Source organism: Paraburkholderia caballeronis, from assembly GCF_900104845.1.
Taxonomy (GTDB): domain Bacteria; phylum Pseudomonadota; class Gammaproteobacteria; order Burkholderiales; family Burkholderiaceae; genus Paraburkholderia; species Paraburkholderia caballeronis.
This window is the reverse complement of record NZ_FNSR01000002.1, coordinates 1,937,487-2,052,829: the sequence shown is the minus strand read 5'-3', so window position 1 is coordinate 2,052,829 and position 115,343 is coordinate 1,937,487. Positions and strand designations below refer to the sequence as shown.

General features: G+C 67.7%; 96 protein-coding genes, 4 pseudogenes and 1 riboswitch (2 of these 101 cut by a window edge). Of the genes and pseudogenes, 55 read left to right on the top strand and 45 right to left on the bottom strand.

The features are described from left to right. On the top strand, window positions 1-147 hold the final stretch of the coding sequence (locus tag BLV92_RS25675; protein WP_373681841.1) for an excinuclease ABC subunit UvrA. It extends 2,472 nt beyond the left edge of the window; only the last 147 of its 2,619 coding nucleotides appear in the window; its start codon lies off the left edge, out of view; its stop codon occupies window positions 145-147. A 10-nt stretch (window positions 148-157) separates the two neighbouring features. Here BLV92_RS25675 and BLV92_RS25670 read toward each other — a convergent pair whose 3' ends face one another. The 4 genes from BLV92_RS25670 to BLV92_RS25655 all read right to left on the bottom strand — a co-directional run bounded on the left by BLV92_RS25670 (window position 158) and on the right by BLV92_RS25655 (window position 4,410). Then, window positions 158-1,063, bottom strand: a complete 906-nt coding sequence (locus BLV92_RS25670) for a proteasome-type protease (protein ID WP_090550561.1) — start codon at window positions 1,061-1,063, stop codon at window positions 158-160. Window positions 1,064-1,148: 85 nt separating this feature from the next. Continuing rightward, entirely contained in the window at window positions 1,149-1,940 is a 792-nt protein-coding gene (locus BLV92_RS25665; RefSeq protein WP_090550560.1) for a transglutaminase family protein, read from the bottom strand. A 70-nt stretch (window positions 1,941-2,010) separates the two neighbouring features. After that, the gene (locus BLV92_RS25660; protein ID WP_090550557.1) at window positions 2,011-2,964 is read right to left on the bottom strand and encodes an alpha-E domain-containing protein; all 954 of its coding nucleotides are present in this window, start codon (window positions 2,962-2,964) and stop codon (window positions 2,011-2,013) included. A 39-nt stretch (window positions 2,965-3,003) separates the two neighbouring features. After that, entirely contained in the window at window positions 3,004-4,410 is a 1,407-nt protein-coding gene (locus BLV92_RS25655) for a circularly permuted type 2 ATP-grasp protein (RefSeq protein ID WP_090550555.1), read from the bottom strand. 542 nt (window positions 4,411-4,952) lie between these two features. Here BLV92_RS25655 and BLV92_RS25650 point away from each other — a divergent pair. Continuing rightward, complete coding sequence (locus tag BLV92_RS25650; RefSeq protein ID WP_373681847.1) at window positions 4,953-6,059, top strand: alpha/beta fold hydrolase; 1,107 nt, start codon at window positions 4,953-4,955, stop codon at window positions 6,057-6,059. Window positions 6,060-6,085: 26 nt separating this feature from the next. Here BLV92_RS25650 and BLV92_RS25645 read toward each other — a convergent pair whose 3' ends face one another. Continuing rightward, a complete protein-coding gene (locus BLV92_RS25645; RefSeq protein WP_090550551.1) occupies window positions 6,086-6,718 on the bottom strand; it encodes a TetR/AcrR family transcriptional regulator in 633 nt (210 codons plus the stop codon). Window positions 6,719-6,966: 248 nt separating this feature from the next. Between BLV92_RS25645 and BLV92_RS25640 the strand changes: the two genes are divergently transcribed. The 9 genes from BLV92_RS25640 (at window position 6,967) to BLV92_RS25600 (ending at window position 15,425) form a co-directional block, all read left to right on the top strand. Continuing rightward, the gene (locus BLV92_RS25640; protein WP_090550548.1) at window positions 6,967-8,097 is read left to right on the top strand and encodes an AbrB family transcriptional regulator; all 1,131 of its coding nucleotides are present in this window, start codon (window positions 6,967-6,969) and stop codon (window positions 8,095-8,097) included. A 2-nt stretch (window positions 8,098-8,099) separates the two neighbouring features. Further along, on the top strand, window positions 8,100-8,408 hold the full coding sequence (locus tag BLV92_RS25635; protein ID WP_090550546.1) for a hypothetical protein: 309 nt from the start codon (window positions 8,100-8,102) through the stop codon (window positions 8,406-8,408). Between the two features lie 161 nt (window positions 8,409-8,569). Beyond that, on the top strand, window positions 8,570-9,463 hold the full coding sequence (locus BLV92_RS25630) for a MurR/RpiR family transcriptional regulator (protein ID WP_090550543.1): 894 nt from the start codon (window positions 8,570-8,572) through the stop codon (window positions 9,461-9,463). After that, window positions 9,460-10,029: a D-alanyl-D-alanine dipeptidase gene (gene ddpX, locus BLV92_RS25625; protein WP_090550542.1), complete on the top strand. Its 570-nt coding sequence runs from the start codon at window positions 9,460-9,462 to the stop codon at window positions 10,027-10,029. Before BLV92_RS25630 ends, ddpX begins: the two co-directional genes overlap by 4 nt. Before the next feature lie 47 nt (window positions 10,030-10,076). Beyond that, a complete protein-coding gene (locus BLV92_RS25620) occupies window positions 10,077-11,690 on the top strand; it encodes an ABC transporter substrate-binding protein (protein ID WP_090550539.1) in 1,614 nt (537 codons plus the stop codon). 27 nt (window positions 11,691-11,717) lie between these two features. Next, window positions 11,718-12,782, top strand: a complete 1,065-nt coding sequence (locus BLV92_RS25615; RefSeq protein ID WP_090550537.1) for an ABC transporter permease — start codon at window positions 11,718-11,720, stop codon at window positions 12,780-12,782. A gap of 111 nt (window positions 12,783-12,893) precedes the next feature. Continuing rightward, window positions 12,894-13,775, top strand: coding sequence for a nickel transporter permease (nikC, locus tag BLV92_RS25610; RefSeq protein WP_243843963.1), 882 nt, complete (start codon window positions 12,894-12,896; stop codon window positions 13,773-13,775). A 1-nt stretch (window position 13,776) separates the two neighbouring features. Further along, window positions 13,777-14,667 (top strand): ABC transporter ATP-binding protein, encoded by an 891-nt coding sequence (locus BLV92_RS25605; protein ID WP_090550534.1) that lies wholly within the window; start codon window positions 13,777-13,779, stop codon window positions 14,665-14,667. Then, window positions 14,664-15,425 carry an ABC transporter ATP-binding protein gene (locus tag BLV92_RS25600; RefSeq protein WP_090550533.1) on the top strand — a complete coding sequence of 254 codons (762 nt, stop codon included), beginning with the start codon at window positions 14,664-14,666 and terminating at the stop codon, window positions 15,423-15,425. The genes BLV92_RS25605 and BLV92_RS25600 overlap by 4 nt, the downstream gene beginning before the upstream one ends. A 6-nt stretch (window positions 15,426-15,431) precedes the next feature. Here BLV92_RS25600 and BLV92_RS25595 read toward each other — a convergent pair whose 3' ends face one another. Then, on the bottom strand, window positions 15,432-16,241 hold the full coding sequence (locus tag BLV92_RS25595) for a peptidoglycan DD-metalloendopeptidase family protein (RefSeq protein ID WP_244283920.1): 810 nt from the start codon (window positions 16,239-16,241) through the stop codon (window positions 15,432-15,434). Between the two features lie 842 nt (window positions 16,242-17,083). Here BLV92_RS25595 and BLV92_RS25590 point away from each other — a divergent pair. The 5 genes and pseudogenes from BLV92_RS25590 to BLV92_RS25570 all read left to right on the top strand — a co-directional run bounded on the left by BLV92_RS25590 (window position 17,084) and on the right by BLV92_RS25570 (window position 20,001). After that, the gene (locus BLV92_RS25590) at window positions 17,084-17,569 is read left to right on the top strand and encodes an Hcp family type VI secretion system effector (protein ID WP_090550529.1); all 486 of its coding nucleotides are present in this window, start codon (window positions 17,084-17,086) and stop codon (window positions 17,567-17,569) included. Between the two features lie 9 nt (window positions 17,570-17,578). Continuing rightward, window positions 17,579-18,097: a DUF2778 domain-containing protein gene (locus BLV92_RS25585; RefSeq protein WP_090550526.1), complete on the top strand. Its 519-nt coding sequence runs from the start codon at window positions 17,579-17,581 to the stop codon at window positions 18,095-18,097. After that, window positions 18,078-18,332: a hypothetical protein gene (locus BLV92_RS32750; protein WP_090550524.1), complete on the top strand. Its 255-nt coding sequence runs from the start codon at window positions 18,078-18,080 to the stop codon at window positions 18,330-18,332. Before BLV92_RS25585 ends, BLV92_RS32750 begins: the two co-directional genes overlap by 20 nt. Before the next feature lie 389 nt (window positions 18,333-18,721). Beyond that, window positions 18,722-18,888, top strand: a pseudogene (locus tag BLV92_RS32745) (endonuclease/exonuclease/phosphatase family protein); the annotation flags it as partial. A gap of 156 nt (window positions 18,889-19,044) precedes the next feature. Beyond that, window positions 19,045-20,001 carry a GGDEF domain-containing protein gene (locus BLV92_RS25570; RefSeq protein WP_090550521.1) on the top strand — a complete coding sequence of 319 codons (957 nt, stop codon included), beginning with the start codon at window positions 19,045-19,047 and terminating at the stop codon, window positions 19,999-20,001. A gap of 84 nt (window positions 20,002-20,085) precedes the next feature. Here BLV92_RS25570 and BLV92_RS25565 read toward each other — a convergent pair whose 3' ends face one another. From BLV92_RS25565 to BLV92_RS32960, 5 genes are all read right to left on the bottom strand, one after another. Next, complete coding sequence (locus BLV92_RS25565; RefSeq protein WP_090550520.1) at window positions 20,086-21,645, bottom strand: methyl-accepting chemotaxis protein; 1,560 nt, start codon at window positions 21,643-21,645, stop codon at window positions 20,086-20,088. A gap of 542 nt (window positions 21,646-22,187) precedes the next feature. Continuing rightward, window positions 22,188-22,895, bottom strand: coding sequence for a dienelactone hydrolase family protein (locus BLV92_RS25560; protein WP_090550517.1), 708 nt, complete (start codon window positions 22,893-22,895; stop codon window positions 22,188-22,190). Window positions 22,896-22,973: 78 nt separating this feature from the next. Next, window positions 22,974-23,297 (bottom strand): c-type cytochrome, encoded by a 324-nt coding sequence (locus BLV92_RS25555; RefSeq protein ID WP_110332479.1) that lies wholly within the window; start codon window positions 23,295-23,297, stop codon window positions 22,974-22,976. Continuing rightward, entirely contained in the window at window positions 23,294-24,565 is a 1,272-nt protein-coding gene (locus tag BLV92_RS25550; RefSeq protein ID WP_090550515.1) for a PQQ-dependent sugar dehydrogenase, read from the bottom strand. Before BLV92_RS25550 ends, BLV92_RS25555 begins: the two co-directional genes overlap by 4 nt. A 454-nt stretch (window positions 24,566-25,019) precedes the next feature. Continuing rightward, window positions 25,020-26,516 (bottom strand): methyl-accepting chemotaxis protein, encoded by a 1,497-nt coding sequence (locus tag BLV92_RS32960; RefSeq protein WP_090550512.1) that lies wholly within the window; start codon window positions 26,514-26,516, stop codon window positions 25,020-25,022. 339 nt (window positions 26,517-26,855) lie between these two features. Between BLV92_RS32960 and BLV92_RS25540 the strand changes: the two genes are divergently transcribed. Continuing rightward, on the top strand, window positions 26,856-27,635 hold the full coding sequence (locus BLV92_RS25540) for a hypothetical protein (RefSeq protein WP_090550510.1): 780 nt from the start codon (window positions 26,856-26,858) through the stop codon (window positions 27,633-27,635). Between the two features lie 38 nt (window positions 27,636-27,673). On the opposite strand, the gene BLV92_RS25535 is transcribed toward BLV92_RS25540, so the two are convergent. From BLV92_RS25535 to BLV92_RS25525, 3 genes are read right to left on the bottom strand one after another with little or no spacing between them, the layout of a single operon-like run. Then, the gene (locus BLV92_RS25535; RefSeq protein ID WP_143040730.1) at window positions 27,674-31,057 is read right to left on the bottom strand and encodes a CHAT domain-containing protein; all 3,384 of its coding nucleotides are present in this window, start codon (window positions 31,055-31,057) and stop codon (window positions 27,674-27,676) included. 2 nt (window positions 31,058-31,059) lie between these two features. After that, on the bottom strand, window positions 31,060-34,530 hold the full coding sequence (locus BLV92_RS25530; protein ID WP_090550504.1) for a CHAT domain-containing protein: 3,471 nt from the start codon (window positions 34,528-34,530) through the stop codon (window positions 31,060-31,062). A gap of 60 nt (window positions 34,531-34,590) precedes the next feature. After that, window positions 34,591-35,343: a lysozyme family protein gene (locus BLV92_RS25525; RefSeq protein ID WP_090550501.1), complete on the bottom strand. Its 753-nt coding sequence runs from the start codon at window positions 35,341-35,343 to the stop codon at window positions 34,591-34,593. Between the two features lie 638 nt (window positions 35,344-35,981). Here BLV92_RS25525 and BLV92_RS25520 point away from each other — a divergent pair. Both BLV92_RS25520 and BLV92_RS25515 read left to right on the top strand, forming a co-directional pair. Further along, window positions 35,982-36,188 (top strand): hypothetical protein, encoded by a 207-nt coding sequence (locus tag BLV92_RS25520; RefSeq protein ID WP_090550499.1) that lies wholly within the window; start codon window positions 35,982-35,984, stop codon window positions 36,186-36,188. Window positions 36,189-36,267: 79 nt separating this feature from the next. Then, window positions 36,268-37,248 carry a GlxA family transcriptional regulator gene (locus BLV92_RS25515; protein WP_090550496.1) on the top strand — a complete coding sequence of 327 codons (981 nt, stop codon included), beginning with the start codon at window positions 36,268-36,270 and terminating at the stop codon, window positions 37,246-37,248. Here the strand turns inward: BLV92_RS25515 and BLV92_RS25510 are convergent. The 3 genes from BLV92_RS25510 to BLV92_RS25500 form a co-directional block, all read right to left on the bottom strand. Then, entirely contained in the window at window positions 37,239-37,925 is a 687-nt protein-coding gene (locus BLV92_RS25510; RefSeq protein WP_090550495.1) for a M24 family metallopeptidase, read from the bottom strand. The genes BLV92_RS25515 and BLV92_RS25510 overlap by 10 nt on opposite strands. Before the next feature lie 263 nt (window positions 37,926-38,188). Beyond that, a complete protein-coding gene (locus tag BLV92_RS25505) occupies window positions 38,189-41,053 on the bottom strand; it encodes an ATP-dependent Clp protease ATP-binding subunit (protein ID WP_090550492.1) in 2,865 nt (954 codons plus the stop codon). Window positions 41,054-41,463: 410 nt separating this feature from the next. Next, complete coding sequence (locus BLV92_RS25500) at window positions 41,464-42,288, bottom strand: NmrA family NAD(P)-binding protein (protein ID WP_090550488.1); 825 nt, start codon at window positions 42,286-42,288, stop codon at window positions 41,464-41,466. 101 nt (window positions 42,289-42,389) lie between these two features. Here BLV92_RS25500 and BLV92_RS25495 point away from each other — a divergent pair, with 101 nt between their 5' ends. The 4 genes from BLV92_RS25495 to BLV92_RS25480 all read left to right on the top strand — a co-directional run bounded on the left by BLV92_RS25495 (window position 42,390) and on the right by BLV92_RS25480 (window position 46,242). Then, a complete protein-coding gene (locus BLV92_RS25495; RefSeq protein ID WP_090550487.1) occupies window positions 42,390-43,334 on the top strand; it encodes a LysR family transcriptional regulator in 945 nt (314 codons plus the stop codon). 132 nt (window positions 43,335-43,466) lie between these two features. After that, window positions 43,467-43,811, top strand: coding sequence for a DUF4148 domain-containing protein (locus BLV92_RS25490; protein WP_090550484.1), 345 nt, complete (start codon window positions 43,467-43,469; stop codon window positions 43,809-43,811). A gap of 193 nt (window positions 43,812-44,004) precedes the next feature. Next, entirely contained in the window at window positions 44,005-45,165 is a 1,161-nt protein-coding gene (locus tag BLV92_RS25485) for an FUSC family protein (RefSeq protein ID WP_244283919.1), read from the top strand. Between the two features lie 105 nt (window positions 45,166-45,270). Beyond that, window positions 45,271-46,242, top strand: a complete 972-nt coding sequence (locus BLV92_RS25480) for a D-2-hydroxyacid dehydrogenase family protein (protein WP_090550481.1) — start codon at window positions 45,271-45,273, stop codon at window positions 46,240-46,242. A gap of 47 nt (window positions 46,243-46,289) precedes the next feature. Here BLV92_RS25480 and BLV92_RS25475 read toward each other — a convergent pair whose 3' ends face one another. The 10 genes from BLV92_RS25475 to cbiE all read right to left on the bottom strand — a co-directional run bounded on the left by BLV92_RS25475 (window position 46,290) and on the right by cbiE (window position 57,524). Beyond that, window positions 46,290-47,246, bottom strand: a complete 957-nt coding sequence (locus BLV92_RS25475; protein WP_090550479.1) for a sulfonate ABC transporter substrate-binding protein — start codon at window positions 47,244-47,246, stop codon at window positions 46,290-46,292. 166 nt (window positions 47,247-47,412) lie between these two features. Then, a complete protein-coding gene (locus BLV92_RS25470) occupies window positions 47,413-49,176 on the bottom strand; it encodes a dipeptide ABC transporter ATP-binding protein (protein WP_090550476.1) in 1,764 nt (587 codons plus the stop codon). Next, window positions 49,173-50,072, bottom strand: a complete 900-nt coding sequence (locus BLV92_RS25465; RefSeq protein ID WP_090550474.1) for an ABC transporter permease — start codon at window positions 50,070-50,072, stop codon at window positions 49,173-49,175. Before BLV92_RS25465 ends, BLV92_RS25470 begins: the two co-directional genes overlap by 4 nt. Beyond that, complete coding sequence (locus tag BLV92_RS25460) at window positions 50,069-50,998, bottom strand: ABC transporter permease (protein WP_090550471.1); 930 nt, start codon at window positions 50,996-50,998, stop codon at window positions 50,069-50,071. The genes BLV92_RS25465 and BLV92_RS25460 overlap by 4 nt, the downstream gene beginning before the upstream one ends. A gap of 1 nt (window position 50,999) precedes the next feature. Beyond that, window positions 51,000-52,670: an ABC transporter substrate-binding protein gene (locus BLV92_RS25455; protein ID WP_090550469.1), complete on the bottom strand. Its 1,671-nt coding sequence runs from the start codon at window positions 52,668-52,670 to the stop codon at window positions 51,000-51,002. A gap of 294 nt (window positions 52,671-52,964) precedes the next feature. Beyond that, window positions 52,965-53,498, bottom strand: a complete 534-nt coding sequence (locus BLV92_RS25450) for a YbaK/EbsC family protein (protein ID WP_090550467.1) — start codon at window positions 53,496-53,498, stop codon at window positions 52,965-52,967. Between the two features lie 198 nt (window positions 53,499-53,696). Then, window positions 53,697-54,428: a precorrin-4 C(11)-methyltransferase gene (gene cobM, locus BLV92_RS25445; RefSeq protein ID WP_090550464.1), complete on the bottom strand. Its 732-nt coding sequence runs from the start codon at window positions 54,426-54,428 to the stop codon at window positions 53,697-53,699. A gap of 62 nt (window positions 54,429-54,490) precedes the next feature. Continuing rightward, a complete protein-coding gene (locus BLV92_RS25440; protein ID WP_090550462.1) occupies window positions 54,491-55,228 on the bottom strand; it encodes a cobalt-precorrin-6A reductase in 738 nt (245 codons plus the stop codon). Beyond that, window positions 55,225-56,313 (bottom strand): cobalt-precorrin-5B (C(1))-methyltransferase, encoded by a 1,089-nt coding sequence (locus BLV92_RS25435; protein ID WP_090550459.1) that lies wholly within the window; start codon window positions 56,311-56,313, stop codon window positions 55,225-55,227. The genes BLV92_RS25440 and BLV92_RS25435 overlap by 4 nt, the downstream gene beginning before the upstream one ends. After that, complete coding sequence (cbiE, locus tag BLV92_RS25430; protein ID WP_090551457.1) at window positions 56,313-57,524, bottom strand: precorrin-6y C5,15-methyltransferase (decarboxylating) subunit CbiE; 1,212 nt, start codon at window positions 57,522-57,524, stop codon at window positions 56,313-56,315. Before cbiE ends, BLV92_RS25435 begins: the two co-directional genes overlap by 1 nt. Before the next feature lie 214 nt (window positions 57,525-57,738). Between cbiE and cobG the strand changes: the two genes are divergently transcribed. The 4 genes from cobG to cobJ are packed head-to-tail and all read left to right on the top strand — an operon-like array spanning window position 57,739 to window position 62,220. Beyond that, entirely contained in the window at window positions 57,739-59,112 is a 1,374-nt protein-coding gene (gene cobG, locus BLV92_RS25425) for a precorrin-3B synthase (RefSeq protein WP_244283918.1), read from the top strand. Then, window positions 59,105-59,731 carry a precorrin-8X methylmutase gene (locus BLV92_RS25420; protein WP_090550454.1) on the top strand — a complete coding sequence of 209 codons (627 nt, stop codon included), beginning with the start codon at window positions 59,105-59,107 and terminating at the stop codon, window positions 59,729-59,731. The genes cobG and BLV92_RS25420 overlap by 8 nt, the downstream gene beginning before the upstream one ends. Further along, on the top strand, window positions 59,732-60,463 hold the full coding sequence (locus tag BLV92_RS25415) for a precorrin-2 C(20)-methyltransferase (protein ID WP_090550451.1): 732 nt from the start codon (window positions 59,732-59,734) through the stop codon (window positions 60,461-60,463). Next, window positions 60,460-62,220, top strand: a complete 1,761-nt coding sequence (gene cobJ, locus BLV92_RS25410) for a precorrin-3B C(17)-methyltransferase (RefSeq protein ID WP_090551455.1) — start codon at window positions 60,460-60,462, stop codon at window positions 62,218-62,220. Before BLV92_RS25415 ends, cobJ begins: the two co-directional genes overlap by 4 nt. On the opposite strand, the gene BLV92_RS25405 is transcribed toward cobJ, so the two are convergent. The 4 genes from BLV92_RS25405 to cobW form a co-directional block, all read right to left on the bottom strand. After that, window positions 62,195-62,812: a vWA domain-containing protein gene (locus tag BLV92_RS25405; protein WP_090550448.1), complete on the bottom strand. Its 618-nt coding sequence runs from the start codon at window positions 62,810-62,812 to the stop codon at window positions 62,195-62,197. The genes cobJ and BLV92_RS25405 overlap by 26 nt on opposite strands. 68 nt (window positions 62,813-62,880) lie before the next feature. Next, a complete protein-coding gene (locus tag BLV92_RS25400) occupies window positions 62,881-63,942 on the bottom strand; it encodes a magnesium chelatase ATPase subunit I (RefSeq protein ID WP_090550446.1) in 1,062 nt (353 codons plus the stop codon). Beyond that, window positions 63,939-67,916: a cobaltochelatase subunit CobN gene (cobN, locus tag BLV92_RS25395; RefSeq protein WP_090550444.1), complete on the bottom strand. Its 3,978-nt coding sequence runs from the start codon at window positions 67,914-67,916 to the stop codon at window positions 63,939-63,941. Before cobN ends, BLV92_RS25400 begins: the two co-directional genes overlap by 4 nt. Window positions 67,917-67,922: 6 nt before the next feature. After that, on the bottom strand, window positions 67,923-69,008 hold the full coding sequence (cobW, locus tag BLV92_RS25390) for a cobalamin biosynthesis protein CobW (RefSeq protein WP_090550441.1): 1,086 nt from the start codon (window positions 69,006-69,008) through the stop codon (window positions 67,923-67,925). Between the two features lie 202 nt (window positions 69,009-69,210). After that, window positions 69,211-69,484: riboswitch (cobalamin riboswitch) on the bottom strand. A gap of 148 nt (window positions 69,485-69,632) precedes the next feature. Here cobW and BLV92_RS25385 point away from each other — a divergent pair. The 3 genes from BLV92_RS25385 to BLV92_RS25375 are packed head-to-tail and all read left to right on the top strand — an operon-like array spanning window position 69,633 to window position 71,974. Beyond that, window positions 69,633-70,073, top strand: coding sequence for a cobalamin biosynthesis protein (locus BLV92_RS25385; RefSeq protein ID WP_090550439.1), 441 nt, complete (start codon window positions 69,633-69,635; stop codon window positions 70,071-70,073). Then, window positions 70,070-70,672 (top strand): cob(I)yrinic acid a,c-diamide adenosyltransferase, encoded by a 603-nt coding sequence (gene cobO, locus BLV92_RS25380; protein WP_090550437.1) that lies wholly within the window; start codon window positions 70,070-70,072, stop codon window positions 70,670-70,672. Before BLV92_RS25385 ends, cobO begins: the two co-directional genes overlap by 4 nt. A gap of 3 nt (window positions 70,673-70,675) precedes the next feature. Continuing rightward, window positions 70,676-71,974 (top strand): cobyrinic acid a,c-diamide synthase CobB, encoded by a 1,299-nt coding sequence (locus tag BLV92_RS25375; RefSeq protein ID WP_090550434.1) that lies wholly within the window; start codon window positions 70,676-70,678, stop codon window positions 71,972-71,974. 91 nt (window positions 71,975-72,065) lie between these two features. Here the strand turns inward: BLV92_RS25375 and BLV92_RS25370 are convergent, their stop codons facing one another. From BLV92_RS25370 to BLV92_RS25360, 3 genes are all read right to left on the bottom strand, one after another. Beyond that, complete coding sequence (locus BLV92_RS25370) at window positions 72,066-73,592, bottom strand: cobyric acid synthase (protein WP_177197942.1); 1,527 nt, start codon at window positions 73,590-73,592, stop codon at window positions 72,066-72,068. Window positions 73,593-73,668: 76 nt separating this feature from the next. After that, window positions 73,669-74,409 (bottom strand): CbtA family protein, encoded by a 741-nt coding sequence (locus BLV92_RS25365; RefSeq protein WP_090550432.1) that lies wholly within the window; start codon window positions 74,407-74,409, stop codon window positions 73,669-73,671. A gap of 13 nt (window positions 74,410-74,422) precedes the next feature. Continuing rightward, complete coding sequence (locus BLV92_RS25360) at window positions 74,423-74,632, bottom strand: CbtB domain-containing protein (protein ID WP_090550429.1); 210 nt, start codon at window positions 74,630-74,632, stop codon at window positions 74,423-74,425. 236 nt (window positions 74,633-74,868) lie between these two features. Between BLV92_RS25360 and BLV92_RS25355 the strand changes: the two genes are divergently transcribed. Then, complete coding sequence (locus BLV92_RS25355; RefSeq protein WP_090551448.1) at window positions 74,869-75,426, top strand: histidine phosphatase family protein; 558 nt, start codon at window positions 74,869-74,871, stop codon at window positions 75,424-75,426. A 145-nt stretch (window positions 75,427-75,571) separates the two neighbouring features. Here BLV92_RS25355 and BLV92_RS25350 read toward each other — a convergent pair whose 3' ends face one another. The 5 genes and pseudogenes from BLV92_RS25350 to BLV92_RS25330 all read right to left on the bottom strand — a co-directional run bounded on the left by BLV92_RS25350 (window position 75,572) and on the right by BLV92_RS25330 (window position 78,891). Next, a complete protein-coding gene (locus BLV92_RS25350) occupies window positions 75,572-75,967 on the bottom strand; it encodes a VOC family protein (protein ID WP_090550425.1) in 396 nt (131 codons plus the stop codon). Window positions 75,968-76,072: 105 nt separating this feature from the next. Beyond that, window positions 76,073-76,633 carry a DUF3237 domain-containing protein gene (locus tag BLV92_RS25345; RefSeq protein ID WP_208862135.1) on the bottom strand — a complete coding sequence of 187 codons (561 nt, stop codon included), beginning with the start codon at window positions 76,631-76,633 and terminating at the stop codon, window positions 76,073-76,075. Further along, a complete protein-coding gene (locus BLV92_RS25340) occupies window positions 76,593-77,006 on the bottom strand; it encodes a DUF427 domain-containing protein (protein WP_090550423.1) in 414 nt (137 codons plus the stop codon). The genes BLV92_RS25345 and BLV92_RS25340 overlap by 41 nt, the downstream gene beginning before the upstream one ends. 285 nt (window positions 77,007-77,291) lie before the next feature. Continuing rightward, a pseudogene (locus tag BLV92_RS25335) lies at window positions 77,292-77,576 on the bottom strand (SDR family NAD(P)-dependent oxidoreductase); the annotation flags it as partial. 208 nt (window positions 77,577-77,784) lie between these two features. Beyond that, window positions 77,785-78,891 (bottom strand): annotated as a pseudogene (locus BLV92_RS25330) (IS5 family transposase). A 341-nt stretch (window positions 78,892-79,232) separates the two neighbouring features. Here BLV92_RS25330 and BLV92_RS25325 point away from each other — a divergent pair. Beyond that, window positions 79,233-88,184 carry a hemagglutinin repeat-containing protein gene (locus BLV92_RS25325; protein WP_090550417.1) on the top strand — a complete coding sequence of 2,984 codons (8,952 nt, stop codon included), beginning with the start codon at window positions 79,233-79,235 and terminating at the stop codon, window positions 88,182-88,184. Between the two features lie 194 nt (window positions 88,185-88,378). Here the strand turns inward: BLV92_RS25325 and BLV92_RS33040 are convergent, their stop codons facing one another. After that, window positions 88,379-88,483: a SymE family type I addiction module toxin gene (locus BLV92_RS33040; RefSeq protein WP_309147445.1), complete on the bottom strand. Its 105-nt coding sequence runs from the start codon at window positions 88,481-88,483 to the stop codon at window positions 88,379-88,381. A 224-nt stretch (window positions 88,484-88,707) separates the two neighbouring features. Here BLV92_RS33040 and BLV92_RS33140 point away from each other — a divergent pair, with 224 nt between their 5' ends. The 8 genes and pseudogenes from BLV92_RS33140 to BLV92_RS25275 all read left to right on the top strand — a co-directional run bounded on the left by BLV92_RS33140 (window position 88,708) and on the right by BLV92_RS25275 (window position 98,550). Continuing rightward, window positions 88,708-89,214 carry a polymorphic toxin type 22 domain-containing protein gene (locus BLV92_RS33140; RefSeq protein ID WP_373864006.1) on the top strand — a complete coding sequence of 169 codons (507 nt, stop codon included), beginning with the start codon at window positions 88,708-88,710 and terminating at the stop codon, window positions 89,212-89,214. 184 nt (window positions 89,215-89,398) lie between these two features. After that, window positions 89,399-90,562, top strand: a pseudogene (locus BLV92_RS25315) (hemagglutinin repeat-containing protein); the annotation flags it as partial. Between the two features lie 1,605 nt (window positions 90,563-92,167). Beyond that, entirely contained in the window at window positions 92,168-93,067 is a 900-nt protein-coding gene (locus BLV92_RS25300; protein WP_090550412.1) for a LysR family transcriptional regulator, read from the top strand. A gap of 187 nt (window positions 93,068-93,254) precedes the next feature. Then, complete coding sequence (locus BLV92_RS32225; RefSeq protein ID WP_167627143.1) at window positions 93,255-93,428, top strand: NUDIX hydrolase; 174 nt, start codon at window positions 93,255-93,257, stop codon at window positions 93,426-93,428. Window positions 93,429-93,537: 109 nt separating this feature from the next. Next, window positions 93,538-94,422, top strand: a complete 885-nt coding sequence (locus BLV92_RS25290) for a LysR substrate-binding domain-containing protein (protein WP_090550408.1) — start codon at window positions 93,538-93,540, stop codon at window positions 94,420-94,422. Between the two features lie 336 nt (window positions 94,423-94,758). Continuing rightward, the gene (locus BLV92_RS25285) at window positions 94,759-96,081 is read left to right on the top strand and encodes an MFS transporter (protein WP_090550407.1); all 1,323 of its coding nucleotides are present in this window, start codon (window positions 94,759-94,761) and stop codon (window positions 96,079-96,081) included. Window positions 96,082-96,115: 34 nt separating this feature from the next. Then, the gene (locus BLV92_RS25280; protein ID WP_090551443.1) at window positions 96,116-96,868 is read left to right on the top strand and encodes a maleate cis-trans isomerase family protein; all 753 of its coding nucleotides are present in this window, start codon (window positions 96,116-96,118) and stop codon (window positions 96,866-96,868) included. Between the two features lie 122 nt (window positions 96,869-96,990). Continuing rightward, window positions 96,991-98,550 carry a methyl-accepting chemotaxis protein gene (locus BLV92_RS25275; RefSeq protein WP_090550405.1) on the top strand — a complete coding sequence of 520 codons (1,560 nt, stop codon included), beginning with the start codon at window positions 96,991-96,993 and terminating at the stop codon, window positions 98,548-98,550. A gap of 64 nt (window positions 98,551-98,614) precedes the next feature. On the opposite strand, the gene BLV92_RS25270 is transcribed toward BLV92_RS25275, so the two are convergent. Beyond that, window positions 98,615-99,781: a porin gene (locus BLV92_RS25270; RefSeq protein WP_090550403.1), complete on the bottom strand. Its 1,167-nt coding sequence runs from the start codon at window positions 99,779-99,781 to the stop codon at window positions 98,615-98,617. A gap of 462 nt (window positions 99,782-100,243) precedes the next feature. Here BLV92_RS25270 and BLV92_RS25265 point away from each other — a divergent pair, with 462 nt between their 5' ends. The 7 genes from BLV92_RS25265 (at window position 100,244) to BLV92_RS25235 (ending at window position 108,159) form a co-directional block, all read left to right on the top strand. Beyond that, the gene (locus BLV92_RS25265; RefSeq protein WP_090550400.1) at window positions 100,244-101,752 is read left to right on the top strand and encodes a sensor histidine kinase; all 1,509 of its coding nucleotides are present in this window, start codon (window positions 100,244-100,246) and stop codon (window positions 101,750-101,752) included. Then, window positions 101,749-102,162: a response regulator gene (locus BLV92_RS25260; RefSeq protein ID WP_090550398.1), complete on the top strand. Its 414-nt coding sequence runs from the start codon at window positions 101,749-101,751 to the stop codon at window positions 102,160-102,162. Before BLV92_RS25265 ends, BLV92_RS25260 begins: the two co-directional genes overlap by 4 nt. Window positions 102,163-102,196: 34 nt before the next feature. Further along, window positions 102,197-103,681, top strand: coding sequence for a hybrid sensor histidine kinase/response regulator (locus BLV92_RS25255; RefSeq protein WP_090550395.1), 1,485 nt, complete (start codon window positions 102,197-102,199; stop codon window positions 103,679-103,681). Then, entirely contained in the window at window positions 103,671-104,312 is a 642-nt protein-coding gene (locus BLV92_RS25250) for a response regulator (protein WP_090550393.1), read from the top strand. Before BLV92_RS25255 ends, BLV92_RS25250 begins: the two co-directional genes overlap by 11 nt. 221 nt (window positions 104,313-104,533) lie before the next feature. Further along, window positions 104,534-105,424 (top strand): helix-turn-helix domain-containing protein, encoded by an 891-nt coding sequence (locus BLV92_RS25245; protein WP_090550390.1) that lies wholly within the window; start codon window positions 104,534-104,536, stop codon window positions 105,422-105,424. A 124-nt stretch (window positions 105,425-105,548) separates the two neighbouring features. Continuing rightward, the gene (locus BLV92_RS25240) at window positions 105,549-106,778 is read left to right on the top strand and encodes an NRAMP family divalent metal transporter (RefSeq protein WP_243844077.1); all 1,230 of its coding nucleotides are present in this window, start codon (window positions 105,549-105,551) and stop codon (window positions 106,776-106,778) included. Window positions 106,779-107,334: 556 nt separating this feature from the next. Next, the gene (locus tag BLV92_RS25235) at window positions 107,335-108,159 is read left to right on the top strand and encodes a polysaccharide deacetylase family protein (protein ID WP_090550385.1); all 825 of its coding nucleotides are present in this window, start codon (window positions 107,335-107,337) and stop codon (window positions 108,157-108,159) included. Between the two features lie 126 nt (window positions 108,160-108,285). On the opposite strand, the gene BLV92_RS25230 is transcribed toward BLV92_RS25235, so the two are convergent. Further along, window positions 108,286-109,143, bottom strand: coding sequence for a LysR family transcriptional regulator (locus BLV92_RS25230; protein ID WP_090550382.1), 858 nt, complete (start codon window positions 109,141-109,143; stop codon window positions 108,286-108,288). A 76-nt stretch (window positions 109,144-109,219) separates the two neighbouring features. Between BLV92_RS25230 and BLV92_RS25225 the strand changes: the two genes are divergently transcribed. The 3 genes from BLV92_RS25225 (at window position 109,220) to BLV92_RS25215 (ending at window position 110,640) form a co-directional block, all read left to right on the top strand. Further along, window positions 109,220-109,534, top strand: coding sequence for a hypothetical protein (locus tag BLV92_RS25225; protein ID WP_244283917.1), 315 nt, complete (start codon window positions 109,220-109,222; stop codon window positions 109,532-109,534). 3 nt (window positions 109,535-109,537) lie between these two features. After that, window positions 109,538-109,921, top strand: coding sequence for a cupin domain-containing protein (locus tag BLV92_RS25220; RefSeq protein ID WP_090550380.1), 384 nt, complete (start codon window positions 109,538-109,540; stop codon window positions 109,919-109,921). Window positions 109,922-110,361: 440 nt separating this feature from the next. After that, the gene (locus BLV92_RS25215; protein WP_134170601.1) at window positions 110,362-110,640 is read left to right on the top strand and encodes a hypothetical protein; all 279 of its coding nucleotides are present in this window, start codon (window positions 110,362-110,364) and stop codon (window positions 110,638-110,640) included. 135 nt (window positions 110,641-110,775) lie between these two features. Here BLV92_RS25215 and BLV92_RS25210 read toward each other — a convergent pair whose 3' ends face one another. Then, a complete protein-coding gene (locus tag BLV92_RS25210; RefSeq protein WP_090550375.1) occupies window positions 110,776-111,072 on the bottom strand; it encodes a YciI family protein in 297 nt (98 codons plus the stop codon). A gap of 69 nt (window positions 111,073-111,141) precedes the next feature. Continuing rightward, on the bottom strand, window positions 111,142-111,615 hold the full coding sequence (locus tag BLV92_RS25205) for an enolase C-terminal domain-like protein (RefSeq protein ID WP_256216300.1): 474 nt from the start codon (window positions 111,613-111,615) through the stop codon (window positions 111,142-111,144). A 71-nt stretch (window positions 111,616-111,686) separates the two neighbouring features. Here BLV92_RS25205 and BLV92_RS25200 point away from each other — a divergent pair, with 71 nt between their 5' ends. After that, window positions 111,687-112,343 (top strand): LysR family substrate-binding domain-containing protein, encoded by a 657-nt coding sequence (locus BLV92_RS25200; protein ID WP_167627142.1) that lies wholly within the window; start codon window positions 111,687-111,689, stop codon window positions 112,341-112,343. Window positions 112,344-112,613: 270 nt separating this feature from the next. On the opposite strand, the gene BLV92_RS31795 is transcribed toward BLV92_RS25200, so the two are convergent. Continuing rightward, window positions 112,614-113,048 (bottom strand): hypothetical protein, encoded by a 435-nt coding sequence (locus BLV92_RS31795; RefSeq protein ID WP_143040728.1) that lies wholly within the window; start codon window positions 113,046-113,048, stop codon window positions 112,614-112,616. A gap of 9 nt (window positions 113,049-113,057) precedes the next feature. On the opposite strand from BLV92_RS31795, the gene BLV92_RS25195 reads away from it, so the two are divergent. The 4 genes in view from BLV92_RS25195 to BLV92_RS25180 are tightly spaced (at most 19 nt apart) and all read left to right on the top strand, a layout consistent with a single transcriptional unit that may run on beyond the window. Further along, window positions 113,058-113,924: an STAS domain-containing protein gene (locus tag BLV92_RS25195; protein ID WP_090550366.1), complete on the top strand. Its 867-nt coding sequence runs from the start codon at window positions 113,058-113,060 to the stop codon at window positions 113,922-113,924. Window positions 113,925-113,933: 9 nt separating this feature from the next. Beyond that, window positions 113,934-114,290 (top strand): STAS domain-containing protein, encoded by a 357-nt coding sequence (locus BLV92_RS25190; protein ID WP_090550365.1) that lies wholly within the window; start codon window positions 113,934-113,936, stop codon window positions 114,288-114,290. 19 nt (window positions 114,291-114,309) lie between these two features. Beyond that, window positions 114,310-114,735: an anti-sigma regulatory factor gene (locus BLV92_RS25185; protein WP_090551440.1), complete on the top strand. Its 426-nt coding sequence runs from the start codon at window positions 114,310-114,312 to the stop codon at window positions 114,733-114,735. Further along, window positions 114,720-115,343, top strand: the 5' portion of a protein-coding gene (locus BLV92_RS25180) for an ATP-binding protein (RefSeq protein ID WP_090550362.1). Its footprint extends 507 nt past the window's final position; only the first 624 of its 1,131 coding nucleotides appear in the window; it begins with the start codon at window positions 114,720-114,722; its stop codon lies off the right edge, out of view. The genes BLV92_RS25185 and BLV92_RS25180 overlap by 16 nt, the downstream gene beginning before the upstream one ends.

The following is a 115,343-nucleotide window of genomic DNA, read 5'->3' as shown; positions in this document are numbered from 1 at the left end:
GACTGGATCATCGACATGGGGCCGGGCGCCGGCGACGCGGGCGGCACGATCGTCGCGGCGGGCACGCCGGACGCGATAGCGCGCGCGAAAGACAGCCGCACCGCCGCGTGGCTGCGCGAACACCTCGCGCCGGACGGACCGGCGTAAAGACGCGGCGTCAGCCCGGCGGCGTGTCCGGCCCGCGCGAATCCGCATGCGGAGCCGAGGGCTGCACCTGCGCGAGCGTCTGCGCGGGCCGCGCCTGCCCGCCCTGAACGCCGTGGCCGTCGAGCGGCGAACGCGGGACGATCGGCAGCACCGGGTCGTCGCCGCGCGAACGGCGCGGCACGTGGGCCGCGTCGCTCCACACCGGGTCCGGAATTTCACCGAACACCTGGCGCAGCCGCTCGCCCCACGTCGAATGGATCATCTGGAAATATTCGTTCGATTGATCGAGCGTCGCGTAGCGCGTCACGCGCAGCGAATCGCACTCGTACACGAGCAGGTCGAGCGGCAGCCCGACCGACAGGTTCGAACGCAGCGTCGAATCCATCGAAATCAGCGCGCATTTCGCGGCCTCGTCGAGCGGCGTCGCCGGCGTCAGCACACGGTCGATGATCGGCTTGCCGTACTTCGATTCTCCGATCTGAAAATACGGGTTCATGCTCGACGTTTCGATGAAATTGCCGGCCGCGTAGATCTGGAACAGCCGCATCGACTGGCCGCGCAACTGGCCGCCGAGAATGAAGCTGCAATTGAATTCGACGCCAAAGCTCGTCAGCGCCTCCGAATCGCGCCGGTGCACTTCGCGCACGGCCTCGCCGACGAGCCGCGCGGCCTCGACCATCGACGGCACGGTCCACAACGTCGGCCGCCCCGCTTCCTGCGGCTCGGTCAGCACCTGCAACGTCGCCTGCGTGATCGCCAGATTGCCCGCGACGAGCAGCACCAGCACGCGCTCGCCCGGATCCTCGAAAACCACCATCTTGCGCGACGTGCTGACGTGATCGACGCCCGCGTTCGTGCGCGTATCCGAAAGGAACACGAGTCCTTCGTCCACCAACATTCCGACACAATAAGTCATGCCCGTTCCCCGCACCTTCTTTCGTTCTGTCCTGACGCAGCCGTCGCGCGCGGCGACCTGTGCCGGTTATTGCCCGTCGCTGCGACTACTGCTGCGCGTTCACCTGAACGGAAACGTCGAGCGTTTCCGCCATCCCGCCGACGCGCGTCCCGCGCACCGGAGCCGCCGTCTCGTAGTCGCGCCCGACTGCGATCCGGCAATACTTTTCGCTTGCGAAACACGCATGCGTGACGTCCACCGTCACCCAGCCGCCGTCGATCCATACATCGACCCATGCATGACTCGCCGTTTCTGACGCGTCGCCCGGGTCCACGTAGCCGCTCACATAACGGGCCGGCACGCCGCGCGCGCGGCACAGCGCGAGCATCACATGCGCATGATCCTGACATACGCCGCTGCCGAGCGCCAGCGCATCCGCCGCCGAATGCGTGACTTCGGTGACGCCGCGCCCGTATCGTACCCGGTCCGTGACCGTCGCGGCAGCGTCGAGCACCGCGGCCGTGCGGTCGAGCGGCGCCAGTTGTTGCGCGAGGTCGTTCAGCGCGTCGTCGGCCTCGGTCAGCCGCGTCGGCAGCGTGAAGTGCCAGGCCGGGATCGGTCCTTCGCCGTCCGGCAGCCGGCCTTCCGCGAGCGGCAGCGTCTCGACCTCGCCGCGCACGCGCAGCCGGATTTCCTGGTGCGGACGCGTGAGCACGAGCGTCAGCAGCGTGTTGCCGTACGCGTCGCGGCCGGAATCGAGCTTGCCCGGCGCATCGACGTGCCACTGCGTGACGATCTGCGCCGGCGTGGTCAGCGGCGCGAGCCGCAGTTGCTGGATCGAATAGCGCACCGGCGCTTCGTAGCGATAGACGGTGTCGTGGCGGATCGCGAGTTGCATGGCGGAAATCCTTTCACTTTCTGATCGGAAACAAACGTCCGGGCTGGACGCGGCGGCGGCCAGGCACGCGTTATCCGACCGGCAGCATCAGATACGTGCTGGCGACCTGGTTGCCGAGTTCGTACACGCGCGCGAGGAACTGCGTGAGAAACGTATGCACGCCGGTCGAGAAGATCTGCCTCAGGTCCGAGTACAGCAGTTCCGCGCGCAGCTTGCCGGCCGTGCGCTCGACTTCGCGCGACGTGCTGGTCCGCAGCAGCGCGAGGTTCGTGCAGACGCCGTCCAGCGATGCGAGCAGCGAGCGCGGCATCTGCTGGTTCAGGATCAGCAGTTCGACGACGCGCGCGGGCGTCACCACGTCGCGATACACCTTACGATAGATCTCCAGCGCGGAAACGGAACTCAGGATCGACGTCCAGTAATAGAAGTCCTCAAGCTGGCGCGCGGCCGAACGCGAATCCGATTCGTCGACCTCGACGAATCGCACGTCGAGAATCCGCGCGGTGTTGTCCGCGCGTTCGAGAAACGTGCCGAGCTGCGTGAAGAACAGCGCGTCGTCCTGCAATGCAGTGCCGAGCATCACGCCGCGCGACAGGTGCGAGCGGAACTTCACCCATTCGAACAGCGTGTCCGGATGCGCGCTCAGTTCGTCGCTGCGCAGACGCTCGGCGAATTGCAGCCACGTGTCGTTGATCGTCTCCCACCATTCGGTCGTCAGCGTCCCGCGCACCGCGCGCGCGTTCTCGCGGGCCGCATGCAGGCACGCGTAGATGCTCGACGGGTTGGCCGCGTCCGCGACGAGAAAATGCAGCACGTTCGCGCGCGTCATCGCTTCGTAGCGCGCATCGAACGCCGGCTCCAGTTCCGAGATCCGCAACACCGCGCGCAGGCCGCGCGCCTCGCTGTCGCCGCTGCCGGGCAGCAGCATCTCCTTCAGGTTGATGTCCAGCATCCGCGCGGTGTTCTCCGCGCGCTCCATGTAACGGGCCATCCAGAACAGGTGGTCGGCGGTGCGGCTCAGCATGGTCGATCCTCTTTTAATGTGCGCGCCCGACGCGCGCCGTCATTCGAGCACCCACGTATCCTTGGTTCCGCCGCCCTGCGATGAATTCACGACGAGCGAACCTTCCTTCAGCGCGACGCGGGTGAGGCCGCCCGCCGCCATCCGCACAGTCTTGCCGGACAGCACGAACGGCCGCAGATCGATGTGGCGCGGGGCGATGCCCGACTCGACGAAGGTCGGGCACGCGGACAACGACAGCGTCGGCTGCGCGATGTAGTTCGACGGCCGCGCGAGCAGCCGCGCGCGGAACGCGTCGATCTCGTCCTTCGTCGCCGCCGGGCCGACCAGCATCCCGTAGCCGCCCGCGCCGTGCACCTCCTTCACGACGAGTTCGGGCAGATGCGCGAGCGTGTAGGCGAGGTCGTCCGACCTGCGGCACTGCCATGTCGGCACGTTGTTCAGGATCGGCTGCTCGCCGAGATAAAACGCGATCATGTCCTGCACGTACGGATAGATCGACTTGTCGTCGGCGACGCCGGTGCCCATCGCGTTCGCGAGCGACACGCGGCCCGCGCGATACGCGGTCAGGAGCCCCGGCACGCCGAGCGCGGATTCGGCGCGGAACGCGAGCGGATCGAGAAAGTCGTCGTCGATCCGCCGGTAGATCACATCGACGCGGCGCGGCCCCTGTGTCGTGCGCATGAACACATAGTTATCCTCGACGAACAGGTCCTTGCCCTCGACCAGTTCGACGCCCATCTGCTGCGCGAGGAACGTGTGCTCGAAGTACGCGGAGTTGTACATGCCGGGCGTCAGCACGACCACGTTCGGATCGTCGACGCCTTCCGGCGCGACCGAGCGCAGCGTATCGAGCAGCAGGTCCGGATAGTGCGCGACCGGCGCGATCTTGTGCTGCACGAACAGTTCGGGGAAGAGCCGCATCATCATCTTGCGGTTCTCCAGCATGTACGACACGCCGGACGGCACGCGCAGATTGTCTTCGAGCACGTAAAACGCGCCGTCGCGGCCGTCGCGCACGATGTCGATGCCGGCGATGTGTGCATAGACACCGAGCGGCAGGTCGATGTCCTGCATCTCGGGCCGGTACTGCGCGTTCGTGTAGACCTGGTCGGCCGGAATCACGCCGGCGCGCACGATGTTGCGCTCGTGATAGACATCGTGCAGGAACAGGTTCAGCGCCTTCACGCGCTGCCGGAGCCCGGCTTCGAGCCGCGTCCACTCGTCGGCGGGGATGATGCGAGGAATCAGGTCGAACGGAATCAGCCGCTCGGTGCCGGACAGGTCGCCGTTCACCGCGAACGTGATGCCGACGCGCCTGAACAGCAGGTCGGCCTCCGCGCGCTTGCGCGCCATCGTCTCGCCGCCCTGCCGCTCCAGCCACCGCTGGAACCGCTCGTAGTGCGGGCGCACCGCGCCCTCGTCGCGCATCTCGTCGTGCACTGGCATCGCTTCGTTCTCGCGCGTTGATGCAGGCGCATCCGTGTGGCGTCACGTCGTCCGGCTGCGCGCTGCGGCGTTCATCAAAAAGCAATACATATGCCATCGTCCGGCGAAAAACCGTGCGCTTCGGTGGTGCAGGCGCGCCGTTTTCGAGGCCGTCGCCGGGCCGGCTGCGCCGCGACGAATCCGTTCGCGCGGCCATCGCATCAAACTGGTGCAGCCTGCCGACAGTCTAGCGAATCCGCCCGGCGGCGCATCCGGGCATGGCCGCGACGACCCGCAGGACTGCGTTGCAACGCGTCATGCGAAGGGGCCGCCGCCGCCGTCGAGTTCCGCCAGCGACATCAAACCGACACGCGCCGCGTGTCTGCTTTCGGCCGCGTCGCCGGCGCATCGGCAACCCAAATGAAAGCCTCGCGCCGCTATCCGAACCGCGCCCGACAAAAAAGCGCAACCGTTTGCGCATGGCTTCGCGCACAGGCACAATGCGCCGGTCCTTGCGCCCGACAAGCGCACAGACCCACGCCACCACCGGAGAAAACATCTTGATACGCCCGTTGCTCGCCGCCGCCTGCATGACGCTGCTGTCGCTGTCCGCCCATGCCGCCGGCGATCCGTCCACCGCGTCCGCACCGGCTTCCGATCTCGCGCTGCATCCCGTCGCCGGCGACTACGTTGCCCGCGACTTCAAATTTTCCGACGGCACGACGCTGCCCGAGGTCCGCGTCCACTACGTGACGCTCGGCACGCTGCAACGCGACGCGCACGGCCACGCGACGAACGCGGTGCTGCTGCTGCACGGCACCACCGGCACCGGCCGCGCGTACCTCGCACCCGCGATGCAACACGAACTGTTCGCGCCAGGCGCGCCGCTCGACGCGCGCCGCTACTTCATCGTGATGCCGGACGGCCTCGGCCGCGGCGGCTCGACGAAGCCGAGCGACGGACTGCACGCGCGCTTTCCGCACTACGGCTATAACGACGTGATCGAAGCGCATCACCGGATGCTCGTCGAAAGGCTGAAGATCGACCACCTGCGCCTCGTGCTCGGCACGTCGATGGGCGGCATGCAGACGTGGATGTGGGGCGAACGTTATCCGCAGATGGCGTCCGCGCTGATGCCGATCGCGAGCCAGCCGATTCCGATGGCGGGCCGCAACTGGCTGTGGCGGCAGATGATCGTCGGCGCGATCCGCAACGACCCGAACTGGCAGGGCGGCGACTACGCGGCGAACCCGACGCAATGGACGCGCGTGATGCCGGTCTTCACGATCATGACCGAGAATCCCGCGCGGATGCAGACCACCGCGCCGGACCGCGCGAGCGCGACGCATCTGTACGACACGCTGGTCGAGCGCTTCGGCGCGAACGATGCGAACGACGTGCTGTACTGGTTCGAGTCGTCGTGGGACTACGATCCGTCGCCGGACCTGTCGAAGATTCGCGCGCCGCTGTTCGCGGTGAACTTCGCGGACGACCTGATCAACGCGGCCGACCTCGGCGTGATGCAGAAGCTCGTTTCGCAGGTGCCGAACGGGCGTTTCGTCGAAGTGCCCGAAGGCCCGCATTCGTACGGCCACCAGACGCTCGCGCATCCGGACGTGTGGAAGCCGTACCTGGTCGAACTGATGAACAGCACGGCGGGCCACGACTGAACAGCCGGCAGAGCGACAACAACCGTCTATCCGCGCGCCTCGCGGCGCGCGGCCAGCAGATAAAGCCGCACGAGTTCGCGGATCTCGCCGGTCAACACCGCCTGGATCGCCGGCGTTTCGTCGGCGGCCACCGCAATCCCCTTCAGCAGATGCAGCAGCACGACGGACATCGCGTGCGCCTTCGCGGGCGCGAGACCGTCGATCGCGCGTTGCAGGATCCGTGCAATGCCGCCGCGCGCGCTCGCGCGAAAGCGCCTGCGCCGCTCGTCGCTGCCGCCGCGCGCATCGACCAGCGCGACCGCGAAACGCCGTTGCGACTGCAACGCGAGCATGAAATCCACCAGCGCGCCCGCCAGCGCCTCCATCGACATCCGCTGCACCTGCGCCTCCAGTTCCGCGAGGCTCGCGCTCACATGCTGCGCGTAGCGTTGCAGCAGCGCGTCGGCCAGTGCCTCCTTCGACGGAAAGAACCGGTATAGCGAGCCGATCGCCGTCGAGGAGCGCGCGGCGATCTCGGTCATCGTCGCCGCGTCGTAGCCCTTCTCGCTGAATACCTCGACGGCCGCGTCCATGATCGCGGCCACGCGCTGGCGGCCGCGTTCGCGCTTCGGGGCGGGCAGGTCGGCGAGCGGCGGGTCTTCCAGTGCGGGAGCGGTCATCGTACGGGTCCGGCTATGCGAGGAAATGATAGGAATTCCTCGCATATTAGCATGCGCGATTCACCCACGCTTTAACGGAGCCAGATTCGCACCTCGGTCCTCCGCTTTTGACTTATGCGAGGACAGCCTCTATTATCGCGTTTCGCGAGGATGTCCTCGCATAACTCGTCAACGCGTCTCGCCCGCCGCACACAGGAGTCCCCGATGAGCTTCGCTCCGCCCAGCCCGCCCGCACGGCGCGCAACCCAATGACGGCCCCGCCGCTTCCTGCCCCGTCCCGATGGATCGGCGGCAACGCGCCGGCCGCGCAATGGGCGGTGCTGATCGGCTTGTCGATCGTCGTGTCCGCGCTGCTCGCGGCAACCGGCATGCCGGCCGCGCTGCTGCTCGGTCCGATGCTGTCGGCCATCGCGGTGTCGGTGAACGGCGCGCGGCTCAGCGTGCCGCGCCGAACGTCGCTGCCGGTGCAGGCGCTGCTCGGCTGCATGATCGCGAAGCTGCTGCCGGCCGCGATCGTCGGGCAGGTCGGCGCGCACTGGCCGCTGTTCGCGTTCGGCGTCGTGTCGGTGATCGTCGTCAGCGGGCTGCTCGGCTGGCTGCTGATGCGGCTGCGCGTGCTGCCCGGCACCACCGCGCTGTGGGGCTTGAGCCCCGGCGCGGCGACCGTGATGATCCTGATGGCCGAAGCGAACGGCGCGGACGCGCAGATGGTCGCGGTCCTGCAATACCTGCGCGTGCTGATCGTCGCGGCGGTCGCGTCGACGGCCGCCGCGTTCATCGGCGCGGGCGCGCATCACGCATCGCATGCGCTCGCGTGGTTCGCGCCGGTCGCGTGGGGACCGTTCGCGGCCACGCTCGCGCTCGCCGTCGCGGGCGGCATCGCGGGCCGCTTCGTGCGGTTGTCCGCCGGGCCGCTGCTCGTGCCGCTCGTCGCCGGCGTCGTGCTGACGCACGCCGGCTGGATCACGATCGAACTGCCGCGCTGGCTGCTCGCGGTCGCGTATGCGCTGGTCGGCTGGCGCATCGGCCTGCAATTCACGCCGCAACTGCTGCGTCATGCGGCACGCGCGCTGCCGCGCCTCGCCGCGTGCTCGGTGGCGCTCGTCGCCGCATGCGGCGCGCTGGCCGCGCTGCTCGTCGCGACGCTCCACATCGACCCGCTGACCGCGTGGCTCGCGACGAGCCCCGGCGGCGCGGACTCCGTCGCGATCATCGCCGCCTCGACGAACGTCGACGTGCCGTTCGTGATGGCGATGCAGATGATGCGCTTCATCGTCGTGCTGTTCGCGGCGCCGCCGCTCGCACGGCTGCTGGTGCGCTACGCGCCGGCTCCACAGCAGCCGAACGAAGCGTGTCAAGACATTCCAACCCCGAGGTAACCATGCACTACGTCACGTTGTTCTTCTGCGGCATGCTGCTGTGCAACTGCATTCCGCATCTCGTCTGCGGGCTCGAAGGCAGACCGTTTCCGACGCCGTTCGCGAAGCCGCGCGGCATCGGCTTCTCGCCGCCGCTGGTGAACTTCGTCTGGGGCTTCGTGAATCTGGCGGTTGCGCTGGTGCTGCTCGCGCGCCATCCGTTCACGCTCGAACCGGCCGCCGATCTCGTCTCGATGCTGGCCGGCGTGCTGGTGATCGGCCTGTATCTCGCGCATCACTTCGGCGCCGTGCAGGCGAAGCGCAACGCATGAGAGGATGCGGCAAGCGCCCGCGCGAACCCGGTGCACGGGCGCCTGCCGCTATGAATCGCCGGACGCCATAAATTTTTTAAGCTGGCGCTTTCGTTATTGGCCCTGTTAGATAGCTCCCAACGGAATCCCCGATGACAGAAAGCTAACCGGCCCGTCCGATCTTGCACGACACGTCCACGCCCTTCGCCCAGGCTGTCGAAGCGCGTTTCGCCGAACTGACACCGACGGCGAAACGAATCGCGAGCTACATGCTCGCGAATCTCGAACGGATCGGACTCGAAACGGCCGACCGCATCGCGCAACAGACCGGCACCAGCGGCATCTCGGTCGGGCGCTTCCTGCGCCACGTCGGCTATCGCAATCTCGACGACCTGAAGCGCGAACTGCGCGACCTCCATCCGCGGCCCTGGCGCCGCTCGAATGCCGCGCCCGGCGACGCAACGGCGCGACCGGGCATCGCGTTCGCCCATTCGCTCGACCTCGAACTCGATGCGATCCGCGACGCGTATGCGCTCGCGAACACGCCCGCCTTCACGCGAATCGCCGAACGCATCGCGCACGCGGACGCCGTCTATCTGCCCGCGCTCCCATCGACGCGCGGCCTCGTCAACGCGTTCTATCGCGACCTCGATTACGTGCGCGCGCACGTGTTCCATCCGGAAAGCGCCACCGGCTCGTTCGCGGATGCGCTGAACACAACCTTCGCGTCGCCGTACCTGATCGTCGCCGACGTGCGCGCGGACTCGCCGGTCGCGCGCCGCTACTGCGAAGCCGCCGCGCGGCGGCAGTTGCCGTTCGCGCTCGTCACCGACCTGTATAACCCGTGGGCGCGCGATTTTCCGTGCGACCTGCTTCAGGTGCGAACCGACGTCGGCCAGTTCCGCGACTCGCTCGCGCCGCTCGCGTGCGTGTTCAACCTGCTGATCACGTCCGTGGTCGAACGGCTCGGCCCCGCGCTCGATGCCCGCCTCGCGCGCCATCGCGAACTGCAACGCGAACTCGGCCCACTCGACCCGCCCTCCCGCCCTCGCGGCACCGCCCCGGCTACCCGATGACCGACACGACCCACCGACTGCTTCCGATTACCGCCTCCACGCACGACGTCGATATCGACCTCGTGTACGCCACCGACCGCAATCTCACCGGCAAGCCGATCTACCGCGCCGCCCACTGCCTGCTGCTCGACACCGCCGAAGCGGCGCTGCGCCGCGCGACCGGAATCGCGCGCGACGCGGGGCTCAAACTGCGGATCTTCGATGCGTACCGGCCGCCGCAGGCGCAACAGGCGCTGTGGAATTTCCTGCCCGATCCGACGTACATCGCGGACGTGAAGATCGGCTCGAACCACAGCCGCGGGACCGCGATCGACCTGACGCTGCTCGACGCCAACGGCGCGCCGCTCGACATGGGCACCGGCTTCGACGACATGACCGCCGCGTCCGCGCATTTTCATCCGGGCCTGCCGCATACCGTGCAACGTCACCGTCTGTTGCTGCTGGGCATCATGCACGCAGCCGGATTCGGGCATATTCCGAGCGAGTGGTGGCACTACGAACTGCCCGGCTCGCGCGCGCTGCCGCTGATCGACGACGGCGCGGCCGGCGCGCCCGCGTTGATGTAAACGCGCCGCATTGCGATGCGCCACCGGATTCAATTTACGGAGCCTCTATGCAGGAAAACACAAGATCGCGCGGTATCCGGACGATCGCGGCGCTGGCGGCCGCGGTAACGCTGTCGCTGCCGGCCGCGTTCCCGGCCGCCGCCGCGACGCCGAAGGACATGCTGGTGATGGCGACGCTGCTCGACGAATTCTCGACGCTCGACCCCGGCGAAGTCTACGAGCTGATGCCCGAGGAGTACGTCGCGAACACCTACGACCGGCTGATCCGCGTCGATCTGAAAGACCCGTCGCACTTCAACGGCGACGTCGCGCAGTCGTGGACCGTGAGCCAGGACGGCCTCACGTTCACGTTCCGGCTGCGTTCGGGCCTGAAGTTCCACTCGGGCAATCCGCTGACCGCCGACGACGTCGCGTGGTCGATCCAGCGCACGGTGCTGCTCGACAAGGGCGCGGCCGCGGTGCTGCAAGGCATCGGCCTCACGAAGGACAACGTGCTGAAGAACGTGAAGAAGATCGACGACACGACGGTCAGCGTGAGCACCGACCGCCGTTATGCGCCGACGTTCGTGCTGAACGTGCTCGGCGCATGGCCCGCGTCGGTCGTCGATCGCAAGCTCGCGCTGGAGCACCAGAAGAACGGCGACTTCGGCAACGACTGGCTGCGCACGCACGAGGCCGGCTCGGGTGCGTACAAACTGGTGAAGTGGACCGCCAACGACAGCCTGATCCTGCAACGCAACGACGACTACCGCGCGCCGCTCGCGCTGAAGCGGATCGTGTTGCGCCACGTGCCGGAGGCGTCGACCCAGCGGCTGCTGCTCGAAAACGGCGACGCGGACATCGCGCGCAACCTGAGCCCCGACGACATCGCCGCGCTCGCGAAGAACGGCAAGGCGCAGACGACCGGCGTGCCGCAGGCGACGCTGCTGTATCTCGGGCTGAACGTGAAAAACCCGGCGCTCGCGAAGCCGGACGTGCAGCAGGCGATCAAGTGGCTGATCGACTACGACGGCATCCAGTCGAACATCGTGAAGACGATCTACAAGGTTCACCAGACGTTCATCCCCGAAGGGTTCCTCGGCACGCTGAACGAAAACCCGTACCATCAGGACGTCGCGAAAGCGAAGGCGCTGCTCGCGAAGGCCGGTTACCCGAACGGCTTCAGCGTGACGATGGACGTGCGCAGCGGTTATCCGTACACCGAGATCGCCCAGGCGATCCAGGCGAATCTCGCGCAGGGCGGCATCAAGCTCGCGATCCTGCCGGGCGACAACAAGCAGACGCTCGCGAAGTATCGCGCGCGGCAGCACGACATCTACATCGGCGAATGGTCGGCCGACTACATCGACCCGCACAGCAACGCGCAGGGTTTCGCATGGAACCCGGACAACTCGGATGCGTCCAGCTACAAGATGCTCGCGTGGCGCAATAGCTGGAACATTCCGCCACTGACGAAGGAAACCGACGCGGCGCTCGCGGAGCCGTCCACGCAGAAACGCGCGCAGATGTACCAGGCAATGCAGCGCGAGATGCTCGCGAACTCGCCGTTCGTGATCCTGTTCCAGCGCGTGTCGCAGGTTGCGATGCGGCCGGGCGTCGGCGGCATCGAGGTCGGACCGATCAACGATCTCGTGTCGTATCAGCATCTGAAGAAGCAATGACCTTGTCCCGCAAGCGAGGAGCCTCGCGTGACGCCTGACACGACGCCCCCCACGCGCGGACCGGATGCGGGACACGCCGCCGCGCGCCGCGCGTTCGTCGCGCTGCGCTGGCTGCTCACGCTCGCGCTGACGCTCGCCGGCCTGCTCGTCGTCACGTTCGTGATCGGCCGCAAGGTGCCGATCGATCCGGTGCTCGCGGTGGTCGGCGACCGCGCGTCCGCGAGCGCGTATGCGGCCGCGCGCGCGCAACTGGGCCTCGACCGGCCGCTCGCGGTGCAGTTCATCCTGTACGCGCGCGACGTGCTGCACGGCGACCTCGGCATGTCGCTGCTGACGTCGAACCCGGTGCTCGACGACATTCGCCGCGTGTTTCCGGCGACGCTCGAACTCGCGACACTGTCCACGCTGATCGGCGTGCTCGTCGGCGTGCCGCTCGGCGTGATCGCGGCCGCGCGGCACAACCGCTGGATCGATCACGTCGCGCGTTTCGTCGGGCTGATCGGCAGTTCGGTGCCGGTGTTCTGGCTCGGGCTGATGGGGCTGCTGCTGTTCTATGCGAAGCTGCACTGGGTGTCCGGCCCCGGCCGCATCGATCCGGAGTTCGACGGCATGGTCGACGCGCGCACCGGCAGCCTGCTGATCGACGCGCTGCTCGCCGGCGAATGGGACGTGTTCTTCAACGCGCTGTCGCATATCGCGCTGCCGGCCGCGATTCTCGGCTATTACTCGGTCGCGTACCTGAGCCGGATGACGCGCTCGTTCATGCTCGACCAGTTGAACCACGAGTACGTGACGACCGCGCGCGCGAAGGGCGTCCCCGAGCGCCGCGTGATCTGGGTGCATGCGTTCGGCAACATCGCGGTGCCGCTGCTGACGGTGATCGCGCTGTCGTACAGCTATCTGCTCGAAGGCTCGGTGCTGACCGAGATCGTGTTCGCGTGGCCCGGCATCGGCTCGTATCTGACCGGCGCGCTGCTGAACGCGGACATGAACGCGGTGCTCGGCAGCACGCTCGTGATCGGCGCGACGTTCATCGCGTTGAACCTGCTGACCGACGCGCTGTACCGCGTGCTCGATCCGCGCGTTCGCTGAGTGACCGGAGACCCGTTCTTGCGCCGCCCCGCTGCTTCCACTTCGCCGGCTAACGACAAAGACAACGGCCCGGTTCACGCGACGAACGCCGCGCGCCGTCGCCGCGACTGGCTGCTGACCGATGCGCCCGCGTCGCGCGCGCAGGCCGTGCTCGGCCATGCGTATCGGCGCTGGACGCGCTTCGCGTCAAACCCGCTGTCGATGTTCGGCCTCGCGATCCTGCTGTTGCTGATCGCGGCCGCCGCGTTCGGCCCGTGGCTCGCGCCGCACGATCCGCTGCAACAGGTGCTGCCCGACCGGCTGCTGCCGCCCGGCCGTCCGTCGCACTGGCTCGGCACCGACCAGCTCGGCCGCGACATCCTCTCGCGGCTCGTCTACGGCTCGCGGCTCACGCTGTCGATCGCGATCCTCGTCGTCGTGGTCGTCGTGCCGATCGGGCTGCTGATCGGCACGATCGCCGGTTTCTTCGGCGGCTGGGCCGACGTCGTGCTGATGCGCATCACCGACGTCGCGCTCGCGTTTCCGAAGATCGTGCTCGCGCTCGCATTCGCCGCCGCGCTCGGACCCGGCGTGCTCAACGCGGTGATCGCGATCTCGATCACCGCATGGCCCGCGTATGCGCGGCTCGCGCGCGCGGAGACGCTGCGCTACGTGCACGCGGACTTCATCCACGCGGCGCGGCTGCAAGGCGCATCTCGAACGCGGCTGCTATTGCGCTACATCGTGCCGTTGTGCGCGTCGTCGGTGATCGTGCGCGCGACGCTCGACATGGCAGGCATCATCCTGACCGTCGCGGGCCTCGGCTTCCTCGGCCTCGGCGCGCAGCCGCCGAGCCCCGAATGGGGCTTCATGGTCGCGTCGGGCCGCAACGTGCTGCTCGACGCGTGGTGGGTCGCGACGATTCCGGGCATCGCGATCCTGCTCGTGAGCCTCGCGTTCAACCTGCTCGGCGACGGACTGCGCGACGTGTTCGACCCGCGCCACGGAGACTGACATGACGACACCGGACACGCCCGGCGCCGCGCCGCCGCTGTGCGAGATCGACGGCCTGCGGATCGCGTTTCGCGGCGACGACGGCCGCGACACGCACGCGGTGCGCGGCCTGTCGCTGACGTTGCGGCACGGCGAGCGGCTCGGCATCGTCGGCGAATCGGGGTCCGGCAAGTCGCTGACCGGCCGCGCGCTGCTCGGCCTGTTGCCGCCGTCCGCGCGGATGAGCGCCGACGGACTGCGCTTCGAGGGCCGCGACCTGCTGACGATGAGCGCGCGCGAACGGCGCGGCCTGTGCGGCCGGCAGATGGGGATGATCCTGCAGGACCCGAAATATTCGCTGAATCCGGTGATGACGGTCGGGCGGCAGATGCGCGAGGCGTTCCGGCTTCAGGACCCGAAGGCCGGCCGCCGCGAACTGCGCGAGCGGATCGTCGACGCGCTCGCGGCGGTGCAGATTCGCGACCCGTTGCGCGTGACCGGCCTGTACCCGCACGAACTGTCCGGCGGCATGGGCCAGCGCGTGATGATCGCGATGATGGTGTCGAACGGCCCGCGCGTGCTCGTCGCGGACGAGCCGACCAGCGCGCTCGACGTGCTCGTGTCGATGCAGGTGCTCGGCGTGCTGGACCGGATGATCGCGCAGCACGACACGGGGCTGGTGTTCATCAGCCACGACCTGCCGCTCGTGATGTCGTTCTGCGACCGCGTGGTCGTGATGTACGCGGGACGCGCGGTCGAAACCTGCGCGGCGCGCGACCTCGCGCACGCGACGCATCCGTACACGCGCGCGCTGCTCGCCGCGAATCCGCCGCTTGCGAATCCGCCGGAGTGGCTGCCGGTGATGACGCGCGATCCGTCATGGCTCGATGGCCCCGTGGAGGCCGCGCGATGATCGACGTGCAATCGCTGGGCGTGCGCTTCGGCTCGCGGCGCGGTCATGTGGACGCGGTGCGCGGCGTGAGTTTCCAGGTGGAAACCGGCGAAGCGTTCGGGCTTGTCGGCGAATCGGGATCGGGCAAGACGACGGTGCTGCGCGCGCTGTGCGGCCTCGCGCCGGTCAGCGCGGGACACGCGACGGTCGGCGGCCACGTGCTCGGCAGCGCGCTGCCGCGCGCGTTCCGGCGCGACGTGCAGATGGTGTTTCAGGACCCGTATGGCTCGCTGCATCCGCGCTTCACGGTGGACCGCACGCTGCGCGAGCCGCTCGCGATCGCCGGCAGCGACCGGCACGACGCGCGCATCGTCGATGCGCTGCACGAAGTCGGCCTCGGCCCGGCGTTTCGTTTCCGCTACCCGCATCAACTTTCGGGCGGACAACGGCAGCGCGTTGCGATTGCGCGCGCGCTGATCGTCGAGCCGCGCGTGCTGCTGCTGGACGAACCGACGTCCGCGCTCGACGTATCGGTGCAGGCGGAGATATTGAACCTGCTGCGCCGGCTGCATCGCGAGCGCAGCCTGACGATCGTGCTGGTCAGCCACAATCTCGCGGTGGTCGGTTTCCTGTGCTCGCGCGTGGCGGTGATGCGCAACGGCGAGATCGTCGAGCAGGCCGGCATCGACGCCGTGCGCGCGCGCCGGGTCGAACACGAATACACGCGCCGGATGCTCGAAGCGACCGATGGCTACCGGCGCGAGACCGCGCCGGGCTAACGCGGATCAGAACAGCGCGGCGAGGCGGCCGGTTTCCTGTGCGAAACGTTCGAGTTCCGCCGTTCGTATCGGCTCCTCGCGCGGCAGATCGACCGACAGCGGATCCTGCGGCACGCCGTTCACGCGCACCTCGTAGTGCAGATGCGGCGCGGTGGACCAACCGGTCGAGCCGACGTAGCCGATCACGTCGCCCTGCTTCACGCTGCCGCCCGCGCGCAGCCCGTCCGCGAAGCGCGACAGATGCGCGAACGTCGTCGAATACGGCGGCCGGTGGCGCAGCTTCACGACGTTGCCGTAGCCGGTCTGCGAGCCGACGAACGCCACCGAGCCGTCGGCGGTCGCGTATACCGGCGTGCCGGCCGGCGCGGCGAAATCGACGCCGTCGTGCGGCAGCCAGCGGCGCGTGACCGGGTTCAGCCGCCGCGGCGCGAAGTGCGACGAGATGCGCCGGAACGCGACCGGATAACGCGACATCGCCGGCTCCGGTTCGAGCCCGTGTTTCGGATAGTACGAAGCGTTGCCATCGTCGTCGCGGAACAGAAACACGTCGTGAAAACGCGGGCCGATCTCGATGCGCACCGCGAGCGGCATCAGCAGGTCGCCGTCGCCCGTTTCGGTTTCGCCGTCCTGCGGATTCTCGAAGATGAACTTCACCGCGTTGCCGCGCTTCAGGTCGCGCCGGAAATCGATCTCGTCCGCGAACGCGCGCGCGAGCATCGCGGCGACCGCGGCGCTGAGGCCCGCGCGCTGCACGGCGGACGCGAAACTGCGCTCGACGGTCACGCTCGCGACCTGATAGTCGGATCCGGACGGCACCGTATCCAGCTCGGGTTGCGGGGCGGTAGGCGGCGACGCGTCGCGATTCCGAACGGAAACCACCGACGCATCGACGCTGGCGGGAGAAGAAGCGCGCTGCTGGGTAAGCACGAGCGCGGCGCAGATCGAACCGAGTGCGCAGACCAGCACAAAACGGCCTGCACGCCCACGCTGCGCGGAGATGACTGAAAGCGGCATCGGATGAACGACTGAACGGCGGATGAGGCTGCGGACGCGATCGCGAGGGAGCGTCGCATCCGCAATCGTTTCGGGCAGCGCGGCTGCCCGGGCGAAACAAACGGATCGACGTTATGGGCGGTTTCTTAAACTTCTCTTAACAGGGAACGAGCGTGCGGCTCGTGGGATGCAAGTCCGCAACGACCCGACGGCCTGTCCCGCATCGTGGCCGCGCCGTTTGTGCGAATAACGTCGCGTACCGCGATCCGCTGCGGCTGGCGGCTTTAACGGAAAACCGCGAATACCGAACGACGGGCGCGTCCGGCACGCGCTGCCGGCGAAAAAACCGTTTCGCGTCAAACCGACGCGCGACCACATCCATCGGCAAGCCATTCGCATCGGAAACGAACGATCGCTCGCGTCTCGCAAACGAAAAATCCGGCATCTGTGAACGAACAATAGAGTTCGACACAGGACAAAAACGCTTGACACAAAACAATAAAGTTTGACACGAGAAGCACGTCCCCGAAGCGATGAGTATCGGCAGATAGCAGTCAGGCAGTCATCTGTTCCAGATCATGGAGTTGCACTGCTGTCTTCGTTCATTGTTTCGGGCTCTGGCACCGACCGGAACCCCGTTCAATCAACCGAAGGACAAAATCAGCATGCCGATTCCCGCGTATATGTGGCCTAAAGATGATGGCGGCGCAGATATCAAAGGCTCGTCAACCGTGCAAGGCCGCGAAGGCAGCATAGAAATTATCAGTTTTGGACACGGCGTAAACCTGCCGGTTGATGCTGCGAACGGCAAGATAACTGGCGCGCGAACTCACTCGGTCGCCGCGTTCGAAAAAGAGTTTGATGCTGCGACGCCTTATCTTTACAAGGCCGTAGCAAAGGGCCAAACGTTGCAATCCGCCGAAATCAAGTGGTATCGCATCAACGACGCGGGCAAGGAGGAAGTGTATTTCGTGATGCTGCTGGAAGGCGTGAAAGTCTGCGGCGTCAACCCCGGCATGTCCAACACGAAACTGTCGCAGGCGTCCACGCTCAATCACGTTGAGGCTGTATCCATGATGTACGACCGCATCACATGGCACTATCTCGACGGCAATATTAAATTCACGGACTCGTGGAACGAGCGCGGGTAAGGGGGAGTGATGGCTTATCAGGGTAAATTTCTGGTCAATAACGAGCCGTTGTCGCCCTTGACGATTTTTGGCGTCGGTACGTTCAACGCATTTTCAGGTGACCAACAATACCGAAATCGAGGCGGCTGCACGACGATCCCTAACAAAGGGCCGATCCCTGCCGGTAGGTATTGGGTCGTAGACCGGCCCACGGGCGGACTCGGCTCACAGGCCCTTGCTATGGCGAAGGATACGTGGAATACCGCATGGGGCAGTGCAACCAATCACAGTGACTGGTTCGCGCTGTATCGGGATGACGGAGCGATTGATGACAGGACTTGGGTAAACGGCGTCCAGCGCGGGCATTTCCGGCTACATCCGGCAGGTGGGCAGGGTATTTCGCTAGGCTGTATCACCCTGTCGAGCCGCGTTGATTTTATGAGAATCCGCAACGCATTCCTGCACACTACGACTATCCCGGCCCGCAATTCGGGGCTTAACGCTTACGGAATAATTGAGGTCATCACGTATGGCGACACTTGCCCGTAGGGCGTTCAAGGTCGCCCTGTTTGTGTGTCTGTTCGTCCTTTCGGTTCGTTATATTCGCCCGTATCCCTTCCCAATGACGGAGAGGCATCTAGCCGCCTGGTGGCGTGCGTCGGACTGGCTCGGCATTGGGGACCCGGAAGATTTGATTTTCGTGGCGTGGGTGACTATCGAATTGCTCGTAGCAGTGCTCGCCTATGTGGCGATCATGAAGTTATGGCGGTACTGTCGGAGCTAACTAGAGCATATGAAAGGAGACCAGGCCGGCGTGATGCGTGTGAAGTGCCATCGGTCTTTAGCCCGCATCGTGCCGTACTTGTGTCAACCTATTTTGTCGCAAAATGCCCGCATCCATAGAGCAAGTCGGGAATTGTGTCGAACTCTATTTCAATGGATCGCGATCACGCCTATCGCCAAGCCTTTGATTCCTCAAGGCTCGCCGTGTCAAGCTCTATTATTCGTTCACAGCATCCCGAAATTCCGGAAAACGTTCGTACCGTGCGCCCGACCTCGCCTGCGTAACCAGGTCCGCTCTTTGCCCCGTTCCGAAAAACCCGACACGGAGCGCAACGCAACGATGCACCCGCCAGATCCGGGATCACGAACGACACTGCCGCCACGCCGCTGCTGCGCGCCGCGACCGGCTGCCATGCGGTCGAAGGCCCGACGCCCGACACCGCCGCGCGCCGTTACGGCAACGCGGTGCTCACGCGCTGGCCGGCGCGCGCGTCTCGCGCGCGATCGATCTGTCGTTCGGCCGCCGCGAACCGCGCGGCGCGCTCGACGTGGACCTCGGCCACGCGGGCGAAACGCTGCCGCGCGTCGCGCAGATCCGGCGCGGCCCGGATTAAACCCGGACTAAAGTTTCGCCGGGCGTGTCCGTAAAATGACAACAACGAAACCCGCTTCTTGCCGGACACCCGCGCGTCGCGCAGCCGAGGAACCCCTGAATGAAGTCCCCCGCCACCCCGCCGAACGAAGCGGAACGACTCGCAGCATTGCGGGCGCTGGAGATTCTCGACACGCCCCGCGAAGAACGCTTCGACCGGCTGACACGGCTCGCGCGCCGCCTGTTCGACGTGCCGGTCGCGCTGGTGAGTCTCGTCGATGCGGACCGCCAGTGGTTCAAGTCGGCCGACGGCTTCTGTTTTGCAGAGACGCCGCGCGACTCGTCGTTCTGCGCGCACGCGATCCTCGAAGACGACCTGCTGGTCGTGTCCGACGCGTTGCAGGACCAACGCTTCAGCGACAACCCGTTCGTCGTCGACGGTCCGCGCGTCCGCTTCTATGCGGGCTGTCCGCTGACCTTGTCCGGCGGCGTCACGCTCGGCACCGTGTGCCTGATGGACAACCGGCCGCGCGACTTCGACGCCGAGGATCGCCGCAGCCTGCGCGACATCGGGCAACTCGTTGTGCGCGAACTGATCGCGTATGAACTCGCGACGACCGACGAGCTGACCGGCATCCCGAACCGGCGCGCGTTCATGGGCATCGCCCAGCACGCGCTGAACGTGTGCCGGCGCGCGCGCAAGCCGGCGCTGCTCGCGTACTTCGACCTAGACAACTTCAAGACGATCAACGACCGCTTCGGCCATGCGGAAGGCGACCGCGCGCTAGTCGAGTTCTCGGCGGCGCTGCGCGGCGTCGGGCGCGAAACAGACGTGGTGGCGCGGCTCGGCGGCGACGAGTTCGTCGCGCTGTTCGTCGATACCGACACGGCGCAGGCGGCGGCGCTCGCGCAGCGGCTGCGCGACGAACTCGATCGCGCCCGCGCGGCGGCCAGTTGCCGGTATCCGATCGAATTCAGCGTGGGCGAAGTCGAGTACGACGCCGCGCGTCACGCATCGGTGCGGCACATGCTCGAAGAGGCCGACTCCGCGATGTACGTCGCGAAGCGTTCTGCCTGAGCTTCGTTTTTACGTTCGCCGGCGGATAAAACGCGGCGCGGCGCCGACACGCAAGCCCGCGTGCCGGCGCCGCCGCCGGATGCCTCAGCTAGCCAGCCTGAACGCGCGCACTGCCTGTTCCAGCGCGCCGGTCTGCTGCTGCATGCTCGCGGACGCGGCCGCCGCCTGCTCGACGAGCGCCGCGTTCTGTTGTGTCATCTCGTCCATGTGCGACACCGCGCGGTTCACTTCCTCGATGCCCGCGCTCTGCTCGTTGCTCGCGCGGCTGATCTGCGCCATCAACTGCGTGACGCCCTGCACCGACGACACGATCTGCGCCATCGTGCGGCCCGCGTCGTCGATCAGTTGACCGCCCGTATCCACGCGCGACACCGAATCCGCGATCAGGCTCCTGATCTCCTTCGCGGCCGACGCGCTGCGCTGCGCGAGGCTGCGCACCTCTTGCGCGACGACCGCGAAACCGCGCCCTTCCTCGCCCGCGCGCGCGGCCTCGACCGCCGCGTTCAGCGCGAGGATGTTGGTCTGGAACGCGATCCCTTCGATCGTGCCGACGATCTCCGCCACCTGCGCCGACGTCGCGCGTATCTCGCCCATCGTCGCGACCGCCTGGGTCATCAGCGTCGAGCCGGCGTCCGCGAGGTCGGACGTCGAACCCGCATGTTCGTGCGCCTGTTTCGCGTTCTCCGCGTTGTTGCGCACCGTCGAGGTCAACTGATCCATTGCGGCGGCCGTCTGTTCGAGCGAACCCGCCTGCGCCTCGGTGCGCGACGACAGGTCCGTGTTGCCGGCCGCGATCTCGCGCGACGCGATCGCGAGACTGTCCGTCGAGCGCCGCACGTTGCCGATCAGGCCGGACAACCCGACGTTGATCCCGTTCAGCGCGTCGAGGATCAGGCCGATTTCGTCGCCGCGCCGCACCGGCGCCTGCGCGGACAGATCGCCGCTGGCGAGCCGGCGCGCGGCCGCCTGCGCCTCCGCGAGGGGGCGGCTCACGCTGCGCGAGATCGTCGCGTACACGCACAGCCCGATCAGCAGCGCGACGACGACGTCGGGCAGCACCTGCGCGACGCCCTGCACGATCGCGTGCGATTCGACCGCGTTCAGCAGCATGTCGCGGCCGACGAGCAGCAGCGCCGACAACGCGGCCGACGCGAGCGACACCTTCCCGGAAACGCTCAGCATTCTTATGCCGCCGATGTCGAGGCCGACCGCGAAGATGCCGATCACGGCGCCGTGCGCGTCGACGATCGGCCGGTAGTCGACGATGAACTTGCGGCCCGCGAGCAGCGTATAGCCGAAGTACGACTGCCCCGAGCGGTTCAGCGCATAGGCCGGATGCGAGCGGTCGAGCAGCACGCCGAGCACGCGGTTGCCCTGCTTGTCCTTCACGTTCGTCGCGATGCGCACGAAGTCGTCGCCGGCCAGCACGAAGATCGACGCGATGCCGCCCGTCTCCTGCTCGAAGCGGTCGAGGATCGCGGATTCGAGGTTGATCTGCTGCGAGCCGCTCGCCATCACCGGCGTCGGCCGGCCGGCGACTTCGACCTGGCGCGAGCGGTCGATCGCAAAGCCGGCTGGATAGCGGTCTGCGAGTTTTTTATACAGGCGGTGAACCTGGGTTTCCAGTGAACCGAATCTGATCATCGTCGATGGTGTCCGCGGCAGGAATCGATATGGGCGTCGCATCGGACGCGCGAGGGTCGCCGATGCGTCTGCGGTTGCGTTTGCATTTGCGTTGCCGGCATGCCGCGGCAGTCTCCTTTTATTTTGCGTGCACCGGACCGGGGCCGCGCGCACTGCGAACGGCCTCCTGACATTGATATCGGCACGCGCGTGCGCTTATTTAGCGGCGGGGCGGCGGCGGGGTTTATCCGGGGATGCAGTGAATAGGCGTGCGATGCCGCCGCCAGCGGCATTGCGCCGGTTCAACCAGGGACATCCCTTGCCTGGAACGAATCTTCGTGTTCGTTTTGTGCAAAGCGCATGTGCACCGATTTGTCGACGCACGGGGCGCTTGCTGATGGCGAATGACGAGAAGCCCCCTACGCATTCGCCATCGTGATCCGGACGGATGTGAAAAGCGAAGAGCGGCGCGAGATAACAGCAGTACAACAACCCGCCGGCGACCCAAAACCGAAAGCCGCCGGCGACATCGATCCATCAAGACACGTACCGCACGCGCTCCATCACGCCCACAGCGTGCGCGCCCAGAACGTCAGCGTGCGGTCCCACGCATGTTCGGCCCACACCGGGTCGTACTGCGTGAGCGCGATGCGGGTCGGCCCGACGGCCGTTTCGTTCGCGAACGCATGATGCGCGAGATAACGATGGAACGTGAAATCGACGTTCGCTTCGCGCAGCTTCGCTTCGAGCGCGTCGACGGTCGCGATCGGGAACGCCGCGTCCTGGGTCGCCCAGTGGCCGAGCAGCGGCACGCGGAGGTTCTTCGCGTCGAGATAGTCGAGCGGCGGGCAGCCGTACCAGACGACGCCGGCCGACGCTTCCGGTGTCTGCTGCAACGCGAGCAGCGTCAGCGCGCCGCCCATGCAGTAGCCGGTCACGCCCACGCGCGGCGCACGCTGCTTCAGGAACTGCACCGCGCCGCGCACGTCCTGGCTCGCGGCGTCGCCGAAGTCGAGCCCGTCCATCAGATGGTGTGCCTCTTCTTCCTCGACGGTCGCCTTGCCGCGATACAGGTCCGGGACGAGCGCCTGATAACCGGCGCGCGCAAGCCGGTCCGCGACGCCGCGAATCTGGTCGTTCAACCCCCACCACTCCTGGATCACGACGATCGCCGGCGCGCCGTCGGCCTGCGCCGGCGTCGCGAGATACCCCTGAAGCTCCTTGCCGTCGGGGCGGCTGAACGTCACCATCGAACCTGCAGTCTGTTTCATCGTTTAGTCCTCGATCAACGGAAGCCGTAGCATAGCGTTTCTCGCTCCCGTCCGTATGACTGGGCGGGCGCGCAGCGGCTACTGACGCCCCAGGCTGTGATAGAACGCCGCGAGATTCGCGATGTCCGCATCGGACAGCGGCTTCGCGACCATCGACATCATCTCGTTCGTGCGCGCGCCGGACCGGAAGTCGTTCAGCGCCTTCACCAGATAATCCTCGTTCTGCCCCGCGAGATTCGGCGCTTCGGGAATCTTCGCGATGCCGTCGAGGCCGTGGCACGCCTGGCACTGCACCGCCTTCGCGCGCCCGGCCGCGAGGTCGGCCGCGCTCGCGACCTCCGCCGCGCCGCCGCCGTACCACGCGGCCGCGAGCAAGGCGGCCGCGAAGCGCGCACGCGTCATTTCGACGACCCGTACGAGATGCGATAGATCGCGCCCGCGTAGTCGTCCGACACGAGCAGCGAGCCGTCCTGCAACTGCTGCACGTCCACCGGCCGGCCCATGTATTCGCCGTCCGGCGCGAGCCAGCCTTCCGCGAACACCTCGGTCTGCCCGACCGAGCCGTCGTCGTTGACCGGCGTGAACACGATGCGCGCGCCGATCGGCTTCGTGCGGTTCCATGAACCGTGTTCGGCCGCGAAGATGCCGCCCTGGTACCTGTCGGGGAACATCTTGCCGGTATAGAACGACATGCCGAGGTCGGCCGCGTGCGCCGCGTATTCGACCTGCGGGAACACGACGCCGGCGGGCGGCGTGCTGTCCTTGTATTCGGCCGTGCGGACGTGGCCGCCGCCGTACCACGGGAAACCGAAGTTCTGGCCGGCCTGCGGCGCGTGGTTCAGCTCGCCGGGCGGAATGTCGTCGCCCATGCCGTCCACCTGGTTGTCGGTGAACCACAGCGTCTTGTCCTTCGGGTTGAAGTCGAGGCCGACCGAATTGCGCACGCCGTGCGCGTAGGTCTCGCGGTTCTTGCCGTCCTGGTCCATCCGGATGATGCCGGCGAGACCGTTGCGGTCGAGTTCGGCCAACTGGTCTTTCGGCGGCACGTTCCACGGCTGGCCGAGCGCGATGTACAGCTTCTTGTCCGGCCCGATCCGGCACGCGCGCGCGCCATGGTTGAAGCTCTCGAACTTCGTCGGGATCAGCTTGCCCTGCGGCACGACGACCGCCGCCGCGACGTCCGGGCCGCCCTCCCCGAAGAACTGCGCGGCCGGGAACGCGAGCACGCGGTTCTGCTCGACGATGTACAGCACGCCGTCCGGCGAGAAGCACACGCCGTTCGGCACCTTGAACGTGACCGAACTCGCGAACGCGACGACATCGTCGGCGACGCGGCGTTTCGTGCGGTCCGTCACCTGCCACACGCGCGCCTTGCGGGTGCCGACGAACACGACGCCGGTCGATGGCTCGATCGCCATGTGGCGCGCGTCGGGGACCACCGCGTACAGGTCGATCCGGAACCCCGGCGGCAGCTTGATCGCCTTCAGGTTCTGGCGCAGCGCATCGGCGCGCGCGCCGGTCTGCGGCACCTGTTCGGCCGGCGCGGTGTTGCCGGTCTGCTGGAAGTTCGACAGCGCGGTCACGTTGTCCTGCGCGGCATGCGCGGCCGGCGCGGCGGCGAGCCACGCGGCGGTCACGGCGAGCGGCAGAAGCTTGAGCGTTGCGTTCATCAAAGCGTCTCCTTTTTATAAGGGTTGTACGGCTCGTGAAAACTGCAACTGCTGGCTGGGCATGGCGACGCGCGGGCCGCGTCCGGATAAGGCAGCCGCCCGCTTACGGCTGTCTCCTCCGGGTCCTGGGCGGACCGCGGCCGTCGGGCGCTACCGAAACCGGTTCGTTCGCTGCACGCGCAAAACACTAGAGTTATAGACGATGTTCGTTCGAACGGAATGCGAGTGAAAGCATCGGCGTCCGCGAACATTCGCGGTGCATCGCGCAACGCAAGCTGGCCGCGCGAATGCGGCGACGAAGGATTTCAGCGGGCTTTCGGCAGCGGATCGTGCCGGCGCGGCATCGCGACAAGAGGAGCGTTCACCTGTCGTGAAGGGAAAGCGCCGGGCCGAACGGCCCGGCTCGATAACGAAAAAAGAGAAACGCGGGCTGCGGTCGCGGCCCGCGACCGCCTCACAGCCGGAACGTGTTGACCGCCGCGTGCAGTTTCTTCGCCTGGTCTTCGAGCGACTGCGCGGCGGCGGCCGCCTGCTCGACCAGCGCGGCATTCTGCTGTGTGACCTCGTCCATCTGCGACACCGCCTGGCCGACCTGGTCGATGCCGCGGCTCTGCTCGTCGGACGCGGCCGCGATCTCGCCCATGATGTCGGTCACGCGCGACACCGCGCCGATGATCTCCTGCATCGTCGTGCCCGCGCGGCCGACCTGCTCGCTGCCCGCGTTCACCTGGCCGACCGACGTGTCGATCAGTTCCTTGATCTCCTTCGCGGCCGTCGACGAACGCTGCGCGAGCGAACGCACCTCGCCCGCGACCACCGCGAAACCGCGCCCCTGTTCGCCGGCGCGCGCGGCCTCGACCGCCGCGTTCAGCGCAAGGATGTTGGTCTGAAACGCGATCCCCTCGATCATCCCGATGATGTCCGCGATCTTCGACGAACTCGCGTGGATCTCGTCCATCGTGCCGACGACGTTCGACACCACGTCGTTGCCGCGCCCGGCGATCTCCGATGCGTTCGATGCGAGGCCGGTCGCCTGCCGCGCGTTGTCCGCGTTCTGGCGCACGGTGCTGGTCAGTTCCTCCATGCTCGCGGCGGTCTGTTCGAGCGACGCGGCCTGCTCCTCGGTGCGCGCCGACAGATCGACGTTGCCCGCTGCGATCTGCTTCGACGCGGTGCTGACCGACTCGGCCGAATCGCGGACCGAAACCATCACTTCCGCGATGCGGCCCATCAACTGGTTGAACGCAAGCGCGGTGCGGCTGATCTCGTCGTTGCCGAACACCGGCGCGCGCTTCGTCAGATCGAGCGCCGCGCTCGCCGCTTCGAGCGTGCGCTCGATGCCGGCCACCGAACGCTGGATCGAACGCGACAGCACGAAGATCCAGCCGACCACGACGACCAGCACCACGCCGAGCACGATGACGACGGTGAGCACCGCGTTGCGGCTCGTGCGCTCCGCCGTGTCGGCCGCGACCTGGCCGCGCCGGCTCGCTTCGCCGATGATCGACTCGATCGACGCGCGCATCGGCTCGAAGTCCGAGTGGTACAGATCGACGACCTTCTCCTCGGCCGTTTTCGGATCGTTCGCGGCGAGCGTCATCAGCTGGCGCGACTTGTCGTCATAGCCCGCCCATTGCGCGCGCAGCGTGCGAAGACGCTCCTGCTGCTCCGGCGACGCGAACAGCGGCGCGATAACGTCAGACCATTTGGCGATGTTTTGCTCGGCGTCCGAGAAAATGTGCTTCGTGTCGTCGGACGCCGCGTCCAGTTCAACGGTGGACAACGCGCTCGCCTTGATCTCCGTGAGCCCCCGCACCTGCGTTTCGCGGCGATGCGCAGCCGCCTGCGCTTCGTCGACCGAGCGAAAGCCGAGCGCCGTCACGACGATGCCTCCCGCTATCGCGACCAGCGTGACGAACATGAGGATCTGGAGTTTGAGCTTGATTGTCATGAGGGATACTTCGCAAGGCAGTTGAAGGCAGGATGGGAAAACGTCGTGACACCTTCGGGTTTACGGCAATCGCCGCGTCAACTTGAGACGGAAACGCCGCGCGCCGCTTGTATGGACAACGTTATGAATCTCGACCGGTAGGGTCGCATCACGGCAATTGCTTAGGATCTCCATCTATTTTTCAATATCCTGTCCGGATGGTCGGCACCAACGTTCGGTATCGAATGTTTGCACAAACTGCAGTCGGCGCGTGAAATCGATTTAACACGCGCATCCATGCTCCGTTATCTCCGGCGTTGTCCTACCATGAAGCGATAACGCCACGAAAGGAGACCTGCGATGCCGACCGCCACGTTGAATTCTGCCCGGGTTTATCTGCTCGACTTGCAGCTTCCCCCGGTGGATCACGCGCATGCGCCGCTGCTGCTCGACGCGTCCGGCCCGTCGTTCGACGCCGGCAAGGACCAGGCGGTCGTGGTCGGCTCGGGAGTCGTGACGTTCGCGCAAGGGGTGCCGCCCGAGCGCCGGCAGTCGGTGACGAATTCGCTGCTCCTCGCGCAACTCGTCGCGCGGCGCAACGTGCCGGACGCGAGCGACCTCGACGCGTGGTACAGGCAATACACGTCGGTGCTCGCGAACATCGGCTGGCTCGTCGAGACGACGAGCACCACGCAGGCCGTCGACAGCGGCACCGAGTTCGAGACGCACGACGCGGTGCTGTCGATCGCGACGTCGCTGCTCGGCGGCGGCGCGCTGACCGCGCTGAAGCTGATCGGCACGACGCTCGACGCGCTGTCCGGCCTGGACACCGGCAAGCCGTGGATCACGATCTTCGATCGCGAGACGCGCACGGTGAACGCGTCGAACTTCCAGGTCGCGCTCGCGGAACAGTCGCCGGACGGCCGCTTCGTCGTGTCGATCATGGCATTCGTATTAAAAGGCACCGCCGCGAGCACGCAGGTGCTGTTCTTCCGCGCGAAAAAACAGGACGTGCAGTTCTCGCATTACGCGTCGAGCGCGGACATCGACGTGACGATACTCGACTCGCTCGAACCGGACCTGAGCAACCGCGTCGCGCAACACAGCAAGGCGTACATCAGCCAGTTGCCGGACCTGTGAGCGTGCGCGGGCCGGTCGTCAACGCGCCGCTCGAACGGTCACGCGCCGCCGACCGGCACCGGCGCCGCCCACGCTTCGAGGTTCGCGAGCAGCGAGCGCGCGGCGTCCGCCTCGGGCGGCTCCGCGCGCCGCGCGTATTCGGACAGCACGAAGTCGCAGTGGTCGTACACGGACATCCAGTACGCGGCCGCGGGCAGCCGCCGTTGCAGTTGCATCAGATCCAGCGCGATCAGCGCGCTGTTCAGCGCAAGGGTGCGCTCCGCGACGCACTGGAAGATCCACACTTCGCTGCGCGCCGCGCGGCTCCAGAAATCCGGCTCCGCGCTCACGCGCTCCGGCAGCGCATCGACGATCCGCGTCCAGTCCGCCGCGTAGTCGCCCGCCTGCGCCGCCGCGAGGTGCGAAACCAGCTCCGCCGCGCAGCGGTTGATCCGCACGTAATACACGTCGCCGTTGTCGCTCGCGACGCCGGCCGCCTCGGCGGCCTGATAGTGGCCCATCGCCTGCGCGATCGCGGCGACCTCCGCGTCGCGGCAGCCGGCATGGCGCTCGATCATCGCGAGCCGCTTGCTGACCGCGCCGCATAACGACAGCCGGTCCATCGTCGGAAACATCGCGACCAGTTGCGCGAGGCTCGCCAACGCCGCGCACAGCAGCTTGCGCGCGGCATCGACGGCCGGTTGCAGCAGCGCGGCCGACCCGCTCGCGGACGCCGTCCGCACGCGCTGCAACGCGAGCCGCACCTGGCTGCGGATCAGTTGCTCGGCCGCGTACATCGTCGCGGTGCAGTCGTTCGCGGCGAGCGCCTGCCGATAGAACTCGACCGCCTGTTCGAGCGAGCCGGCCTCCTTCCACGCGGTCGCGAACGCCTCGGCGACCGCGCCCATGCGCCCCCAGTACGGCGGCGTCGTCGCATAGTTGCGATGCAGGAACCGCAGGCGCCGCACCGACGCGGCGACGTCCGCGCTGTTCACGCGCAGTTCGGTCTGGATCTGTTCGAGCGCGATCAGCAGCCCGTGCGACGAGGCAATGCACGCGTAGTCGGCGGCGAGCGCCGCGTCGTCGTCGCGCTGCGCGTGCTCGTCGGCCTGCGACTCGTCGGGTCCGGTCCGCTCGTGCAGGCACCAGTCCGGGTCGCCGTAACACTGGTACGCGGCCCACGTGTTGTTCGCCGGCGTCCACGCGGCCTCGCGCGCGACCGCGACCGCATCGACGAAACGCCGCCCGTCGAGCAGCGCACGATAGAAACTCGTCGCGAACTTCGACGCCGCGTCGTCGTCCACGGCCCAGCCCGCCGCAACGACGCAGCGCACGCCGATCCGGATCAGCGCGTCGGCGACGCTCGCCGCGAAATACGGCCGATGGATCGACGGCGGCGGCTCCGCGTTCAGCAGGCTCCCCGGATCGCTGCGCGCGAGATAACAGCAGTTGATGAACACGAGTTCCGGCACGCGCTGCATCTTCGCGAATTCGTCCGCGCCGAGGAACGTGCCGTTCGACAGCACGACGCCGCCCGCGCGCGACGCGGTCTCCGGCGTGGCTTGCAGGCCGTAGCCGCCGTAAGGACTGTAGGGTCCATACGGTCCGTAGGATCCGTATGGACCCGCTCCCTGGCCGCCGCCGTTCGCGCCGTTGAGCGCCGCGCCGGCCGCCGCATTCGCACCGCCGTTGAACGCCGCGCCGTTCATCGCGCCCGCGCCGCCGACGAACGCGCCGCCGCCACGCGCGGCCGCGGCCGCCGCCACCGCGCGGTTCGCGGCGACGGCCGCGGCCGCCGCGCGATCCATCGCCGGCTGTCCATGCCCGGCGATGTGCACCACGCTCCAGTCGTTGTCGAGCAGCCTCACGACGATCTGCCGCGCGTCCGGCCCGCGTTCGGTGTCGGTCGCGCCGACCAGCGCGGTCACGCCGCGCGTGTTGCCCAGGCTGCCCTGCAACAGCGCCGCGACCTCGCGCACTTCGCGCCGCGCGCCGGGCAGCAGCGGATAACGCGGATCGTCCGACGACGGGTCGCCGATCAGCAGGATCGGCGCGCGGCGGCCGGTCTCGTCCACCTGGCGGCGGAACTCCTGGGTGCGCAGCTTGCGCAGCAGCTTCGCGCGGATCGCCCATGGCTTGTGATCGCCGCCGGCGCTGTCCGCGTCGCGGCGGCTGTCGAGCAGTTCCCACGGAATGCCGGCCGTGCCCGCGTCGAGTTCGAGCTGCATCTCGCTCGCGCCGTCGAGGAACGGCCGCATCTCGACCGGCACCAGCAGCTTGAACAGCGTGCGGCCGATGCTGTCGTCGTTGCCGGTGTTCGACGACGCGACGCTGACCAGTTCCTGCAACAGCCGCCCCTGCGCGGCGACCGCGCGCACTTCGGTGCGCGCGCGGCGCGTGTCGAGCGTATAGACGATCGACGCGCCGCCGTCCTCGTCGATCTGCGTCGACGCGGTGAAGAGGTCGAAGTCCGCGCCGCGATAACTCGAATCGAGCGGCCGCAGCAGCGCGCCCGGCCCGCCGCGCACGTAGCCGCGCACCTCGTAGCAGCCCGGCGACGTCTTGCTCAACAGTTGCAGCGAGCGCCACGCCTCGGTCGCGCGGTCGAGAAACAGTTCGACCAGACTCAGTTGCTCCACCTGCGGCCAGCCGGCCGCCTTCAGCAGCCGGTTGGCCTCGTACACGCCTTCCGCGACCGAACGCGCGGCGAGGCCCGGCGTCATGCCGGTGCCGCCGCTGCCGATCAGCGTCGCCGCGAGTTCGAACGGCGGCGGCGGCGGCGTGCCGTCGAGCGTGCGCGCGGCCTCCGCGAGATGCTGCGCCCACGCGATCACGCCAAGCCGCACGGCGGTCGCGAGCCCGCTCACGCGCAGATGCCCTTCGTCGCCGAGGCCGGCGACCACGACGCCTTTCGGGCGCGGCACGTCGCGCAGCGGATTGGTGCGATCGACCGGCGCGTTCACGAAGATCTGCTGCGCCTTCAGTTCCTGCGGATAACGGCCGAGCCGGATCGACGTGCTCATCGCGCTGCCTAGCAGCCAGTCGAGCACCGCTTCCGCGCCGGCGAGCACGCTGCCGCGATAGTGGCCGACGAGCACCGGCTCCTCGACGAAACGCAGGTTCGCGTTGACGACCTCGACCTTCAGCGGCGCGCCGCGGTCGGCGGACGCGCCGGCGGGTCTGGTCTGGCCAAGCGACAGCCCGCGAGTCGGGGCGGGGAGCGTGGTGGCCGAAGCGGCGGCGGTCGCGGTTTCAATCTCGATGGATTCGGCGGACGACGGCGGCGCTTCGGCCCGCATCGAAGGCGCGACGCCGACGTCGGTCACGCCTTTCGCGTCTGACGATTCGGCCGCGAGGTCGGCCGCGCCCGCGACGTCCGCGTCGCTTTCCGCGCCCGTGCCGCCCGCCCCGGCGGACTGCGCCGCGTCTTGCTGGACGTCCACGCTCAGCCTCCCGCCACGCCGGCGACACCCGTTGCGCCGGCCGCCGTGGCCACGCCCGCCGCGCCCGCCGCGCCCGTCGTAGCCGTCGTAGCCGCCGGCACCGCGACACCCGGCAGCGCGGGCCGGATCGCCGTGTCCGCATCGCAATGCACCGCGTACAGCAGGCCGAGCGGATTGCGATGCCGTTCGAGGAACTCGCGCCGCAGCGCGAGCACCGTTTCGCCGAGCGTTTCGCCGCCGAGGAAACGATCGAAGAACCGCAGCGCCCATTCCTTTGCGAACAGCGCGGGCGTCTTGCATTCGGTTCCGATCACGCCGCGCGCGCCTTTGTCCATGAAATAAGGCGCGAAACCGTCGTAGAACGTCGGCGACATTTCCGCCGATTCGCACGCGTTGATGAACACGAGCGGCTTGCCCGCGAGCCGCGCGGACGACGGCGCGCCGAGCTTCAGGTCGTTCAGGCTGATCAGTTGATCGGTCAGTTCGAGCTTCGATCCGCCGGGGCCGACCGGATCGGTCAGATTCGTCGACACGGCATGGCAGTACAGGTACAGGATCTGGTCCGGCGTTTCGGCCTGCCGCAGCGCGTTGATGAAGTCCGCGCGCTTCGTGCGGTCCGTGATCGTCGTGCCGCTGCGCCCCTTCCAGAACGCGCGCTGCGCGGCGACGACGTCCACCCCCATCGCCGCGTCGATCCCCTCGTGGAAATTGAGGCTCACGTTCAGGCTCGGCGCGCTCGCGATCTGCGGCTCCATCACCGTCATCGGATTCTGCAACGGGATCTGCTCGATCACGTGGCGCATGCCGAGGAAGTTGTCCCAGCTGAGCGGCACCGCGCCGCTCGCGTCGCCGAGATACAGCAGCGGCCACGGCACCGGCAGCGTCTCCGCAACGATCTGGATCTTCAGGCGGACGTCCGGCTGCGTGCCGAGCTGGCGCAGCGCGTTGCCGACCGCGCGCACGTCGTCGCCCGCGCCGGGGCCGTCGAACAGCGTAATCATCAGCAGCGCGCCCGCCTGCGCCATCACCGGCAACGCCGCGTCGAGCGCGGACTGCGGAATGTCGATGCCGCTCTGGAACACGTAGCCGCTCGCCGGGTCCTGGTACATCACGACCTGCATCAGGTTGCTGCGCGCGTCGCGGATGTACGCGTCGATCAGGCCGGCGTTCACCGGCAGCCGCACGTGCGTCGCGACCGCGCCGCACAACACGCATTCGTAGCCGTTGCCGGCTGGATAGATCTGCAGGCTCAGGTCGCGCGGCTGCAACACCGCGACGCCGCCGAGCGCGCGGCCGCGCGTCTCGACGTCCGTTTGCGCGCCCGCGCCGGCTGCGCCGGCGACGAACGTCAGCGCCAGTTGCTGGATGAACTGGCCGTCCTTCAGGACCGTCGCGGTCAACGCGCACGGACCGTCGTGGCGCGGCGACAGGTCGAAGCGCGCCTTCGTGTAGCCCTTGCCCGCGCGCGGCACGCGCATCGGCGCGGTGTGGCCGGACGTGTCGAAGTCGTCGGTGTCGAGCTGCACGGTCAGCACGACGTCGTGCGCGTCCGGCGCGAACACGCCCTGTTCGACGAACGGCGACGACGCGCCCGCCGACGCCGGCAACTGCTTCACGTCGACGCCGAAGCCGAGCGTGTACCAGTTGCCCTTCACGAGCGGATCGCCGGGCGCGAGGTCGTCGAAGCTCGCGTTGATCCAGCGCGGCGGGCCTTCCACGCCGGCCTGCTGGAATGCGCTGCTGGGAGCGGCCGGCGTGGCCGGTGTTGCCGCCGGCGGCGGTGGCGGAGCAGCGGCGGCGGGCGGCGCTTCGAATGCGAAACCGCCGCCTGCCGCTGGAGCCGCTGTCGCGTCAGACCCGTCGTCGATGCCGAGCAGGCCGCCGCGCTTCGGGCCGCTGCCCACGCCAGCGAATGTGCCGCCTGCGCCAACGCCGGCAGCCGCCCCTGCGCCGACCCCAACCGGCACCGCAACCGTTGCCGGCACATCGAACCCGAACGCTCCATCGACCGACGCCGCAAGCGTCCGCCCCTGCCCGGCGTCGCCCGCGAGCGCGGCCGACCAGAACGCGTGCGCGACTTCCGGATGCGCGATGTCGCTATGCGCGCCGGCCGCTCCGTCGCCGTTGCGGATCACGTCGCTCGCTTCGAGATTGACCACGCGGGCCGCGCCGAACTCGTACGGCGCGCCGCTGGCCGCGATGGCCTGGTCCACCGCATGGGCGACGCCCTGCAGCCCGAACGCGCCGACGCCGCCGTACTTCGGAAAACTGCCTTCGCCGAGCAGGTACTGGTCCTTCACCGCCGCGCCGAGCGGATAAAAGCGGCCGACCGCCGTGTCGTACTTCGAGCGCGTCGTGACGATCGGCCCGCGCACCAGCCCGTTCATCACGATGCGCTGGAAATAACCGGGCTTGCCGGGCGCGAACGGCACGTCGTCCGCATACGACCACAGCGACAACGCGCCCTGCACGAGCATCAGCGAATCGACCGGACGGCGCAGCGCGACGGCCCCGCCGCCCGCGACCATTCCCGACGCGACGATGCAGCCGAAGCTATGCCCCATCAGATGAAAACGCGCGGCCGGCGCGGCGTCCTGCATCGCGACCAGCAGCGCGTGCGCGCCGCTTTCGCCGAAGCGGCGCGCGCGATCCTTCATGGTCCAGAACGACAGTTGACGCAGCGGCGCGAGCACCGCGTCCCGGATCTTGTCGCCGATGCCGAGCAGCCCGGTCGTTGCCGCGGCCGCGGTGCCGGCCGTGCCGGGCGTGCCGGTCGCCACGGCCGCCGCCGTCGCCGCGACGGCCACCGCCGCGCCGGCCGCGCTCGCGGCGGCGGCCTCGTCCTTCGCGACGCGGTTCACGATCTGCTGCGGGTCGAAGCCGTCCTGGTCCGCGCCGGGCCGTCCGCCCGCGCTGCCGGTGCGCAGCCCGGACGCGTTGAACAACGCGGCGAAATCGTCGAGAACCGAGGCGGGCAGCGCCGTCGCGGTCGCCGTCTGCGCATAGCCGAAGATCCGGCCCAAGGCTTCGCGGGTCGTGTCGGCATCGGTATCGCCGAACTGCTCCGCTAGCGCGTCGATGTCCGCGTCCGGCGACGCGCCGCCGCCGATTCCGAGCAGACCGCCCGCGCCGGCCGGCACCGTCTCCATGCCCCACGGCAGGCTCGGCCAGTGCAGCCCGATCACCATCGGATTGAAACCCGCGCGCTGCGCCTGCATTGCGGCGACGTCGCCGCCGCAGCCGGCCATCGCCGCGATCCAGCGGTTGTACTGATCGATCGCGGCCGGCACGTCGCCCTGCCAGCCGTGGCTGCAAACGAACACGTCGGTGACCGGATTCGCGCGATCATTAAGCCGCGCGGCGATCGCGCCGCTCGTCAGGGAACCGTCCGCCTCCGCGCGCTCGTTGCCGTCCTTGTCGAACAGGATCAGGAAATACGCGATGTCGCTGCCGGGAACGTCGAGTATCGGCATGTCGTGTCTCCTCGTTTTTGTTCGTTCGCGCGGCGGCCTGCGCGCCGCGTCCGTGCGCGGCTACGCGAGCCCCTGCTCGAACAGCACCGCCTCCAGTTCGCGCCGGCGCACGAGGCCCGCGAGGCTCGGATCGTTCGCCCACAGGCGCTTCATCGAACGGATCTGCGCGGGAATGTCCTTCAGGTTCTGCTGCTGGAGGTCGTCGTGGATCGCGCGCATCTCGCGATAACGGTCGCCGGCCGCGTTGAACGACGCGCCGCGGTTGTACACGAGCGACACGAGCGCGCCGAGGCAATCCGGCGACAGGTCCCCGGCGGCTGGCGGCAGCGCGGCGAGCGTGCGCGCGGTGTAGCGCGGAATGTCGGTCTGCCCGAACACCGAGTTCGCAACCGAAAACGGCACGGACACCGCCTGCAATTGCGGCAGGATCTGGTTCGCCGCCGCGCCGGTCTTGCCGCACGCGGGGGCCAGCATTGCGACCGCGCTCGCGCCGATGCCGGGCGTCCAGTCCTTCGCGAGACTGTCCGCGTTCACGTAGCCGATGTCGTAGCCGATGCCGATCGTCACGCCCGACTGCCCCTTCGGCCAGACCGGATGCACGTACAGCTTGTCGTACGCGGCCTCGCTGCTCACCTCGAACGCGACGATCATGTCGATCGCGCGCGACGAGATCGGCGCGACCGCGAGCAGCAGCACGGGCGGCGGCACATGTTCGCTCTCGAACAGCTTGCGCTCTTCGTCGGGCGACGTGCTCGCGGCCAGCAGGCCCGGCGTGCGGATCGTTTCGGAAAGGAGTTCGTCGAAGGAAGCCATGCGGATTACCTTTTTCGGGCGTATACGTCGTACGCCTTCCGGTCGGCGCGCCGCGCATCGGGCGACGCCTCTACGGGAAGGGCCGGGCCTGCCGGGGATGGAGGCGGACGACCGCGATGCGACGTGCCGCGCCTCGCGCGCACGACGCCGATAGGCCGACGCCGCGGGTCTCCTCCGTGGGTGATGAATGAATCGGCTACCGCAAATCCTGTGTAAGCATAGGCGAAAATCAACTCGCCGCAATGGTCATTTTTATCGGATTTATTGGCGATGCTGGATAACGGTTCATTCGGATTTACCCGAATCGTTCATTCGGTTCGAGGTTTGCAAATCAAGCGTGGGCGGGCCTTTTCGGCCAACGTTTCATGCCCGGATCAGGTTAACCGCATTCGATTGATAACCATCGAATTACCGGTTTTCTCCAATCGCCGATTAAAGGCTTTATCGTCTGATTAAAATGCCGGCGTTTCGCGAACGACACCGGCCGTCCCGAATCCGCCACACGATGGCCGGATTGCTCCGCACCGCCGCGATGCGCTCGCCGGCCGTTACCCGTAAACTGGCGTCCTGGCAGGCCGCCGGTGTTTCCAATCGGAACCTCGCGGGCCGGCCCTCATGTCTCGAAACCGGACCCTCTCATGTTGCTCGTGCTGTTTTATGTGCTGATCGCGCTCGCTTTCGGCGGCTATACCACCTGGCTGCTCGCGACCGTGCTGCCGCAGTCGCTGCTCGACCGCGCGTCGCGCCACGGCCGCTTCGCTGACCTGAGCGACGAGCCGACGGCGGTATCCGATACGAAAACGGCCGCGCCGCCGATCGCGGACAAGAACGCGAGCCGTTGCTGATCCGGCAAGCCGCGCACCCGCCCTGCCGCCTGCCGGCCGGGGCATCCCGTCGTCCCGACAAGAACTTCCGTTCGCGCCGATGACCACCATCGCCATCCTGATCTTCCCGGGCGTGCAGGCGCTCGACGTCACCGGGCCGCTCGACGTGTTCGCGGAAGCGAACCGGTTTCTTCTTCCGCACGAACGTTTCGAACTGGAAATTCTCGGCACCGAGGACGGCCAGATCCGCTGTTCGAACGGGCTCGACATCCGCGCGCATCGCCTGTACGCCACCGCACCCGCGCAATACGACCTGCTGCTGGTCGCCGGCGGCCCGGTGCTGCCCGGCGCGAAGTTCGACGAGTCGCTGTACGCATGGCTGCGCGACGCCGCCGAGCGCTGCGCGGGCATCGGCTCGATCTGCAACGGCGCGTTCGTGCTCGCGCGCGCTGGGCTGCTGGACGGCCGGCGCGTGACGACGCACTGGAACGACGCGGCGGCCCTCGCGCTCGAATGCCCGTCCGCGATCCTGTGCGCCGACCATCTATACGTGCAGGACGGCAAGCTCGTGACGTCCGCCGGCGTGACGGCCGGCATCGACATGAGCCTGTATCTGCTCGCGCGCGAACGCGGCCGCGAACTGGCGTTGAACGTCGCGAAACGGCTGCTGCTGTTCAGCCATCGCGCGGGCGGCCAGTCGCAGTTCAGCCCGTATCTGACGCCGTACGTCGAGCCGACGTCAGCCGTCGCGCAGGTCCAGCAATACGTGCTTGCGCATCTGCGCGAGGATCTGTCGCTCGCGGTGCTCGCGAGCGTCGCGAACATGAGCGTGCGCAATCTGACGCGCGTGTTCGCGCGCGACGCGCAGACGAATCCGTCCGACTTCGTCGAAAGCGCGCGGCTCGACGCCGCGCGCGTGCTGCTGGAAACGACCGGGCAACCGGTCAAGACGATCGCGTATGAATGCGGCTTCGGCGACGCGCACCGGATGCGCGCGGTGTTCCGGCGACGCCTCGGGCTGTCGCCGCAGGAATATCGCGCGCATTTTCTCGAACCGGCCGCGCGCTCCGCTCAATCGTAGTAGTCGTCGCTGAGCAGCATGTCCTCGTAGAACGCGCCGAAGCGGTGCTGCGGATCGCGCAGATGGATTTCGAGGATCCAGCGCAGTTCGGACGGCGCGGCCTCCAGGTCCGCGAGCGAGCCGGTGTAGATCGCCGCATGCGGGAAATCGGACACCCGATGCCCCGGCAGGTCGAAGTTCAGCTCCCAGCCCATCGACTTCGCGGTGCGGTCCGCGAATGCGTACAGGTCGTGTCCGGTCAACCGCTCGCGCAGCCACACGTCGCGCACGTCGTGAAAAAGCCGTTCCGCGTCGTCCGCGCAGCGCCGGTATTCCGGCTGATGCCCGACGACGAACGACTGGCCCGCGTCGCCTTCCCACGCCTCGACGCGCGGTGCGATGTCCAGAAAGAAGAGGTCGTTCTCCTGCAGCACGACGCCTGGCGCCGACGCGAGTTTCATCGGCTTGATCGTGTTCGGACCGAAGCGCACGCGCGTCGGGTGCCAGCTCAACTGCATGCCCGAATCGACGAGCACCTGCTTCGCCATCTCGACCGCCTGTTCCTCGACCATGCCGGGCCGCACCTTCGCCGCGATGTCGCGGATCGCCTGACGCGTCTTTTGCCGGGCGACCAGCATTCCATCGACCGAGAAGGCCGGGCCGACCCGCTCCGCTCCATCGTTCACTGCCGTGCTCATGTTGCGCGCTCTCCATCGTTTGCCGGGACCGGAACGGCCCCGTCGCTGCGAAACGATTATGGGTCGGCGGCGCGCATGAACCCAGTGCTAGCGGCGGACGATTCGGGACAAATGGCGGACGAAAGACGCCGTGCGTCGAGGTGGGGCGGATCGGAAAATTTTGGGTGCGATGCGCAGGAAGCGAAACGTCGTGCGGCTGCGGGGGTATAGAAACGCACACGGCGGCCGCGCTTCATCCGGCCGCCGCGCCCGTTCACACTCGATTACTTCCGCGCCGGACTCCCCGCGCCCTTGCCATTCTTCTTCGAACGCGGCGGCGCTTCGCCCGCGATATCGTCGGACGCAATCTCGTCCGCGATCGCATCCCGATCCGGCGGCGGAGACTTCGGCGGCTTCGCAGGCTTCGATGCCGCCCTGGGTTCCTTCACATCCGGCTGCGTCGCGATCTTGCTGATCGTCACCTGCCCGCTATCGCTGTCGTACGCGATGGCCGCGGTGTCGCCGGTCGCCAGCGTATCGCGGAGGATCTCTTTGGCGAGCCTCGTCTCCACGTCGAGCCGCACCTGGCGCTTCAGTTCGCGCGCGCCGAACTCCGGCTGATAACCGGCATCGACCAGATGCTCGACCAGCGACGCGTCGATCTTCAGCGTGATGCCCTGCGCGGCCGCCGTGCGCACCACGCGATCGAGCTGGATCTGCACGATCGCGCGGATGTTCTCGCGCGACAGCGCATGGAACACGATGATCTCGTCGATGCGGTTCAGGAACTCCGGCCGGAAGTGGCCCTTCAGCACCTTCATCAGTTCGTCGCGCAGCGCCTTGTCGGTCGTCCGCGCCGCTTCGGGACGCGTCAGGTTCTCCATGATGATCGCCGAGCCGAGGTTGCTCGTCGCGATCAGGATCGTGTTCGAGAAATCGACCACGCGCCCCTTGCCGTCGGTGAGCCGCCCATCGTCGAATACCTGCAGCAGCACGTTGTTCACGTCCGGATGCGCCTTCTCGATCTCGTCGAGCAGGATCACGCTGTACGGACGCCGCCGCACGCGCTCGGTCAACTGGCCGCCCTCGTCGTAACCGACGTAACCCGGCGGCGCGCCGATCAGCCGCGCCACCGCATGGCGCTCCATGTACTCGCTCATGTCGATCCGGATGATCGCCTGTTCGTCGCCGAACACGACTTCCGCGAGCGCCTTCGCGAGTTCGGTCTTGCCGACGCCGGTCGGCCCGAGGAACAGGAACGTCGCGATCGGCCGGTGCGTCTGGCCGAGCCCGGCGCGCGACAGCCGCACCGCGTCGCTGACCGCCACCACCGCGTCGTCCTGGCCGACCACGCGCTCGCGCAGCGTCTCCTCCATGTTCAGCAGCTTCTGGCGCTCCGCCTGCGTGAGTTCCGTGACCGGAATGCCGGTGAGCCGCGACACGACTTCCGCGACCGCCTCGACCGTCACCTCCAGCGTCTCGGAGCCGGTCTTGCGCTGCCATGCCTCGGTCGCTTCGTCCAGCGCGCTCTGCTTGTCGCCGATGCGCTCCTCGAATCGCTTCGCCTCGTCGAACCGCTTGCGCGACGACGCATAGTCCTGCTCGCGGCGCAACTGCGCGATCTCCGCTTCGAGTTCCTGAATGGCGGCGGGCCGCGACGTCGAGCCGATCCGCACCCGCGCCGCCGCCTGGTCGATCAGGTCGATCGCCTTGTCCGGCAAGAAGCGCGTGGTGATGTAGCGGTCCGCGAGTTCGGCCGCCGCGACGAACGCATCGTCCGCGAACGTCACCTGATGATGCGCTTCGAGCTTGTCGCGCAGCCCGCGCAAAATCACGATGGTCTGCTCGACGGTCGGCTCCGGCACCAGCACCGGCTGGAACCGGCGTTCGAGCGCCGCGTCCTTCTCGATGTACTTCTGGTATTCGTTCAGCGTGGTCGCGCCGATCAGGCTCAGTTCGCCGCGCGCGAGCGCCGGTTTCAGCACGTTCGCGATGTCGAGGCCGCCCTCGCCGCCGCCCTGCCCCGCGCCGACGATCGTATGCAGTTCGTCGACGAACAGGATCAGTTCGTCATGCTTCGCGGTCACCTCGTCGATCAGCTGTTTCGCGCGCTCCTCGAATTCGCCGCGATACTTCGCGCCCGCGACCATCGAGTTGATGTTCACTTCGACCAGCCGCTTGCCGCGCAGCACTTCCGGCACGTCGCCGTTCACGATGCGCTGCGCCAGCCCCTCGACGATCGCCGTCTTGCCGACGCCCGGCTCGCCGATCAGCACCGGGTTGTTTTTCTTGCGCCGCGCGAGCACCTCGATCGTGCTTTCGATCTCCTGCGCGCGGCCGAGCACCGGATCGAGCTTGCCCTGGCGCGCGAGCACCGTCAAATCGCGGCCGAACTTGTCGAGCGTCGGCGTGCCGGTCGGCGTATCGACGCGGCCGTCCTCCGCGCCCTTGCCGACCACTTTCACGACCTTCTGGCGCAGCGCCTCGGGCGTCACGCCGTACTTCTTCAGCAGCGTGCCGGCGATGCTCTCCGGCACCGACGCGAGGCCGATCAGCAGATGCTCGGGGCCGACGTACGAATGGCCGAGATCGCGCGATGCCTGGAACGCGAACTGAAACGCCTTCTTCAGCCGCGGCGAGATCGTCATTTTCTCGATCGACGCGTCCGGCGACGCGGTGCCGGTCTGCGCGTGCGCGTCGATGTAGCCCTGGATGTCCTGCGGCGACAGCTTCAGTTCCTTCAGCAGCGCGACGACGACGTCGGTGTCCGCGAGCACGTACAGCAGATGCTCGCTGTCGAGTTCGTTGCGGCGCAACTCGTGGGCCTTTTCGGCCGCGCGTTGCAGCAGTTCCATCGTCTGCTCGCTGAACGCGTCGGTCGGATCGACCGATTCGCGCGGCACCTCGGCCGACCATGCGTCGTCGGGCTCGTCGTCGTGCGGCTGGCCGTCCCCGCCGTCGCCGAAGAAACGCGACAGCCCGCCGCCGCCGAGCAGCGAATCGAACGGATTCAGCATGCTTTGATGGCGCATCAACTGGCGATAGTCGTAGTTGCAGATCGACATCGTCCGGCGTTCGCCGTTTTGCACGACGGTGACCCGCGCGACCGCGGGACGGACATGGCAGATTTCGCAAAGAGAGGAAGGCATGGCGCGGTGGGCTCCTGGCTGCGTAATGCAGGGAGACGGCCTGCCCGCACGACGAAGACCCGGCACCGGGAACCGCACGATACATGCCGGCCTCGCACGGGGCGAACCGCCGCTTCGCTTCGGGCACCTGTCGGCCTGCATCGCGTCGTGCCGCCAACCGCACGATGCCGGCCGGGTCGTCGTCGCCTGCTGCAACGCGCATGAACGGCGGCGCGCGCCAGGTGCTACGCCAAAAGATAGTGCACCGCGCGCAACGGGGGCAAGGGGGCTTACAAATGCACGGGCAGCGGCATAGGCGCGCAGCGCGTCGCCGCGTGACAATTCGGACTGCGCTGCAACACGAACGACATCGAACCGCAACGCGAGCGGCGTAAGGACTTTGCAACCCGGGACTTTGCAACCCGCGGGCGTCACGCGGAGTCGAAGGCGCGCTGAATCAGCCCGCGCAGCACTTTTTCGAACGGTAACGTGCCTTTAATCGTGTGCGCGGGGTTTTCGAATTCGACCGTATCCGCGACACATCCTCGCGGCCAGCCATCCCCACTCATCCGTTCGATCCGCACCGCGCGGCCGAGCAGATGCGCAAACGCTGCCGCGATTTCGTTCGACGTGATCCGCGTCGGGCCTTCGAGTTCGAGCACACGCACGCCGGCCCACGTCTGCCTGAGCAACGCCGCTGCAACGCGCCCGACATCGGCAGTCGCGACCATCGGTATCGGTTGGTCGAGCGGATACGCGAAACCGGGAATCGTGCCGGTCGTCACGGCGGCCTCGATGAAGGGCGCGACGTTCTCCGAAAACGATGCCGCCCGCACGAACGCAACCGGCATCGGCAGCGCGCGGAACGCGTGCTCCATCTGCGCGAACGCGAGCGATGCCGGCGAACCGCGATGTCCAACGTGCGCGCCTGACGCCGACAGACAAACGACGCGCGCCGGAGCGGCCGCCACGAGCGCGTCCTTCAATGCCGCAATCGCCGCCAGCGATGACGAATCGTGCAATGCCGCCAGGCCGGCAAAAGGCAGCCGCACGAACACGCCTTCCGCGCATTCGAACGCACGCGTCAACGCGCGCGCGTCGTCGCTCCGCACGACCGCGACTGCACAACCCTGCATGGCCCACGCGTCGCCGTCGGCACGCTCGCGCACGACCGCGGTCACATCCTCGCCCGCCGCGAGCAGCAGCCGCGCCACGACGCCGCCGACGCGCCCGCCGGCGCCGGTAATCGCAAACATCTTCCCCCGCACCCGATGACTTTCGTTGCGCCGATTCTGCGCAGCGCCGCGTGCTTTCGCGATAACATCGACGTCATTTGATTCATGCCGGGAGTGCATCAATGGCGGGATTCGACGAACGCATCCTGAACGGGATGGGCGTGTTGTCCGCGATCGTGGACAGCGGCAGTTTCGCGGCCGCCGGCGAGCGGCTCGACATGTCGCAGTCGGGCGTCAGCCGCTCGATCGCGCGGCTCGAAGCGCGGCTCGGCGTGCGCCTGCTCGACCGCACGACGCGTTCGGTGAAGCTCACCGACGAAGGCCGCCGCTTCTACGAACAGGTGATGCCGCTGCTCGCGGCGCTCGAAGAAGCCGCGACGTCCACCGCGCAGGGCGCGACGGCCGTGCGCGGCAAGCTGCGCGTGAACGTCGATCCGTTCTTCTCGCGGCTCGTGCTCGCGCCGCGGCTCGGCGCGTTCGTCGAGCAGTATCCGGAACTGCGGATCGAGCTGGTCACGCGCGACCAGTTGGGCGACATGATCGCGGACGGCTTCGACCTCGCGGTGCGTTTCGGCTTTCCGCGCCCGTCGAGCCTCGTCGCGCGCAAGCTGCTCGACACGCGGATCCTGACCGTCGCCGCGCCGTCGTACCTGAAGCGCCACGGCCGGCCGTTGCAGCCCGCCGACCTCGCGAGCGACGCGCACGCGTGCATCCATTTCCGCGACCCGGACACCGGCCATCCGTTCGCATGGGAGTTCCATCGCGGACGCAAGAAGATCACCGTCGACGCGGCCGGCCGGCTCACGGTCAACGACGTGGGCACGATGCACAGCGTCTGCCTGGCCGGCCACGGGATCGCGCAGGTAATGGAACTAGGCGTCGAGCCGTTCGTCGCGGACGGCCGGCTCATCGAACTGTTCCCGGACTGGCCGGACGAACGTTTCCCGCTGTACGCGCTGTATCCGTCGCGCCATCACGTTCCGGCGAAGGTGCGCACGTTCCTCGATTTCATCGTGTCGCTCGCGGAGCCGTCCGCGAAAACCGCCGACCGCAAACGGCGCGCATGAAACCGTCACCGTCTTGATGACATAAGAGCATGCATGCGATGCTCTTGATGCTATTTCAGTTTTCCGCCGGTTCGACCACTATTCATCCCGAACGATCCGTTCGCCCATTCATCGAACCGAAGGAGAACTGCCATGAACATCCGTCATCTGATCGCGTCCGCCGCCGTTGCCCTCACCGCCGCCGTCGCTGCCGCGCTGCCGGTCGCCGGCCATGCCGGCGAATCCGCGTCGCCGCTCACCCGCGCGCAGGTCCGCGCGGAACTCGTGCAGATCGAGCAGGCCGGCTACCGGCCGAACCGCGCGAACGACCCGCACTATCCGGCCGACATTCAGGCTGCCGAAGCGAAGATTCACGCGCGCAGCAACGACGCCGCGCTGACCCGCGACGCGCTCGGCGGCGCGCGCGACGGCAGCGGCGCATCCGGCGAGCGCATCGCGGCGCATGACGTGTCCGGCTCCTTGTACGCGCATCATTGATGCGGCCCGCGGCGGATCGGCGTCCATGCGCCGGCCCGCCCGCCGCGGTCCTGCCCGACACCGGTAACCCGCGGCCAGCCTCGCTGTAACGCCGTCGCGACACGCGGTATATTGGCTGCGCTTCGCGCCGTCCGGCGTGCGCCGTCCCCGGCGCACGCGGCCCGACGGCGGCGCCATCGAACCGGCAGGAACCATGTCAACCGCCCCTTACGCGCACAAGCCGCTCACGCCGTTTCGCCGCTGGATCGCGCGCTTCTCGCTGTCCGAAATGGCGCAGTACACGAAGCTGACGATCGGCCTGTGGATCGGCTTCGCGATTCCGTACTACGCCGGTTTTCCGGACGCGGCCGTCGCGCTCGCCGGCTCGACGATGCTGACGCTCGCGCTCGGCACGTCGATCTCGTCCGCGCGCGGCTATTTCTACAAGCGCGTGATGTCGAACCTCGTCGCGATGCCGCTCGGCACGCTCGTGATCTGGCTCACCGCGCCGGACCTGCTGCTCGGCACGCTGCTGCTGCCGCTGCTGATCTTCTCGATTGTGAAGCTCCGGCCGTCGCTGTTCCAGATGACGAGCATCACCGTGCCGATGACGCTCGTGCTGTACACCGGCGAGCACATCCCGCTGCTGGAGCAGCGTCTCCTCGGCGTGGTGCTCGGCATGCTGCTCGGCTTCCTGATCCAGCAGATCGTGTTTCCGCCCGATCACGGCTACTGGGCGAACACGCTCGTGAACGACGGCAACGCGCAATCCATCGACGTGCTCGACCAGTTGAGCACCGGCACGCTGGACCGCGATCAGCTAAGGTCGCTGACCGGCCGGCTGCGCACGTCGAGCACGAACCTGAAGCAGGCGCATGCGCTGCTGAAGCTCGATCTGCAACAGGCGTGGATCTCGTCGCATCTGAAGCGCAACCGCGACCGGCTGCCGTTGTTCTGGTGTTATCACGAGGTATTCGATTCGGTCGTGAACTTCCTCGAAACGATGGACACGTTCTACGACGAGTTCGCGGCGCTCGATCCGCAGTGGAAGGCGGCGTGGCTCGGCGGCTGGGCAAAGCTCGTCCATGCGCACCGGCGTCTCGCGGACGTCGCGGACCTGCGCGTCGAGCGGCCGGCGCTCGACAGCAAGCCGCTGCGCAAGGCCGACCTGCGCGCGCTCGTCGAGGCGCTGCCGGCCGCGTCGGTGTTCACGAGCGTCTATCTCGGGCATCTGACCGGCTACGGCATCCTGCTGTGCCGGTTGAGCGACCTGCATACCGAGCATCTGCCGCCGGACGCCCAGGACACACGGGACGCGCGCGAGGCAAAGGACGATAGCGCCGCCGCGCCACGCGACGCGCCGGCCGCTACCTGACAACGACCTGTCGTTCGGGCGATTTCGACGCTACGTCCAGCGAAAAAACGGCGGCGCGACTAGACTACCGGCTTCTTGTCCGTCCACCCCGCTACAGGTCATTCGATGCCCGAAACTTCCGCCGTGAACATCGCCGTCCTCGACGACTATCAGCACGTCGCGCCGACGCTCGCCGACTGGTCGAGCCTGCAGCCGCGCGCGAACACCGTGTTCTTCCACGATCACGAAGCCGATCCCGACGCGCTGGCCGCGCGGCTCGCGCCGTTCGACGCGGTGGTGCTGATGCGCGAGCGCACGCGTTTCGACGCCGCGCTGATCGAGCGGCTGCCGCGCCTGAAGCTGATCGTCACGGTCGGCATGTGGAACGCCGCGATCGACCTTCAGGCGGCAAAGGCGCGCGGCATCGTCGTGTCCGGCACGATGGGCGGCGACCCGGCCGCGACGCCCGCGCTGACGTGGGCGCTGATCCTCGCGGCCACGCGCCATCTGCCGTTCGAGACCGCGTCGCTGCGCGCGGGCGGCTGGCAGACGCGCGTCGGCGTCGATATCCACGGCAAGACGCTCGGCGTGCTCGGCGTCGGCAACATCGGCCAGGCGGTCGCGAAGATCGGCGTCGCGTTCGGCATGCGCGTGATCGGCTGGAGCCAGAACCTGACCGAAGAGCGCGCGGCCGAGGCCGGCGTGCAGCGCGTGGAGAAGGAGGCGTTGTTCCGCGAAGCCGACGTGCTGACGATCCACCTGAAGCTCGGCGACCGCACGCGCAATCTGGTCGACGCGCATGAACTGGCGTGGATGAAGCCGACCGCGTTTCTGGTCAACACGTCGCGCGGGCCGATCGTGTCGGAGCCCGCGCTGATCGAGACGCTGTCGGCGCGCAGGATCGCGGGCGCGGCGCTCGACGTGTTCGACGACGAACCGTTGCCGGCCGACCATCCATACCGGCAACTGACGAACGTCGTCGCGACGCCGCACATCGGCTACGTCACGGAGAAAACCTACCGCGCCGCGTATCCGCAGGCGGTCGAGGACATTCGCGCATGGCTCGACGGCAAGCCGGTGCGCGAACTGCCGGTGTGAACGGCGCGATAGATGCAGAATCGAACGGCACGAAGGCCGCGCGCGGCTCAGGCGAGCACCGCGTCCTTCGTGACGATGCGGCGCGGGATCAGCTTCAGTTCGTAGAACGTGTCCGCGATCCGCTGCTGCTCGGCGAGCACGTCGGCGTCGACCGGCTTGTAGATGTGCTCGTAGTGCTTGAGGCCCGCTTCGATGATGCCCGCGTCGAGCCCCTGGATCGGCGCGAGCTGCGCGGCGGCCGCGGACGGATTCTGCCGGACCCACTGGCCTTCCTTGCCGAGTTCCTCCATCGCGATCGCGATCACGTCCTTGCGCTTCTGCGCGAACTCGCGCTGGCTCAGGAAGAACTGATGATGGCTCGCGACGTTCTGCGCGTCCGCGAGCAGGCGCGCGTTGCTCTGCGCGAGCACCGCCGCGAGGAACGGATCCCAGATCGCCCATGCGTCGATCGAGCCGCGTTCCAGCGCGGCGCGCGCGTCGGCCGGCGCGAGGTAGACCGGCTGGATGTCGCCGAAGTCGAGCCCGTTCTTGCGCAGCAGCGCGACGATGAACCAGTGCACGTCGGAGCCGCGATTGAACGCGACCTTCTTGCCCTTCAGGTCCGCGACGCGCTGGATCGGCGAATTGCGCGCGACCACGACGCCTTCCGCATGCGGCGTCGGAATCTCGTATGCGGTGTAGACGAAGTCCGCGCCGGCCGCCTGCGCGAACACCGGCGGCGCTTCGCCGACGTAGCCGAAGTCGATCGCGCCGACGTTCAACCCTTCGAGCAACTGCGGGCCGGCCGGGAATTCGGTCCACGAGAGCTTGAGGCCGAGCGGCGCGAGCCGCTTTTCGAGCGAACCGTGCGCCTTCAGCAGCACCAGCGTGCTCGCGGCCTTCTGATAGCCGATCCGGAACTGGTCGGGCTGATACTTCGCCCACGCGGGCAGCGCCGCGCCCGCGAGCGTGGCGCCGAGCGCCGCGATGAAGGTCCGGCGGCCTTGTTGTGTCGTGCGATTCATCGTCGAACGTCCGTAGCAGGTTGCAGTGGTGTTGTCGTGTCGTCCGCTGCGGCGGACGAGGCGAGCCATGCTAACCGGTTCGCGCCGTTCGAATAAGTGATCTTTCGCGTAAAGCTAATCGCGGTTCGTGGATAACCGCGCGCGCGGTCGCGGCGAACGATGCGGGCTACGCCGCCGCCGCGCGCTCGCGCTGCCGCCGCAGCGACGGCGCGGATTCGATCAGCAGCCGCGTATAGGCGGCGGACGGCGACGCGAACACGCTTTCGGCGTCGCCGGTCTCGACGACGCGGCCGTCCTTCAGCACCAGCACGCGGTCGCTCACGTGCCGCACCACGTCGAGATCGTGCGAGATGAACAGCAGCGCCATGTCGAGCCGCGCCTGCAGCGTCGCGAGCAGGTCGAGCACCTGCGCCTGCACGTACACGTCGAGCGCGGACACCGGCTCGTCGCAGACGATCAGCGCCGGCTCCGATGCGACCGCGCGCGCGATCGCGATCCGCTGCCGCTGGCCGCCGGACAGCGACAACGGCCGCCGCTCCAGAAAGTCGCCGTCGAGCCCGACCTGTTCGAGCAGTTCGACGCTGCGGTCGAGCACGTCGCGTTTCGGCAGCCGCTTCGAGAACAACCCTTCTTCGAGCAACTGGCGCACCGTATGGCGCGGATCGAACGAACTGAGCGGGTCCTGCGGAATGTAGCGCAGGCGCGAACGCAGCGCGCGGCGCGCGCGTTCGTCCACGTCCGGGCCGTTCCAGCGCGTGCCGAGGAACTCGACGTTGCCGGCCGACGGCGCGAGCAGCCCGAGCACGATGTTCGCGGACGTGCTCTTGCCCGACCCCGACTCGCCGACGATGCCGAGCACTTCGCCGCTGCGCACCTCGAACGACACGTCGTCGAGCGCGACGAACGCCTCCGCATCGCGCGCGCCCGACTTCGCGCCCGACTTCGCACCCGACTTCGGATAGCGCTTGCCGATGCCGCTCGCACGCAGCACGATCTCGCCGGACGACCGCGCACGCGCGGGCAGCGGCTCGCGCACGATCGACAACGCGCGGCCGTCGCGCGCGGCCGGATCCGCCGCGTCGGCAACGAGGCGCGCGGACCCGAGCCGATGCCCGCGCGACTGCTCGCCCGGCTGCGCGGCCAGCAGTTGCCGCGTGTACGGATGGGTCGGCCGCTCCAGCACATCGCGCGTCGGCCCGCTGTCGACCACCTCGCCGCGATGCATCACCAGCACGCGGTCCGCGATGTCCGCGACGACCGCCAGATCGTGGCTGATCAGCAGCACGCCGACGCCCGCGCGCAGCCGCCCGGCCAGCACCGCGAGGACCTGGGCCTGCACGGTCACGTCGAGCGCGGTCGTCGGCTCGTCCGCGATCACCAGCGCCGGCGACGCGACGATCGCGGACGCGATCAGCGCGCGTTGCCGCAAGCCGCCGGACAGTTCGTGCGCGTACTGGGCCGCGCGCCGCTCCGGCTCGCGAATGCCGACGTCGCTCATGGTCCGGTGCACGCGCGTTATCCGCTCGCGCCGCGAGCGCGGGCCGTCGCCGTGCAGCGCGAGCGCCTCGCCGATCTCCGCGCCGATCGTGCGCAGCGGATCGAGCGACACCAGCGCGTCCTGCATCACGAGGCCCGCGAACGCGCCGCGCACCGCGCGCCATTGACGCTCGCGGTAATGCAGCGCCGCGTGGCCGTCGAGGTCGAACCGCGCCGCCTCCAGCTGCGCGCCCGGCCCCGCAAGGCCGATCAGGCTGCGCGCGGTGAGGCTCTTGCCCGAGCCGGATTCGCCGACCAGCGCGACGCATTCGCCGACGCGCACCGTCAGGTCCACGCCGCTCACCAGCGGCCGGCCGCCGTTCGCGTGCGCGAAGCGGATCGACAACCCGCGCACGTCGATCAGCGTGCGCGCAGACGTGAAATCGCCACTCATCGCGTCCGCACTCCGTATTGCCGCGACAGATGCTTGCCGATCACGGTGAACGCGACGACGGTCAGCGTGATCGCAAGGCCGGGAAACACGCTCGGCCACCACGCGACGCGCAGCACGTCGCGTCCCTCGGCCAGCATCACGCCCCACTCCGGCGTCGGCGGCTGCGGGCCAAGCCCGAGAAAGCTGAGTCCCGACACCGCGATGATCGCGCTGCCGACGTCGATCGTCGCGATCACCGGCACTGCCGCGAGCACGTTCGGCAGCACGTGCCGGACGAACACCTGCGACCGCGACAGCCCATAGCTCACCGCGTGCGTCACGTAGTCCGCGCGGCGCACGACGAGCGTCTGCGAGCGCAGCACGCGGCCGAACTTCGGGATGCCCGCGATGCCGACCGCGACCGCGATGTTCACGATCCCCTGGCCGAGGAACGACACGACGAACAGCGACAGCAGGATCGGCGGAAACGCGGACAGCACGTCGAACACGCGCGACGCGCCTTCGTCCACGAAACGCCGGCCGAGCCCCGCGGTCATGCCGATCGCGAGGCCGATCAGCAGGCTCACGATCATGCTCGCGAGGCCTATCACGAGCGAATAACGCGCGCCGTAGATCACGCGCGCGAACACGTCGCGGCCGATCCGGTCGGTGCCGAACCAGTGCGCGGCGTCGGGCGGCTGCATGACGTGCGCGACGTCGCTCACCAGCGGGTCGTATGGCGTGACCGCGTGCGGCAGCGCGATCGAAAACGCCAGCGCGAGCAGGAACGCGGCGGACAGCAAAACCGCCGCCGGCGCATGCAGCACGCTCCGCACGAACGCCGCGCGCGGCGTGGCGAACGAGCGGCGCGAAGGTGAAGAACGGGAAGAACCGGAAGAAGCGGAAAGGTCGCTCATTGGCTGCGCAGCCTCGGATCGATGAACAGGTACGCGACGTCGAGCAGCGTCGAGATCACGACGTGCACGAACGCGGCGAGCAATACGACGGCGAGCACGACCGGCACGTCCTGCGACGTGACCGCTTCGAGCGTCACGCTGCCGAGGCCGGGCCGGCCGAACATCTTCTCGGTGATCACCGCGCCGCCGAGCAGCCCGCCGATCAGCCAGCCGCCGAGCGTGACGACCGGCAGCAGCGCGTGCCGCAGCAGATGGCGCACGCGCAGGCCCCAGCCGGACACGCCGCGGGCGCGCACCGTCGTCACGAACGGCCGGTCGAGCGCGGCTTCGAGCGCCTCGCGCATCACCTGCGACAGCACGCCGGCGGTCGGCAATGCAAGCGTGATCGCCGGCAGCACCAGCGAGCGCCAGCCGGACGCGCCGGACACCGGGAACAGCCGCCAGTGGAACGAAAACACGATCAGCAGCAGCATGCCGAGCCAGAACACCGGCGTGGACGTGAAACCGAGTTCGAGCATCGACGCGAGCCGGCCGGCCCAGGCGGCGCGGCCGTGGCTCGCGCCGGCCGTCGCCGTCGCGACGATCAGCGCGAGGGCCAGCGCGAGCACGCCGGCCGAGCCCGCCAGTTGCACCGTCGGCCACAACTGGCTGCCGAGCACCGCGCGGACCGGCTGCTGCATCACGAACGACGTGCCGAGGTCGCCGTGCGCGAGCCGCGCGAGAAACTGCCCGTATTGCCACAGCAGGCTATGGTCGAGACCCCACTGCGCGGCGATCGCGTCGCGCAGTCCCGGATACGACAGGTCGCCCGCGAGGATGTCCTCGATGCGGCCCGGCAGCGCGTGGATCGCGACGAACGCGGCGCTCGCCGCGAGCCACAGCACGAACAGCCCGGTGACGACGCGCGTGGCGACCTGGCGCAGCATGTCAGGCCCCCTGCTTCTCGACCCAGATCTCGTACGCGCTCGCCGGCCCGTCGAGTTCCGGCTCGAAGCCGATGCCGTGCACCGTGGACTTCGCCGCGAGGTGATACGCGGGCGCGAACAGCGGCACGATGTACCCTTCGTCCACCGCGCGCCGCTGCACGTCGCCGAGCAGCTTGCGGCGCTCGTCGCCGACCGGCAGCAGGCGCGCGCGGTTGATCTGTCCGACGATCACCGGGTCCGGGTTATGGATCGAGTCGTACAGGAAACCGTGGTCGCCGAGCATGTCCCACAACTCCATCGCGACGTCGGACGGGTTGTCGGTGTTCGGATAGATCGTCCAGTTGCCGGTCGCCTTCTGGTTCGCGAAGTCGCCGGCCGTCGTGATCCGCAGCTTCAGGTCGAGGCCGACGTTCTGGCGCAGCGCCGACTGGATCGCGCGGATCAGCACGTCGCGGCTGTCGCGCACGTACGGCTGCGGATAACCGACCTCGATCGACAGCCGCTTGCCGTCCTTCGCGCGGAACCCGTCGCTGTCGCGCGTCGTCCAGCCCGCTTCGTCGAGCAGCCGGTTCGCCTGCGCGACGTTGTTGCCCCACGAGCCGTTCAGCGCCGCCGCGTAGTCCGGATTGTCCGGGCCGATGTTCGACCACGCGCGCCGCACCGTGCCGAGATACACGCTCTTCACGATCGCGTCGAGATCAAAGCCGTCGCGCAGCGCGCGCCGCACGCGCACGTCGTCGGCCGGGGCCGCCGTGTAGTTCACGTTCAGCGTGAACGAGGTGGTCGCGGACGGGCCGCTCAGATACTGGAAACCGTCCACCTTGTCGAACACGCTTGCGTCGGTCGGCTGCACGCCTTCGATCAGATCGACCTGGCCGGAACTCAGCGCGCCGGTGCGCACCGCCGCTTCGGGCAGGAACCGGTAGACGACGCGCTCCAGATACGCGGCCCCCTGGTGATGCGCGCCGCCGGCCGGCCAGCGATAGTCGGGATTGCGCACGAACGTCGCCGACTGGCCGCGCTGGTACGCGCTGAACACGAACGGCCCGGTGCCGACGAGGCCGGGGCCGCCGCTGCACAGATCGGCGTTCGACGCGAGCGCCTTCGGCGAGATGAAGCCGAGCTTCACGCTCGACAGCGATTCGAGCGTCGTGGAGTCGGGCTGCTTCATCACGAGCCGCACCACGTACGGCGACACGATCTCGGTGTGATCGTAGTGAACCAGCAGCGACGCGGACGCGGACGTCGTGCTTGCGTTCGCGAGGATGTAGTCGAAGTTCGCCTTCACCGCCTGCGCGTCGAACGGCGTGCCGTCGGTGAAGTGCACGTCGTCGCGCAGGTTGAACGTGTAGGCCTTGCCGTCGTCGGACACCGTCCACGACTTCGCGAGCCACGGCGCGTAGCTGCCGTCGCGCTGCTTGTCGATCAGCGAGTCGATGAAGTTGCGGATCACCCAGAACGAGTTCTGCTGCGACGACCGGTGCGGGTCGAAGCAGACCGGCTCGGTCGTCACGCCCCACGTGAGCGTGCCGCCGGACACCGGCGTCAAGGCGGTTTTCTGCTGCGCGACGGGATTCGAACCGGCGTTGTCCTTGTCGTCGTTGCAGCCGCTCAACGCGAGCGCGGCCACGGTCGCGGCGAGCGCCGCGCAGGCGAACGGAGCGGCCTTCATCGGGCCGCCGTCCGCGCGAAGGGGATCGGATGAAACTGGCTGGACGGCGGCATGGGCCGCAGTCCGAAACATGAAACGCGCTGCGCGGGAATCGATACGTGACGGGTCATTCGGGGTTATCTCCGGAACAGACCGTCAAGGTTAATTTCGCCGCGGCACGCGGCGCAACGAAGCAAAGTTGCTATCGATATTTGATGCCGCGCATATTCTTCGCACGAAGCGATGGACTTCGTCGCGCTACTGCATTTACCCGCCGCGCGGACCGCGCGAGACACGACGACATCGCGCCGAAACTCACACTACATCGACGGTGATCGACGCAACATCGACATTCGGCACCGCCGATAGCAGACGCGGCCGCAGCAGCAGCTTCATGGTCCGCACGCCGGCGCCCATCACGACCTGGTCGCGCGCCATCACCGCCGCATCGACCAGCACGACCCAGTCGTCCGGCACGCCGAACGCGGTGATGCCGCCGAACTCCATGCCGGTCAGTTCGGTCGCGACCTCGCGCTTCGCGAACGACAGCCGCTGCGCGCCGAGGCGCTCCTTCACCGCGCCGTTCACGTCGAGCCGCCGCGAGCCGAGCGTGACGATCGCCGCATGATGGTCCTCGCCGCCCTTCCGGTAGCGCAGCACGATCGTGTTCGCGCAGTCTTCGAGGCCGAAGCCGTAACGCTCGCTGAACTGCGCGGTGTCCGACGCGTCGTCGTCGACGCGGAACACCGTCATGCCGTCGCGCGGCAGCGCGGCCAGCACGGTCGCGGGCAGATGCTCGCTCCAGGTCGAGGCGGGAATGACGTCGAGGCGTTGTACGAGATCGTCCATCGGTGGCGGGTCCACGGTTAATCGAGGTGCGCATTCTAGCGCGGCAAAAACGGCGGCGCTTGCGGGCTTGTCCGGCTGAACGCCTGCCTGCGTAGCCCGTTCGCAAGCCGTGACGTCATGCGTCGCGCGCGGCGCGTTTTCGATTTCGAAATCTGCGCTGCGCCTGCGTTCGCTTGCGCGTGCGCGAACCTGCTCCCGCTACGCGCCGTCCTTCGCATACAGCGTCGAATCCGCGAACCCGTCCGCATCGAGCACGCGGCCGACCAGAATCAACGCGGTCCGCGACTGGTCGGTCGGCTGCACCTTGCCGACGATATCGGCGAGCGTGCCGCGAATCGATTCCTCGTCGGGCCAGCTCGCGCGATAAACGACCGCCACCGGACAATCGGCCCCGTAGTGCGCGACGAGTTCGTCGACGATCCGCGCGAGATGGCGCACGCCGAGGTGAATCGCGAGCGTCGCGCGATGCCGCGCGAGATCGGCCAGCGCCTCGCCTTCGGGCATCGACGTTTTTGTCGCGTAGCGCGTGAGGATCACCGTCTGCGACACGTCCGGCAGCGTCAGTTCGCAGCCGAGCGTCGCCGCGCACGCGGCGGCGGCCGTGACGCCCGGCACGATCTCGTACGGGATGCCGAGCGCGCGCAGCCGCCGGATCTGCTCGCCGATCGCGCCGTACAGCGACGGGTCGCCCGAATGCACGCGCGCGACGTCGAGCCCGCGTCGGTGCGCGTCGTCGAGCAGCGCGACGATCGCGTCCAGATCGAGGTCGGCGGTGTTCACCACCTGCTCCGCGCGATGCCCGTCGAGCACCGCGGCCGGCACGAGCGACCCCGCATACAGGATCACCGGGCAACGGCGCACCAGCCGCTGCCCCTTGACCGTGATGAGTTCGGGGTCGCCCGGCCCCGCGCCGATGAAATAAACCGTCATCCGATGATGCTCCGAAATACGATGCCGTCCGCGCGCGATAACCGGCAACCCGAACCACGCGGCTAGCGGACGATGGGAAAAGGCTGCGCGCGCAACGCGTCGATCACGCCGGCCACGTCGCCGAACTCGCGATCGGCGGCGGGCAATGCCGGGCGGCGCAGCATCACGACCGGCAAGCGCCGCTCGCGCGCGACCTGGAGTTTCGCCTCGGTCGCCGCGCCGCCGCTGTTCTTGCTGACCACCACGTCGTAACCGCCCGCGTCGAACAACGCGCGTTCGCCGTCCAGCGTGAACGGGCCGCGCGCATCGATGATCCGCGCGCGCTCGTTGCCCGGATGCGCGTCGAGACAGCGGACGGTCCAGTGTTGATGCGCGGGAATCGCGTCGAGATGGGCAAGCGGCTCGCGGCCCAGCGTGAACAGCGGCCGCCGGAACGGCGCGAGCGCGGCGACGACGTGCGGCCAGGCGTCGACGAACCGCCAGTCGTCGTCCGCCTGCGGCTCCCATGCGGGACGGCGCAGCGCCCAGTACGGCACGCGCGCGTCGCTGCTCGCGGCGCGCGCGTTCGCGCTGATCCGCGCCGCGTACGGATGCGTCGCATCGACCAGCAGCGCGATGGCTTCGTCCGCGAGATAACGGACCAGCCCCTGCGCGCCGCCGAAGCCGCCGACGCGCACGCCGCATGCGAGATCGACCGGCGTGCGGCCGAGCCCCGCGAGGCTGTACACGTGCTCCGCGCGCAGCGAACGCGCGATCCGCAGCGCGTCGCCGGTGCCGCCGAGCAGCAGCACGCGGCTCATGTCGCGACTCCGACGAACTGGCCGGCGCGGTCGATCGCGAACATCTCGACCGCGACGCCGGCCGGCACGATCTCGCGCGCGACGTCGAGCGCGCGACGGCACACGATGTCGCCGAGCGGCACGCCGGCCGCGCGCGCAAGCGCCAACGCCTGCTGGCTCGTGTTCGCGCCGACGATCGCGGCCTGCAACGCATCGTCCGCGCCGGATGCGGCAGCCCATGACGCAAGCTGCGGCAGATCGATCGACGAATTCCGGCTGTGCAGATCGAGATGCCCGGCCGCGAGCTTGCTCAGCTTGCCGAACCCGCCGCACAGACTCAGCCGCTCGACCGGCGCGCGCCGCAGATGCTTCAGCACCGCGCCCGCGAAGTCGCCCATCTCGATCAGCGCGATGTCGGGCAGCCCGTAATGCGCGCGCATCGCGTCCTCGCTCGCGTTGCCGGTGCACGCGGCAATGTGCGTATGCCCGTTCGCGCGCGCCACGTCGATCCCCTGATGGATCGACGCGATATACGCGGAGCACGAGAACGGCCGCACGATGCCGGTCGTGCCGAGAATCGACAGCCCGCCGACGATGCCGAGCCGCGGGTTCATCGTCTTGAGCGCGAGCGTTTCGCCGCCCTCGATGCCGATCGTCACGTCGAAGCCGCCGCGATAACCGTGTTCTTGCGCGAGCGCGACGAGATGGTCGGTCATCATCCGGCGCGGCACCGGGTTGATCGCCGGTTCGCCGACCGGCAGCGTGAGCCCCGCGCGCGTGACGGTGCCGACGCCCGGCCCCGCGAAAAAGCGCACGCCGGGTTCCGCGTTCAGCGCCACGCGCGCGAACACGACCGCGCCGTGCGTGACGTCCGGGTCGTCGCCCGCGTCCTTCACCGTGCCCGCTTCCGCGCCGTGTTCATACGGACGGCAGAACGCGAGCCGCAGCGTCGCGCGCTGTCCCTTCGGCAACACGATCTCGGCCGCGTCGGCCGTCGCGCCGGTCAGCAGCAGCCGCGCCGCCGCGAGCGACGTCGCGGTCGCGCAGCTGCCGGTCGTATAACCGGTGCGCAGCGGCGCGGCCCGTTCGGGCGTCTCGTCGCGCATCAGACCCGCCCTGGCTTGCGCGTGTCGAGGATCGTCACCGGCAAGGCGGGACGCCACGTATCGAAGCGGCCGAGCGGGCTTGCCTCGGACAACGCGATCCGCGTCAGCGAACCGCCGTGTCGCTCGCGCCAGCCGGCAAGCACGGCTTCGCCCTGCACGGTCACCGCGTTCGCGACGAGCCGACCGCCATCGCGCAGATTCGCCCAGCATGCGTCGAGCACGTCCGGCACCGTGAGCCCGCCGCCGATGAAGATCGCATCCGGTGCTTCGAGCCCATGCAGCGCATCCGGCGCGCGGCCGCGAACGAGCCGCAGCGACGGCACGCCCAGCGCGTCGCGATTGTGCTCGATGAAACGCTGCCGTTCCGCGTGGCTTTCGATTGCGATCGCGCGGCAGGCCGGATGCGAGCGCATCCACTCGATGCCGATCGACCCGCAGCCCGCGCCGACGTCCCACAGCAGTTCACCGGGCGCGGGCGCGAGACGCGCGAGCGTCAACGCGCGCACGTCGCGCTTCGTCAGTTGGCCGTCGTTCAGATATGCGTCGTCGGGCAGACCCGGCGTCAGCGGCAGACGCATCGCGTCGCCGTTGGCGCGGCATTCGACGGCGACGAGGTTCAACGCGGCGACCGGCTGCGCGGACCATTCGTCCGCGCGCGCGTCGATGCGCCGCTCGTTCGGGCCGCCGAGATGCTCGAACACCGACAGCCGGCTCGCGCGATACCCGCGTGCGGCGAGCAGCGCGGCCAGCGCGGCGGGCGTCGCGCCGTCGCCGCTCAACACGATCACGCGCGCGCCGTCGTGCAGCGCCGCGTTCAGCGTCGCGAGCGGACGCCCGACCAGCGACACCGTCGCGACGTCCTGCAACGCCCAGCCGAGACGCGCGGCCGCGAGCGACACCGACGACGGCGCGGGCAGCACGTTCAGTTCGGCGGCCGGCAGCGCGCGCGCAAGCGTCGCGCCGACACCGTAGAACATCGGGTCGCCGCTCGCGAGCACGCACACCGGCGCGCCGCGCTGCGCAAGAATGGGCGCGACGTCGAACGGGCTCGGCCACGCTTCGCGGCGCGCGCCGATGCACGCCGGCAGCATCGCGAGATGACGCGCGCCGCCGTACACGACGCGCGCGTCGAGCAGCGCGCGGCGCGCGGACCGGCCGAGGCCGGCATAACCGTCGTCGCCGATGCCGACGACGGTCAGCCATGCGGACATCGGCGCACAGGGAGGGCCGGACTGCGGTTCGAACTTCTTGTCGGGCTTCAATGGGATCGGCTTGCTGATGCGCCGCAGACGCGCGGCCACGGCTTCGGGGTACGGAAAGAAGGCATAATACAGCCCTGGCGCGCGGCCCAGGTTCATGCCGCCGCCGTCGCGTTCCACTTCGCTTCCCGTTCCGCCTGTTCCGCCGATCCTGATCCACCGCCCTATGCACACGTCGAACTGTCCGGGACTGCTGCACATCGTGCCCGCGCTCGACGGCGGCATCTGCCGGATCAGGCTCGCGGGCGGCGTGCTCGACGCCGCGCATGCGCTTGCGCTCGCCGCGGCCGCCGACCGCCATGCGGCCGGTCCGATCGAACTGACCAACCGCGCGAACCTTCAGGTGCGCGGCGTGCGCGCGGGCCGCGAAGCGGACTTCAGCGCGGAACTGATCGCGGCGGGCCTCGGGCCGGGCGGCCGCTGCGACCTCGATGCGCAGGCCGCGGCCGCGCTCGACGGCGTGCGCAACGTGATGACCAGCCCGGTCGCCGGACGCGATCCGCACGCGTCGATCGACACGCGCGCACTGGCCGAACAGATCCTCGACCTGCTGCAGAACGAGCCGCGTTTTCCGCGGCTGTCGCCGAAGTTCGCGTTGCTGCTCGACGGCGGCGAACGGCTCGCGATGCTCGCGCATCCGCACGATATCTGGCTCGCCGCGATCGCGGACGACGCCGCGCGCGACGTGCGGTTCGCGTTCGGTCTCGCCGGTTGTCCGCCCTCGAACGACGACGCGCACGGCAACGCAAACACGACGCCGCTCGGCACGGTGCGGCCCTCGCAGGTCCCCGCGCTCGTTCGCGCATTGCTGCATACGTTTCTCGACTTCGCGTCGTCGTTCGATGGCGCACAGCGGATGCGCGACCTGCTCGCGGCCGGGCATCCGGCCGAGGCGGTATGGCAACGCGCGTCCGCGTCTCTCGACTTCGCGCCCGAGCCCGCTCCCGCCGGATGGCGACGCGCCGCAGCCGATCCTTCGCTGCGCTTCGGCGCGCACCGGCAACGCGACGCCGAACGCTGGTGGATCGGCGCGCAGCCGCCGCTCGGCCGCATCGACACCGCGACGCTGCGCGCACTGGCCGATCTCGCCCGCCGCGCGACCGGCAGCCGCTCACTGCACGTCACGCCGTGGCAAGGCGTGCTGCTGCCGGACGTCGCAAGCCGGGACGTGGCGGACACGCTCGCATCGCTCGCGCGGCTCGGCTTCGCGTGCGAAGCGAACGCGCCGTTCGCGCGGCTGATCGCGTGTTCCGGCTCGGCCGGCTGCGCGCGCGGCCTCGCGGATACACGCGCCGATGCGCTCGCGCTCGCGGCCCGTCTGCCGGCAAAAGCCGAAGTCCATCTGAGCGGCTGCCGCCGCTCGTGCGCGGCCGCGCATCGCGCGCCCTACACCCTGCTCGCCGTCGCCCCCGGCCGTTACGACCTGTACCGGCGCAACGGCGGCACAACCGGTTTCGGCGATCGGGTCGCCCACGACGCGTCGATCGCGCTGGCCGCCGAAACCCTCGACAAGCTGGTCCGGAGTACCCCCGATGTCTGACTACCTTCGCGACGGGCAAGCCATCTATCGCCAGTCGTTCGCGACGATCCGCGCGGAAGCGGACCTGTCGCGCATCCCCGCCGACCTCGAAAAACTCGCGGTGCGCGTGATCCACGCGTGCGGGATGGTCGATATCGTCGACGCGCTGCGCTTCTCGCCCGGCGCGGGCGACGCGGGCCGCCGCGCGCTGCGCGCGGGCGCGCCGATCCTGTGCGACGCGCGGATGGTCGCCGAAGGGATCACGCGCGCGCGGCTGCCCGCGAACAACGACGTGATCTGCACGCTCGGCGACCCGGCCGTCGCGGCGCTCGCGCAGGAACTCGGCAACACGCGCTCGGCGGCCGCGCTCGAACTGTGGCGGCCGCGCATGGAGCAAAGCGTCGTCGTGATCGGCAACGCGCCGACCGCGCTGTTTCACCTGCTCGACATGCTCGACGCGGGCGCGCCGAAACCCGCGCTGATCGTCGGTTTTCCGGTCGGTTTCGTCGGCGCGGCCGAGTCGAAGGCGGCGCTCGCCGCGCACAGCCGCGGCGTGCCTTATGTGTGCGTCGAAGGCCGGCGCGGCGGCAGCGCGATGGCGGCCGCCGCGGTCAACGCACTCGCTACCGAGGTCGAATAAATGAATCGAACCGGACGTCTGTACGGCCTCGGCGTCGGCCCCGGCGATCCCGAACTGCTGACGCTGAAGGCGCTGCGCCTGCTGAAGAGCGCGGCGGTCGTCGCGTATTTCGTCGCGAAGGGAAAAAAAGGCAACGCGTTCGGCATCATCGAGGCGCATCTCGACGCAGGACAGGAGCGGCTGCCGCTCGTCTATCCGGTCACGACCGAGGCGCTCGAACCGCCGCTGTCGTACGAGGCGATCATCGCGGCGTTCTACGACGAAGCCGCGCAGTCGGTCGCCCGGCATCTGGACGCCGGCCGCGACGTCGCGGTGATCTGCGAGGGCGACCCGTTTTTCTACGGCTCGTACATGTACCTGCACGACCGGCTCGCGGCGCGCTTCGACACCGAGGTCGTGCCCGGCGTCTGCTCGATGCTCGGCGGCGCGGCGGTGCTCGGCGCGCCGCTCGTGTACCGGAACCAGAGCCTGTCGGTGCTGTCCGGCGTGCTGCCGGAAGACGAACTGCGCGAGCGGCTCGCCACCGCCGACGCGGCCGTCGTGATGAAGCTCGGCCGCAACTTCGACAAGGTGCGCCGCGTGCTCGAACAACTCGGCCTCGCGGAGCGCGCGCTGTACGTCGAGCGCGCGACGATGGCGAACCAGCGCATCGTGCCGCTCGCGGACGTCGATCCGATGGCGTCGCCGTATTTCTCGCTGCTCGTCGTGCCGGGGCAAAAATGGCAACGCTGAACGCCGCGCCCGCGATCGTCGTGCTCGGGCCATCCGCGCTCGCGACCGCGCGGCGCATTCAGGCCTGTTATCCCGGCGCGCGCGTGCATGGGCTGCATCCGCGCATCGGCAGCGATGACGCCGACGAACGTTACGACGCGCTCGGCCCGCATCTGCGCGAGTTGTATGCGCGCGGCACGCCGCTCGTCGTGCTGTGCGCGGCCGGCATCGTGATCCGCTCGCTTGCGCCGGCGCTCGCGGACAAGGGCGTCGAACCGCCGGTGCTGGCGGTCGCGGAGGACGGCAGCGCGGTCGTGCCGCTGCTCGGCGGACTCGCGGGCGTGAACGTCATGGCGCGCGAGATCGCGGACGCGTTGCAGACCGCCGCCGCGATCACGACGAGCGGCGAATTGCGGTTCGGCACCTGCCTGCTGAATCCGCCCGACGGTTACGCGCTCGCGAGCATCGAACAGGGCAAGCACTTCGTATCGAGCCTGCTCGCCGGTGAAGCCGCGCGGCTCGAAGGCGACGCGCCGTGGCTCGACGGCACCGGCGTGCCGCTCGCGGACGATGCGCGGCTCGCGATCCGCGTCAGCGAATTGACGTCCGAGGGAAGCGCCGACGAACTGCTGATTCATCCGCGCTGCGTGGTGGTCGCCCTCAATACGCGCGGCGAGCGGATGGCCGACGACGTGCGCCGGATGCTCGACGCCCACCATATCGCCATGCGTTCGCTCGCAACGCTGCTCGTGCCGCGCCGGCTCATCGGCGATGCTGACGCGGTGGAAGCCGCGGCCTCGCTCGGCGTGCCGTTGCGCTACGTGGCGACGCACGATCATGGCAACGACGATCCGCATGCGATGCTCGCCGCCGCCGCGATACCCGTCCGTTATCGCGCGCTCGACGCGGGCGACAGCGCCGCGATCGCCGTCTGCGAGCAGCCGATCGACCCGCTGCGGATCGGCCGCGCGCGCGGCAGGCTGAGCGTCGTCGGCCTCGGCCCCGGCGACGCCGCGCTGAGGGTGCCGGCCGCGCGCCGCGCGCTCGACGACGCAACCGACATCATCGGCTACGCCACCTACGTGAAGATGGCCGGCCCGTTCCGCGACGGCCAGCAACTGCACGGCACCGACAACCGCGAAGAACTGCAACGCGCGCGCCATGCGTTCGAACTCGCGAGCGAAGGCCGCCGCGTCGCGGTCGTGTCGTCCGGCGACCCCGGCGTGTTCGCGATGGCGGCCGCCGTGCTCGAAGCGCTCGACGGCGCGGCCGACCCCGCATGGGCCGACGTCGAACTGGAGATCGTGCCGGGCGTCTCGGCCGCGATGGCGACGGCCGCGCTCGCGGGCGCGCCGCTCGGCCACGACTTCTGCATCGTGTCGCTGTCGGACAACCTGAAGCCGTGGCGCACCATCGAAACGCGGCTGCGCCACGCGGCCGAAGCGGACTTCGTGATCGCGCTGTACAACCCGATCTCCCGCGCGCGGCCGTGGCAACTCGACCGCGCGCTGGACGTGCTGCGCGCCGTGCGGTCGGCCGACACGCCGGTCGTGCTCGGCCGCGATGTCGGCCGCCCCGGCGCGATGCTGACGACGACCCCGCTCGGCGCGCTGCGCGCCGACCAGGTCGATATGCGGACGATGGTGATCGTCGGGTCGTCGCAGACGCGCAAGGTCGTTTATCCGGGGCAGCGCGAGTGGATCTACACGCCGCGCTGGTATCCTGGCGATCCAGACGACGGCAACGGCAACGCTAACCCAGCAGATCGTCCGGCGTGAGATAGAGGCCGTCCCAGGCGTCGGCGAGCGCCGCGCAACGGCCGAGCCGGACCGCGCCGCGCTCGAAATCGACCAGCACCGTGCGGTCCGCTTCGAGCGGACGCGCCGGACGGTCCGCGCTGCGTCCGTCCGTCAGCAGCCATAACCAGCGTTGCTGCGCGGGCCGCCGTCTCGCCGCGCGCGCGAGCACCGTGCGCGCCGCGCGGATGCCGTGCGCGAGCGGCGTGCCGCCCCCGCCGCCGATCGGCTCCAGCCAGCGTTCGTTCCACCAGCGCGGAATCGCCGGACCGAAACGCACATCCGCGCGCGCGCCGCCGAAGCAGATCAAAACCGCGTCGTCGCGCGATGCGCCCACCTGGTCGAACAATGCAACGAGCAGTCCTTTCGCATGCGCGAGTTGCCGGCCGCTCATCATCGACCCCGAACAGTCGAGCACGAAACAATGCAGCGCGCCGCCGCGCGGGATTTCGGGCCTGAAACGCAGATGCGAAACGTCGAACGGCTGCGCGCGCTTCGCCGCGAGCGTCGGCGGCCATGCGATGCGGCGCGCGCCGCTGCGTGCGCCTCGTCGTGCATCGCCGCGCGTCGGCAAACCCGCGCCCTGTCGCTGCGGCCATCGGAAACCGCCGGTCGAACCGGCGGCGGCGCCGTCCCGATGGCTCAGCGTTTTTTTGCGGCGAGCGGGACGACGCCTTTCACCGGGTCGATGCCGGCCGGTTCCGGCGGCAGATAACCCCAGTCGCTTTCGTCGGCCGTCTGTGGTGCGGTCTTGCCGTCGTGCGGCGGCTGCGGGGATGTCGTGTCACGCGATTCGTCGCGCGAAGCCCCCTCGCCGTCGTCCGGCTGCGGCTTGCCTTCCGCGCGCCGTCGATGCTTCAGCACCGCATCGGCCACGCGGTCCACATGCGCGGGCGTGATCGACGACGCCTGCTCGTAAGCGGCCAACGCGCGCGCCGCACGCAGCATCACGAGGTCCGCGCGCAAGCCATCGACGGCGGCCTCGATGCACCACTGCCCGACCCGCCGATGCACCGCATCGTCGAACCGAAGCGCCGGCAACACGGCGCGCGCCGCCTCGATGCGCCGCACGTAGTCGTCGCGTTGCGGCGCATGGCGGTCGCTGAACCGCTGCGGGTCCGCGTCGAATTCGAGCCGCGCGTTCACGATGTCGCGACGCACCTGCGGATCGAAACAGTTCTCCAGTTCGACCATCAGCCCGAAGCGGTCGAGCAGTTGCGGCCGCAGTTCGCCCTCTTCCGGATTCATCGTGCCGATCAGCACGAAACGCGCATCGTGACTGTGCGAGATGCCGTCGCGCTCGATCGTGTTCACGCCGCTCGCGGCGGCGTCGAGCAGCACGTCGACCAGTGCGTCCGGCAGCAGATTGATTTCGTCGACGTACAGCACGCCGCGATGCGCCTGCGCGAGCAGCCCCGGCGAGAAGCGCACCGAACCCTCGCGCAGCGCGCTTTCGATGTCGAGCGTGCCGATCAGCCGGTCCTCGCTCGCGCCGAGCGGCAGCGTGACGAAACGCCCTTCCGGCAGCAGTTCGGCGAGCGCGCGCGCCGCCGTCGATTTCGCGGTGCCGCGCGGCCCGCTGACGAGCACGCCGCCGATCCCCGGATCGATCGCCGCGAGCAGCAGCGCCTGCTGCAACGCGGGCTGACCGATCAGCGCCGCGAACGGAAACACCGGCCGGTTGCCGCCGGACGATACGGTCATGAAGGTGCTCCCTCGATACGCTGTTCGGCTGCGATCAGATGCTGTTCGATCTGCGCGCGATAGTCGCCCGGCGACTGCCACAACCCGCGCTGCATCGCTTCGAGCAGCCGTTCGCAGATGCCGTGCAGCGCATGCGGATTGTGCCGTTCGAGAAACGCGCGCGTGTCGGCGTCGTTCAGATACGCGTTTGCGACCAGCGCATATTGATGATCGGCGACGACGCGCGCGGTCGCATCGTAGCCGTACAGATAATCGACGGTCGCGGCGATTTCCGCCGCGCCCTTGTAGCCGTGCCGCTTCACGCCGTCGAGCCACTTCGGGTTCACGACGCGCGAGCGGATCACGCGCGCGATCTCCTCGGTCAGCGGACGGATCGCCGGCGCGGCCGGGTTGCTGTGGTCCGCGTGATAGAGCGTCGGCTGCGCGCCCGCGAAGTGCCGCACCGCGACGGCCATCCCGCCGTGGAACTGGTAGTAGTCGTTCGAATCGAGCACGTCGTGCTCGCGGTTGTCCTGGTTGTGCAGCACCACGTCGATCGCCGCGAGCCGCACGCCGAACGCGTCGCGCGCGTCTTCGCCGGACTGCTGCTGCGTGTACGCATAACCGCCCCATGCGTGATACGCGGAGGCGAGGTCCGCGTCGGTCTGCCAGCGGCCGCCGTCGACGATCTCCTGCAAGCCTGCGCCATACGCGCCGGGCCGCGCGCTGAACACGCGCCAGCCCGCGCGGCGGCGCGCGTCGTCGGCGGACAGCCCCTTCGCGATCCAGTCGTCGCGCTCGCGCCGCACGCGCGCGCGGATCGGGTTCACGTCGTCGGGCTCGTCGAGTTCGGCCACCGCCTGCACGGCCGCGTCGAACAGATGGATCACGTTCGGAAACGCGTCGCGGAAAAAGCCGGACACGCGCAGCGTCACGTCGATCCGCGGCCGGTCGAACGCGGCGATCGGCAGGATCTCGAAGTCGGTCACGCGATGGCTGCCGGGCGCCCACTTCGGCCGCACGCCGATCAGCGCGAGCGCCTGCGCGACGTCGTCGCCGCCGGTGCGCATCGTCGCGGTGCCCCACACCGACAGGCCGACCGCGCGCGGATAGTCGCCGTGTTCTTGCAGATGACGTTCGATCAGTTGCTGTGCGGACTTCAGGCCGAGCGCCCACGCGGCCTGGGTCGGGATCGCGCGCGTATCGACCGAATAGAAGTTGCGGCCGGTCGGCAGCACGTCCGGCCGGCCGCGCGACGGCGAACCGCTCGGCCCCGGCGGCACGAAACGGCCTTCGAGGCCGCGGCGCAACTGGGTCATTTCCTGCTCGCCGCAGGCGTCGAGGCGCGGCAGCACGTCGGTGCGCAGGCGGCCGAGGACTGGCGCGGTGCGGTCGAGCTTTGTTCGTTCGAGCGTCGTTCGTTCGAGCGCCGTTCGTTCGAGCGCCGTTCGTTCGAGCGCCGTTCGTTCGAGCGCCGTTCGTTCGAGCGCCGTTCGTTCGAGCGCCGTTCGTTCGAGCGCCGTTCGTTCGAGCGCCGTTCGTTCGAGCGCCGTTCGTTCGAGCGCGGCCGCAAGCGGCCGCGCGGCATCGGTCGAACTCGCGTCATCCGCATCGCACAACGCATCCAGCAGTTCCGCCGCGAGCAGTTCAAGCCGCTCGCGCGTATCGCCGTTGTGCCGCCACGGCGCGTCGCTGACGCGCAGCAGCGCGTCGGGCCTCGGCCCGGTCCACTCGGCCGACCAGTCCGGCGACAGCGGATCGAACCGCTGCCCGACGCCGAGATCGAGCGCGAGCGCATCGATCAGGCTCGCGTTGCGCCCGCGCCCGTCGCCGACCGGAAAACGCGCGAGCGCGAGCAACGTGTCGCGCCGCTGCACGCCTTGCGGCGATTGCCCGAACGTATGCAGCCCGTCGCGGATCTGCGCTTCCTTCAGCTCGCACAGCCACGCATCGACGCGCGTCAGCAGTTCGTCCTCCGCGTCCTGTCCATTCGGTTCCGCGACGCTCAGTTCGTCGTGCAGCCGGTGTTCGACGATCGTCGCGAGGATCGTGCGCCTCAGCAGCTTCGCGCGGCGCGGATCGACCATCAGCGCGTCGTAGTATTCGTCCACCTGACGTTCGAGGTCCTGCAACGGACCGTAGTTTTCGGCGCGCGTCAGCGGCGGCATCAGGTGATCGATGATGACCGCCTGCGCGCGCCGCTTCGCCTGGCTGCCCTCGCCGGGATCGTTCACGATGAACGGGTACAGATGCGGCAGCGGCCCGAGAATCAGGTCGGGCCAGCACTCGCTGCTCAACGCGACGCTCTTGCCCGGCAGCCATTCGAGGTTGCCGTGCTTGCCGACGTGCACCACCGCGTCGATGCCGAACCGGTGCCGCAGCCAGAAGTAAAACGCAAGATAGGCGTGCGGCGGCACGAGTTCCGCGTCGTGGTAACTCGCGTAGTCGTTCAGTTCGCGGGAGCGCGGCGGCTGGATGCCGACGAACAGATGCCCGCAGCGCCAGCCCGCAATCATGAAGCGGCCGCGCCGCACGGTCGGGTCCGCGTGCGGCGGTCCCCAGCGGCGCGTCACCGCGTCGAGCACGCCGGCCGGCAGACGCGACGCATAGTCCGCGTAATCGTCGAGCGACAGGCTCTGCAACGCGGGCCGCAGATCGCGCACGGCCGGATCGTTCGTCACGCCTTCGGTCAGCGTGCGCAGCAGCGCGTCGCCGTCGGCGGGCAGCGCGTCGGTGCGATAACCGGCGTCGCGCAGCATCGCGAGAATCGCGAGCGCCGACGCCGGCGTATCGAGCCCGACGCCGTTGCCGATCCGCCCTTCGCTGACCGGATAGTTCGCAAGAATCAGCGCGAGTTTCTTGTCCGCATTCGCGGCCTGGCGCAACCGGCACCAGCGCCGCGCCAGTTCCGCGACGAAACGCACGCGCTCCGCGTCCGGCTGGTAACGGACGACGTCCACCTCGGTATGCGGGCAGCGGTACGCGAGCCCCTTGAAGCTGATCGCGCGCGTGACGATGCGGCCGTCCACCTCCGGCAGCGCGACGTGCATCGCGATGTCGCGCGAACTCAGCCCGTGGTTGTCCTTCAGCCACGCGTCGCGATTGCCGCCGCTCAGGATCACCTGCAACACCGGCGCGTCGCCGGCGAGTTCGAACGTTTCCGGATCGTCCGGCGACGACACCGCGAACGCGGTCGTGTTCAGCACCAGCCCCACATCGTGCGCGGCGCACAATTCCTGCACGACCGCGCGGCTCAACGCATCCTTCAGCGACGTGATCGCGACCGGCAGCGGGTTGATGCCTTCCGCGTCGAGCGCATCGATCAGCGCGTCGAACGCCGCAGTGTTCGCGGCCTGCAAATGCGCCTTGTAGAACAGGATCGCGGCGACCGGCGCGCCGGCGCGCCAGCGCGCCTGCCAGTCCGCGATCGTCGGCGTGTCGTGCGCCGGGTGATACAGCGTCGCGGCCGGCAACGCGCGCGGCGGCGGCGGCTCCGCGCCGAAGCCGAACACGCGGTGCGCGATGCAGCGCAGGAACGCTTCCGCGTTCTGCGGGCCGCCTTCGCGCAGATAACGCCACAACTGCCGGCACAGGTCCGCGTCGGCGGTGCTGCGCGCGAGCAGGTGCGGGTCCTCCTGAAGATCGCCGGAGAACATCGCGAGCGTCTGCTGCCGGCGCTGCGCGAGCGCGACCACCTGCTCGATCCCATAAGGCCAGTAGCTCTCGCCGCCGAGATGGTCGACGATCACCGCGCGCGCGTGCTGCAACACGTCGTCCACGTAAAAATCGACGGACGCCGGCTGGCGCAGGAACGTGACGTTCGCGAGCCGGATCGACGGAAAACCCGCACCGAGGCGCGGCGCAACGCTCGCGAGCAGCGACAGCGTCGTGTCCGCCGAACTCAGCACGACGATGTCGGCCGGGCGCTGGTCGATCCGCACGACGCCTTCGGTGTCGTCGACGAACCCGCCCGGCACCGTGCGCAACAGATGCATCGCGGCTTAAACCGGTTGTGTTTCGACGCCGAGCGCGGCGTCGAGCGCGCGTTGCAGCGTCGCGCGGTCGAGGTCCTCGCCGATCAGCACGAAGCGGCTGTTGCGGGTTTCGCCGTCCTGCCAGCGGCGGTCGAAATAACTGTCGAACCGCTGGCCGACGCCCTGCACGACGAGCCGCATCGGCGCGTCGGGCAGCGCCGCGAAACCCTTCACGCGATAGATCGTGTGCTGCGCGACGACCGCCTGCAACGCGGCGACGATCGCGTCGCGCGAGCGCACGTCCGCTTCGACGACGACCGAGTCGAAGTCGTCGTGATGATGATCGTGGTCGGGATCGTCGGCGGAACCGTGATGATCGACGCGCAGATGGATCGTCTCCTCGGACGCCGCGCCAAGGCCGAGCAGCGTGTGCAGGTCGAGTTGCCCGCGCTGCGCGCGCACGATCTTCACCTGCGGCGGCACTTCGGCCGCGATCAGTTGTTCGACTGCCTGCTGCTGCGTTTCGTCGAGCTGATCGGTCTTGTTCAGGATCACCAGGTCCGCCGCGCCCAACTGGTCTTCGAACAGTTCGTGCAGCGGCGATTCGTGGTCGAGGTTCGGGTCGGCGCGGCGCTGCGCATCGACCGCGTGCGGATCGTCCGCGAACTGGCCGCTCGCGGCGGCCGGGCCGTCCACGACGGTAATGACCGAATCGACGGTGAAGCTGTTGCGGATCGACGGCCAGTTGAACGCCTGCACCAGCGGCTTCGGCAGCGCGAGGCCGGACGTCTCGATCAGCACGTGGTCGATCGCATCGCGCCGCTCGACCAGTTGCTCCATCACCGGGAAAAACTCCTCCTGCACCGTGCAGCACAGACAGCCGTTCGCGAGTTCGTACAGTTGCCCTTCGACCTCGCGGCCGTCGTCGTCGCAGCCGATCCCGCAGCCGCGCAGGATCTCGCCGTCGATGCCGAGTTCGCCGAACTCGTTGACGATCACCGCTATCCGCAGGTCGCCTGCGTTCTGAAGAATGTGCCGCAGCAGCGTGGTCTTGCCACTGCCGAGAAAACCCGTCACGACCGTGACGGGGATCTTGCGCATCGGGGCTCGCATGGTCGCTCCGTTGATGAAGGAAACCCGCGCGCGACGTCGGCTGCCCGCGCCGGCCGGTCGAAAACGGCAGGCAGCGGGCGCGCATCCGCGCGAACGGGAAAACGGCTACGGGGACGGAAAGGCTGCGTTTGCGGCGTGCATCGTGCGGCCGAAAACGCAATGAAGCCATGAAGTCGTGGACGAGGCGCCGCATCCCCGCAGCGCCTGCTCCTCCTGTCTGGCCGGTATCCGGGCTGGCGAAAACGCCGCTTCGCCTTCCCGCGCGCACTTCGTCGCGCAGTGGCCGAACGTCCCGCGCGAGGCGCGCGGACGGGAAGCGGGTTGTGCATCGCGCAGGGCGACGCGTTCGCTGAACCGTTGCGGGGGCAGCACAGGTTGGCCCGAATGGCCGTGAGGCGGATCGGAGCGTCCTGTTTCCCGTTTAACCGCGCGCGCGGAACGCCGCGCGCGCAGGCACCAGAGTGGATGCGAGTGTAGGCCGGGCCGGCGACGATCGTCAAGGAAGCCGCGCTGGCGGGCCGCTGCGAACGCGTGTATCGTATGCGCGCCGCGCGGCGGCTCCGTGCGTCGGCGTCGGGTTTCCACGGCCGCCGGCGCGCGACGAACGCAACACGACGAAGCACCATGAACGGATTGACGATCGGCATCGGCTGCCGGCGCGACAGCACCGCCGCGCAGATCGGCGACGCGGTGCGCGCGGCGCTGGGCGCACGCGGCCTCGATACAGTCGCGGCGCTCGCGACCGTCGCGGACAAGGCGCGCGAGCCTGGCCTCGTCGAATTCTGCGCGTCGCATGCGCTGCCGCTGCGCACGTTCAGCCGCGAGGCCATTGCCGCGTTCTGCGCGTCGCATCCGCTCGCCGCGCCGTCCGCCGCGACCCGCGCGCGCTTCGGAATCGACGGCGTCTGCGAGCCGTGCGCGCTGCTCGCGGCCGGCCGCGACGGACGACTGATCGTCGCGAAGACCGTCCGCGACGGCGTCGCGGTCGCGGTCGCCATCGCCTGCGCCGCCGACGCGAACGAAACGCCGTCGCCCTCTCCCCGTCAACAGGACCCCGCTTCATGAAGACCGATCCCGAATCGCATCAACGAATGACCCAGCGCCGCCGCGAAGGCCACGAAAAAAAGCAGTCGGAGGCGACCGTCGAAAAGGGGCTGCTGATCGTCAACACCGGCACCGGCAAGGGCAAGAGCACCGCCGCGTTCGGGATGGCCGTGCGCGTGCTCGGACACGGCATGCGGCTCGGCGTCGTGCAGTTCATCAAGGGCGCGCTGCATACGGCCGAACGCGATTTTCTCGGCAGCGTCGCGACCTGCGATTTCGTGACGATGGGCGACGGTTATACGTGGAACACGCAGAACCGCGACGCCGACATCGCGACCGCGCGCAAGGGCTGGGACGAGGCGCGCCGGATGATCGAAAGCGGCGACTATCAGATGGTGATCCTCGACGAGCTGAACACCGTGCTGAAGTACGACTACCTGCCGCTCGACGAAGTGCTCGCGGTGCTGACCGCGCGGCCCGCGATGCTGCACGTCGTCGTGACCGGCCGGCACGCGCCCGACGCGCTGATCGAAGCCGCCGACCTCGTGACCGAGATGCGCGCGATCAAGCACCCGTACCGCGAGCAGCACGTGAAGGCGCAGCGCGGCGTGGAGTTCTGAGCGATGGCGTCGTGTCCGGCGCTGTTCGTCAGCGCGCCCGCTTCCGGCCAGGGCAAGACCACGATCACCGCGGGGCTCGCGCGGCTGCATCGGCGGCTTGGGCGGCGCGTGCGCGTGTTCAAGACCGGCCCCGACTTCATCGACCCGACGATCCTCGCGCGCGCGAGCGGCGCGCCGGTGTATTCGCTCGATCTGTGGATGGTCGGCGAGGCGGGCTGCCGGACGCTGCTCGCGGAAGCGGCCGGGGACGCGGACCTGATCCTCGTCGAAGGCGTGATGGGCCTTTACGACGGCACGCCGTCGAGCGCGGACCTCGCGGCCGCGTTCGGCATTCCGGTGCTCGCGGTGATCACCGCGAAGTCGATGGCGCAGACGTTCGGCGCGGTCGCGTTCGGGCTCGCGCAGTTCAGACCCGGCGTGCCGTTCTACGGCGTGCTCGCGAACCGCGTCGGCAGCGCGTATCACGCGCAGTTGCTGCGCGATGCGCTGCCGCCCGCGCTGCGCTGGTGCGGGCATATCGCGGGCGCGGACGACATCGAACTGCCGGATCGCCATCTGGGCCTGCATCAGGCCGCCGAGATCGGCGACCTCGATGCGAGGCTCGATCGCGTCGCCGATGCGCTGGCCGGCACGGGACTCGCGGCGCTGCCGCCCGCGCTCGACTTCGACGCGCCGCCGCGCGCGGCGCTGCCGAGACTGCTGGACGGCAAGCGGATCGCGGTGGCGCGCGATGCGGCGTTTTCGTTCATCTATCCGGCGAATCTTGCGCTGCTCGAAACGCTAGGCGCGCGGGTCGAATGTTTTTCGCCGCTGGCGGACGAGCCGTTGCCCGGCGATGCCGATGCGCTTTATCTGCCGGGCGGATATCCGGAGCTTCATGCGGCTGCGCTCGCGCGCAATGCGCGCAGCGCCGAGGCGATTCGCGCGCATGTCGCGGCTCATAAGCCGGTGGTCGCGGAATGCGGCGGGATGCTGTATCTGCTCGATGCGCTCGTCGATCAGGATGGCGAACGCACGCCGATGCTCGGGCTGCTGCCCGGCGTCGGCGCGATGCAGAAGCGGCTCGCGGCGCTCGGGATGCAACAGGTCGAAGGACGTCATGGCGTGCTGACCGGGCATACGTTCCACTACTCGAAGATCACGACGCCGCTTGAGCCGGTCGCGACGGCCACGCGGCCGCAGCGCGGCGCGGACGGGGAAGCGGTGTATGTGCATGGGTCGATTGTCGCGACTTATATGCACGGGTACTGGCCGTCGAATCCGGCGTTTGCGGCGGGGATGTTTGGGGGGCACGCGTTTTGAGGGGGGGCCTGGTTTGGCAAAACCACGCCGTTCTATCTCGCGCAATCACAGCGGTTCAGGCCGTCGAACGACGCGAACCCGACTCGACCGGTCAAGCCTTCGCTACCCCACGCCCAATCGCGTCATAAATCCGCGGCACATCGAGACTCTCCGCCAGCGTATCCGCCAGCCGCTCCAGCGACGCCTCGCGCAGCGCCGGATAATCGACCGTCTGCGCGCCGCTCAACCCCGCCCATTCGAGCAGCGCCGCGCAGGCGTCCGGACTGTCGAACAGCCCATGCACATAGGTCGCGAGAATCTGTCCGTCGTCGGACAGCGCGCCATCGGGCCGAGCCGCGTCGCCCGCGTCGGAACCAGCCAGCGACAAAACCGGCTTCGCCAACGCCGGCCCCTCCGTCTCGCCCATATGAATCTCGTACCCCGCCACGGCCGGCGCATCCGCGAACGTCAACGCGCCGCGCACGTTCCGCAACGCCTTGCGCTGCGTAAGCACGGTCCGGTAGTCGAGCCATCCGAAGCCGTCGCTCGCGCCCGGCTCGCCTTCGACGCCGTGCGGGTCCGCGACCTCGCGCCCGAGCATCTGCAAACCGCCGCAGATGCCGATCACGCGGCCGCCATAACGCAGATGCCGCCGCAGCGCATCGTCCCAGCCGTTCGCGCGCAGCCAGTCGAGATCGCCGCGCACGTTCTTCGAGCCGGGCAGGATCACGAGATCCGCTGGCGGCGGCGCGACGCCGGTCCGCACGTAGCTGAAATCGACCTGCGGATGCACGCGCAGCGGATCGAAGTCCGTATGGTTGCTGATGTGCGGCAACGCCGGCACGATCACCTTCAGCACCGGCCCATCCGCCTGCGCGCCGCTGCGCGCGACGCCCGGCAGCATGTCCTCCGCGTCGAGCGTCAGCCCGTGCAGATACGGCACGACGCCGAGCACCGGCTTGCCGGTGCGCGCTTCGAGCCAGTCGAGACCCGGCTTCAGCAGCGCGGGATCGCCGCGAAAGCGGTTGATGACGAACCCGGCGATCCGCTCGCGCTCGCTCGCGGACAGGCATTCGAGCGTGCCGACCAGGTGCGCGAACACGCCGCCGCGGTCGATGTCCGCGACCAGCAGCACCGGGCAATCGACGGCTTCCGCGAAACCCATGTTCGCGATGTCGTTCGCGCGCAGGTTCACTTCGGCCGGGCTGCCCGCGCCTTCGACGAAGATCGTGTCGTACTGCTGTCGCAGCCGCGCATACGATTCGAGCACCGCATCGAACACGACCGGCTTGTAGTCGTGATACGCGCGCGCCTGCAGGTTCATCCGCGCGCGGCCGTGCACGATCACCTGTGCGCCGCGGTCGCTCGTCGGCTTCAGCAGCACCGGGTTCAGGTCGGTGTGCGCGTCGATGCCGGCCGCGAGCGCCTGCAACGCCTGCGCACGGCCGATCTCGCCGCCGTCCGCGGTCACCGCGCTGTTGAGCGCCATGTTCTGCGGCTTGAACGGCGCGACGCGCGCGCCCGCGCGGCGCGCGAGCCGGCACAGGCCCGCCACCAGCGTGCTCTTGCCCGCGTCGGACGTGGTGCCCTGGATCATCAGCGTGCCGCGCGGCACCGCGCTCGAAACGGAATCGGTCATCGGAAGGCGAAGCGGGAAAAACAGGAGACGCGCGCGGAACGGCAGCGAAGCCGTTCCGCGCGGACGAACGTCACGCTCAGGCGTGACGCGCGGCGGCGACGGGCCGCGCGCCGGGCAGGCGCACGCGCTCGGCCAGCGCGCCGAACAGCAGGCCGATCGTGGTCCACATGATCGCCTGCATGCCGATCGCGACGGTGCGGAACTTCCACAGCAGCGTCGCCGGGAACGCGGCCGGCACTTCGTCGATCACCGGCAGCGCAAGCTGCACCGCCACGATGATCGCGATGAACACGAGGCCGGCGACGATCGAACCGTTCCATGCGCCGAAGCGCGCGACCGCATGGCGGCGCAGCTTCAGCGAGAACACCGTCGCCGCGATCGACACCGCGACCATCAGGAAGAACAATCCGGTCCGGTAGCCGATCGTGTCGGGGTCGCCGACCGATGGCGGGTTCGGCGGATACTTGAGCGCCGGCACGATCGCAATCGACACGAACGCGGCAAGCGCCAGCCACGCGGCAAGCGAGCGCGCGCCGAGCCGGCTCGCGCGGCCGTGCACGTACGCGAACACGAGCGAGAACAGCCCGCCGATCGCCGCGCCGTACACGAGCACGCCGGTCGCGAGGCCGATGCCGGCCTGGGTGGGGCGGCTCACCAGTTCGGGCTCGGGCGCTTCGCCTTTCGCGGCGTCGAGTTTCTCTTCGAACGCGATCGCGCGATCGACCTGCGGCTCGCCGGCCAGCTTCGCGAAGCCGAACGTGAGCAGCCCCGCGGCGATGCCCGCAAGCATCCCGCGTATCAACAGTTTTCCGACCATGAACGCCTCCGCGTCAGTGACAGGGGAAGCCGAGCAGATGGCGGCCGTCGTGCACGAACTCGTGCACGTACATGCCCGGAAAAATCGACGTCGCGCCCTGTTCGGCGCCGACGAAGTAGATGGCGAGCAGCAGCATCAGGCCGCCGAACACAGCCCAGGGCAGCAGCTCGCGCAGCGGGATCGGCGCCGGTTCGGCGACCGGCTGGAAAACGGTGTCATTCATCGTGGATATCTCCCTGGGGTTTCCGCGCCCCGATAGTCGATCGAAAGGGTGGACGAAGGTGGGTCTGACTTCCGGCTGTTGTTGCCAGCCGGTCACAGTGGCGCGACCGCGCCGGTTTCGCACCGGCTTCCGCACTCCGTACCGGCAGGATTCTACGCGCGAAACGCGGATTGCAGAATCGGGCAGAATCGGGCGGCTGCACCCCGCCTTTCTCCTTCGATGCCTTGACGACGACGATGCGCCTCTGCCTGCTCGCCCACCCTGCCACCGCCGCGATGCGGTCGGGCCGCTTTCCCGACGACGATCCGCTCGACCCGCGCGGCCTCGAAGAGGCCGCCGGTTTCGCGCGCGGGTTTCGGCTGCGCGCCCGCACGACCGTGCTGCGCAGCCCGGCCGCGTGCGCGCGGCAGACGGCCGACGCGTGCGGCGTCGATGCGGCAACCGAAGCGGCGCTCGCGGACGTCGATTACGGAACGTGGCGTGGCCGCGCGATCAAGGACGTCGCGGCCACCGAGATTGACGCATGGCTGTGCGATCCGCGGTTCGCGGCGCATGGCGGCGAGTCGCTGGCGGACGTTGCGGTGCGCGTCGGCGCGTGGCTCGATGGGCTGAACGCATCCGGCGACGACATGCTCGCGATCACGCATGCGGCCGTGATTCGCGCGGCGGTCGCGCATGCGCTCGGCGCGCCGGATCACGCGATGTTTCGAATCGAAGTCGCGCCGCTCGCGCGCGTGGTGCTGACGCGGTCAGCGCGTGGATGGGTTTGGTCGGCGGCAGAAAGCGGCATTTAACGAGAAATCGCGGCGGCTGCACGGCGCGCATGATCGAACCTGATCGACCACCCTGCGCAACCGTCACTGTGCCGCGCGCCGCATTGCGACGGCCTTTTGCATCCGCCACTCGCCCGTGCTGATGCCGCGCGCGCCAATCGGACCTTCACACCGCCGCGTGACACACCGCCTCGACGCGATTGCCGGCCGGATCGACGAGAAACGCCGCGTAGTAATCGCGATGGTAGTGCGGCCGCAGCCCCGGCTCGCCGTCCGACCGTCCGCCGGCCGCGAGGCCCGCCGCGAAAAACGCATCGACGTGCGCGCGCGAGGCCGCCTTGAAGCACCAGTGCCGCCGGTTCGCCGCGACCGGCGCGGGATCGGGATAGATCGCGACGCACGTCGACGCCGTATCGGCCGCGTTGCAGCGTTCGCCGTAGCCGATCGCGTCCGCGCGGTCGTAGACCTTGGTCGCGCCGAGCGGCTGCATGATCGCGTCGTAAAACACGCGCGCGGCGTCGATGTCGGGGACGGCGATCGAAACGTGGTCGAGAAGCTGCATCGTGTGGGTTCCGTTAATGGTCAATGCGCGTCGATGCGCGCTGATGCGGTCGCAAGGTCGCGCATTGTGGCACGCGAACGCATCGCCGGCAGCGCAGCACCCCGGTCACAACACCTCGAACACGCTGTACACCGGGCCGCCCGCGAACCGGTGTCCGGCGCCGACCGCGACGATCCGGTTCAGCCACGCATAAGGCCCGGCCGGCGCCTCGAACTGCGGCGCGATGCGGAAGTAGTAACTCGCCGGATCGACGGCCTCGCCGCGTTCGAGCCGGCCGATCACGTCAGGGTCGCCGTGCCGCACGCCGCGATACGACATCGCGACATGCACGCCGTCGCCGGTGCGCAGCACGAGCCGCACGTCGAGCGTCGTGCTGCCGTCGTCGCGCACCGTCTGCCAGTCGCTGCCGCCGTCGAGCACCGTGCCCGCGAGCCGTTCGCCCGCGAACGTGCCCGACGGCACGATGCCGACGCGCCGGAACGGCCCCGGCGTATCGCCGACCACGACGATCGGCTTCACGTCGAGCCGCATCACGAACAGCGGCCGCGTGTCGATGCGCGTGAGCGGCGCGGGAAGGTCGTCGAACGCGGGCGTGCCCATCGCCATCCCCCTGGGAATGCGCGGTTCAGTGCGCGGGCGCGTCGTCGTCGCGCTCGTCGATCGCATCGACGCGATCCGGATAGAACGCGAGATACGAGCGAATCGGCGACACCGCCTCGTACGCGTGCTCGTACGTCCACACCGCGTTGACCGAGCGCGCGCCGCCGGCCGGAATCGAGTAATACGTGCAGTCGCCCTTGTACGGGCAGTAGGTCGCGTGATCGGTGCGTTCGAACAGCGTCATGTCCGCGTCCTCGCGCGGGATGTACAGCACGGCCGGATAACTGGCCTCGCGCAGCGCGAGCGCGTTGCGCGTGTCGGCGACGACCTTGCCGGCGACAGTGACGACGACCCGTTTCGGATGACGCGCGATCGTGATCGGATGATCGGGGCCGGGAATCTTCACGGGGCGGCTGGTGTTCGTGGCTTGACTGGGCATCGACGTTCTCCTGGATGAGCGGGCCGGGCCGTCCGCGCGCTGCACGGGGACGCCGGCCATTTCCGCGTGCGTTTGCGCATGCGTTATCGCGACGGGCAGCGCGGTAACGCGGCACATCCGGGCGATGCAGGACATGCTACAGCACTCGCGTGACGGCGGCTGGAGAGTGGGAACGATGGCAGCAGGCCGCGGCGTCGATGCCGCCGCCAGAACGGCGAATACGGTGTCGGATGCGATGCCGCACCGTTCAGCGCCCGCGAAACCCTGCGCAGGCAGCGGAACGGTTCACCCCGCCGACTTCGCGCCATCGACGCTGATGATCTGCCCGCTGATGAACGACGCGGCATCCGACGCGACGAACACGATCGCGCGCGCCACTTCGTCGGGCCGGCCGACGCGGCCGAGCGGCACCTGCGCAGCGAGGCCCGCCTTGCGCTCCGCGCTGCCGGTGAAGCGGTCGAGCATGCCGGTATCGGTCGGCCCCGGCGCGACCGCGTTCACGCGCACGCCGGACGACGCGGCTTCGAGCGCGGCCGATTTCGTGATCCCTTCGACCGCGTGCTTGCAAGCTGTCTCTATATAACTAATTTCGGTCAAGGCTGAAATTGCCCTCAAAGCCCCGCCGGTTGGGGCTCTAGCAGGCTGTTGAAATAACCCTCGCTGACGCACGGCCCGGCATTCGAGTAAGCCGTTGCGCCGGTTCGGCTTCATGCCGATTTGATGCCGAGAATTCTTAATTCAGGTGGAATCAATGCCGTCTCCTCATCGATTTGCGCTTCTATGCCGTTTTCCCGGCGAGCGTTCGCATGCGCGTGAGGTTATAGGCCGCCTGCGTGAGCATGAACAACTGCTCGACCCGCTCACGACCGCGATACACCGCCTGACGGATCCGGCCAACGGTCTTGCCCCAACCAAACACCTGTTCAATGCATTTGCGCTTGCGTTGACTGATCGCGTAGCCGGCCCAGCGGGTTGTGCGTCCGTCAATTGCCGAACCACCCGCTCGGCCGTCGTTCTACGCAACGTGCGGCGTGACGCGATGCATGCGGCACGTGGCGACACATCCCGCCGTGTCGTAATTCTTGTCGGCACCGACTGTGATGGGCGTATCGGCCAGACGCGCAGCATCGGCAAGCATGTCGGCCGCGGCATCGCGCTCAGCCGTACCGTTGACCTGCGTCACCTGGGCGTTCACCACCAGGCCATGCCGGTTGTCAGTCAGCACGTGGCCGACGTAGCACAGCAGCGCCCCAGTTCAGCGGCTCTTGCGAAACAGCCGCGCTTCACTATCCGTGCTCGACTCATGCGTTTCGTTGCTGCGCTTCTCGCCGTGCCAGCTCTCCTTCGAGCGGGTACCGCCATCCGGTGGGGTCTCGTCGTCAGACTTGTCCCTGCGCACGAAACTCTTCTGTCCAGCCCATGCCTGGATCAATGTGCCGTCTACGCTAAAGTGCTCGCCCGACAGGTGGCCGCGTGCGTGCGCTATCTCGACCGTTTCATTGAACAGGCCCACGATGACGTCATGGGCCATCAGTCGCTCGCGGTTCTTGCTGAACGTCGAGTGGTCCCCCACCGCGTCGTCCATCGCCAGGCCGACAAACCATCGGAACAGCATGTTGTACGAAATCTGTTCCATCAGCATGCGTTCACTGCGAATCGAGTACAGCACCTGGAGCAACAACGCGCGAATCAGCTTCTCCGGCGCGATGCTCGGACGACCGCCTTTCGCGTCGCTCTCGTACCTGCGCGTGAACACCACGTCCATGCGCTTGAGCGCTTCGTTCAGCCACGTCCGAATAGGCCGCAAAGGATGGTTTGCCGGCACGAAGTCATCCAGCTTCGTCACGGTGAACATCGACTCGGTGTAGCCATCCGCTCCGCGCATCGTTTCTGCCTCAGGTTTGCTCGATTCTTTTTTTCAACGTTTACCTCTTACGCATGGGTGACCGGTGCGAGAGGTTTTTCAATAGCCTGCCAGATCAGATACTGACGACTCTTGATGACAGGGAGGCCGGGAAATAACGGGTAACCATCAAATATTGTCAGATTGACATTAATTCAGACTTATCTGATGGTGATTTTTATTCTGGCTGATAACCTCGTCAGCCACACGCTTATAGCGAATCGGGAAGCGGCGCGTATCTGCCTTCATGGCCTTTCGTCGTAAATCGTTTGGAAAATGCTCCGCGACAGCCGAAGCTTCATTCATAATTACGAATACAAGCAATGAATAACCGTTGTTACCGGCTTTTTTTTAGCAAGCTCCGGGGGATGCTCGTCGCAGTCGCAGAAACAGCAATCGGGCATAGTGCAGGTCAAGGGCAAACCGGGCCGTCGCCCGCGCGTCGACCGATTACGCTTTTCGCCATGCGTCACGCGGCGTTTGCCGCGCTGGTACTGCTTGGGGCAGCTCCCGCTCTCTCCGACGCGCAGATCGTGCCGTCGGGCGCGCACGCGCCGAGCGCTATCAGTACGGCAAATGGCCTGCCCCAGGTTAACGTGAACAAACCCTCGGGTGCGGGTGTATCACTTAACACATATTCACAATTCGACGTAAGCAAGAGCGGCGCGATTCTGAACAATTCGCCCGTTAATGTGAATACGCAACTCGCGGGGCAGATATCCGGCAATCCGAATTTCGGACCGAACGATGCCGCGAAGATTATCGTTAATCAGGTCAACAGCAACAACCCCTCGTTATTGAGAGGGTATGTGGAAGTTGCGGGCGCGAAGACCGCCGCTGTCGTCATAGCAGATTCTTCCGGCCTGGTGATCGACGGCGGCGGCTTTATCAATACGTCGAAAGGAATTTTAACGACTGGCAATCCGCTGATCGACGGTAGCGGCAACCTGACCGGCTTTAACGTAACGGGTGGCTCGATTACCGTCCAGGGCGCGGGCCTCAATGCATCAAATATCGATGAGGTCGATCTTCTGGCACGTGCCGTACAGGTCAACGCGGCGATTTATGCGAATGCCCTGAACGTAACAACCGGCTCGAACAATATCGACTACGCGAGCCTCACGCCGACACCGGTCGGCGGTAGCGGAGCGCCCCCCGCCGTCTCCATCGACGTCTCGCAGCTCGGCGGAATGTACGCGAATCGAATCGTTCTGACGAGCAACGAATACGGCGTCGGGGTGGCAAATGCCGGCACGATTGCCGCGCAGGCTGGCGATCTGACGCTGACGACTGCGGGGCAACTTGTCCAGTCGGGCACGATGACCGCCACGGGCAACGTTGGCGTCAACGCGGCGAGCGTTCAGAATTCCGGGACCGTCTACGCGCAGCAGAATACTGCCATCGGCTCGACGGGCGCGGTGACCCATAGCGGGACGCTTGCGGCACAGCGGAACACCGCCATTAATGCCGGGTCCCTTGAGTCGACCGGTATACTCGGCGCGGGCGTGAATAACGACGGCTCGCTCGCCAACTCGGGCGACCTCAACGTTTCGACGACCGGGCAGCTCACGGCGACCGGCAAGAATGTAGCCGGCGGTAATGCCGCCCTCTCGGGGAGTGGCGTCCATCTCGCGGGCAGTGAGACGGCGGCGAACGGCAATCTGTCGCTGACGGCCAACGCTGGCGACCTGAACCTCGCAGGCGCGACGACGAGCGCAGGCGGCTCGGTCGTGGCGAATGCGGCGGGTATGCTTGATAACGACAACGGCTCGCTGGCGGGCGGCAGCGTCGCGCTCAACGCGGGCAACCTGTCGAACCAGAACGGTGATATTTCGTCGCAAGGTCCGTTTATCGCGCAGGCATCCGGCCAGCTCGCAAACCAGGCCGGTTCGATGGTCTCGCAGGGCGCGATGCAGGTCAACGGCGGCGCCATTGCGAACAATCAGGGGACGATGCAAAGCGCAGCCGGTTTGTCGGTGTCGGGAACATCGCTCGACAATACCGCAGGCCGCATTACGTCACTGAACGGCGACGGCCTGTCGGTCACGACGACGGGTGCGCTGACGAACGCGGCGGGTACAACCGCGACCGGCGCGCAGGGCGGCGTCATCGGCGGCAATGGCGGCGTCACGTTGCAAGGCGCGAGCATTGCCAACCATGGCACGGTATCGGCGCAGACGAACCTCCAGGTGAGCGGGCAATCGGTCGATAACAGCGGCGGCTCGCTCGGCGCTTCCGGCAATACGACGGTGAACGCCGGTTCGAAACTGACCAACAATGGCGGCTCGATTACGGCAGGCCAGACGGTGAGCGCGAGCGCGACGACGCTCGACAACAGCTCGGGCGCGACGCAGGCCGCGCAGGTCTCGCTCAACGCAGCAAACCTCGTTAATCACGCGGGAACGATTACCCAAACGGGTCGCGGCCCGATGACCGTCGCGGTATCCGGCACGCTCGACAATTCGGCGGGCGGCACGATCCAGACCAATAGTACGGACCTGACACTTGCACCCGCTACCCTCGACAACGATAGCGGAACGATTACGCACGCGGGTACCGGCACGCTAACGCTTGATGCGGGCAATGGCGCGGGGTCAATCTCGAACGCGGGCGGTACCATCCAGAGCAACGGCAAGATCGTCGCCGGGACCAGCTCGTTCGACAACGCGACGGGCTTCGTTCTCGGCCAGACGGGCGTGACCGCGACAGTCGGCGGCGCGCTGAACAATGCAAACGGCAAGCTGCTCTCGAATGCCGATCTGAGCCTCGCGAGCGGATCGCTGAACAATAACGGCGGCGAGGTCGGCGCGGCCTCGAAGGGGACGATCCAGAGCGGGTCAATGACCAATAGCGGCGGCTCGATCGTCGCACCGGATCTCGCGCTCGCAATCGGCTCCACGCTCGACAATAGCGGCGGCGATATCGAGGCGAACCAGCTCGCGCTGACGGCCACGGACCTACTGAACCACGGCGGCACAATCACGCAGTATGGCGCGTCGCCGATGAGCGTCAACGTCAGCAATACGCTCGACAACTCGAACGGCGGTACGCTCCAGACGAACAGCACGGACCTGACGCTGGCCCCTGCCACGCTCGATAACGACGGCGGCACGATTACGCATGCAGGAACAGGCACGCTGACGATCACGCCGGGCAACGGCTCAGGGTCCCTCTCGAACGTCGGCGGAAAGATCATCACTGCCGGCCAGATCGCGGCGCAGGCCGGGAGCCTGAATAACGCGGGCGGCGTATTCGCTGCGCAGGGCAATATCGCGGCGAGCGTCGCGGGCAATATCAACAATACGCGGGGGGCGATACGGTCGCTTGCATCCCTGGCGCTCGCGGGCGGCGGCGCGCTGACGAATACGAACGGCCAGATCCAGTCCGGTACGGGCGCAGCGGGCGATACGAGTACGCTCGGCGTTCAGGCCGCCGCCATCGACAACACGAACGGCCTTGTCAGCAACCTCGGGACAGGCAATACAACCGTCCAGGGCGGTAGCCAGATCACCAACAGCGGCGGCGGCGTGACGGGCAACGGCGACGTCGCCGTCAATACCGCTGCCCTCTCCAACACGCAGGGCGGCCAGGTCAGCGGCGCAAGCGTCGACGTCCAGGCGAATACCGTCGACAACAGCGGCGGCGTGATTGGCAGTTTCGCCGGTCCGACCGGTGACGTTGCGATCACGACGACCGGCGCGATCACGAACACGAACGGTCAGATCGGCGCGACCCATAACCTGACCGTCAACGCGGCGACGCTGACGGGCGGCGGCGCCTATAGCGCGGCGAACGACGTCGCAATCAATGTACAGGGCGACTTCGCACCGACCGCCGGTTTCGCGTTCAACGCCGGTCACGACCTTTCCTTTACGCTACCCGGCACGTTCGCGAATGGCGGCGCGCTTGAGGCGACCGACAATCTCGACATCAACGCGAACGACATCGCCAACAGCGGCGCGATGACGGCGGGCGGTACGCTGACGACGCACTCGAACACGCTTGAGAATACGGGGGCGATTGTCGGCGGTAGCGTCTCGCTCAATGCGACGCAATCCGTCACGAACGTCGGCCCGACCGCGCTGATTGGCGCGACCGACAGTAACGGCCTGCTCGAAATCCTCGCGCCCGACATCGAGAACCGCGACGACACCACGGCGACCGATACGCAGGCGACGACCGCGATTTATGGTCTAGGTAAGGTCGTGCTGGCGGGCGGCAAGGACGCGAGCGGCAACTATACGAACGCGAACCTCATCCGCAACCAGTCGGCGCTGATCCAGTCGGCGGGCGACATGGGGCTGTACGCGACCCAGGTCACGAATACGCGGCGCGTGATGATGACCGACGGGGCCTACGTGGAGCCGCTGGACGCGAGTTCTCCGCTTATCCAGGCGCTGGGTATCAGCCTGTCTGGCTGCGCGGCCGCTGACATGGCGGCGTGCGGCCCGGGCAATCCGCAGGTCATGGGCGTCCAGTTCAATCCGAATGCTTCTAACTACGATCCCGCCACCATCATTGCGTTGCAGGCCCAGCCAGGCGGCATGCCGATCGAGCCGCCGCACGGCGGCCAGTGGAACAGCACCTACCAGTACACGACCTATACGGGCGTGGCACTCGCGAACCTGATTACGGGCATCAGTCCGCAGGCGCAGATCATCGCCGGGGGCAACCTCGATGCGTCGAACGTCGGCACGTTCCAGAACTACTGGAGCGCCGTTGCTGCGGCTGGCAACATCGCCGCACCCGTGACGCTCGACCAGAATAGCTGGCGCGGGCAGCTTGCGCCCGGCGTGCAGTTGACCTATTCCGGCCAGTATCACTACAACAATTACGACAACACCGAACACAACTGGCAGTTGCCGTTCGGCAACGCGACGTTCGTGACCTCCAACCCGGGCGGCTACCAAGTCGCGCCGGCTGACATCCGCGCCTATGCGTTGCCCAGCTACGAGTCGACCTTCGTCGCGGGCGGCTCGCTTTCCGGTACGGGCGTCAATATCGACAATACGGCGGGTAATGCTGGCGTTCCTTCGCTCGGTCTGGTCCCCGGTCAGTCGCTCGGCGGGGTGACCGCCAGCGGGGTCAGCGGCAGCGCGGGCGGGTCGAAAGGCGGAGCCGCTTCGGTCAACGGTGGCTCGGGACTCGTTAATCCCGTCATCGCGAGCGCGACGGCGGTCAATGTCCTGAGCAACCTGACGATTCCCCAGGGCGGCCTGTTCCACCGGGATACCGCGCCGAACGCGCCATACCTGATCGAGACGAACCCGGCCTTTACGAGCCAGAAGTCGTTCATCTCAAGCAACTACTATCTCCAGCAGCTTGGGCTGAATCCGCAGAGCGTCGAGAAGCGCCTCGGCGACGGCCTGTACGAGCAGCAGCTCGTACTGAACGAGATTACGTCGCTCACCGGCAAGGCCGTACTCGGCCCCTATACCGATGTCCAGTCGATGTATGAGGCGCTGATGGCGGCGGGCGCGTCACTCGCCGGGTCGCTTGACCTGCCGCTTGGCATGGCGCTCTCGCCCGACCAGGTCGCGGCTCTCACGACCAATGTCGTCATCATGCAGACCGAAGTCGTCGACGGTCAGTCCGTACTCGTGCCGGTCGTCTATCTCGCGAAGGCAAGCCAGCAGAACATGAACGGCCCGCTGATCGCGGCGACCGACATCGATCTGCAGAACACGCAGACCTTCAATAACAGCGGGACGGTACAGGCGAGCAATACGCTCTCTATTCAGGGTCAGCAGATCAACAACGCGTTCGGTACGTTGCAAAGCGGCGGCCTCATGTCGCTCGCGACGACGGGCAATGTCGACCTGACCTCGGCCACCGTGAACGCCGGGAGCCTCGCGCTGAACGCGGGCGGCAACCTGATCCTCAATACCGCGGCGAATACCGTCAACCAGGTGAGCGCGACGGGCGCGACACGGACCACGACGACGCTCGGCCCCATCGCGAACCTGAACGTGACGGGTAACGCGGCCATCGTAACGGGCGGCAACGTCGAGCAGAACGCGGGCAACCTGAACGTGGGCGGCAACCTCGACATGGCCGTGGGCGGCAACTACGATATCGGTTCGGTGCAGACCGGCGAGCACAAGGTGGTCGCGGGCGCGAACGGTGTGTCGAATACCGACATCAACCAGACGACCGGCAGTTCCGTCAACGTGGGCGGCGTCTCGCAGATCGGCGTGGGCGGCAACCTGACCGCGACCGGCGCGAATATTAATCTCGGCGGCGGCGGGACGGTTGTAGCGAGGGGCGACGTCACGCTCCAGGCGGCGAAGGCGACCTCGACCATCGACAACAACAGTTCGGGTAGCGACAGCCATGGCAGCTACTCGGAATCGCTACATACCTCCGCCGATACGCTGACGGGCACGACGCTCAATTCAGGCAATTCGCTGACCGTCGCATCGGGCCACGATATCAACATTACCGGCAGCTCGATCAATCTCGACAAGGGGACGGCGACGCTTGCGGCAACGAACAACGTCAATATCGGCGCGGCGACCGCAACCTATGTCGACAATTCGCAGGAGCAGCACAGCCACAGCAATGTAGTCAGCGGTAAAGAGGTATCGAGTTCGAGCAATACAACCACGACCCTGAACCAGGGGAGCATGATTTCGGCGGACGGCGTGTCGATCTCAAGCGGCAAGGATATCAACGTCGCGGGCAGCACGATCGTCGGGACGAACGATGTATCGCTGAGCGCCGTGCATGACGTGAACATCACCACGACCCAGGATACGAGTCAGAGCAGTTCGTCCTACGAGGAAAAGAAATCGGGCTTCGGTGCGATGAGCGGTGGTGGATTTAGCCTCAACTACGGCACCAGCGACACGAAGCAGACGGCGAACGACAGCAGCGTGACGAATAACGGCAGCCTCGTGGGCAGCACGAATGGCAATCTCTCGATCCAGGCGGGCAACACCCTGCACTTGACGGGCAGCGATCTCGTGGCAGCCCAGAACGTCACGGGCACGGCGGCCAACTTGATCATCGATGCGGCCACCGGCACCTCGCACCATGACGAAACCCAGGAGACGAAGCAAAGCGGTTTCACGCTCGGCCTGTCGGGTAGCGTGGGCGACGCGATCAACGGCGCGGTATCGCAGGGGCAGGCGCTCGCGAGCGGTAACAGCAATGGCCGCGCCGAGGCGCTGCATGCGATTGCGGCGGTGGGCGACGCGGCAATCGCGGGCGCGAGTCTCATGGGCGGCTCGCTGGGCGGTCCGAATCCAAGCATCGGCGTGCAACTGAGTTTCGGGAGTAGCCAGAGCAAGAATACGTTCACCGAGGATCAGACGACGCAGAAGGGTTCGAACGTTCAGGCGGGCGGCACCGCGGCTTTCGTCGCGACCGGCGACGGCACGCCTGGCAGCGGCACCCTGACAATCGCCGGTTCGAACGTGAGCGCGAACGACGTCGTGCTCGCCGCGAAGAATCAGGTGAACATCGTCAACATCACGAATACGGATACGACCGCCAGCACGAATAAATCGAGCAGCGCGAGCGTCGGCGTGTCCTACGGCACGCAGGGTTTCGGCGTCTCGGCGTCAATGTCCAACGCGCACGGCAACGGCAATAGCGACGCTGCGATCCAGAACGCCTCGCACGTCACCGGCGCGAACAGCGTGACTGTCGTTTCGGGCGGCAATACCAATATCATCGGCTCGCAGGTCAACGGTAACCAGGTGACCGCGCAAGTCGGCGGCAACCTGAATATCGAGAGCGTCCAGGATACGACCGTCAGTACCGCACATCAAAGCAGCGTTGGGGGCGGTTTCAGTATCAGCCAGGGCGGCGGTAGCGCGAGCTTTAGCGCGCAGAACGGCCACGCCGATAGTAACTACGCGCAGGTCAACGAGCAGGCGGGCATCAATGCTGGCAGCGGCGGCTTCGATGTCAACGTCAAGGGCAATACGAACCTGACCGGCGCGGTGATTTCCAGTACCGCCGATCCGTCGCAGAACAGCCTGACGACCGGTACGCTGACCTATAGCGATATCCAGAACCAGTCGCATTACAGCGCGTCGAGCAATGGTATTAGCGCGGGCGTAGGCGTCGGTAACACCGGCAAGGCGCTCGGACCAGGCTCGGTTAGCGGCACCCCGGGCATATCGCCGATGATTTCGCAGAACGACAACGGCGACCAGACTTCGACCACGCGCAGCGCTGTCAGTGCGGGCTCGATCAACATCACGAACCAGGCCGGGCAGACGCAGGACGTCTCGGGCCTGAGCCGTGATACGACCAATACGAACGGTACGGTATCGGCAACGCCGGACGTGAACAATATCCTCAACCAGCAGGCTGACACGATGCAGGCCGCGCAGGCGGCGGGCCAGGTCGTCGCGCAGGGTATTGGTGACTATGCTCAAACGAAGCAACAGGAAGCGCAGGCCCAGGCGGATGCTGCGACGAAGGCTGGCGATACGGCGCTAGCCGCGCAGTATCAGGCCGAGGCTGATTCGTGGGCCGAAGGGAGCGACAACCGGACGCTGGCGCATATCGCAGGCGGTGCGCTCATCGGTGGGCTTGGCGGGGGGAGCGCGTTCAGCACGATTGGCGGCGCGGCGGGTGCGGGGCTGTCGGCCGGGATGGCGAAGCAGCTGGACGATATCTATAAGGGCGTGGGATCGGCGACGGGTTCCGAACTGCTCGGCAATCTGGCTGCGAATGTTGTGGCGGGTGTTGGTGGTGCGCTGGTCGGTGGTGGAGCGGGCGCGGCCACGGCGTCGAACGTCGAGCTGTATAACCAGTCCGCGCACCGCAAGAAGAATGACCTGGTTGCGCAGGTGTGTCCGGCAACCGGGCAGTGCAACGAAACGGTTCTGAATGCGGCAATTCAGGCGCAGGGAGACAACGCGCAACTTGCACTTGGAGCAATGTCGCCAGATTATGTGTCTATCCAAGGCAATATCTATATTGCTTCAGGCGGCGTAGTAATTAATCTGCACAACGGCGATACATTTGGAAGTTGGGCGCTTGGTAAGCCCATCCCCACGTATTCGTTGAAGCCCGGGCTTTCCGTGACGTTCGGGGGTATTCTTGGTGGAGGCGGTGCAGAAGGTACTAGCTCGTACCTGGCCGGTGGCGGTGCTAATGCGTCAACGTTCGTACCTGTTCCTGGCTTCCCTGCCATTGGTGCAGGTGGTGGGATCAGTCATGCGTATGGTGGACAAACCTCCATTGAGTATGGTGTTAGCTTCCCGCCAGGTACCGCAGTGAATCCCATTAGTTATGGGTTTGACATGAAAAAGTAGAGGGGCCGATATGGCTGGACCATCGTTCAAACCGGGCCAATACGAGAAGCTGAGTAAAGGTCAAAAGACAATCTACTGGATTGCCATCGTTATTGGATTTACTCTGATTGTCGGCATCTGGATTTATAAACTCGTTCTGGCACATTGAAGCAACAAACCCAGCCTTGAGCTGGGTTTGTTGCTTGCAGTGCCGTTCACTCGTGCGTGATGACAAGCCGTCCCTGCTGGACTTCGATCCTCACCTGCTGCCCGGCCTCGAAACCCGCGAGCTCAAGCCAGCGCCCGAGAGCTTGATCCACGGATAAAGCGGCGGCTCGGTGCGGGTTCGCGCATTGATGCGCCGGTACCGCCACGACTGCTGGATGGTGACGCGCCGCGCGGGATGAGCGGCGCATACATTAAGATTGGTATCAGCCATGATCGGTTCTCCAAGTGAACTGGTTGTGGTCAGCGCGTGGGCGGCGCGCTCGTGGGCGGCACGTCAGGCGCGGCCACGGCGTCGAGCGTAGAGTTGTACAACCAGATGAACCACAAGAATAGCCTGGTGCCATCTTCCTGCACCGCAACGGGACCATGCAACGAAGCGGTGATGACGGCGCAAATGAATGCGACTGGCGCAAATGCTCAGGCGTCACCGATCAATGCAATTGGGCCTGATTACGTTACGGTCGGCGGCAGTACCATGACAGCTGGAGCCGGCCTAGCTACGAATACTGCGGATGGGACGCCATATTTATCCTATAGCGTGAGTCAGTCATTCCGGCCAGCATCTTTTGCTCCCGGCGCTACAGCTACGTTGGCTTGGATTTTCGGTGCGTCAGGCGCTCAAGCCACGAACAATTTCATGAATAGGGATGGAAATCAGTTTATGCTTTCAGTTCCGACTCCCGTGGGCCCAAATGCGGTGGTTGCGATCACTCATGCCTATGGCGGCCCTACAGCGCTTGAGGTTGGCGTGGCAACCCCTGGCCCGATCTCTGTGTCAGTGACTCCTTGGAGTCACTCCACTCCTATTATTAACTCAAAGTGAGAACGTTATGACCGTTCCGGGTCCGACAGACGATGAGTGGAAGAAGATGACGCCCGAGCAAAAGAGCTCTTATAAAATGTTTGTTGGGGTCGTTTTTGTGCTTATCGCAATCGCAATTATTGTGAAAGTTATTGCAGGATGACGAATTGACCGCGGGCGGCGACCTGATCCTCAATACGGCGGCGCACAAGTCGGCGGCAACCTGAATATCGAGAGCGTCCAGGACACGACGGTTAGCACCGCGCACCAGAGCAGCGCGGGAGGCGGGTTCAGTATCAGCCAGGGCGGTGGCAGCGCGAGCTTCAGCGCGCAGAACGGCCACGCCGATAGTAACTACGCGCAGGTCAACGAGCAGGCGGCCATCAATGCTGGCAGCGGCGGCTTCGATGTCAACGTCAAGGGCAATACGAACCTGACCGGCGCGGTGATTTCCAGTACCGCCGATCCGTCGCAAAACAGCCTGACGACCGGTACGCTGACCTATAGCGATATCCAGAACCAGTCGCATTACAGCGCGTCGAGCAATGGTATTAGCGCGGGCGTAGGCGTCGGTAACACCGGCAAGGCGCTCGGACCAGGCTCGGTTAGCGGCACCCCGGGCATATCGCCGATGATTTCGCAGAACGACAACGGCGACCAGACTTCGACCACGCGCAGCGCGGTCAGTGCGGGCTCGATCAACATCACGAACCAGGCCGGGCAGACGCAGGACGTCTCGGGCCTGAGCCGTGATACGACGAACACGAACGGGACCGTGTCGGCAACGCCCGATGTGAACAATATCCTCTCGCAGCAGGCCGATACGATGCAGGCCGCGCAGGCGGCGGGCCAAGTCGTGGCGCAGGGTATCGGGGCGTATGCCGACAACAAGCGCGATACGGCCACCGACGCTGCTACGGCTGCCGCGTGGGATGAAGGCGGCGACAGCCGCGCCCTGTTGCAGGCAGCGGGCGGCGCGCTTATTGGTGGACTTGGCGGAGGCAGTGTCTTTACAGCGGCGGGCGGCGCTGTGGGCGCAGGTCTTGCCTCGAAAATGGCGGACCAGTTGGACAGCATTTCGAAGGGGGTAGCTTCGGAAACAGGCTCGGACCTGCTGGGTAACTTGGCCGCGAACGTGGCAGCGGGTGTGGGCGGTGCGCTTGTTGGTGGCACAGCAGGCGCGGCAACGGGTTCGTCGGTAGAGCTGCACAACCAGATGCTAGATCCGAAAAAGAACGCCCTCTCGAAGGTGTGTAATGGTCTGTCGGCCTGCGATCCTTCGCTGGCCATGACTGCGGTCAATGCGGACGGGGCGAACGCCACCATCGCATCGAACAACATGCAGACGGGTGCCATGTACGGGGTGCCTGCTGCTGCTGTAGTGGCGCCCGGATCGGAGGCCGTGACCGCTGCAGTGCTTGCTGGTGTATACGACTATGCAGGAAGCTACGTTAATTACAAGACAGGGGCAAGCCCGGATGCGCCGAACTTTACAAACTCGTACATTGCCGGGATAGTTGGTGGTCTGAGTGCCCCATTTGCGATAGGAGACAAAGCAATCGCCACAATGGGAACAGCCGGAAAGATCGCCGCTAATGGCTACAACGCGGCTGTCAACGGCGTCGCGGCATTCGGCAGCGCGGGCATGACCGGCAATAATCCTGATCTGACCGCAGGGGTAGCCACCGCGACGACGGGCGCTGAGTCATTGGCAAAAGCAGTGCTACCGTCGCCAATTGGAAATGCTGTCAATCAGATTATGCAGGGGCTGCTGGACCAATTCAGCAAGCCATTCAGAATTCGCAATCACACAAATGATTATGGAAGCTCAGGCGAGACGTAGGTTCATTACCCGTTACGCAAAGGCATACATTTCCGTCTTTGCCGTCGTTGCTGTTGTTGTTGCAATATCAGAGCTACGGGGTGCCGGTTGGCGCCCTGCGTTAGCCGGAATACCGATGTATGCCTCGCTTTTTGTGTTGGTTACCTATGCGATGCTACGGGAGCTTCGTCAGATCAGGAAAAGTAACAAGATGGATGAGGGCGAAAATTAATGCTCGAGGCGTTCAGGTGTGCGATTTCGGGAGCTTCCAGGAGAAGCCCTCTTTTTTTCCACATAGCTGTTGTTCTCGTCACGGTATCCCTGTTTCGGGGCAACAACTGGAAGGCTATCGCCGGCAAGATTGCGTTCGTGGCTATTGGGTTCCTCTTTGTCTTTCTTTTCGAGTTGTATAAGGGGTATAGAAGTGCCGCAGGACAGCCGCAGTTAAATGGTGGACAGCTATGGAGAAGATTCGTAATCGTCGCTGTGGCGTTGTCAACCATCTATATCGGGTTGGCTGTGTACCTCGCAGTCTTTTCGGGTAACCCCGATGGTTTAGCTTTGTTGTTCCCTTTTTATCTTATTTTACTGTTTTCGTGCGCTTTACCGTTGTTTTGGGAGGTCAGGGATTTGCGCGCAATCGAAAACGAAGGCGATTCAATTTAACGGCTTACTAGAAAACATAGGAGTGACTTGTCAGTCGCTCCCTCTTACGACTACACGCTCACCCATGAAAATCAGAAAGAGGCTGGCGGCCGTGCCGCTCACAGCCCTAGTATCTCTCGCGCATTCGCAGCACACCCCCCCCGATGTAGCGGCAGTTGCTCGCACGAACGCCGAACAGAACCAGCAGATCCAGCAGCAACGCGCGGCGACGGTTGCCGCGCCGGTTGTGCGTTCGGCAGCTCCCGTCGCAGGGGAGTGGCCCGTCCTGCCCGTCGAGATGCCATGTTTCCGTATCGACTCGTTCGCGGTTGAGGTACCAGATACGGAGATAGACAAAAAGTATGGGGAAACCCATCGGGCCGAACCCGCCCTGCCCGCCCTTCGCTGCTGCGTTGGCGTCTAATCTGGTGGCCGCTTGCGCAAACGAAAAAGACTTTGTAGGCTGGCCGCCATGCCTCGAAAGCATGACAACAACGGAGAGCGACGATGGAATTGCGGCACCTGCGGTACTTCGTGGCGGTCGCGGAGACCGGCAGCCTCACGGTCGCGGCCGAACAGCGGCTCCATACGTCGCAGCCGTCGCTGAGCCGGCAGATCCGCGACCTGGAAGACGAGGTGCGCGCAGAACTGTTCGTGCGCAGCGCGCGCGGCGTCGAACTGACCGCCGCCGGCCGCGCGTTCCTCGACCATGCGCGGCTCGCGCTCGCGCAGGTCGACGCGGCGACCGAAGCGGCGCGGCGCGCCGCGGAGCCGGCAAAACAGGTGTTCGCGCTCGGCTTCCTGACCGGCGAGGAGATGACGTGGCTGCCGCGCGTGATGAGGGTGCTGCGCGACGAGTTGCCGAACATCGACGTGACCGTGTCGAGCGGTTATTCGCCGGACCTCGCGGACGCGCTCGCGCGCGGCAAGCTCGACCTCGCGTTCCTGCGCGCGGAGCCAGGGTACGACCTCGACTATCGCGTGGTGGACCACGAAAAGCTGATGGTGCTGATGCCGGGCGACCACCGGCTCACCGTGAATCCGGCGGTGAACCCGGCCGATCTCGAACGCGAGACGTTCGTGATGGCGTCGAACAAGGCGCGCGTGCTGCACGACGTGATCGTCCGTTATCTGGACCGCTGCGGCGTGCGCATCGAGCCTGCGCACAGCGTCGACAATCTCGCGATGGCGATGTCGCTCGTCGCGTCGACGGGCGGCGTCGCGCTGATGCCCGAGTACGCGAACAACCTGCTGCCGCCGTCGGTCGTCAGCCGGCCGCTCGCCGGCGACGCGGACGGCATCGACCTCGTCGCCGGCTACAGCCGCACGAACCGGTCCGGCGTGCTGAAGCTGTTCCTGTCGCGCGCGGCGGAGGCGATGCCGCCGTTCAGCGCGCCGCCGATGTGAGCGGCGACGGTTGATGCGCTGCCCGCGCGCTCGACGCGGCCACGCAGCACGGTTTCGAGCGGCACCGAACCCTTCACGGTGTCGGCCGGCGACGCGAATTCGCCCCAGCCTTCGTTGGTTTCGCGATGACATCGACGTCATCTGGTTCATGACGGACCGGCATCAACGTGACGAAATCGATAACGCGGTGGTTCGCATCGCAGCGTTTCCTTACCACGTGACGCTGTTCGTCGAAGGCGTTGCGCACGGCACGCCGGTCCGCGCGGAGCCGGACAGGTGCGAACGCTGGGCATGGTTCGCGCGCGACGCGCTGCCGCCGAACCGGTTCGAGCCGACCCGCCTGTGTTTCGACGCGCGTTGAGCGGACTCTGCCGCGCCGGACGATGCTTCGGAGCACGCTGGTTATAATCCTGCCGACGTTCCACCTTCAACCCGCCTTCGATCAGGTTACCGCCACCCGTCCCCCGCCGATGAAGCTCGATCCCGTAACGCTGAAACTGTTCGTGCGCGTCGTCGAGGACGGGACCATCGCGAGCGCGGCCGCGCGCGAGCACATCGCGGCGGCGGCCGTGAGCCGCCGGCTGAGCGAACTGGAGGACGCGTTCGGCACGCAGTTGCTGGTGCGCACCAACAAGGGCATCTCGCCGACCGCGGCCGGCATGAACCTCGCGGTGCTCGCGCGCGGCGTGCTCGACGACCTCAACAACATCGAAGTGCAGATGAAGGGGTTTTCGGCGGGCCGGCGCGGCCACGTGCGGATCCTCGTGAACATTTCGGCCGCGTCCACCTTCATGCCGCCGCTCGTGCGCTCGTTCATCGAGCAGCATCCGGACGTGCACGTGTCGCTGCTGGAGCGCGACAGCCTCGCGATCACCGAAAGCGTCGCGCAGAACGTCGCGGAGATCGGCATCTTCACGCGGCTGCCGCACAGCGCGGACATCGAGGTGCAGCCGTTCCGCACCGACGTGCTGAAGGTGCTGGTGCCGCTCGACCATCCGCTCGCGTCGCGCGACGAGGTCACGTTCGGCGACACGCTCGATCACGAGCACGTGGTGCTGCGCCCCGGCACGCACCTGCGCTTCCAGATGCTGACCGCCGCCGGCCAGGCCGGCAAGTCGCTGCGCGCGCCGGTCGAGGTGTCGTCGTACGACGCGTTGTGCCGGATGGTGCAGCTGGGCGCGGGCGTCGGCATCCTGCCGTCCGGCAACGCGGACATCTACCGGCTGCCCGGCACCCGCACGCTGACGCTCGCAGAGCCGTGGGCGACCCGCGAACTCGCGATCTGCGTGCGCCGCGCGGACGCGCTGTCGCCGGTCGCGCGGCTGTTCTTCTCGCATCTGCTCGCACACCGCTGAGCGTCCGAAGCACCGATCCGTCCCGAACGGCATCGCATGATCGCCGCCGCCGCACAACCCTCCCGCTCTTCCGCCCGCCGATCCCGCCATCGCATTTCGCGATGACGCGCTCGCGAATCGTCGATATACAGCCGAAACGCCCGTTCGTACGATACCGCTCCAGCCGACCCATTTTCGGGCGGGGCGCGGTCCGGCTCCGCGCGCGCAGGCACGGCCATGCACGGCCGTGTGCATGACGCGCACGCAGAACCGGCTCCGCACTTCGGCTTACCGCCTGCGTGCGGGCCACGGCGGCCGTCACGGTCGCGGGCGTCATAACGGAAAACCGGAAAACGGATGAATACGATCGATACAACAGTGGAGACCCGCGCGGCCAGCCCCGCGGAAACGGCGGCGCACACGTCGCGCACCCGGCGTTACGTGACGCTAGGCGGCTCGTGGGGCGCCTGGCTGTTCGACGCGCTCGACGCGACGATCTTCGGCTTCGTGATCCTCGCGGTCGCGCACACGTTCAACGCGACGCTGTCCGACGTCGTGTCGACGGTCGCGTGGTTCCTGCTCGCGACCGGCATCGGCGGCTTCTTTCTCGGCAACGTGTCGGACCGGATCGGCCGCAAGCGCACGCTGCTGATGTCCGTGCTGATCTACGCGACCGGCACGCTGCTCTGCGGCTTCGCGAGCAGCATCGCGGAACTGAACGTCTATCGCTTCGCGGTCGGCATCGGCGTCGGCGGCCTGTGGTCGGCGGCGGTCGCGCTGGTCGGCGAACTCTGGCCGGCGTCCGGCCGCGCGAAGGCGATCGCGGTGATGCAGACCGGCTGGTCCGGCGGCAGCCTGCTCGCGGCGATCTTCGCGTGGACGCTGCTCGACGCGGCGAACCCCGATTCGTGGCGGCGCCTGTTCATCCTGTCGTCGATCCCCGCGTACTGCATCGCGGTCTTCATCCTCGTGTTCGTGAAGGAGTCGCCGGTGTGGCTCGCGAACCGCGCGTTCATCCGGCAGAACGCGCAGCGCGCGGGCCTGCTGCAAATCTTCCGCCCGCCGTTCCTGCGCACGACGCTGCTCGCGCTGTCGATCTCGATCCTCGGCATGTACGGCTACTGGATCATCACGACGTTCACGCCGACGTACCTGCAAAGCATCCTGCACGTGCGCATCGACCAGGCGCCGGTGTTCCTCGTGTGGACCGGCATCGGCGCGACGCTCGGTTATCTCGCGTACGGCTCGCTCGCCGAGCGCTTCGGCCGCCGCCACGCGTTCGCGGGCTTCTTCGTCGGCGTCGCGATCGCGGTGCCGCTGTTCGCGTACGGCGCGACGATGATCCCGCTGACCGACGGCAAGTTCGACTTCTCGACCCGCAACGTCGCGCTGATCGGCTCGCTGTCCGCGCTGCTCGGCTTCTTCACCGGCTATTTCAGCGGCTTCGGCGCGTGGTACGCGGAACTGTTTCCGACCAGCGTGCGCTCGACCGCGGCCGGCTTCTGCTTCAACTTCGGCCGGGTCGGCGCGATCGGCGGCATCAAGCTGGTGCCGGTGCTGATCCCGCTGATCGGCTTCACGAAAACCTACTGCGTCGCGTCGATTGCGTATCTGTGCGCGGCGCTGCTCGTGTTCACGCTGCGCGAGACGCAAGGCGTCGAGCTGACGAGCGGCAACTGACCCTCCCCCCCTCATTTCAATACTGGATTCGATGATGAAGAGCTATCGCATCGGTCAAATCGTGCCGAGTTCGAACACGACGATGGAGACCGAAATCCCGGCCATGCTGACCGCCCGCTACGAACTGTTCCCCGACGAGCGGTTCACGTTCCACTCGGCGCGGATGCGGATGATGCACGTGACGCCGGAAGAACTGAAGAAGATGGACGTCGACAGCGACCGCTGCGCGCTCGAACTGAGCGATGCGCGCTGCGACGTGCTCGCTTACGCGTGCCTCGTCGCGATCATGTGCCAGGGCGCCGGTTATCACCGCCAGTCGGAAACGCGCCTCGCGGGCGTCGTTGCCGCGAATCACGCGCCGACGCCGGTCGTCAGCTCGGCCGGCGCGCTGGTCGAAGGCATCCACGCGATGGGCTTTCGCAAGGTCGCGATCGTCACGCCGTACATGAAGCCGCTCACGCAGCAGGTGATCGACTACATCCAGAGCGAGGACATCGAGGTCACCGACTCGATCAGCCTGGAAGTGTCGGACAACCTCGCGGTCGGCCGCCTCGATCCGCTGAACCTGATCGGCCACGCGGACCGCCTCGACATCGGCAACGCCGACGCGGTCGTGCTGTCCGCGTGCGTGCAGATGCCGTCGCTGCCGGCGATCCAGGCCGTCGAGGACCGCCTCGGCAAGCCGGTGCTGTCCGCGTCCGTCGCGACCGTGTACCGGATCCTGAAGACGCTCGGCCTGAAGGCGCAGGTGCCGAACGCCGGCCGCCTGCTGTCCGGCCAGTACTAAGCGCCCCGCCCCGGCCTTCGCGCCGCGTCGCCGCCTGTGCGCGGCGCGCGGCGCATTGTCGTTTGCAGCGCCCGTTCCGTGCGCGTCTCCTTTCCCGACTTCCCGATCTCCCGACTATCCCCGTGTTTGCGAATCTCTCCATCAAGACCCGTCTCGGCATCGCGATGACGCTGCTGTCGCTGCTGCTCGCCGTCGTCGGCGGCATGGGCATCGCCGGCATGAACGCCAGCGACGACGTGAGCCGCGTCAGCCACACCGAGCGCCTGCCGGGCGCGCTCGCGATCGACGACACGCAGATCTACACGCTGCGCCAGCGCGTGACGCTCGACCGCGCGTTGATGGCCGACGACCCGCGGAAGGTCGGCGGCCTGCTCGACCTCGCCGCCCATGTGAACCAGCTCGCCAACGAATCGTGGGCACGTTATAGCCGGCTGCCGAAGACGCCGCGCGAGCAAACGATTGCGGACACGGTCGCCGCGCGGCTCGCGGACGTGCAGCTGGTGTACCGCGCGCTCGGCGACGCGGTGCGCGACAACCAGCGGGACCAGGTCGCCGCGCTGTCCGACGCGGGTTTTCGCACCTATATCGCGTTCCAGCAGGCGTGCGATGCGCTGAACCAGTACCGGCTCGGCAGTTCGGAGTCCGACTACGGCGATTCGCAGCGCACGTTCCATCTGTTTCGCGCGGTGACGGCGGCCGCGCTCGTGCTCGGCCTGCTGTGGGCGCTGTGGAGCTTCGTCCGCATCCGCCGCGCGATCGCGCTGCCGCTCGACACCGCCATCGGCCAGTTCGGCCGGATCGCGGCCGGCGACCTGACGCAGCGGATCGCGGTGCAGTCGCGCGACGAGATGGGGCAACTGCTGCGCGCGCTCGAAACGATGCGCGAAAGCCTGATCGAGACGGTCGCGTCGGTGCGCGGCGGCACCGAAACGATCGCGTCGGCCGCGCAGCAGATCGCGGCCGGCAACGCGGATCTGTCGTCGCGGACCGAGGAGCAGGCGGCGTCGCTCGAACAGACCTCGGCCGGCATGGCGCAGTTCGCGGACCTCGTGCGCTCCACGGCGGACAGCGCGCACGAAGCGCATCGCCTCGTGGAGGCCGCGATGCGCTCCGCCGGCCAGGGCCGCGAGACCATCGCGCACGTGACGTCGACGATGGCCGACATCCAGTCGCGCTCGGAGCGGATGGCCGACATCGTGTCGATCATCGACGGCATCGCGTTCCAGACCAACATCCTCGCGCTAAACGCGGCGGTCGAGGCCGCCCGCGCGGGCGAGCACGGCAGCGGCTTCGCGGTGGTCGCAGGCGAGGTGCGCGCGCTCGCGCAACGCTCGTCGAACGCGGCGCGCGAGGTGAAGCAGTTGATCGAGGCGTCGGTGCAGATCGTGAAGAGCGGTTCGACCCATGTCGAAACCGCGCAGACGCATACCGCCGCGATCTTCGACGACGTGCGCCGGACCGCGACGCTGATCGCGGACATCTCGCGCGCGTCCGGCGAGCAGTCGGACAGCATCGGCGAGATCAGCCGCGCGATGGCGCAGATCGACGAAGTCACGCAGCAGAACGCGGCGCTCGTCGAGGAAGTCGCGGCGGCCGCGCAGTCTCTCGACGACCAGACGCGGCATCTGCGGCACAACGTCGACGTGTTCGTGGTGCCGGCCGCGAGCACGCAGCTCGCGTAAGTCGTGAACCGTGACGCGCGGACGGCGGCGCGACGCCGCCGTCCGCGTTCAGCCACGACGACGCTCAGAACTGATGCCGCAAGCCGGCGATCACCGCGACCTGGGTGCCGGTCGACGACGGCGACAGCGTGTTGATCATCGCGTCGCTCAACACCGAGCCGGCCGGCCCGCCGTGCACGTGCTGATACACGCCTTCCAGATACAGGTCCGTGCGCTTGCTCAGCATGTAGTCCGTCTGCAGCATCGCCGTGTGCCACTTCGGCGACGAGCCGGTCGTGCCGTCGTCGTACGCGCCGTCCGTGAACGTATAGGCCGCCGACACGCTCCACGCGGGCGTGATCGTATAACGCGCGTTCGCCTCGTAGTTGTCGAGCCGCAGCGTGCCGCCGAGCGGCAGATCACTGCCGAGGCCGAGCGACAGCACGCTCGACATGTTGTCGATCTGCGTGTGGCTCCACACGACGCCGACCGTCGCCGGGCCGAACGTGTAGCTGCCGCCCGCGCCCCAGATGCGCTGCCGCTCGGCAACGAAGTTCGCGCTGCCGTCGCCGGCCGATACCGCGCCGTTCGGATTCGTCGCCGCGACGCCGCCGCCCGCGTTGTTGAACTGCAGATAACCGGCCGCGACGTTGAACGGCCCCTGCGAATACGACGCGCCGAAGCCGTACGAGCGGTTGTCCGCGAAGCCGCCGGCCTTGTTGCTGAACGCGTACATCGCCTCGAACGTGACGCCGTACAGCGTCGGGCTCGCATACTTGACCACGTTGTTCGGCACCACCGAATCGGCCGCGAGGTTGTCGTTCTCGAACGGATGCGCGGCGATGCTGCCGCCCCATGTGTTGAAGCCCGACGTCAGCGGCCCGACCATGTCGTTGAACACGTCGAACTGGCGGCCGAACGTCAGCGTGCCGTAGCGGTCGTGCTGCAAGCCGACCCACGCCTGCGAGCCGAAGCCGTCGCCGGGGAACGCCTCCGTGCCGTTGTTCAGGTTGAAGCCCTGCTCCAGCTTGAACACCGCGTGCAGCCCGCCGCCGAGGTCCTCGGTGCCGCGCAGGCCGAACACGGTGTTCTGCGTCGAACTGCTCGATTGCAGCCAGTTGCGATGGCCGCCTTCGTTGTTCGCATAGACGAGGCTCGTGTCGATCAGGCCGTACAGCGTGACGCTGCTCTGTGCGTGCGCGGTGACGGCGAATGCGCCGGTCAGCGCGGCGGCCAGCAAGGTTCTTTTCATGCCAGTAAGCTCCTTCGTTGCATGACGATGGGACGACGGCGTCGTCGAGGGACGCGGGAGTCTAGCAACAGTGATTCCAGGTTGCGACCCGCAAATGCAGGACGCGGGGTGCGGACCTTCGTCGTACCGGCGACGACACACCGTGCGCCGCGATGCATTGCACCTTCGCCGCGCGATGCGCACTGTCGCGATGCAGTCGCGGACCGTTCAGAGTGCAGACGAAACGCGCTGCGATGCGATGCGCATCGCGGTGGCACGATGACGGACAGCGCAAATCCGGTGCGATGACCGTTGCCGGCTGACGATCCACCTTGCGTTCTGCTTGCCGGCGTCCCGATGAACAGCGCGACGCGCGAACGCCGATCGGCCGCCCGCGCCCAGGCCGGCCACCCGCCCCTTATATCCAATACGCCCCGTTTAACCGATAATGGCGGCTCTTTCCCACCCCTTCGCCGCCGCATCATGAAAGAGCACCTTCTCGAAGGCCAGACGCTCGACTGGCTGCTGACCTCGGCCGCCGAGGCGATGCTCATCGTGAACGGCGACGGCCGGATCGTGCTCGCGAACCCGCCGGTCGAGCGGCTGTTCGGCTACACGCCGGCCGAGCTGATCGGCCAGCCGCTCGAAATCCTGATGCCCGAGCGCATCCGCGCGGCGCACGTCGGCATGCGCGACCGCTTTTTCGCGGACCCGCATTCGCGGCCGATGGGCATCGGCATGGAACTGTACGCATGCCGCCGCAACGGCGACGAATTCCCGGTCGAGGTCAGCCTGTCGCCGCTGCGCACCGACCGCGGCCTGAGCCTCGTGATGGCGACGATCCACGACATCACGCCGCGCAAGCGCGCCGAGGAAGCGGTACTCGAAAGCGAGGCGCGGATGCGCGCCATCGTCGACACGGCCGTCGACGCGATCATCACGATCGACGAGAGGGGCACGATCGAGCGCGTGAACCCGCGCGCCGAGCAGCTGTTCGGCTACAGCGCCGCCGAGATGACCGGCCAGAACGTGTCGATGCTGATGCCGCAGCCGTACCGCGAGCAGCACGACGGTTATCTCGCGCGCTATCGCGAGACCGGCGAGAAGCGGATCATCGGCGTCGGCCGCGAAGTGGTCGGGCTGCGCAAGGACGGCTCGACGTTCCCGATGGACCTCGCGGTCGCGCAGATGCAGATCGGCGCGCGCCGCATGTTCACCGGCGTCGTGCGCGACATCACCGAGCGCCGCCGCGCGGAGGAACAGCGCCAGCGGCTGATGCAGGAGATCAGCGCGGCGAACGAGGAACTGACGAACTTCGCCTACGTCGTATCGCACGATCTGAAGGCGCCGCTGCGCGGCATCGGCTCGCTCGCGAACTGGCTGTCCACCGACTACGCGGACAAGTTCGACGACGAAGGCCGCGAGCACATGCGCCTGCTGATCAGCCGGGTGCACCGGATGAGCGCGCTGATCGACGGCATCCTGCAATACTCGCGCGTCGGCCGCATCAAGGAGGCGACCGTGAAGGTCGATCTGAACGTGCTGCTGCGCGAGGTGATCGACCTGCTCGCGCCGCCGCCGCACGTCAGCGTGACGGTCGCACATCCGCTGCCGACGCTCGTCGGCGAACGCACGCGGATCCAGCAGGTGTTCCAGAACCTGATTTCCAATGCCATAAAATACATCGACAAGCCGGCCGGCGAAGTCCGGATCGACTGCGCGCGCGACGGCAACCGCTGGACGTTCTCGGTCGCGGACAACGGCATCGGCATCGAGCCGCGCCACTTCGACCGCATTTTCCAGCTGTTCCAGACGCTCGTGCCGCGCGACCGCGTCGAAAGCACCGGCGTCGGCCTGACGCTCGTGCGCAAGATCGTCGAGATGTACGGCGGCGAAGTGTGGGTGGAATCGACGCCCGGCGCCGGCAGCACCTTTTACTTCACCTTTCCCGTTTCACACGGCATGCAATCCGGTCAGGAGGCCCACGCATGAAAGCGCCGAACCAGCCGATTCTCGTGGTCGAGGACGACGAGGTCGATGTGATGACGATCCGCCGCGCGTTGAAGGAAATTCACGTGTCGAACCCGGTCGTCCCGCAGGAAAACGGCGAACGCGCGCTGGCATGGCTGCGCGATCCGGCCAACGAGAAACCGTGCATCATCCTGCTCGACCTGAACATGCCGGTGATGAACGGCATCGAGTTCCTTCAGGAAGCGAAGAGCGACGAGCAGTTGCGCCGCTTCCCGGTGATCGTGCTGACGACGTCCGAGGAGCAGCAGGACAAGGTGAACAGCTTCAACTTCAGCGTCGCCGGCTACATGGCGAAGCCGGTGGACTACCAGCAGTTCGTCGAGGTGATGCGGTCGATCGACCTGTACTGGTCGATCAGCGAAATGCCGTGAGCGGCCGCCTCGCCCGGACGCCGCGGACGACACGATGACGAAGCCGCAGATTCGCGCATTGCTGGTGGACGACGATCTGGTCGACCGGATCGCGTGCCGCCGCGCGCTCGCCGCCGACGACACCTACGACTTCGTGCTGATCGAGGCCGAGACCGGCGGCGAAGGGCTGCGGCTCGTCGCGGAGCACAAGCCCGACTGCGTGCTGCTCGACTATCACCTGCCCGACCAGACCGGCCTCGAATTCCTCGCGGCGCTCGCCAACGACGCCGGCGAGATCGCGGTGCCAGTGATGGTGCTGACGGGCGGCGACAGCGCGGCCGTCGCCGCCGAACTGATGCGGCGCGGCGCGCGCGACTATCTCGGCAAGGACTCGGACCAGCTTTACCTGAGCCAGTTGCCGGCCGCGATCCAGCGGATGCTGCACGCGCAGCAGGTGCTCGACGCGAAGCATCAGGCGGAGGCGAAGTTCCGCACGCTTGTCGAGCAGATCCAGGCGATCACCTATGTCGCGTCGGCGGACGAGCCGGGGCGGCTGCAATACGTGAGCCCGCAGATCGCGACGCTCGGTTTCTCCGCGGACGAATGGCTCGCGGGCGACGGGCTGCACGACGCGCGCGTGCATCCGGACGACCGCGAGCGGGTGCGCGCCGCGATCGCGGCGCGAGCGGCGAGCGGCGGCCCGACCCGGGTCGAATACCGGCTCGTCGCGCGCAACGGCGACGTGCTGTGGTTCCGCGACGAGGCGCAGGCGGTGCTCGACGAAAACGGCCGGCGCCTGTTCGTGCAGGGCATCCTTGTCGACATCACGCAGAGCAAGCTGAACGAGGACGCGCTGCGGCAGTCGCGCGAGGCGCTGCGCTCGCTCGCCGCGCACCAGGAGACGATCAAGGAGAACGAGCGCAAGCGCATCGCGCAGGAGATCCACGACGAACTCGGCAGCCTGCTCACCGGGATCAAGGCGCACGTGTCGGTGTCGATCGAGCGCGCGACCCGCGCGGGCCAGCCGCCGGACGCGCTGCTGATCGACGCGGCCCGCCTCGCGGACGACGCGATCGGCGCGGTGCGCCGCGTAATCACCGACCTGCGGCCGAGCGTGCTCGACCAGCTGGGCGTGTGGGAGGCGCTCGCGTGGTACGCGAACCAGATCGAGATGCGCGCGGACCTCGTCTGCGAATGCGCGATCGACGACGACGCGAGCGCGCTCCATCTCGACCCGGACCGCAGCACGATGCTGTTCCGCATCGTCCAGGAGACGCTGACGAACGTGCTGCGGCACGCGGAGGCGTCGCACGTGTCGATCCACGCGGGCCGCGACGCGCGCGGGCTCGTCGTCGAGGTGCGCGACGACGGCAAGGGCATCGAGCTGAAGGACGATTCCAAGCGGCAGTCGTGGGGAATACTCGGGATGCGCGAGCGCGCGCGTCATTTCGGCGGCGAACTGTCGATCACCGGCCAGCCGGGCGTCGGCACGACCGTCGTGTTGCATTTGCCTCTGGAAAGAGAATCAGGTGGAAGCTGAACAAATCAAGGTGCTGCTCGTCGACGATCACACGGTCGCGCGCAACGGCGTGCGGCTGATGCTGAGCGCGGCGAGCGACATCCGCGTGGACGGCGAGGCGGGGACCGCGTTCGACGCGTTGCAGATCGCGAACGCGCAGCGTTTCGACGTCGCGCTGGTGGACATCGCGCTGCCCGGCAAGAACGGGCTCGACCTGCTGAAGTCGCTGCGCGCCGCGCATCCGGAACTCGCGGTGCTGATCCTCAGCACCTATTCGGAGGAGATCTACGCGGTGCGCGCGCTGAAGCTCGGCGCGTCCGGCTACCTGACCAAGGACAGCCCGACCGCGACGCTGATCGACGCGGTGCGCAAGGCCGCGTCCGGCGCGAAGTACGTGAGCCCGTCGCTCGCGGAGAAGTTCGCGGTGATGCTCGGCGGACGCGCCGCCGCGTCGCACGAGGCGCTGTCGAACCGCGAACTCGAAGTGCTGAAGCTGCTCGCGAAGGGCGAAAGCCTGATCGGCATCGGCGAGACGCTGCACCTCAGCCCCAAAACCGTCACCACCTATCGCACCCGCATCCTCGAAAAACTCGGCTTGAGCAGCAACGCGGAACTGGCGCGTTACGCCGTCGAGAACGGCCTGCTCGCGTAAGCCGGGCCGCCGCCCCTTCCTTTTCCCGTTCCCTTTCTCCCCTACGCCGCCGCTGTAGGTGAACCCCTACACGAATCTGTATCGGTTTGCCGATAGCGGCCGCGTCGGCGTGTCGCGGACAATCCTCTCCAACAACAGACGGTCCGGTTGGCCGACGCCGACCTCCACGGAGGCAGCGCCCGACCCGGATACCGCCACTTTCCATCTGCCGGAGATCCGCCATGCCCGATGTCGCTCGCTACCCGTCCGCTACCGCCCATCGTTCCGCGTTCGCCGGCCTGCCGGTCCACGCGCTGTCGTCCGAACCGCCTCTGCCTCTGCCGCGCTCGCGCGCCGAGGCCGTGCGCCCGGTCATCCTGCTGTCGCGCGCCGACGCGGCCGAACGCATGGAACACGCCGGCGGCACCAGCAGCGCGCGCAACGCCGCGCCGCAGATCGGCTGCGAACGCTGCAGCTCGCGCGACCTGTGCATGCCGCCGTCGCTGCGCGACACGCAGCCGGCCGGCCTCGTCGGCGTGTTCGGCAACAGCCGCAAGGTCGAGCGCGGCGAAGCGATCTACCGCGCGGGCGACGGGTTCGAGAATCTGTACGTGCTGCGCGCCGGTTCGTCGAAGACCATCGCGCTGCACCGCGACGGCCGCGAGCAGATCACCGGCTTCCAGATTTCCGGCGAGTTCATCGGCATGGAAGGGCTGACGACCGGCGTGCACACGCTCGACGCGATCGCGCTCGAAGACAGCGTCGTCTGCGCGATCCCGTTCCGCGCGCTCGAATCGATGAGCTACACGGACCGCGACCTGCAACGCCACATGAACTGGCTGATGAGCCGCGAGATCGTCCGCGAGTCCGCGCATCTGATGCTGATGGGCAGCATGAACGCGGAGGAACGCGTCGCGGCCTTCCTGCTGAACCTGTCGCAACGCTACCGCGAGCGCGGTTATTCGGCGACCGAGTTCCAGCTTCGCATGACCCGCGACGAAATCGGCTGTTATCTCGGGCTGAAGCTCGAAACCGTGAGCCGGATGCTCACGCGTCTGCAAAAGCGCGGCCTGATCCAGATCAGCGGCAAGAAGGCCCGCATCGTCGACCTCGACAACCTCGAACGTGTCTGAGCCCGCGGTTCGCGGCGCGTCCGACACTGCCGCCGCTGCTGCGGCGGCGGACGCGGCAGCCGACGCGGAGGACGCCGAAGCCGGCGACCCGGTCGTCGGCCCTTCCAAACCGCGCCTCTTCGGGATTCTCGGCCCCGGCCTGATCGCCGGCGCGTCCGACGACGACCCGAGCGGCATCGCCACCTACAGCCAGGCGGGCGCGAGCTTCGGTTACGCGCTGTCGTGGACGCTGCTGTTCAGCTACCCGCTGATGGTCGCGGTGCAGATGATCGGCGCCCGCATCGGCCGCACCACCGGCCACGGGATCGCCGGCGTGCTGCGGCAGCATTATCCGGGCTGGCTGCTGCAATGGATCGTCGTGCTGCTGCTCGCCGCGAACGTGATCAATCTCGGCGCGGACCTCGGCGCGATGGCCGACGCGGCCGCGCTCGTCGTGCCCGGCCCGAAGTGGCTGTATCTGCTGTTCTTCGTGGCGCTGTGCGTCGGCATGCAACTGCTGCTGCAATACACGCGCTACGTGTCCGTGCTCAAGTGGTTCTCGCTGTCGCTGTTCGCGTACTTCGCGGTGCTCGGCGTGGCGCACGTCGACTGGGGACGCCTGACGTTCCATCTGCTCGTGCCGCAACTGCACGTGAGCACGTCGATGCTGACCTGCATCGTCGCGGTGTTCGGCACGACGATCAGCCCGTATCTGTTCTTCTGGCAGTCCGAGCAGGAAGTCGAGGACATGCGCGCGCATCCGCGCCGGCGCAGCCTGATCGATGCGCCTTCGCAAGGGCCGGCCGCGTTGCAGCGGATCGAGATCGACACGCTCGCCGGGATGGGTCTGTCGAACCTCGTCGCGCTCGCGATCGTCGCGACCGCCGCCGCGACGCTGCATGCGAACGGCGTCACCGATATCAGCACGTCCGCGCAGGCCGCCGACGCGCTGCGGCCGATCGCCGGCGCGTTCGCGTCGGTGGTGTTCGCCGCCGGCATCGTCGGCACGGGGCTGCTGTCGGTGCCGGTGCTCGCGGGCTCGGCCGCGTATGCGATCGGCGAGGCGCGCGACTGGCCGGTCGGCTTCACGCGGCGCGTGCAGGAAGCGAAGGCGTTTTACGCGACGATCGCGATTGCGACGATCGTCGGCATGGTCATCAACTTCACGTCGATCCAGCCGATCAGCGCGCTGTTCTGGAGCGCGGTGCTGAACGGCGTCGTCGCGGTGCCGGTGATGATCGTCATCATGCGCGCCGCGTCGCGCGCGGACATCATGGGCGCGTTCGCGGTGCGCGGCTGGCTGCGGGCGGTCGGGTGGCTCGCGACCGCAGTGATGCTCGTGATTACCGTGGCGATGGTGGTCAGCTTGTTGTGAACGCCGTGGGCGGCGATGGCGGGTGGTCGGTCGCTGCGGCTGGCGTAACTGCCTGTTTTGCCGTCGCGGCCGATTCGCCATCGGCCGTGTAAGCGGCTACATGAGTCCGCGCCGCGTCGTTCGAATGCGGCCCGTCACACCGCGATTGTCTTTTTCTTCCGCAATTTTCTTCGCCGCCGTTGACCTTCGAAGTCCATCCGGTCGATCCGCTCCGTTCGCGCGGCAACCGGGCTATGCCCGGACTTTCGCCGCGCCGCATGGGCGTCGCCTCGGCTACCCCGCTCCCGATCACGACAAATCAGGACAATCGCCGCAGCCGCGGCCCGCGCGGGCTTTGCCGTTGATACATGTCAATCGCATACCCGGTCCGTCCGAGTCGAATAACCGTCAGCACGCGGCGCGCGCGGCCCGACCTTCCCGGCACACGGCTCGACGCCCGCACTCGCCGCGCGCGGAACGTCGCCGTCGCTGACCTAAAAGGTCCGCGGCGGACGATCGTCCCATCGTCCCTGTGTACAAAAACTGCCGCCGTGATGTCTGCGTGGAGAACCCCACTATGTCCGCCGCTTCCCTGTCGCACCCTGGCGCCCCCGGCGCCAACGGGCATCGCACCGGCGCCGCGCCGCCGCCGTTGCAGCCGGACCGCGACGCGACGCGCCCGTCCGCCGCCGCCACGCTGCCGCGCGTCGCGATCCTCGGTTATCACCGCTTCGGCACCGCGTCCGACGACGAAATGACGGTCCGCATCGCCACGTTCAGAACCCATGTCGCGTGGCTGCGCGATAACGGCTTCGCGGTCGTGCCATTGCGCGACGTGGTCGCGTGGCGGCACGACGGCCACGCGCCGATCCCGCCCAAGACCGTCGCGCTTACGGTGGACGACGGGCATCCGTCGGTGCGCGACCTGCTCGCGCCGGTCGTGCTGCATGAACGGCTGCCGGTTACGCTGTTCGTGCATCCGCCGGCGGTCGCCGGGATGCCGCAGATGCTCGGCTGGGACGATCTGCGCACGCTGCGGCAGACGACGCTGTTCGACGTGCAGCCGTACATGTGGTGGTATCCGGACCTCGCCGCGATGGAACGGCTGCGCGCGCCGGACACGTTTCGCGCGTTCGTGCTCGCGCAGTTCGGTGACGGACGCGAACAGATCCGCCAGCGCCTCGGCGGCGACGCCGACCTGCTCGCATGGGCGCCGGGGTTGTGCGACGAAGAACTGATCGGGTTCGCGAAGCAGTCCGGTTACGTGGCGGGTTTCACCCTCGACGCGCGCCGCGTCACGCCGGAAGCGCAAACGTTCGCGCTGCCCCGCTTTCCGATGGTCGATCGCTGCACGCCCGCGATGCTCGGCCGGCTGCTCGGAGAAACGACGGATGCGGCTTGATCGAACGCGAGGTTGAACACGATCAAACCCGCGTGCAGGTCGGGATCAAGCGGGCGATCTGCAATGCAGGGCATGCCGCGAAGTTCATGCGGGCGGGTGCCGAAACGCGCATCCGTCACGTACACATCACGCGCCGCGCAGCAGCCCGGCCCGCACGTGCCGCGCGAACTCCTGCGCGACCGGCTGGCCGACCGCCGGCAGCAGCAGCCGGATCGCGAACTGCGGCAGCGGCGGCAGGTCCGCGTCGTCGCCGAGGATGTCGAGGTCGGCCGGCACCGTCGAAGCAAGCCACGCGGTGATCGCGAGGCCGCTGCGCACGGTCGCCGTCGTCGCCTCGATGCCGCCGCTCTCGAACACGGTGCGCCAGCGGATGCCGCGTTCGTCGAGCGCCGCGAGCACGACCGGGCGGAACGCGCACGACTCCGCGACCATCGACAGCGGCAGCGGCCGCTTCCGATGCGCGCCGCCGCCGCGCGCGCCGACCCACACCAGCGGCTCCACGCGCAGGCACGCGTCGGCCGACACGCCAGCCGGCTCCTCGACCACCGCGAGATCGAGCGTGCCGCCGTGGATCGCGTCGGCCAGTTCCGGCGACGTGCCGCAGACCAGCGAAATCTCGACGTGCGGATGCGTGTCCGAGAACGCCTTGATGATCGTCGCGAAGTACGGCCCCATCAGGTCGTAAGGCACGCCGATCCGCAGCGGCCCGTGCAGCGGGCGCTCGTTCATCTCCGCGAGGATCTCGTCGTTGAGCCGCAGCAGTTGCCGCGCCTGGCCGAGAAACCGCTCGCCGACCGGCGACAGTTCGATCCGCCGCGCGTCCCGCGTGAACAGGCTGCATCCGAACGACGCCTCCAGCCGCTTGATCTGCTGGCTGACCGCGCCCTGCGTCACGTACAGCGCGTTGGCCGCGGCCGTCATGCTGCCGCTTTCGGCCACCGCGACGAATGCGCGGACCAAACCGATATCGAGATTCCTGCTCATCGGGACGAGTGCATCATGAACCGTAATGGAAGGCATCAATTTTTATCGATTTTCTAATGACGTGTCGAGCATTAAAGTGCGGGCTCTTCGAGAGGAAGACAGGCATTCGAATCCGGTCGCGCTGCTCGTGCTGTTCGTGGTCGTCGCCACCGCCACGCCCGGCGGCGCGACGACGCTCGCCGCCGCGTCCGGCGCGCGGTTCGGCTTCGTCCGCTCGATGCCGCTGATCGCGGGCGGCGCGTTCGGCCTTGCCGCGTGCGCGTCGCTGCCGTTCTGGTGCATGGCCGGCGCGGTGCTCGCGCGGCGGCTGCGCACGCCGTTGCACTGGCGCCTGTTCAATACCACGATGGCGGTGCTGCTCGCCGCGTCCATCGTCCCCATCTGGAGATAAAACGTGATATCCCCCGCATTTGCCGAATCGTTCGACGTGTTGACCGCCTTCGACGCGATCGACGAACACTGGTCCCCGAAGGTGGTCGCGCAGGTCAACGACCAGTACGTGAAGGTCGCGAAGGTGAAAGGGCAGCTCGTGTGGCACAAGCACGACCACGAAGACGAACTGTTCTACGTGATCCGCGGACATCTGCGGATGCAGTACGAGAACGGCCGCGTGGTGGAGCTGCCGGAAGGGACGATGCATGTCGTGCCGCGCAACACGCTGCACAACCCGCTCGCGGAACACGAGTGCTGGATCGTGCTGATCGAGCCGGCGACGACGCGGCACACCGGCGACGTCGAATCGCCGTACACGAAAACGATTGCGCAACAACTCGGCTGACGCAGTCGCCGGCTGCCGATGCAGGCCGCAAGCGGAAGTCCGCTTGCGGCTTTTTTGTTTCAGTCACCTGCCATGCAGGTGCCTGTCGACATCGCTACATTTCCGTTCATCGAAAAACCGCGCAGTTTCTTCGCTGCATGAGCGCGATGAATCATCCGCTCTTCCCGCCTGCCCTCCTCGCCACCCAATTACGGGATATGGAAATCCCCAAAATGCGCATCGCGACGCCGCTCGTCACGCGACGAAATGCTCCAGTGGCACCGCATTGACCAAAGTCAAATGCACACGATAGTGTGGCCCTAGACTCAACCTCATTGGCGCATCGGCCGGCTATTCTGCGACGCGCCGCACACGCGACGAACGCGTGCGCCCGTTCCGCCACCGGCGGCACATCGACCCGATACCGGCTTCACCCGCAGCCCTCGATGAGGAGATCCACGATGAACCCGTCTGACCACACCTCGACTGTCGCCCCGCGCATCCGCCGCATGGCTCGCGGCCTTCAACGTCTGCTGCCCGGCGCGGCGACCACGGCCGCGCTGATCGCCGTGCCGCAACTCGCGCATGCGACCGCGCCCGGCGAAGCGCAGATGTACAACGTGGTGGCCGCGTTCGGCCTGCTGGTCGCCGCCGCGACCGCGACGTCGATCGCAACCGCGATGAGCCGCCGCCCGCTGACCGACGAAATCGCACAGGCCGAACCGGCCGTCCGCCGGTAAACGCCCCTTTAACTTGCCGGTCAATATCCGGATACCTAACGTATTTGCAGAAACGCGGCGCGCGCGGCATGCCGGAATTCACGGTCAAACAAGCCGCAGCGCCGGCATCGACTGCGCAGCGTCACACGCCGACGCTCACAGAAAACACGCACCGTCCAGATAAGCCTTCCGCCATCGCGTGATCTGCACGCGCTCGAACAGATCGGCCTGCGTGAATGGGTCCGCCGCGATGAACGCTTCCGCGTCGCGCCGATCCTCGGTATCGAGCACGTAGAGCCCGCCGCCCAGATCCCTGCCGTCGTCGTCGAGCTTCGCGCCGCACGCGAGCAGACGCGCGCCGTGTTCGGCCAGATATTCGAGGTGCGCCGGCCGCGCGCCCGCGCGCACCGCCTGGCTGCCCGGCTTGTCCCAAGTTTCGATCACATACGGCATCGCCTGTTCTCCTGTCGATCGGAGTTGGCGCTTCAGCGCTGACTCCGATCCCATCCAAAATGGTTGCTGTCAATGTGTGGCTGCGGCGCGATAGCGTCCACCGTCGCGGCGGTAGAACGCGAGCTTGTCAGTGTCGATTTCGATTCCGAAACCCGGTCCCTGCGGCACGAGCAGATGGAAGTCGCGATACTCGGGCTGCGTCGTCGTCAGCGTGTCGCCGAACAGCAGCGGCCCGAACAACTGGCAACCCCAGTCGAGGCCGCGCACCGTCGAAAAAAGCTGGGCATAGGCCGCGGTGCCGATCCCGCTTTCCAGCATCGTGCCGCCGAACATCGAAATGCCGGCCGCCTCCGCGATCGTCGCGACCTTGCGCGTCGGCAGCATGCCGCCGTGTTTCGTCACCTTGATCGAGAAGGCGTCGGCCGCGCGGACGCGCGCGAACGCGAGCGCGCTCCCGACCGTGTCGATCGCCTCGTCCGCCATCACCGGCACCGTGAAGCGTTCGGTCAGCCGCCGCATTCCGTCGATATCGTCGCGCGGCAGCGGCTGCTCGGCCGGTCGGCGTCGAGTTTCTGGTCGAAGCGCGCAAGGCGATCGAGCAGGTCGAGCGCGCGGTGCTGGTCGCCGCGCGCGCGCAGCGCGGCGAAGCGGGCCGGCTGGAGATCAGCTACGTGAGTTCGAGCGCGTATTCCGGCGTGCTGCCGCAACTGCTCGGCGCGTTCGAGCGCGAGGCGCCGGACGTGTCGGTCGGGCTGACCGAAGCGGACCTGGAGTTCCAGATGGGTTATCTGCAGGAAGGCCGCGTCGATGCGGCGTTGATCCGGCTGCCGGTCGGCACGCTGCCGGCCGGGCTCGCGGCGACGACGCTCAGGAAGGAAGCCGTGATCGTCTGCGTGCGCGACGATCACCGGCTCGCGAAGCCGGTCGTGCAGGCGGCCGAACTGGCCGGCGAACCGTTCCTCGCGACACATCTGCGCGAAGGCTACGGCTTTTACGACACCGCGTTGCGCGTATGCCGCGCGGCGGGCTTCGAGCCGACGATCGTCAGCCGCTCGCATCAGTTCTCGACGATCGTGAGCCTTGTCGCCGCCGGACGCGGCGTCGCGCTAGTGCCGGAGCCGGTCGGCCGGCTGACGCTGCCGGGCGTCGCGTTCGCGCGGCTCGACGACTGCCCGTTCACGTCGGACATCGCGATCGCGCATCGCGCGTCGGGCAACGCGCCGGCGACCGAGCGGTTCCTCGCGCTGTGCGAACGGTTCGCGGCAGCTTGAGTTAGCGGCCTGCGCCTGGCACGCAACGGCGAGCGGATCGTAACAACGGCAACGTCAACGCGCCAAAGGCACCGAACGCACCGTTAGCGGACATCCCGCTTCGTCATCAGATCAGGCGGCATACCACACGCCCCACGCGCAGCCGATCTCCCGGCATGCGCAATGCCGGCGGCGCTCCGGCCCGCCCTTCAAAACCAACGCAACGCGAGACAAGCTCAGGCACACGCCGTGCTGTCCCCGCTCACCCGTTGTCGCGGATTCGCGCGCGAGTCATCGAGCCTGCCAGCCGTCCCGCTCCGACGGCTCCCGAAGGAACGCTTCGAGTCCGAAGAGCCAGGCGATGCAGAACGACAGCCGCGAAAACGGCGACGAAACCGGGTCGTCGGCGGCAGGTTCGCCGCCGTCGTCGTCGGGCGATTCGGAGAGGGCAACAGCGGCGATTTCGGGAGCCGATTGAACTGATTGAACCGAGGGAGCCGCGTGGGCCGGGGTAGCGTCGAGCGTCATGGTCGTCGGTCTGTCGTTGTTCTGGTGCGTCGGTATAGCAATGGCTGTACCAGCCTGCGTCGCGACGACGGCGCGGCCTTTGCGCGGCTGCCCGAACGAGCCGCGTCGGCATCGCCTACCACGCGTGCCTGTAACTATTGCACGCACGCCGGCGAAATCCGCGAGCGCCACGGCATCGCCTTTCACGAGGAAAACCACGGAGATCCCATGAATTCACCCAACGGCGCGAATCTGGTCGACGTGCTCGGCCAGCAACGGGACGCGCTCCTGACCGAATGGATGGCGCTGCATCTGCCGACCGCGCTGCGCCGCGGACTCGTGACCGAAGCCGAGATCCGCGAGCAGTTCTCCGGCTTCCTGAACGTGTTCCTCGACGGCCTGCAACGCGCGTCGACGCTCGACGCGAGCCGCCCGGAGTGGGAGCCGGCGCGCGCGTTCCTCGCGGAGCTGTCCGCGCAGCGCGCCCGCCAGGGCTTCACGCCGGCCGAGACCGCGATGTTCGTGTTCTCGCTGAAGCAGCCGCTGTACAGCCGCCTGCGCGCGGCGTTCGCCGACGACCCGGCGCGGCTCGCGCAATTGAGCTGGGACGTGGACCTGCTGCTCGACGAACTCGGGCTGCACACGACCGAGGTGTTCCAGCACAACCGCGAGGCGATCATCAAGCGCCAGCAGGAGGAACTGCTCGAACTGTCGACGCCGGTCGTGCAGTTGTGGCACGGCATCCTCGCGCTGCCGCTGATCGGCACGCTCGACTCCTCGCGCACGCAGATCGTGATGGAAAGCCTGTTGCAGAAGATCGTCGAAACCGGCGCGGGCCTCGCGATCATCGACATCACCGGCGTGCCGACCGTCGACACGCTCGTCGCGCAGCACCTGCTGAAGACCGTCGCGGCCGCGCGGCTGATGGGGGCCGACTGCATCATCAGCGGCATCCGTCCGCAGATCGCGCAGACCATCGTCCATCTCGGCGTCGACCTGACCAACGTGACGACCAAGGCGACGCTCGCGGACGCGTTCGTGGTGGCGTTGCAGCGCACCGGCTCGTCGATCGCGACGCCGGTCGCGGCGGGTTAGGACCGGCCGATGGAACGCATTCCGATCCTCCGCCTCGGCGAATTCCTGATCGTCGCGATCCAGGTGGACATGCACGACCGGCTCGCGCTCGCGCTGCAGGACGACCTGACCGCGCGGATCGCGAAGGAGTCCGCGAAAGGCGTGCTGATCGACATTTCCGCGCTCGACGTGGTGGACTCGTTCATCGGCCGGATGATCAGCAACACGGCCGCGATGGCGACGGTGCTCGACGCGCAGACGGTCGTGGTGGGCATGCAGCCGGCGGTCGCGATCACGCTGGTCGAACTGGGCCTCACGCTGAGCGGCGTGCGGACGGCGCTCGACGTCGAACGGGGCATGGCGCTGCTTCAGCAGCGCCTGCGCTAGCGTGCATGGCGCCGCGACGATGAACGGCCCCGGCTACCGCGAGCAGATCATGGCCGAACTGAGCCTGCGCTCGGACGAGGAGATCGTCCGGCTGCGCCAGGCCGTGCGCAACCACGCGATCGCGCACGGCTTCTCGCTCGTCGAGCAAACCAAGTTCGTCACGGCGGCGAGCGAACTGGCGCGCAACACGCTGCAATACGGCGGCGGCGGCGACGCGCGGCTCGACGCGCTGACGAACGGCGTGCGCCGCGGACTGCGGCTCACCTTCATCGACCGCGGCCCCGGCATCGCGAACCTCGACGACGCGCTGCGCGACGGCTACACCAGCGGCGCGGGCCTCGGCCTCGGGCTCGGCGGCGCGCGCCGGCTCTGCGACGAGTTCGCGATCCAGTCCGCCCCCGGAGCCGGCACCACCGTGACGATCACCAAATGGAAAGCGTACTGAGCCGCGCGCCCGGCGCGGGCGGCGGCCTGCACCGCCCGTTCGAGATCGCCGACGCGAGCGCGGTCGCGGTCGCGCGGCGCGGAGTGGCGGCCGCCGCCCGCAGCGCGGGCCTCGGCGAGACCGACGCGGGCCGCCTCGCGCTGGTGCTGACCGAGGCGTCGACCAACATCGTGAAACACGCGCGGCACGGCGAGGTGCTGGTGCGCGCGTTCGACGGCGGCGTCGAACTGATCGCGCTGGACGGCGGGCCGGGCATTCGCGACGTCGCGCTCGCGCTGGCCGACGGCCATTCGACGGCCGGCACTCCGGGCAACGGGCTCGGCGCGATCCGGCGGCTGTCCGACCGGTTCGCGCTGTATTCGCAGCCGGGGCTCGGCACGGTGCTGCGCGCGCTGGTGCTCGATGCGGCGCGCGCCGCCGCGCCCGGCGGCCCCCCGGCCGCGCCGGAGATCGGCGGCGTCTGCGTGCCGTATCCGGGCGAGGACGTCAGCGGCGACGCGTGGGACTACGAGCCGGACCCGCCTGGCCTCACGCTCGCCATCGCGGACGGCCTGGGCCACGGCGCGGACGCGCACGCGGCGGCGGCCGCGCTGCTCGACGTGCTGCGG

Bases quoted from the DNA above. Each gene is read 5' to 3' on its own strand.
- BLV92_RS25670 (WP_090550561.1), bottom strand. From the start codon at position 1,063: ATGACTTATTGTGTCGGAATGTTGGTGGACGAAGGACTCGTGTTCCTT.
- BLV92_RS25665 (WP_090550560.1), bottom strand. From the start codon at position 1,940: ATGCAACTCGCGATCCGCCACGACACCGTCTATCGCTACGAAGCGCCG.
- BLV92_RS25660 (WP_090550557.1), bottom strand. From the start codon at position 2,964: ATGCTGAGCCGCACCGCCGACCACCTGTTCTGGATGGCCCGTTACATG.
- BLV92_RS25655 (WP_090550555.1), bottom strand. From the start codon at position 4,410: ATGCCAGTGCACGACGAGATGCGCGACGAGGGCGCGGTGCGCCCGCAC.
- BLV92_RS25645 (WP_090550551.1), bottom strand. From the start codon at position 6,718: ATGACCGCTCCCGCACTGGAAGACCCGCCGCTCGCCGACCTGCCCGCC.
- BLV92_RS25640 (WP_090550548.1), top strand. From the start codon at position 6,967: ATGACGGCCCCGCCGCTTCCTGCCCCGTCCCGATGGATCGGCGGCAAC.
- BLV92_RS25635 (WP_090550546.1), top strand. From the start codon at position 8,100: ATGCACTACGTCACGTTGTTCTTCTGCGGCATGCTGCTGTGCAACTGC.
- ddpX (WP_090550542.1), top strand. From the start codon at position 9,460: ATGACCGACACGACCCACCGACTGCTTCCGATTACCGCCTCCACGCAC.
- BLV92_RS25620 (WP_090550539.1), top strand. From the start codon at position 10,077: ATGCAGGAAAACACAAGATCGCGCGGTATCCGGACGATCGCGGCGCTG.
- BLV92_RS25605 (WP_090550534.1), top strand. From the start codon at position 13,777: ATGACGACACCGGACACGCCCGGCGCCGCGCCGCCGCTGTGCGAGATC.
- BLV92_RS25600 (WP_090550533.1), top strand. From the start codon at position 14,664: ATGATCGACGTGCAATCGCTGGGCGTGCGCTTCGGCTCGCGGCGCGGT.
- BLV92_RS25590 (WP_090550529.1), top strand. From the start codon at position 17,084: ATGCCGATTCCCGCGTATATGTGGCCTAAAGATGATGGCGGCGCAGAT.
- BLV92_RS25585 (WP_090550526.1), top strand. From the start codon at position 17,579: ATGGCTTATCAGGGTAAATTTCTGGTCAATAACGAGCCGTTGTCGCCC.
- BLV92_RS32750 (WP_090550524.1), top strand. From the start codon at position 18,078: ATGGCGACACTTGCCCGTAGGGCGTTCAAGGTCGCCCTGTTTGTGTGT.
- BLV92_RS25570 (WP_090550521.1), top strand. From the start codon at position 19,045: ATGAAGTCCCCCGCCACCCCGCCGAACGAAGCGGAACGACTCGCAGCA.
- BLV92_RS25565 (WP_090550520.1), bottom strand. From the start codon at position 21,645: ATGATCAGATTCGGTTCACTGGAAACCCAGGTTCACCGCCTGTATAAA.
- BLV92_RS25560 (WP_090550517.1), bottom strand. From the start codon at position 22,895: ATGAAACAGACTGCAGGTTCGATGGTGACGTTCAGCCGCCCCGACGGC.
- BLV92_RS25555 (WP_110332479.1), bottom strand. From the start codon at position 23,297: ATGACGCGTGCGCGCTTCGCGGCCGCCTTGCTCGCGGCCGCGTGGTAC.
- BLV92_RS25550 (WP_090550515.1), bottom strand. From the start codon at position 24,565: ATGAACGCAACGCTCAAGCTTCTGCCGCTCGCCGTGACCGCCGCGTGG.
- BLV92_RS32960 (WP_090550512.1), bottom strand. From the start codon at position 26,516: ATGACAATCAAGCTCAAACTCCAGATCCTCATGTTCGTCACGCTGGTC.
- BLV92_RS25540 (WP_090550510.1), top strand. From the start codon at position 26,856: ATGCCGACCGCCACGTTGAATTCTGCCCGGGTTTATCTGCTCGACTTG.
- BLV92_RS25530 (WP_090550504.1), bottom strand. From the start codon at position 34,530: ATGCCGATACTCGACGTTCCCGGCAGCGACATCGCGTATTTCCTGATC.
- BLV92_RS25525 (WP_090550501.1), bottom strand. From the start codon at position 35,343: ATGGCTTCCTTCGACGAACTCCTTTCCGAAACGATCCGCACGCCGGGC.
- BLV92_RS25520 (WP_090550499.1), top strand. From the start codon at position 35,982: ATGTTGCTCGTGCTGTTTTATGTGCTGATCGCGCTCGCTTTCGGCGGC.
- BLV92_RS25515 (WP_090550496.1), top strand. From the start codon at position 36,268: ATGACCACCATCGCCATCCTGATCTTCCCGGGCGTGCAGGCGCTCGAC.
- BLV92_RS25510 (WP_090550495.1), bottom strand. From the start codon at position 37,925: ATGAGCACGGCAGTGAACGATGGAGCGGAGCGGGTCGGCCCGGCCTTC.
- BLV92_RS25505 (WP_090550492.1), bottom strand. From the start codon at position 41,053: ATGCCTTCCTCTCTTTGCGAAATCTGCCATGTCCGTCCCGCGGTCGCG.
- BLV92_RS25500 (WP_090550488.1), bottom strand. From the start codon at position 42,288: ATGTTTGCGATTACCGGCGCCGGCGGGCGCGTCGGCGGCGTCGTGGCG.
- BLV92_RS25495 (WP_090550487.1), top strand. From the start codon at position 42,390: ATGGCGGGATTCGACGAACGCATCCTGAACGGGATGGGCGTGTTGTCC.
- BLV92_RS25490 (WP_090550484.1), top strand. From the start codon at position 43,467: ATGAACATCCGTCATCTGATCGCGTCCGCCGCCGTTGCCCTCACCGCC.
- BLV92_RS25485 (WP_244283919.1), top strand. From the start codon at position 44,005: ATGTCAACCGCCCCTTACGCGCACAAGCCGCTCACGCCGTTTCGCCGC.
- BLV92_RS25480 (WP_090550481.1), top strand. From the start codon at position 45,271: ATGCCCGAAACTTCCGCCGTGAACATCGCCGTCCTCGACGACTATCAG.
- BLV92_RS25475 (WP_090550479.1), bottom strand. From the start codon at position 47,246: ATGAATCGCACGACACAACAAGGCCGCCGGACCTTCATCGCGGCGCTC.
- BLV92_RS25470 (WP_090550476.1), bottom strand. From the start codon at position 49,176: ATGAGTGGCGATTTCACGTCTGCGCGCACGCTGATCGACGTGCGCGGG.
- BLV92_RS25465 (WP_090550474.1), bottom strand. From the start codon at position 50,072: ATGAGCGACCTTTCCGCTTCTTCCGGTTCTTCCCGTTCTTCACCTTCG.
- BLV92_RS25460 (WP_090550471.1), bottom strand. From the start codon at position 50,998: ATGCTGCGCCAGGTCGCCACGCGCGTCGTCACCGGGCTGTTCGTGCTG.
- BLV92_RS25455 (WP_090550469.1), bottom strand. From the start codon at position 52,670: ATGAAGGCCGCTCCGTTCGCCTGCGCGGCGCTCGCCGCGACCGTGGCC.
- BLV92_RS25450 (WP_090550467.1), bottom strand. From the start codon at position 53,498: ATGGACGATCTCGTACAACGCCTCGACGTCATTCCCGCCTCGACCTGG.
- cobM (WP_090550464.1), bottom strand. From the start codon at position 54,428: ATGACGGTTTATTTCATCGGCGCGGGGCCGGGCGACCCCGAACTCATC.
- BLV92_RS25440 (WP_090550462.1), bottom strand. From the start codon at position 55,228: ATGAGCCGCGTGCTGCTGCTCGGCGGCACCGGCGACGCGCTGCGGATC.
- BLV92_RS25435 (WP_090550459.1), bottom strand. From the start codon at position 56,313: ATGCGCGACGAGACGCCCGAACGGGCCGCGCCGCTGCGCACCGGTTAT.
- cbiE (WP_090551457.1), bottom strand. From the start codon at position 57,524: ATGTCCGCATGGCTGACCGTCGTCGGCATCGGCGACGACGGTTATGCC.
- cobG (WP_244283918.1), top strand. From the start codon at position 57,739: ATGCACACGTCGAACTGTCCGGGACTGCTGCACATCGTGCCCGCGCTC.
- BLV92_RS25420 (WP_090550454.1), top strand. From the start codon at position 59,105: ATGTCTGACTACCTTCGCGACGGGCAAGCCATCTATCGCCAGTCGTTC.
- BLV92_RS25415 (WP_090550451.1), top strand. From the start codon at position 59,732: ATGAATCGAACCGGACGTCTGTACGGCCTCGGCGTCGGCCCCGGCGAT.
- BLV92_RS25400 (WP_090550446.1), bottom strand. From the start codon at position 63,942: ATGACCGTATCGTCCGGCGGCAACCGGCCGGTGTTTCCGTTCGCGGCG.
- cobN (WP_090550444.1), bottom strand. From the start codon at position 67,916: ATGCATCTGTTGCGCACGGTGCCGGGCGGGTTCGTCGACGACACCGAA.
- cobW (WP_090550441.1), bottom strand. From the start codon at position 69,008: ATGCGAGCCCCGATGCGCAAGATCCCCGTCACGGTCGTGACGGGTTTT.
- BLV92_RS25385 (WP_090550439.1), top strand. From the start codon at position 69,633: ATGAACGGATTGACGATCGGCATCGGCTGCCGGCGCGACAGCACCGCC.
- cobO (WP_090550437.1), top strand. From the start codon at position 70,070: ATGAAGACCGATCCCGAATCGCATCAACGAATGACCCAGCGCCGCCGC.
- BLV92_RS25375 (WP_090550434.1), top strand. From the start codon at position 70,676: ATGGCGTCGTGTCCGGCGCTGTTCGTCAGCGCGCCCGCTTCCGGCCAG.
- BLV92_RS25370 (WP_177197942.1), bottom strand. From the start codon at position 73,592: ATGACCGATTCCGTTTCGAGCGCGGTGCCGCGCGGCACGCTGATGATC.
- BLV92_RS25365 (WP_090550432.1), bottom strand. From the start codon at position 74,409: ATGGTCGGAAAACTGTTGATACGCGGGATGCTTGCGGGCATCGCCGCG.
- BLV92_RS25360 (WP_090550429.1), bottom strand. From the start codon at position 74,632: ATGAATGACACCGTTTTCCAGCCGGTCGCCGAACCGGCGCCGATCCCG.
- BLV92_RS25355 (WP_090551448.1), top strand. From the start codon at position 74,869: ATGCGCCTCTGCCTGCTCGCCCACCCTGCCACCGCCGCGATGCGGTCG.
- BLV92_RS25350 (WP_090550425.1), bottom strand. From the start codon at position 75,967: ATGCAGCTTCTCGACCACGTTTCGATCGCCGTCCCCGACATCGACGCC.
- BLV92_RS25345 (WP_208862135.1), bottom strand. From the start codon at position 76,633: ATGCGATCGACGAGCGCGACGACGACGCGCCCGCGCACTGAACCGCGC.
- BLV92_RS25340 (WP_090550423.1), bottom strand. From the start codon at position 77,006: ATGCCCAGTCAAGCCACGAACACCAGCCGCCCCGTGAAGATTCCCGGC.
- BLV92_RS25325 (WP_090550417.1), top strand. From the start codon at position 79,233: ATGAATAACCGTTGTTACCGGCTTTTTTTTAGCAAGCTCCGGGGGATG.
- BLV92_RS33140 (WP_373864006.1), top strand. From the start codon at position 88,708: ATGAACCACAAGAATAGCCTGGTGCCATCTTCCTGCACCGCAACGGGA.
- BLV92_RS25300 (WP_090550412.1), top strand. From the start codon at position 92,168: ATGGAATTGCGGCACCTGCGGTACTTCGTGGCGGTCGCGGAGACCGGC.
- BLV92_RS25290 (WP_090550408.1), top strand. From the start codon at position 93,538: ATGAAGCTCGATCCCGTAACGCTGAAACTGTTCGTGCGCGTCGTCGAG.
- BLV92_RS25285 (WP_090550407.1), top strand. From the start codon at position 94,759: ATGAATACGATCGATACAACAGTGGAGACCCGCGCGGCCAGCCCCGCG.
- BLV92_RS25280 (WP_090551443.1), top strand. From the start codon at position 96,116: ATGAAGAGCTATCGCATCGGTCAAATCGTGCCGAGTTCGAACACGACG.
- BLV92_RS25270 (WP_090550403.1), bottom strand. From the start codon at position 99,781: ATGAAAAGAACCTTGCTGGCCGCCGCGCTGACCGGCGCATTCGCCGTC.
- BLV92_RS25265 (WP_090550400.1), top strand. From the start codon at position 100,244: ATGAAAGAGCACCTTCTCGAAGGCCAGACGCTCGACTGGCTGCTGACC.
- BLV92_RS25260 (WP_090550398.1), top strand. From the start codon at position 101,749: ATGAAAGCGCCGAACCAGCCGATTCTCGTGGTCGAGGACGACGAGGTC.
- BLV92_RS25255 (WP_090550395.1), top strand. From the start codon at position 102,197: ATGACGAAGCCGCAGATTCGCGCATTGCTGGTGGACGACGATCTGGTC.
- BLV92_RS25245 (WP_090550390.1), top strand. From the start codon at position 104,534: ATGCCCGATGTCGCTCGCTACCCGTCCGCTACCGCCCATCGTTCCGCG.
- BLV92_RS25235 (WP_090550385.1), top strand. From the start codon at position 107,335: ATGTCCGCCGCTTCCCTGTCGCACCCTGGCGCCCCCGGCGCCAACGGG.
- BLV92_RS25230 (WP_090550382.1), bottom strand. From the start codon at position 109,143: ATGAGCAGGAATCTCGATATCGGTTTGGTCCGCGCATTCGTCGCGGTG.
- BLV92_RS25215 (WP_134170601.1), top strand. From the start codon at position 110,362: ATGAACCCGTCTGACCACACCTCGACTGTCGCCCCGCGCATCCGCCGC.
- BLV92_RS25210 (WP_090550375.1), bottom strand. From the start codon at position 111,072: ATGCCGTATGTGATCGAAACTTGGGACAAGCCGGGCAGCCAGGCGGTG.
- BLV92_RS25195 (WP_090550366.1), top strand. From the start codon at position 113,058: ATGAATTCACCCAACGGCGCGAATCTGGTCGACGTGCTCGGCCAGCAA.
- BLV92_RS25190 (WP_090550365.1), top strand. From the start codon at position 113,934: ATGGAACGCATTCCGATCCTCCGCCTCGGCGAATTCCTGATCGTCGCG.
- BLV92_RS25185 (WP_090551440.1), top strand. From the start codon at position 114,310: ATGAACGGCCCCGGCTACCGCGAGCAGATCATGGCCGAACTGAGCCTG.